Here is a 113,214-nt window from a genome sequence, read left to right as displayed (position 1 = left end):
GGGTCTCGATGGTGTGCTTTACCTGCTGGGTTTTCGCGATCGCGACGGTCGCGCCTGACGGACCTGGCTTCCACAAGTACAAAAAAGCCCGCATCGCTGCGGGCTTTTTCAGTTTCAGGCCTGTGCTGGCAGTGCCAGGCGCTCGCCCATGCTCACGGCAGAGCCGGCGCCGAGCTCTTCGGCCCATTTCACCTGCTCTGGCCCGAACAGTACGACAGCTGTCGAGCCGAGTTTGAAACGGCCCAGTTCCGCGCCTTTTTCCAGGTGGATCGGCGCGCGGCTGGCTTCGTCGTAGCGCACCGTCTTCAGCTCACGCTTGGGTGGTGTTACCAGGCCGGCCCAGACGGTTTCGATCGAGGCGACGATCATCGCGCCCACCAGTACCACGGCCATCGGCCCGCGCTCGGTGTCGAACAGGCAGACAACGCGCTCGTTGCGGGCGAACAGCTCCGGAACGTTTTCGGCAGTGGTCTGGTTGACCGAGAACAACCGGCCCGGTACGTAGATCATCTCGCGCAAGGTGCCGGCCAGCGGCATGTGCACGCGGTGGTAGTCCTTGGGCGACAGGTAGATGGTCGCGAACTGGCCGCCCATGAACGGCGCGGCATTGGCCGGATCGCCGCCCAGCAGCTCGAGGGCGCTGAAGCTGTGGCCCTTGGCCTGGAAGATGCGGCCGTGCTCGATCGGGCCGAGCTGGCTGACGGCGCCGTCGGCCGGGCAGAGGATTGCCCCCGGGGTTTCATCCAGCGGACGTGCACCGGGCTTGAGGGCGCGGGTGAAGAAGGCGTTGAAGTGCTCGTAGGCAGTAACGTCTTCGACCAGGGCCTGGGACATGTCCACCTGGTAGCGCTTGGCGAACCAGCTGGTGAAGGCGTTCTTGAACCAGCGCACGCGGCATTCGGCAACGCAGCCGGCCAGGCGCGAGAGCAGGTGGTGGGGCAGCAGGTACTGGCTGATGATAAACAAGCGGGATTTCATTGGGTTTCCTTAAACTTCGACAGGGGTGTCGGGGTGGTTGCCCCATTCGCCCCAGGATCCGGCGTAGGCTTTGACCCGAGGGTAGCCCAGATGCTTGGCCACCAGGTAGGTAAAGCCGGATCGGTGGTGGGTCTGGCAGTGGGTGACCACTTCCTTGTCTTTGCTGATGCCCAGCTGCTCGAGGATCTCGGGCATGTCCTTGCGGATGCGCTGGTGATCGTTCAGGTCCATGCCGGCGGTCCATTCGAAATTGACTGCGCCGGGAATGTGCCCGCCCTTGGCTGCGAGAACTTTCTCGCCGCGGTATTCGGCCGGGCTGCGCGCGTCCCAGATCACCAGGTCGGCAGCGTTGAGGCGGCTTTGCAGGTATTCGCGGGTGGCCGTAGGCTCTTCGTGCAGGGTCAGGTTGACCGTGCCGCTGGCAGCGTCGGGTACTTCAGTGTTGAGGTTGCTCGCTGGCCACGCGTGGACACCGCCGTTGAGGTAGTGGTAACGGGAGTGACCGATTACATCCAGCAACCAGATGAAACGCCCGGCCCAGCCGCCGCCCTCGTCGTCATAGACCACATAGACCGCATTGGCGTTATGGCCGAGCTCGGCGAAGAGTTTTTCCAGGTCGGCCTTGGCCGGCAACAGGCCCGGCGCAGGAGGCTGGCCTAGCTGGGTGCGCTTGAAGTCGACGAAGCGCGCCCCCGGAATATGCCCGCTGGCATAGCGGTTGGGGCTGGTCAGGTCGACCAGGATCAACTCTGGCGCATCCAGGCGGGTTAGCAGGTCTGCCGGCTCGATAACCAGGGGCAGGCCAGAAAAGTCAGTCATCCAGAGTCTCCAGGGCGGAACAGAGGGGGCGATTGTAGCGCATGGCTCAGGCGCTGCGGTTGCTGAAGGCGGTCAGGGCCCGCTCGATGCATTGCGCGGTTTTGCCGAAGGCTTGCACGCTGACGTCCGCCAACGGCTTGCCGCCCTGGTCGGCGACCAGCAGCATCACCACCCGGCTATTGCTCGACAGCGAGCGCAGCAGCACGTGTTCGCTGCGAAACAGGGCGCGCAGGCTGGGCGGCAGCAGGGCTGAGAACTGCGCGTGGTTTTCCGGGGTCAGGCGCAGTTGCGCCGCTTTGCTCAGCAACCGTTGCAGCAGTTTGCTTTGTTCAATCGGCAGCACCAGGCTGGCGGCTTCCGCCGGCAGGCCGGCAATCTGGTGGACGCGCAGCTGGCTCAGGGTCTTGTCGGTCATCAGCAGCATCACCCGCTGCATGCCGCAGGCGACCAGCGCGTCGCGAGCCAACGTCGTCAGGTGGATAGCATTGCTGAACGGGCTGGGCTCGGTCAGCAGCTCCCCGCAGAGTTTGCGCCAGGTGCCCAGGGCCTGGGCCGAAGGCGTTGGCGGGGCGATCTGGCCCTGATGCAGGCGTTGCTGGTGCCATGGCCAGAGCAGCGCCTCGGCCGGGTGGAACAGGCCAGGGCAGGCGTGATGACGGGCGCTGATTGCCGCTTGTTGGTGCACCAGTTGCTGGACATCATCCAGCGGCGTTTGCAGGTAAAGGCTGGTGAGCAGTTGCCAGCGCTGCACATGGGCATTGGTCCAGCCAACCTGCGAGGCCAGGGCCAGGCCGTTGGCCAGCAGCACGGTATTGGCCGGCTGGTTGAACCAGCGGCGCAGGCTTGGTTGATCGTCCAGGCGCTGCTGCTGGTGCAGGCTGTCCTGGTCACGGGCGATGAGGATTGCCTGGGCCAGTAGCCGGCGCTCCTCCTGAAGTAAATGGTAACCGCGCGTTACCCAGTCCGGCAGGCGCCAGTGTTCGGCCAGGGCCTTGCACAGGCTCATGACCCGCACGCCGAACAGCTCTTGTTCCACCCGCAGTGCCGATTCGCCTTTGTGCACCACACGCAGCTCCCACTCATCGAGGAGCTTGGGGTGAGTCAGCGCCAGGGGCCACAGCGGTGACAGAAACAGCAGGCTGCCCCAATGGATTTCCTGCCACAGCCGCGCCAGGCGGCTGGCGAACAGGCCGTTGGCCTGCTGGCTGGCGTGCTGGCTGACCAGCTGCAACTGACGCAGGGTCGGGGCAATTTCGGCTTCGGGCAGCGCCGGCAGGCGCTCCAGCAGTTCTGCGGTACGCGCCAGCCCCAGGCGGTTGAGGGCGATCTCCAGGCTCTCGGCCGGTTCGCCCAGGCCGGTATTGCTGTGGTGGTTGGCCTCGCGCATGACGCTGAGCACCAGCGCCGGGCTGTCCTGCATCAGTTCGGCGATGTCGCGCAACGAGCGGCGGCTGTCGCCAATGGCGGCTTTGACCCGTTCGTAGCTGGCCAGCGGAACCGGCAGGCGCACGCTATCGAGGAGCTTGACCCAGGCATCGAGTGTTTTTGGTGTTTGACTTGGCACGATGGTTTCAATAGGCATGCTGGAGGTAGGCCGAACTGGCTTTTCGCCTTGACTGACTATAGTCTGGCGCAGTTCTGCCGATAAGTAGAAGAAGAGTTTTTTTAACTTCCGCTCACGACCCTGACCACGACAGTAAGTGCTTTCTATCTATGGCTAAAATTATCGGCATCATCGTCGTATTCGCGAGTGTGCTCGGCGGATATGTACTTTCCCACGGCAAGATTGCGGCCCTGATCCAGCCTTTCGAAGTGCTGATCATCGGTGGTGCTGCTTTCGGTGCGTTCCTCCAGGCCAACCCTGGTTACATGACCATGCATGTAATCAAGAAGTCGCTGAAGATGTTCGGCACGCGCTTTACCCACACCTTCTATATCGAGGTGCTGGGCCTGGTCTACGAGATTCTCAACAAATCCCGTCGCGAAGGCATGATGGCGATCGAAGCCGATATCGAAGACGCCGCTGCCAGCCCGATTTTCGCCAAGTACCCGGCGGTACTGGGTGATGAACGCATGACTGCGTTCATCTGTGACTACCTGCGCATCATGTCCACTGGCAACATGGCCCCGCACGAGCTTGAGGGCCTGTTCGACATGGAACTGCTGAGCATGAAGGAAGAGCTCGAGCACCCGTCCCATGCCGTGACCGGCATCGCCGACGGCATGCCCGGCTTCGGTATCGTTGCCGCGGTACTGGGTATCGTAGTGACCATGGCCTCGCTGGGCGATGGCGACCAGAAGTCGATCGGCCTGCACGTCGGTGCGGCGTTGGTCGGTACCTTCTTCGGTATTCTCGCCGCCTACGGCTTCTTCGGCCCGCTGGCCACTTCCCTGCGCCATGACGCCAAGGAAGAGCTGAACGTCTACGAGGCGATCAAGGCCTCGCTGGTGGCTTCGGCCTCGGGCATGCCGCCATCGCTGGCCGTGGAATTCGGGCGCAAGGTGCTGTTCCCGGCCCACCGCCCGAGCTTCGCCGAGCTGGAACAAGCAGTTCGCGGTCGCTAAGCCATGGAGAACAATCAGCCCATTATCGTCAAGCGCATCAAGCGCTTTGGCGACGGCCACCACGGTGGCGCCTGGAAGATTGCCTTCGCCGACTTCGCTACGGCGATGATGGCGTTCTTCCTGGTGCTGTGGCTGCTGTCGACGGCCACACCGGAGCAGAAGATCGCCATTGCCGGCTACTTCAAGGACCCGATCGGCTTTTCCGAAAGCGGCACGCCGTACATCATCGACCTGGGCGGTTCGCCCCAGCTCGCCCCGGAAAAAACCATCAACCCGGAAGAAAAGTCCGAGCCAACGCCTGAGTCCAGCATCCCGATCGACCAGAATACGGTCGAGAACATGGCCGAGCAGGTTGAGCGCGAGCGCCTCGAGTTGCTCCTGCAGGAGCTGCAGAACAAGGTTGAAGAGAACCCGCAACTGCAGAAGTTCAAGGACCAGATCCTCTTTGAGATCACCCAGGACGGGCTGCGCATCCAGATCATGGATGCCGAGAACCGGCCAATGTTCGACCTTGGCAGCGCGCGCCTGCAGCCGTACTTCGAGGACATCCTGCTGGCCATGGCCGACACCATCAAGGCGGTGCCGAACAAGATCAGCATCAGTGGCCATACCGATGCCAAGCCATACGCCGGCACCGGCGACTTCGGCAACTGGGAACTGTCGGCCAACCGCGCCAATGCCGCACGCCGCGCGCTGGTCGCCGGTGGCTACCCGGATACCCAGGTGGCGCGGGTGGTCGGCTATGCCTCGTCGTCGCTGTTCGACCGGCAAAACCCGCTCAACCCGGTCAACCGTCGGATCGACATCATCGTCCTGACCAAGAAGGCCCAGCGCACCATCGAAGGCGAGCAGACCCAGCCTGCCGCCCCCGAAGCCGGCCAGCCAGGCGCCGCGACGCAGGCTCCAGGGGCGACCCCGGAGCCAGCCCCGGCGGCCGAGCCCGAGCCGATGCAGCCACGGGAGTTGCGCCAGAAGCTGAACATCTTCGAAGACGGTGTGTTGAAGATGGACGAAAACAAGCAGTAAGCCTGCTGGCTGAAAAAAAACGCCCGTGCGCAGCGATGCCCACGGGCGTTTTGCTTGGCGCTACAGGCTAAAAGCCGCGGCGGATCTTGGCCTTGAGGTCGGCATGGAAGAAGTCGGCGTTGGAGCGGTTGGTGGCATTGGCCTCGCAGGCTTCGCTGTCGATCGAGCGCTTGAAGGTTTGCTCGTCATGGTAGGCGCGCACGTAGAGGTCGATGTGTTCGCGGTTGGTCATGGTTGGCCACTTCTCCAGATACCCCGGCAGCGTGGCCTCGCCGCACTGGTAAAAGGCTACCCGGCGATTGACCAGGGTGGCGGCGCCAAGCTGGAAGGGCACCCACCAGGCCTCGGCGGTTTCCGGTGCGAGCACGGCAATCAGGTGGGTGCACTGGCTGATGTTGCGGCGGATGATTCCGCTGATGTCGTCGGTGGTCTGCTGGGCCTCGCTGTCGAACAGGTCCAGCTGGGTATTGATGCCTTCAAGCTTGAGCCGCTCATTGATGATGAAGGCGTCCAGGCGTTCGCTGTGGCGATAACTGATAAAGACTGGCATCAGAAGTGCCCTCCCACGCTGGAGGGAGTGGCGTTGATGCGCAATAGCTGAATTGTCATGGTTGATTCCTTTCATACGCAGGGCATGGGGTCGATTCGCTTCATGGCGGCGAATCTTGAAAGGTGACAATCAGCGAAAGTCTTTCGCACAGCAAGGTACGACCAGCAAAGCAGATGCTTCCTGCTTTGCTGGGTAATAAATCCTACGGATGAGTCCTACTTTGAACCGTTTGAGGCCCGTTTCCGGGCCTCAGATGTTTCAGTAAGTGTCTTGCGGCAGGCTGGCGATGATCGAGCGGTAGCTGTTCATCCGTTGCTGTTGCACGCGGCCGTCTTCGAGGGCCTTGAGCAGTGCACAACCCGGCTCGCGGTCGTGTTTGCAGTCGCGAAAGCGGCAGGTGCCGAGCAGGTCGGTGAACTCGATAAAGCCGGCTTCGACATCGGCACGGCTGACGTGGCCCAGGCCAAATTCGCGGATGCCCGGGGAGTCGATAAGCTCGCCACCACCGGGGAAGTGGTAAAGACGGGCGGTGGTGGTGGTGTGAGTACCCTGGCCGGACCATTCCGACAGATCGCCGACGCGGGTCTGAACCTCGGGCAGCAGGCTGTTGACCAGCGACGACTTGCCAACCCCGGACTGACCGACGAACACGCTGATATGGCCGTCAAGCTGGGCCTGCAGTTGCTCCATGCCGTTGCCGTGGTGCGCCGACACTTCCAGCAACGGGTAGCCAAGCTGGCGGTAAACTGCCAGCAATGCATTGAGCGCCGGAGCGTTCTGCTCGTCGATCAGGTCGGCCTTGTTCAGCAGCAGCAAGGGGCGGATGCCGGCATGCTCGGCCGCGACCAGGTAGCGGTCAATCAGGTTGGCATGGGGTTCCGGCGCCGGGGCGAAGACGATCACGATCAGGTCGACGTTGGCCGCTACCGGTTTGAGCTGGCCACGGCTGTCCGGGCGGCACAGCTCGGTATGGCGCGGCATCTGCGCGACAATCACGCCAATGCCCTGGTTGCCGGCGCGCCAGACTACCTTGTCGCCGGTGACCAGCGCCGGCAGGTTGGCCCGCAGGTGGCAACGGAACACCTGGCCGGCAACGTCGCCGTCCTGGGCTTCGACTTCGACCTGCACGCCAAAGTGAGCGATGACCAGGCCCATTTGCTCCGGGCCGAGGTCACCGCCTTCGAGCTCCTTCAGGGTCTGTTGTTCGCGTTTGGCGGCGCGGGCAGCGCGTTCACCCTGGATTTTTTCGATGCGCCAGTTCTGGCGTCGATTGAGCTGGCGTTTGGCCATGAAGGTTCCGTGTTCGGGAGGCAATATTTAACCGCGGGGAGTTTAGCACGCTCCACTAGGCTAAACTGCGCACCTACCGAGGAGCAGAATCATGCAGAACCCACAGAACCTGATCTGGATCGACCTGGAAATGACCGGTCTGGATCCGGATCAAGACGTCATTATCGAAATGGCCACCATCGTCACCGACAGCGACCTCAATACCCTGGCCGAAGGCCCGGTGATCGCCATTCACCACAGTGACGAGGTGCTGGCGCGCATGGACGAGTGGAACACCCGCACCCACGGCGCCTCCGGCCTGACCCAGCGGGTCAAGGACAGCCGCGTCAGCATGGCCGAAGCCGAGGCGCAGACCATCGCCTTCCTGGAACAGTGGGTGCCAAAGGGCAAGTCGCCGATCTGCGGCAACAGCATCTGCCAGGACCGCCGCTTCCTCTATCGCCACATGCGCAGCCTGGAAAACTACTTCCACTACCGCAACCTCGACGTCTCGACCCTCAAGGAGCTGGCAGCACGCTGGGCCCCTGAAGTGCGTGACAGCTTCAAGAAGGGCGGCACCCACCTGGCGCTGGACGATATTCGCGAGTCGATCAACGAACTGCGCCACTATCGCCAGCACTTCATCAAGTTCTGATCGCAACGCCGCCGGCTTGTACAGACAATCCGCGCGGCGCCCCCTTTTGGTGCCTGTGGCAACTGGTTAGACTGCGCGCCCCTTTGCACGGATCTGCGCCATGTTGTTGATGCTCTACCTCATTGCTATCACTGCCGAAGCCATGACTGGCGCGCTGTCTGCCGGGCGCCGCGGCATGGACTGGTTCGGCGTGGTGCTGATCGCCTGCATCACCGCCCTGGGCGGTGGTTCGGTGCGCGACGTGCTGCTGGGGCATTACCCGCTGACCTGGGTCAAGCACCCGGAATACTTGGTGCTGACCAGTTTCGCAGCGCTGATGACGATCTTTATCGCGCCGTTGATGCGTCACTTGCGCTCGCTATTCCTGGTGCTCGATGCCCTGGGGCTGGTGGCCTTTACCCTGATTGGCTGCATGACCGCGCTGGAAATGGGCCAGGGCATGCTGGTGGCGTCGATCAGCGGGGTAATCACCGGGGTGTTCGGCGGGATCCTCCGGGATATCTTCTGTAACGATATTCCGCTGATCTTCCGTCGGGAGCTGTATGCCAGTGTGTCGTTCGCCGCGGCCTGGTTTTACCTGGGCTGCGTGTACTTCAATGTGCCAGGCGAGCAGGCGATTCTGCTGACCCTGTTCGGCGGCTTCCTGCTACGCCTGCTGGCGATTCGCTTCCACTGGGAAATGCCCAAGTTTCATTACAACGACGAGCATTGAAGGCTTAAGCGGCAAGTGCCAAGCCACAAGCTGCAAGTTGAGGCGATCAGCTTGACGCTTGTGGCTTGGTGCTCGCCGCTGTTTTCATGGCATGTTGCCCCAGTGCCCACTGCACATGCTCACGCACCAGCTCCGACGGAAAATCCTGCCGCGCCTTGAGCGCCTCCAGTACCTGGATGGTCGACGGCGCATTGCCAAGCCCCACCGCCAGGTTGCGCAACCAGCGCTCATAGCCGGCACGGCGCAGCGGCGAGCCTTCAGTGCTGTCGAGGAAGGTCTGTTCATCCCACATGAACAGCTCGGCAAGCCCGGCGCTGTCGAGGTTGTGCCGGGGCTTGAAGTCGTTTTCACCGCTCGGTCGGGCGAAGCGGTTCCATGGGCAGACGATCTGGCAGTCATCGCAGCCAAATACCCGATTGCCGATCAACGGTCGCAGATCTTCCGGGATCGCGCTTTTCAGTTCGATGGTCAGGTACGAGATACAGCGCCGGGCATCCAGCACATAGGGGCCGACAAAGGCCTGGGTCGGGCAGATGTCCAGGCAGGCGCTGCAGCGGCCGCAGTGTTCGCTGGCCTGCGGCGGGTCGACCGGCAGCGGCATGTCGACAAACAGCTCGGCAAGAAAGAAGTAACTGCCGGCCTTGCGGTTGAGCAGCAGGGTGTTCTTGCCGATCCAGCCCAGGCCAGCCTGCTCGGCAATGGCCTTTTCCAGCACCGGGGCGCTGTCGACAAAGGCCCGGAAGCCGAACGGGCCGATATCCTTCTGGATGCGCTCGGCCAGGTGCTGCACGCGTTTGCGCACCAGCTTGTGGTAGTCGCGACCCAGGGCGTAGCGGGAGATGTAGGCTTTTTCTGGATGCGCCAGCTGCTGGGCCATGCGCGTGTCGCCCGGCAGGTAGTCCATGCGCAGCGACACCACGCGCAAGGTGCCGGGCACCAGCTCATCGGGGTGCGAGCGCTTGCTGCCGTGGGCGCCCATGTAATCCATTTCGCCGTGGTAGCCCGCCTCGAGCCAGCGTTCCAGATGTTTTTCATGCTCGCCCAGGTCCACCCCGGTGATGCCGACATGGGCAAAACCGAGCTCTCGGCCCCAATCCTTGATCGATTGGGCCAGCGCAGGTAGATCGGGGGCAGAAGCAGACATGGGAATAAGGCAATACGGACTCAGGTGCGTATAATTCTGCCAGACATCAGAGCCTTTGACCCATGCCTCAGACCAAACACCCCGCAAACGAGCCCCATCGGCTCACCAGCGTCACCCTTGCGCCCCTGGCGCCACGTCCTGCTGACGCCCATAAGGGCGACTTCGGCCATGTGCTGGTGGTCGGTGGTGATCGCGGCACTGGCGGCGCGGTGCTGCTCAGCGCCGAAGCGGCGTTGCGCTGCGGCGCCGGCCTGGTATCGCTGGTCAGCCGGCCTGAGCATGTGCCTGCGGCCATGGCCCGCCTGCCCGAGGTGATGAGCCTGGGCGTGCATTCGGCCAACCAGCTGATGGCGCCGATCGAGCGGGCCTCGGTGCTGGTGGCAGGTCCAGGCCTGGGCCAGGCGGCCTGGGGGCGCAGCCTGTTGTCGGCGGTGGCCAGCAGCCCACTGCCTCAAGTGTGGGACGCCGATGCCCTCAACCTGCTGGCGCGCCAACCCTTGCCGCTGCCCAAGGGCAGCATCATTACCCCGCACCCGGGCGAGGCTGCGCGCCTGCTCGGTGTATCGACCGAAGCGGTACAGGCCGACCGGCCCGGGGCGGCGCGCAAACTCGCACGCAAATACGCGGTCGTATGCGTGCTCAAAGGCGCCGGCACCCTGGTCGCCGATCCGGCCGGGCAGTTGGCGCTGTGCTCGCGTGGTCATCCGGCCATGGCCGGCGCCGGTCTGGGCGATGTGCTCAGCGGCGTGCTCGGCGCTTTGCTGGCCCAGGGCATGTCGGCCTGGGACGCGGCCTGTCTGGGCGTCTGGCTGCATGCCTGCGCCGGCGAGCGCCTGGGCGCGCAGGGCCGTGGCCTGGCCGCCAGCGACATGGTCCCGGCAATTCGTCAGTTATTGGAGGAGCATTCAGCGTGTCTGGCATAACCCTGTTTTTGGCCGATGAAGAGGCCATGGTGAATTTGGGCAAGCGTATTGCCGAAGTGACCAAAGGCCACGGCGTGATTTTTCTTGAAGGGGACCTGGGGGCCGGCAAGACCACCCTGTCGCGGGGCATTATTCGCGGCCTTGGGCACCAAGGTGCGGTAAAAAGTCCTACCTTTACTGTGGTTGAACCGTACGAGATTGGTGATGTTCGTGCCTTCCACTTCGACCTTTATCGCCTGGTCGATCCGGAGGAGCTGGAATTCATGGGCATCCGCGATTATTTCGAAGGTGACGCCTTGTGCCTGTTCGAGTGGCCGCAAAAAGGGGCAGGCATTTTGCCAAAGCCCGACCTGACCATTACCATAAGCCCCCAGGCGGGCGGTCGTTCGCTCAACCTGTCGCCGCAGGGGGCACGTGGCGAAGCCTGGTGTGCCGCTCTGGCCTTGGAATTCAAATAGAAAATGGGGATAGGTATGCGCATTCGCGCACTGGTTTCTGTCGTAGGACTGCTGCTTACGGTAGTGACCGTTAACGCTCTGGCCGTCACGCAAGTCAAAAGTGTGCGTTTATGGCGAGCGCCCGATAACACACGGCTGGTCTTCGACCTCTCGGGCCCTGTGCAGCACAGCGTGTTTACCTTGACCGCCCCGGACCGCCTGGTGATCGACATCAATGGCGCGACCCTGGCTGCGCCGTTGTCGGTGTCCACCTCCAATACCCCGATTACCAGCGTGCGCTCGGCCCAGCGTACGCCGACCGACCTGCGCGTGGTGGTCGACCTGAAAAAGTCGGTGACGCCCAAGAGCTTCACCCTGGCGCCCAATGCCCAGTACGGTAACCGCCTGGTAGTCGACTTGTTCGACCAGGAAGCCGATGCCGCGCCGCCACCGCCCACACCGCCGGTGGCAACCACCCCTGCGGTACCGGTCACGCCGGCGCAACCGGCGATCAAGCTGACCCCGGTGCCCAATGGCAAACGTGACATCGTCATCGCCATCGATGCCGGTCACGGCGGTGAAGACCCGGGTGCCTCCGGTTCGCGCGGCCAGCATGAAAAAGACATCGTCCTGGCCATCGCCAAGGAGCTGCAGCGCCAGATCAACACCGAGAAGGGCTTTCGCGCCGAGCTGACCCGTACCGGCGATTACTTCATCCCGCTGCGCAAACGCACCGAGATTGCCCGCAAGAAGGGCGCTGACCTGTTCATCTCGATCCACGCCGACGCCGCGCCGTCCAAGGCCGCGTTCGGTGCCTCGGTGTTCGCCCTGTCCGATCGCGGCGCTACCTCGGAAACCGCACGCTGGCTGGCCGATAGCGAAAACCGCTCCGACTTGATCGGGGGGGCCGGCAACGTCAGCCTCGATGACAAGGACCGCATGCTCGCCGGCGTGCTGCTTGATCTGTCGATGACCGCTTCGTTGAGCTCCAGCCTCAACGTCGGCCAGAAGGTTTTGGGCAACATGGGCCGCATCACCCCGCTGCACAAGCAGCGCGTCGAGCAGGCCGGGTTCATGGTGCTGAAATCGCCGGACATCCCGTCGATCCTGGTGGAAACCGGCTTTATCTCCAACGCCAACGAGGCGGCCAAGCTGGCCACCCCAAGCCACCAGCAGTCGCTGGCGCGTTCGATTCACAGTGGCGTACGCCAGTTCTTCCAGCAGAACCCGCCGCCGGGCACCTATGTGGCCTGGTTGCGTGACAGCGGCAAGATCGCCCAGGGCCCGCGCGAGCATTCGGTGCGCCCGGGCGAGACCCTGGCGATGATCGCCGTGCGTTATCAGGTCAGCGTCGCCAGCCTGCGCAGTGCCAACAGCCTGAAGACCGATGAACTGAAAGTCGGCCAGCACCTGAACATCCCGACCACGGCACTGGCGGCCCAGCAATGAGCAGCAGTGCCCGGATCGAGCTGCTCAGCCCGCGGCTGGCTAACCAGATTGCCGCCGGTGAGGTGGTCGAACGCCCGGCCTCGGTGATCAAGGAACTGCTGGAAAACAGCCTGGACTCCGGCGCCAAGCGCATCGACGTCGAAGTCGAGCAGGGCGGCGTCAAGCTGCTGCGCGTTCGCGACGACGGTGGTGGTATCGCCGCTGACGACCTGCCGCTGGCCCTTGCCCGCCACGCCACCAGCAAGATCCGCGACCTGGAAGACCTTGAGCGGGTCATGAGCCTGGGTTTTCGCGGTGAAGCGCTGGCGTCGATCAGCTCGGTCGCTCGCCTGACCCTGACTTCGCGTACCCGCGACGCCGAACAGGCCTGGCAGGTGGAAACCGAAGGCCGCGACATGGCCCCGCGGGTGCAGCCGGCGGCGCATCCGGTCGGTACCTCGGTGGAAGTGCGTGACCTGTTCTTCAATACCCCGGCACGGCGCAAGTTCCTCAAGACCGAGAAAACCGAGTTCGATCACCTGCAGGAAGTGATCCGCCGCCTGGCGCTGGCGCGCTTCGACGTCGGCTTTCACCTGCGCCACAACGGCAAGAGCATCCTCAGCCTGCATGAAGCCCATGACGATACCGCGCGCGCTCGCCGTGTCGCGGCGATCTGCGGCCCGGGTTTCCTCGAGCAGGCACTGCCGATCGAGGTCGAGCGCAACGGCCTGCACCTGTGGGGCTGGGTCGGGTTGCCGACCTTCTCGCGCAGCCAGGCTGATCTGCAGTACTTCTTCGTCAACGGCCGCGCGGTGCGCGACAAGCTGGTCGCCCACGCCGTGCGCCAGGCCTACCGTGATGTGCTGTTCAACGGCCGGCACCCGACTTTCGTGCTGTTTTTCGAGGTCGACCCTACCGGTGTCGACGTCAACGTGCACCCGACCAAGCACGAAGTACGCTTTCGTGACGGGCGCATGGTCCATGACTTTCTGTACGGCACCCTGCACCGCGCCCTCGCCGATGTACGCCCGGAAGACCAACTGGCCGCGCCCGCTGCCAGCAGCGAGATCGTCCGCCCGAGCGGTATTCAGGCCGGTGAATTCGGCCCCCAGGGCGAGATGCGCCTGGCCGCCAATCTGCTGGAGCAGCCGCCCGCTGAACCGGGCCTGCGCCCGTCCGTGGGCAGCAATGGCAGTGGCGCCGGTTATCAATACCAGTACACGCCAAGGCCGACCCAGGCCTTGCCTGCGGCCGAGGCCCAGGGTGTGTACCGGGAATTTTTCGCGCCGCTGGCCGAGGCAGCACCGCCAGCCTTGCCCGAAGGCCAGGGCGACATCCCGCCGCTGGGCTATGCCCTGGCCCAGCTCAAGGGCATCTATATCCTGGCTGAAAACGCCGTCGGCCTGGTGCTGGTGGACATGCATGCCGCCCATGAGCGGATCATGTACGAGCGCCTCAAGGTGGCCATGGCCAGCGAAGGCCTCAGCGGCCAGCCGCTGCTGGTGCCCGAATCCCTGGCCTTGAGCCAGCGCGAAGCCGATTGCGCCGAAGAGCACGCCGAGTGGTTCCAGCGCCTGGGCTTCGAGTTGCAGCGCCTGGGCCCGGAAAGCCTGGCGATCCGGCAGATTCCGGCGCTGCTCAAGCAGGCCGAGGCCAACCGCCTGGTCCAGGACGTACTGGCCGACCTGATGGAGTACGGCACCAGCGACCGCATTCAGGCACACCTGAACGAACTGCTCGGAACCATGGCCTGCCACGGCGCCATCCGCGCCAACCGGCGCCTGGCCATCGCTGAAATGAACGGCCTGCTGCGCGATATGGAAAACACCGAGCGTAGCGGTCAATGTAACCATGGCAGGCCGACCTGGACCCAGATGGGCCTGGACGATCTGGACAAACTGTTCTTGCGCGGTCGATGACATGAGCGCCAAACCCCCCGCGATATTCCTGATGGGCCCGACTGCGGCGGGCAAGACCGACCTTGCCATCGAACTGACCAAGGTGTTGCCGTGCGAGCTGATCAGTGTCGATTCGGCGCTGGTCTACCGTGGCATGGACATCGGCAGCGCCAAGCCGTCGAAAGAGATCCTCGCCGCCCATCCGCACCGGCTGATCGACATCCTCGACCCGGCCGAAAGCTATTCGGCCGCCGATTTTCGTCGTGATGCCCTGGAGGCCATGGCCGAGATCACCGCGCGCGGCAAGATTCCGCTGCTGGTCGGCGGTACCATGCTTTATTACAAGGCATTGCTCGAAGGCCTGGCGGACATGCCGGCGGCCGACCCGCACGTGCGTGCCGAGCTCGAAGAGCAGGTTCAGCGCCTGGGTTTGCACGCCCTGCACCAGCAACTGGCGGCGGTCGACCCTGAGTCGGCGGCGCGTATTCATCCCAATGACCCGCAGCGGCTGATCCGCGCGCTGGAGGTTTACCGGGTCAGCGGCCTGACAATGACCGAACATCGTCAGCGTCAATCCGCGCAAAGTAGCGCCGCAGGCGCGTCCGCAGCGGGACAATTGCCCTATACTGTCGCCAGCCTGGCCATTGCGCCAACCGATCGGCACATACTGCACGAGCGGATTGCGCTACGATTCGGGCAAATGCTGGAACAGGGCTTCGTTGACGAGGTCCGATTGCTGCGAGCCAGAAGTGACTTGCACGCGGGGCTGCCGTCTATACGGGCGGTTGGTTATCGCCAGGTCTGGGATCACCTTGATGGCAAGTTGACTTCAGTTGAAATGCAGGAGCGCGGCATTATTGCCACTCGCCAACTGGCGAAGCGGCAGTTCACCTGGTTGCGTAGTTGGGCTGACCTGCACTGGCTGGACAGCCTGGACTGCGACAATCTGTCTCGCACCTTGAAATACCTTGGATCGGTCTCCATATTGAGCTGAGTCCTTGCAATTGCCGTCTATCCTTGGGGTGGGGCGGCTTGAGCCATCAGTTTTTCTTTGATTTTTTTACTATTGATCCTTACAGGAGTGCGGCATATGTCAAAAGGGCATTCGCTACAAGACCCTTACTTGAATACTTTGAGAAAAGAAAAAGTTGGGGTTTCGATCTATCTGGTTAACGGCATCAAGCTGCAAGGCACGATCGAATCCTTCGACCAGTTCGTGATTCTGCTGAAGAACACCGTCAGCCAGATGGTTTACAAACACGCCATCTCGACAGTTGTCCCTGTGCGTCCGATCCGTCTGCCTAGCGCAACCGAATCCGAGCAAGGCGACGCTGAGCCAGGTAACGCCTGATAGGAGTCTGCTTTGTTCTTTGAGCGCCACGGTGGTGGTGAACGGGCAGTCCTCGTTCACTTGGAAGGTCAGAACCCTGAGGCGCGCGAAGATCCGCAGGAGTTTCAGGAGCTGGCACTGTCGGCTGGGGCCGATATTGTCGCGTTCGCCAATGTGGCGCGACATCAGCCCACCGCCAAATACCTGATTGGCAGCGGCAAGGTCGAAGAATTGCGCGACCTGGTCAACGCCGAACAGGTAGATTTGGTGATTTTCAATCACACCCTCACCCCCAGTCAGGAACGTAACCTCGAACGAGTCTTCGAGTGTCGCGTGCTTGACCGCACCGGTCTGATTCTCGATATCTTCGCCCAGCGGGCGCGTACCCATGAAGGCAAGCTGCAGGTCGAACTGGCCCAGCTCGAGCACATGAGCACGCGGCTGGTACGTGGCTGGACTCACCTTGAGCGGCAAAAAGGCGGTATCGGCCTGCGCGGCCCGGGTGAAACCCAACTGGAAACCGACCGCCGCCTGCTGCGGGTACGCCTGCGCCAGATCAAGGCGCGCCTGGAGAAGGTCCGCAGCCAGCGTGAGCAGGCTCGTCGTGGCCGTAAACGGGCGGATATCCCTTCGGTTTCCCTGGTCGGCTACACCAACGCCGGCAAATCCACGCTGTTCAACGCCCTGACCCAGTCCGAGGTCTACGCTGCCGACCAGTTGTTCGCGACCCTCGACCCGACCTTGCGCCGGCTCGAGCTCGACGACCTCGGGCCGATCGTGCTGGCCGACACCGTGGGCTTCATTCGTCACCTGCCGCACAAGCTGGTCGAGGCATTTCGGGCTACGCTCGAAGAGTCGAGCAACTCCGACCTGCTGCTGCACGTGATCGACGCCCATGAGCCTGAGCGCATGGCGCAGATCGAGCAGGTCATGGCGGTACTGGGAGAGATCGGTGCAGAAGGCTTGCCGATCCTCGAGGTCTATAACAAACTCGACCTGCTTGAAGGCGTCGAGCCGCAGATTCAGCGCGATGCCGATGGCAAGCCGCAACGGGTCTGGGTCTCGGCCCGCGATGGTCGGGGGCTGGAGCTGGTGGGGCAGGCGGTCGCCGAATTGCTGGGGGATGACCTGTTTGTCGGTACCTTGCGCCTTGAGCAGCGTTTTGCCCGGCTGCGCGCGCAGTTCTTTGAACTGGGTGCGGTGCAGAGCGAAGAGCACGACGATGAAGGCAGCAGCCTGCTGGCTGTGCGACTGCCGCGGGTGGAGTTGAACCGCCTGGTCAGCCGCGAAGGTTTGCAGCCGCTGGAGTTCATCGAGCAACATACTTTGCAATAAATGCCCGGCGACGCGGTCGGGCAGCCGTGACAGGCATTCTGTAGCATTGGACGGCGCGCCGTGGGCGCGTCTTTGCTTTATCAGATGGAGAGCGCTATGGCTTGGAATGAGCCGGGTGGCAACTCGAACAATCAGGATCCGTGGGGCGGGCGCCGTGGTGGCGACAAGAAAGGGCCACCGGATCTCGACGAGGCCTTCCGCAAGCTGCAGGACAGCCTGAACGGCATGTTCGGCAGTGGCAAGAAACGCGGTGGTGATGGCGGCATCGGCAAGGGCGGTGGCTTCGGCCTGCTCGGTATCGGTCTCGCCGTGCTTGCAGCTATCTGGCTGTACAGCGCCGTGTACGTGGTCGACGAACAGGAGCAGGCAGTCGTGCTGCGCTTCGGCAAATACTACGAAACCGTAGGGCCGGGCCTGAACATCTACTTCCCGCCGATCGATCGCAAGTACATGGAGAACGTTACCCGCGAACGTGCCTATACCAAGCAGGGGCAGATGCTGACCGAAGACGAGAACATCGTCGAGGTGCCGCTGACCGTGCAGTACAAGATCACCAACCTGCAGGATTTCGTGCTGAACGTCGATCAGCCTGAAGTCAGCCTGCAGCACGCGACCGACAGCGCCCTGCGTCATGTGGTGGGTTCCACCGCAATGGACAAGGTACTGACCGAAGGTCGTGAGCAGATGGCCGTGGAAATCAAGGAGCGCCTGCAGCGTTTCCTCGATACCTACCGTACCGGTATCACCGTCACCCAGGTCAACGTACAGAGCGCGGCAGCCCCGCGTGAAGTGCAGGAAGCCTTCGACGACGTGATCCGTGCCCGTGAAGACGAGCAGCGTGCCCGCAACCAGGCCGAGTCCTACGCCAATGGCGTGGTGCCAGAAGCCCGTGGTCAGGCCCAGCGGATCATCGAGGACGCCAACGGTTACCGCGACGAAGTCGTCTCGCGCGCCAAGGGTGAGGCCGACCGCTTCACCAAGCTGGTCGCCGAGTACCGCAAGGCCCCTGAAGTGACCCGTCAGCGCTTGTACCTGGACACCATGCAGGAAGTCTACAGCAACACCAGCAAGGTCCTGGTCTCCGGCAAGGACGGTCAGAGCAACCTGCTGTACCTGCCGCTCGACAAGATGATCCAGAACAGTGGTTCGCGTATTGCGCCGACCACCAGCGCTGCGCCTTCGGCCAACGCTGATGCGGCCCGTGCGGCGGAACTGCAACAGCAGCAAACACAGTTGCGTACTAGGGAGAGCCGCTGATGAGCAATAAATCGCTGATCGCCCTGATCGTGGCCGTGGTGCTGGGGATCGTGGCCTGGAACAGCTTCTACATCGTGGCCCAGACCGAGCGTGCGGTACTCCTGCAATTTGGTCGTGTGGTCCAGGCTGATGTCCAGCCCGGCCTGCATGTGAAGGTTCCTTACGTCAACCAGGTGCGCAAGTTCGACGCCCGCCTGATGACCCTGGACGCCCCGACCCAGCGCTTCCTGACCCTGGAAAAGAAAGCGGTGATGGTCGATGCCTACGCCAAGTGGCGGGTCAAGGATGCCGAGCGTTTCTACACTGCAACCTCGGGCCTCAAGCAGATTGCCGACGAACGTCTGTCGCGCCGTCTGGAAAGCGGCCTGCGTGACCAGTTCGGTAAACGCACCCTGCACGAAGTGGTCTCCGGTGAACGTGACGCGCTGATGGCTGACATCACTGCCTCGTTGAACCGCATGGCCAGCAAGGAGCTGGGTATTGAAGTGGTCGACGTTCGCGTCAAGGCCATCGACCTGCCCAAGGAAGTCAACCGCAGCGTGTTCGAGCGCATGAGCACCGAGCGTGAGCGTGAAGCCCGCGAGCACCGTGCCAAGGGTAACGAGCTGGCTGAAGGCATTCGTGCCGACGCCGATCGTCAGCGCCGGGTTCTGCTGGCCGAAGCCTACCGGGAATCGGAAGAAACCCGCGGTGACGGTGATGCCCAGGCGGCGTCGATCTACGCCAAGGCTTACGGTCAGGACCAGGACTTCTACGCGTTCTATCGCAGCCTCAAGGCTTACCGCGAGAGCTTTGCCGACAAGAGCGATGTGCTGGTGCTCGATCCGAGCAGCGACTTCTTCCGCTTCATGGGCAAGTCCAAGCCATAAGCATCTACCCCGCCGGGCGGCTAAAACGCCTGGCGGGGTGATCCCGCGAGAAAACGGGTGTATGATGCGGCAGCCGGGAAATTCCCGGCTTTTTTGCGTCTGCAAGATCGAACGGTTCAAACCCGGTTCGGGTCTACAGAGCAGCCCAAGGTATTCGAGGGTATAGGCACGGCGGTAGCGCTGGAATCGGTGCTGCGCGCCATTGTTTGCCGATACCTGCTTCACTCAAGGCTCGCCCGCGGGCAAGCCGCCCGGACCATAGGGGAAATGGCGTAATGGCAACGGTAGACCGCTGGCTGCTGCCAGATGGCATCGAAGAAGTACTGCCACCTGAGGCGGCGCGCATCGAGATCGCGCGTCGGCAGGTGTTGGATCTGTTCCAGAGCTGGGGTTATGACTTTGTCGTGACCCCGCATATCGAGTACCTGGAATCGCTGCTCACCGGTGCCGGCCAGGACCTGGACCTGCGGACCTTCAAGGTCATCGACCCGCAATCGGGCCGGCAGATGGGTTTCCGTGCCGACATCACTCCACAGGTTGCGCGCATCGATGCGCATACCCTGCGTCGTGAAGGCCCGAGCCGCCTGTGCTATGCCGGCAGCGTGCTGCACGCCTTGCCGCGGGCGCTGTCGACGTCGCGCAGCCCGATCCAGCTCGGTGCCGAGCTGTACGGCGACGCCAGCCCGGTCAGCGACGTCGAGGTGATCAGCCTGATGCTGGCCATGCTGCAACTGGCCGATGTGCCGGACGTGCACATGGACCTCGGTCATGTCGGTATCTACCGTGGCCTGGCCCGCGCCGCCGGTCTGTCCGGAGCAATCGAGCAGCAGTTGTTCGATGCCCTGCAGCGCAAGGCCGTCGACGAAGTGATCGAGCTGACTGCCAAGCTGCCAGCGGACCTCGCCGCTATGTTGCGCTCGCTCACCGAGCTGTGCGGTGGCCGTGAAGTGCTGGCCGAGGCGCGCGTGCGCCTGGGCCGTGCACCGGCTGCGGTACTGGCGGCACTGGATGACCTGATGGCGATCGCCGAGCGGCTGGCCACGCGTTATCCCGGGCTGCCGCTGTATTTTGACCTGGGCGAGTTGCGCGGCTACCACTACCACACCGGTGTGGTGTTTGCCGCGTTCGTCCCGGGTGTCGGTCAGTCGATCGCCCAGGGCGGTCGTTACGACGACATCGGAGCGGACTTTGGCCGGGCACGCCCGGCCACCGGTTTCTCCACGGATTTGAAGACCCTGGTCACACTGGGGCGAGCCGAGGTGGTATTGCCGTCTGGCGGGATCTGGATGCCCGACAGCAGCGATGCGGCACTCTGGCAGTTGGTCTGCCAATTGCGCAGTGAAGGTCAGCGGGTGGTTCAGGCCTTGCCTGGGCAGCCATTGACTGCCGCCGTAGAGGCGGATTGCGATCGGCAATTGATTCAGCAAAACGGGCTTTGGCAGGTTCTGCCGCTGGCCATTTGAGATTCCCCGCCGGCACGAGCCGGCGCCAAGTTTGCGCGAATGAGGACAAGTGTTATGGGTAAGAATGTCGTAGTCCTGGGCACCCAGTGGGGTGATGAGGGCAAAGGCAAGATCGTTGATCTGCTGACCGAACATGCTGCCGCCGTAGTGCGCTACCAGGGTGGCCACAACGCAGGCCACACCCTGGTGATCGACGGTGAGAAGACCGTGCTGCACCTGATCCCGTCGGGCGTGCTGCGCGAAGGCGTGCAGTGCCTGATCGGCAACGGCGTGGTGGTAGCACCGGACGCCCTGCTGCGTGAAATCAACAAGCTCGAAGAGAAAGGCGTACCGGTGCGCGAGCGCCTGCGCATCAGCCCTTCCTGCCCGCTGATCCTGTCCTACCACGTGGCCCTCGACCAGGCTCGTGAAAAAGCCCGTGGCGAGCAGAAGATCGGCACCACCGGTCGCGGCATCGGCCCGGCCTACGAAGACAAGGTTGCCCGTCGCGGCCTGCGCATCGGTGACCTGTTCCACCGCGAGCGTTTCGCTGCCAAGCTCGGCGAGCTGCTGGACTACCACAACTTCGTGCTGGTCAATTACTACAAAGAACCTGCAATCGATTTCCAGAAGACCCTGGACGAGTGCATGGAATACGCCGAGCTGCTCAAGCCGATGATGCTCGACGTCACCGCCGAGCTGCACAACCTGCGTCGCGCCGGCAAGGACATCATGTTCGAAGGCGCCCAGGGCTCGCTGCTGGACATCGACCACGGTACCTACCCGTTCGTGACCAGTTCCAACACCACCGCTGGCGGCATCGCTACCGGTTCGGGCGTTGGCCCTATGTACCTGGACTACATCCTCGGTATCACCAAGGCCTACACCACCCGCGTTGGCTCGGGCCCGTTCCCGACCGAACTGTTCGATGACGTCGGTGCCTTCCTGGCCAAGCGTGGTCACGAGTTCGGCGCCACCACCGGTCGCGCCCGCCGTTGCGGCTGGTTCGATGCCGTGATCCTGCGTCGCGCCATCGACGTCAACAGCATCTCCGGCCTGTGCCTGACCAAGCTGGACGTGCTCGACGGCCTGGAAACCATCCGTATCTGCGTTGGCTACAAGAACGAGAACGGTGCGGTCATCGATGCCCCGACCGACGCCGACAGCTACATCGGCCTGGAGCCGGTGTACGAAGAAATGCCGGGCTGGAGCGAGTCGACCCTGGGTGCCAAGACCCTGGAAGAACTGCCGGCCAACGCCCGTGCCTACATCAAGCGTGTGGAAGAGCTGGTCGGCGCGCCGATCGACATCATCTCCACCGGCCCGGACCGCAACGAGACCATCGTGCTGCGTCATCCGTTCGCCTGATTCGCGACTGATGTAAAGACAAAGGCCCCTTGATAGGGGTCTTTGTCGTTTCTGTCGGCTGATCGGCACAACCTTTGCTGTAAGAATCACTCCAGTGGTGCCATCACTTTAATGGCCCCAGAAGTAGAGGGTTCTTTCGTGTCCGCCGTTCTCTCACTGTTACGAAGCCGCCTGTTGCGGCCTGTCTTTGTTGCCCTCGGTATCGCTCTTTTGGTGCAAGTGCTGGTCGCGGTCGCGCTGACCCGGAGCACGGTCACAGCCCTTGAGGCCGATCTGGGCAAGCGTCTGGCCGCCGACAGCCAGCAACTTTCCGCCGAGCTTGAGCAGGCCGGGCGCGAAGTCAGCTCCGGGCTCGACAGCCTCTCCGCCAGTACCCGCCAGCGCCTGACCGCAGGTTTGTCCACGCGTTTGCAGGATGAGCAGGCGCAGTTGCGCGCGACCCTGGAAAAGAACCTCAAGGATTCGGCCAACGACATGGCCGAACTGCTCGCCTCGGTGGCGCCACGGGCCATGTGGGACAACGACGTGCCGACCCTGTCGGAGTTCTCCCGCCGGGCCCAGCGCAACCCTAGCGTGCTGTTCGTGGTGTACGACGACGCCCAGGGTCAGCACTTGACCCGCTACCTCAACCGGCAGAACCCGATCAACCAGGCGCTGCTGGAAAAGGGCCAGGGCGAGCGGGCGCTGGACAAGGTACTGGACGCCGCGCGCAACGACCCTTCGGTGTACTTCGTCGAGGCCTCGATCAACCCTAACGGGGTCGAGATCGGCAAGGTATTGATGGGCATTTCCACGGCCGTGGTCGACCACGAGCTGGTGGCGCTGGACAAGCGTTTCTCGGCGTTGATCGCCAGCGGTGATCAGTTGGTCGGCGACAGCCTGGTGGGTGCCGCCGCCGACAGCAACAAGGCTTTGCGCGCGCGCCTGGAGGCAGCGCAGGGCAGTGCTGCCGGTATGCAGGCCAACACCTCGCAAAGCGTTCAGGACGCGGCCGCGACCCTGCGCTGGAACATCGGCGTGGGGCTGGCCCTGGTCGGCCTGGGCGTGCTGCTGGTGGTCGCCGTGGTGCTGGGGCGGCGCGTGGTCAACAAGCTGCGCCTGCTGATTGCGGCACTGAACGACCTGGCGGCGGGTGAGGGTGATCTGACCAAGCGTGTTTCCATCGACAGTCGCGACGAGATCGGCGACATGGCGGCGGCGGTCAACCAGTTCGTCGCCAAGCTGCAGCCTATTGTGCGTGAGGCTGGCGAAGTGGCCCAGCGTACCGGCATCGAGATCGGCGCCATGACCCAGCGCAATGCCGGCGCCGATGCTGCTGCCGAGCTGCAGCGTGATGAAGTTGCCGCCAGCCTGCGCGACCTGTCGAGTATGGCCGATGAGGCCCAGGCCGAAAGCCAGGCGATGCAATCGGCCCTGCAGCAGGTGGTGGATATTCGCCAGGCCACCGACGAGAACAGCCGCACTTCCACCCAAGTGGCCAAGCTTATCGAAGACCTGGCCGGGCAGGTCGAGACCGGCTCCAAGGTCATCGAGCGCCTGGCCCAGCAAAGTGAGCAGATCGAGGTGGTGCTGACGGTAATTCACGGCATTGCCGAACAGACCAACCTGCTGGCGCTCAACGCTGCCATCGAAGCGGCGCGCGCCGGGGAAACCGGGCGCGGTTTTGCCGTGGTGGCCGATGAGGTGCGAGCACTGGCGAGCAAGACCCAAAGCTCGACCGGCGATATCCAGGCGCACATCGGCGCATTGCAGCAGGGCGCCAAAGAGGCAGTGGCGGCGATCAGCCAGGCCGGGCGCCAGGCTAGCGAAGGCCTGCTGGTGCTGCGCGACAACGCGCGCTTGCAGCAATCGGTGCAGGCATCGGTTGAGCAGGTGCATGCGGCGATTGGCCTGGCTACCCGTGCGGCCGAGCAGCAGGCTCATGGCGCGCAGGCCGTGCGTGGTCGGGTGCAGACCATTCACGCCCAGGCCGAGCGGGCTGCCGAGGTAGTGCTGCAAACCACCGCCAGCAGCAAGGTGCTCGATGACCTGGCGGCGCAGCTCAAGGCCAGCCTGGGGCAGTTCCGCGCGTGAGAGTAATCGCGGGGCAAGTCGAGTCGTCGCACCGCCGCTCCCACGGTGGGAGCGGCGGTGCGGCGACCCGACTTGACCCGCGATGCTTTTCAGGTATCACGCGCGGTTCAGATACATCCGCGTGGTCAGCAGGTACACCGGCAGCCCCGACACCAGGATCAGCAACGCCGCATAGGGCGCTGCCGCCGCGAACTCGACGTTGGCGGTATGCGCCCACACTTCGGTGGCCAGGGTGGTCATGCCGGTCGGGCTGAGCAGCAGGGTTGCGGTCAGCTCCTTCATGGCATCCAGGAACACCAGTGCGAACGCCGCCGCCAGGGCCGGGAAGATGATCGGCAGGGTCACCCGGCAAAACGCCGTGAACTGGGTTGCGCCCAAGGTGCGGGCGGCTTCTTCGAGCTGCGGCGCCGCCTTGTTCAAGGCCGTGCGCACCGGCGCCTGGGCCAGGGGCAGGAACAGCAACGCGTAGGCCAGCAGCAACAAGCCAGTGGTCTGGTATAGCGCCGGCACATAGTGCAGGGCGAAGTACACCAGGGTCAGGGCGATCACCAGGCCGGGCAGGGCGTGCAGCAGGTACGGCAGGCGTTCGGCCCAGATCGCCAGGCGGCCCTTGTAGCGCACCACCAGGAAACTCACCGGCAGTGCCAGCAGCAAGCTCAATCCGGCACCACCCAGCGATAGCGACAACGATGAGAACAGCGCGCGACTGATATCGGCCACCGGAAAGGCCGCCGACGAACCAACGCTCAGCCAGTAACCGAGCATGCCCAGTGGAATACCGCTGCCCAGCAGCGCCAGGACCAGGCAGTACAGCTGCCCGACCGGCATCCACCCGCGCAGGCGAATCGGCGCACCGCGACGCGCCACGCCCTGGCCGATGCGCACATGGCGGGCCTTGCCGCGCACACGCAGCTCCAGCCAGAGCATCAGCAGGCACATGAACAACAGCACTGCCGAGAGCATCGCGGCGTTGGCGTTGCTGAACTCCAGCTCAAATTGCTGGTAGATCGCCGTGGTAAAGGTCTGCAGGCCGAGGATCGACAGGGCGCCGAACTCCACCAGCATGTGCAGGGCAATCAGCAGGCTGCCACCAATGATCGACGGCCACAGCAGTGGCAGGGTGATGCACCAGAACACCCCCCAGCGCGTCTGCCCCAGGGTCCGTGCCGACTCTTCCAGTGAGGTATCGAGGTTGCGCAGGGTCGCTGCAACCGGCAGGAACACCAGTGGGTACTTGGACAGGCTCATCACCAGGATGGCACCGCCCAGGCCTTCGAAGCGCGGGCTCAGCGACACCCAGGTAAAGCCGCTGACAAAGGCTGGCACGGCAAACGGCAGGCACAGGATCACGCCCCACAGGCGCCGTCCGGGCAGGTCACTGCGCTCCAGCAACCAGGCCAGGGATACACCCAAGGCCATGCAGGCCAGGGTGACGCCGGCCATCAGCATCAGGGTGTTGCGCATCAGGCCCCAGACGAACGGGCGCCAGAGCAAGTGCAAGGCTTCGCGCCAGCCGGCTTCCCAGGTTTTCAGCGCTACGTACAGCAGCGGCAGCAGGCTCAGCCCGACCAGCAGCAGCACCGGCAGCACCACCCAGATCGACGGGCGCTTGCGCTTGGGAATATAACGGCTGGCCAGTGCGGCCGCGGGCAGGGCTGCGCTCATTACAGCAGGCCAACTTCGCGTTCGAGTTCCAGGGCTTCTTCAGCGTTACCCAGGTCGGCCGGGGTGATTTTTGGCGGACGCAGGTCTTCGAAGGGCTTCAGGCCCTGGTCCGAGACCATGCCTTTATGCAGCGGATACTCGGCGGTGGTCTGGGTGATTACCCGCTGGCCTTCTTCGCTGGCCATCCAGGCCAGCAGGGCCTGGGCTTCTTTCGGGTGCTTGCTGGCTTTTACCGCCGCGGCGCTGGAGATGGTCACCAGGCCACCGACGTCGCCGTCGGCCAGGTAATAGAGTTTCGAATCCAGCTGGCCGCGCTCTTTCTTCAGGGCGTACCAGTAGTAATTGTTGACCAGCACGGCCGCCACTTCGCCATTCTCCACGGCTTTGAGCGCAACCATGTTGTTGGTGTAGGTCTTGCCGAAGGCTTTGAGGCCGGTCAGCCATTCTTCGGCGGCCTCGCGACCGTGCAGCTTGAGGATGGCCACGGCCTGTTCCTGGAAGGCGCCGCTGGTCGGCACGAAACCGATCTTGCCGTCCCACTCGGGGTCGGCAAAGTCCATCACTGAAGGTGGCAGGTCTTTCTCGTCGATTACCTTGGGGTTGAAGGCGACCACGCGGGTGCGTGCGGTAACGCCCATCCAGGTACCGTTGGCGGCGACGTATTCCTTGGGCAGGACCTGCAGGGTCGAATCATCGATCTTGGCCAGCAGGCCCAGTTCGCCGAGGTTGTTCAGCGGTGGCGATTCTTCGGTGTAGATGACGTCGGCGGGGGAGCGATCACCTTCTTCGATGATCTGGCTGGCCAGCTGGTTGCTGCTGCCCTTGCGGATATTGATGTGGATGCCGGTCTTGGCCTCGTAGGCCTTGGCGATGGCTTCACCGATTTCCTTGTGCTGGCCGTTGTACAGGGTCAGCGACACCGGGTCGGCGGCCATGGCGGCTGGGGTGCCGAGCAGCATGGCGAAAACAGAGACGGCCAGGCCGCGCAACAGGGGGTTATTGCGGAACGTCATGCGGGTACTTCCTCGCTTGCGGCTACATATCTGGAAACAATGATAATCGATATCGCTTCTCAAATGCCCTTGTGAGGGAAAATTCATGAGCAGGCTATCGGTCGTTTCGGGATTGCAGGCGAGGAAAAGGGTAGGGCAGAAACGAAAAAACCCGCTTTCGCGGGTTTGATCTGAATTGGTGCCCAGAAGAAGACTCGAACTTCCACGACCGTAAGGTCACCAGCACCTGAAGCTGGCGTGTCTACCAATTTCACCATCTGGGCAAAATGAAGCGGTGTAGCTTGTAACGAAAACAGTGTAGCGTGTTGCAGTAAATCTCAGAAGCCAGCGGCAGTTCTAAGATTTGAAATTGGTGCCCAGAAGAAGACTCGAACTTCCACGACCGTAAGGTCACCAGCACCTGAAGCTGGCGTGTCTACCAATTTCACCATCTGGGCATTTCGCTGAGGAACATGATGCTTCACATCGTGCTGCTTCTCAACTATAACGACGGTGTCCGTCGTTGTGGTGCGCACTATACGGATGCTCCTGAGAGCTGTAAACCCCCGTTCAGAAAAAATCTTAAAAAATTCAAGTCGTTGTTCCTTATGATGGTTTTGGCAGCATCCAGGGGGCTCTGACAGGGCTGTCCAAGCCTGAAATTTCCGGTTTCAATACGCCTATGCCAAACTAACCCTTATATAGACAAGGTGAACCCCTCCTAATGGCCGATTGGCAGACCCTCGATCCCGAGGCCGCTCGTGAAGCGGAAAAATACGAAAACCCTATTCCTAGCCGTGAGCTGATCCTCCAGCGTCTGGACGAGCGCGGCTCGCCGGCAGCCCGTGAGCAGCTGGTCGAAGAGTTCGGCCTGACCACCGAAGACCAGATCGAAGCCCTGCGCCGCCGTCTGCGCGCGATGGAGCGTGACGGCCAGCTGATCTATACCCGGCGCGGCACTTATGCCCCGGTAGACAAGCTCGACCTGATCCTCGGCCGCATCGCCGGCCACCGTGACGGCTTTGGCTTCCTGATCCCGGATGACGGCAGCGACGACCTGTTCCTGAGCCCTGCGCAAATGCGCCTGGTGTTCGATGGCGACCGCGCCCTGGCCCGGGTTTCCGGCCTGGATCGCCGTGGCCGCCGCGAAGGCGTGGTGGTCGAAGTGATCTCCCGCGCCCACGAAAGCATCGTTGGCCGCTACTTCGAAGAAGGCGGTATCGGCTTTGTCACCCCCGACAACCCCAAGGTCCAGCAAGAAGTGCTGATCACCCCGGGGCGTAACGGCGGTGCCAAGATCGGCCAGTTCGTCGAAGTCAAGATCACCCACTGGCCGACCCCGCGCTTCCAGCCCCAGGGCGACGTTACCGAAGTGATCGGCAACTACATGGCCCCGGGCATGGAAATCGACGTTGCCCTGCGCAGCTACGACATTCCGCACGTCTGGCCCGAAGCGGTGATCAAGGAAGCGCGCAAGCTCAAGCCGGAAGTCGAAGAGAAAGACAAAGAGCACCGCGTCGACCTGCGTCACCTGCCGTTCGTCACCATTGACGGCGAAGACGCCCGCGACTTCGACGATGCGGTGTACTGCGAGAGCCTGGGCAAGTTGCGCCTGTTCTCCGGTGGCTGGCGCCTGTACGTGGCGATTGCCGACGTTTCCAGCTACGTGCGCCTGGGCTCTGCCCTGGATGCCGAAGCCCAGGTGCGCGGCAACTCGGTGTACTTCCCCGAGCGCGTGGTACCGATGCTGCCTGAAGAGCTGTCCAACGGCCTGTGCTCGCTGAATCCGCACGTCGACCGGCTGGCGATGGTCTGTGAAATGACCATCAACAAGTCCGGGCAGATGGTCGATTACCAGTTCTATGAAGCGGTGATCCACTCCCATGCACGCCTGACCTACAACAAGGTCAGCAGCATGCTCGAACACGCTCGTACCCGCGAAGGCAAGGCCCTGCGCGAGCAGTACAGCGAAGTGGTGCCGGACCTCAAGCAGCTCTATGCGCTGTACAAGGTGCTGCTGGCGGCCCGTCATACCCGTGGCGCGATCGACTTCGAAACCCAGGAAACCCGGATCATCTTCGGTTCCGAGCGCAAGATCGCCGAAATTCGCCCGACCGTGCGCAACGACGCTCACAAGCTGATCGAAGAGTGCATGCTGGCGGCCAACGTGGCCACCGCCGAGTTCCTCAAGAAGCACGAAATTCCGGCCCTGTACCGTGTTCACGACGGCCCGCCACCGGAGCGCCTGGAAAAACTGCGCGCCTTCCTCGGCGAGCTGGGCTTGTCCCTGCACAAGGGCAAGGACGGTCCGTCGCCCAAGGATTACCAGGCATTGTTGGCGAGCATCGCCGACCGCCCGGATTTCCACCTGATCCAGACCGTGATGCTGCGCTCGCTGAGCCAGGCGGTGTACAGCGCCGACAACAACGGCCACTTCGGCCTGAACTACGAGGCGTACACCCACTTCACCTCGCCGATCCGCCGCTACCCGGACCTGCTGACCCACCGGGCGATCCGCAGCGTGATCCGTTCGCGTCAGGAAACCCCGCACGTCAAGCGTGCCGGTGCCATGAGCATCCCCAAGGCGCGTATCTACCCGTACGACGAGGCGACCCTGGAGCAGCTCGGCGAGCAGTGCTCGATGAGCGAGCGGCGTGCCGACGAGGCCACCCGTGACGTGGTCAACTGGCTCAAGTGCGAGTACATGAAAGACCGCGTCGGCGAGAGCTTCCCGGGTGTGATCACCGCGGTGACCGGCTTTGGCCTGTTCGTCGAGCTGACCGACATCTACGTCGAAGGCATGGTCCATGTCAGTGCCCTGCCGGGCGACTACTACCACTTCGACCCTGTGCACCACCGCCTGGCCGGTGAGCGTACCGGGCGCAGCTTCCGCCTGGGCGATACCGTCGAAGTGCGGGTGATGCGCGTCGATCTCGAGCAGCGCAAGATCGACTTCGAGATGGCCGAGAACACCCTCAAGGCGCCGATTGGCCGCAAGCAGCGTGGTGAAGGTGTGCGCCCGCAAGACGGCAAGCCGGTGCCGGTGCTCGACAAGAAGGCCGAGGCGCCGGCCAAGGCTGCAGAGCCTGCCCGTCGCAGCCGCAAGAACGAAACTGCCGAAGCCTATTTTCCAGCCAATGCCGTGGCCAACAACGCCGAAGTGCGCAAGAGCCGGGAAATGAAAAAGGCCTTGATGTCCGATGCCAAGCACGCAGGCGGCAAGCCTGCGTCGAAGTCGGGTAAATCGGAAAAACCGAGCAAGCATCGTAAAGGGCCGCCGAAAGCCGGCTCCGCGTCACGTAAACCCAAGGCCAAGTCATGAGTCAGTTGGAAAAAATCTACGGCGTGCATGCCGTGGAAGCCCTGTTGCGTCACCACCCCAAGCGGGTCAAGCAGATCTGGTTGTCCGAAGGCCGTAGCGAGCCGCGCCTGCAGGCGCTGCTGGAGCTGGCCGGGCAAAACCGCGTGGCGGTCGGCCAGGCTGAACGCCGCGAGATGGATGTCTGGGTTGAAGGCGTGCACCAGGGCGTGGTGGCTGAAGTCAGCCCGAGCCAGGTCTGGGGCGAGGCGATGCTTGAAGAACTGCTCGACCGCACTGAAGGCGCGCCGTTGATCCTGGTACTCGACGGTGTCACCGACCCGCACAACCTCGGCGCCTGCCTGCGCACCGCCGATGCCGCCGGCGCGCTGGCGGTGGTGGTGCCCAAAGACAAGTCGGCGACCTTGACCCCAGCGGTTCGGAAAGTGGCCTGCGGTGCGGCAGAAGTCATTCCGCTGGTGGCGGTCACCAACCTTGCGCGGACTCTGGAGAAGCTCCAGCAACGTGGCCTGTGGGTGGTCGGTACTGCGGGCGAGGCCGAGCAAGAGCTGTATCAGCAGGACCTGACCGGCCCGACCATCCTGATCATGGGCGCCGAGGGCAAGGGCATGCGCCGCTTGACCCGCGAGCACTGTGATTTTCTGGTCAAGCTGCCGATGGCAGGCAGCGTCAGCAGCCTGAACGTGTCGGTGGCGACGGGCGTGTGCCTGTTCGAGGCCGTTCGTCAGCGCCAGGCAAAGCGCCAGGCTTGATTTCGGCGTTGCATCTATCGCGGGTCCAGCCCGCTCCCACAGGTCCTTGTGGGAGCGGGCTGGACCCGCGATGCTTTTAAGGCTGTTCAAATAATCACCAATGACCTTGCTTGTCCCCCGGCGCTTCTCTACAATTGCGCCCCTTGCCATGTTGGCAGGCGTTCACGCGCCTCTTCCCAGGGCAAGACATACAAGTGTCCTTCACTCCTTGTCTGACCACTCTGGTGGCAGACTACAACCCGTAAGGAGCATTCATGCGTCATTACGAAATCATCTTTCTGGTCCACCCTGACCAGAGCGAGCAAGTCGGCGGCATGGTTGAGCGTTACACCAAGCTGATCGAAGAAGACGGCGGTAAAATCCACCGTCTGGAAGACTGGGGCCGTCGTCAACTGGCCTATGCAATCAACAATGTTCACAAGGCTCACTACGTGATGCTGAACGTTGAGTGCACCGGCAAGGCCCTGGCCGAGCTGGAAGACAACTTCCGCTACAACGATGCCGTGATCCGTAACCTGGTCATCCGTCGCGACGAAGCCGTTACCGGCCAGTCCGAGATGCTCAAGGCTGAAGAGAACCGCAGTGAGCGCCGTGAGCGTCGCGACCGTCCTGAGCACGAAAGCGCCGAAAGCGCTGATAGTGATGACAGCGACAACAGCGATAACGCTGACGAGTAATCCACGGACCTTTTGAGGAGCCTATTACATGGCACGTTTCTTCCGTCGTCGTAAATTCTGCCGCTTCACTGCTGAAGACGTGAAAGAGATCGATTACAAAGATCTCAACACCCTGAAAGCTTATGTATCCGAAACCGGCAAAATCGTTCCAAGCCGTATCACCGGTACCAAAGCTCGTTATCAGCGTCAGCTGGCTACCGCTATCAAGCGCGCCCGCTTCCTGGCCCTGCTGCCCTACACCGACAGCCACGGCCGCTGAGACCGGGTCGTCGACAAGTAGCAAAGGATAAAATGCATGCGCGCCTTGGCTGATTTCATCATGCGCGGTCGCGTGCAAGCCACCCTCGTGGTGGTGGGTTGTGCGGCTTTGCCGCTGTTGTTCTGGTTGAGTGCCGCCGCCGGGAGCCTGGTGTTCCTGCGGCGCGGTTTCAAGGACGCTTCCGGTGTCCTCGCCTGGGCTTTGTTGCCGGCGATGGCCTGGTGGTTCTTCGGCGAGCCGCGCACCTTGATGGTGTTGCTGGGTACGCTGGGTCTGGCGGCGCTGTTGCGCGCCGGGCAGTCCTGGAACCGGGTGCTGTTGTTCAGCATCGGCATGGGCCTGGTGTACGGGGTTGTACTGGGTTCGGAGTTCCGCGAACCGATTGAAGCTCTGGCTGGAGCGCTTGAAAAAGCCCTGCCGCAGATGCTCGACGGTCTCTACCAACAGTTATCGGTAGAGGAGCGGGGCCGCCTTGGAAGCCTTATTGCACCGGTGCTCGTCGGCCTGATTGCGGCGTTGTTGCAAGCCGTCAGTGTGCTGGCCCTGATGTTGGGCCGTTACTGGCAGGCGTTGTTGTATAACCCGGGTGGTTTTGGTCGCGAGTTTCAAGCGGTCAGGCTCCCCCTGGTGCCGGCGCTGGTGCTGGTGGTGCTCATGCTGGTGGGGCCGAATTTCGGTCCTGAGCTGGCGATGTTGACACCCCTGTGCAGCATTCCACTGATGTTTGCAGGGCTCGCCCTGCTGCATGGGCTGGTGGCGCAAGGACGACTGGCCAAGTTCTGGCTGGTCGGGTTGTACGTGACGCTGGTGCTGTTTATGCAGCTGACTTATCCGTTGCTCGTGGTCCTGGCCATTGTCGACAGCCTGATTGATTTTCGCGGTCGCAAGGCGCCCCCAAAAGGTGCCGATAACGATTCCGCGAACGGTGAAGGTTAAAAGTTAAGAGGTTATTACCAAATGGAACTGATCCTGCTGGAAAAAGTCGCCAACCTGGGCAACCTGGGCGACAAGGTAAAAGTTAAGTCCGGTTACGGTCGTAACTACCTGCTGCCATTCGGCAAAGCCACCGCTGCGACCGCTGCCAACCTGGCTGCGTTCGAAGAGCGTCGTGCTGAGCTGGAAAAAATCGCTGCAGAGAAAAAAGCTTCGGCCGAAACTCGCGCTGCCCAACTGGCTGAGCTGGAAGTGACCATCACTGCCACCGCCGGTGACGAAGGCAAGCTGTTCGGTTCGATCGGCACCCACGACATCGCTGATGCCCTGACCGCCTCCGGCGTTGAAGTGGCTAAAGCTGAAGTTCGTCTGCCGAACGGCACCATCCGTAACGTCGGCGAATACGACGTTGCCGTGCACCTGCACAGCGACGTTGAAGCCACCGTTCGCGTGGTTGTTGTCGCAGCCTAAGCTGTACCGATCGGCTGGCACCTTGGGTGTCAGCCGGTTAACATCGGGCACGATCCTGCTTTGCAGGTCGTGCCCTTTGTCTTTTTCATCACCCTGATTCCTGCGTGGCCATGAACGAGATAACCGCCCCCGAGCAATATGATCTGCAAACCGCTGCCCTGAAGGTGCCGCCGCATTCCATCGAGGCCGAACAGGCCGTGCTCGGTGGCTTGATGCTGGACAACAACGCCTGGGAGCGCGTGCTCGATCAAGTCTCCGACGGCGACTTCTATCGGCATGACCACCGCCTGATCTTCCGCGCCATCCACAAGCTCGCCGACCAGAACGCCCCGTTCGACGTGGTGACCCTGCACGAGCAGCTGGACAAGGAAGGCCTGAGTTCGCAGGTTGGCGGCCTGGGTTACCTGGGCGAACTGGCCAAGAACACCCCGTCGGTGGCCAACATCAAGGCCTATGCCGCGATCATCCGCGAGCGGGCAACCCTGCGTCAGCTGATCAGCATCAGCAACGAGATCGCCGACAGCGCCTTCAACCCGCAAGGGCGCAATGCTGCCGAGATCCTCGACGAAGCCGAACGGCAGATCTTCCAGATCGCCGAAGCGCGGCCGAAGACCGGTGGCCCGGTGGGCGTCAACGACCTGCTGACCAAGGCCATAGACCGCATCGACACGCTGTTCAATACCGACAGCGCGATCACCGGCCTGTCCACCGGCTACACCGACCTCGACGAGAAGACCAGCGGCCTGCAGCCGGCCGACCTGATCATCGTCGCCGGCCGGCCGTCGATGGGTAAGACCACCTTCGCCATGAACCTGGTCGAGAACGCGGTACTGCGTAGCGACAAGGCGGTGCTGGTGTACTCGCTGGAGATGCCAGGCGAATCGCTGATCATGCGTATGCTGTCGTCGCTCGGGCGCATCGACCAGACCAAGGTGCGCTCCGGCCAGCTTGAAGACGACGACTGGCCGCGGCTGACATCGGCGGTCAACCTGCTCAACGACCGCAAGCTGTTCATCGATGACACCGCCGGCATCAGCCCGTCGGAAATGCGCGCCCGAACCCGCCGCCTGGTGCGCGAGCACGGCGACATCGCCCTGATCATGATCGACTACCTGCAGCTGATGCAGATCCCGGGCTCCAGCGGCGACAACCGTACCAACGAGATTTCCGAGATCTCTCGCTCGCTCAAGGCCTTGGCCAAAGAGTTCAACTGCCCGGTAGTTGCCCTGTCGCAGCTCAACCGCTCCCTCGAACAGCGGCCGAACAAGCGCCCGGTGAACTCCGACTTGCGCGAATCGGGTGCGATCGAGCAGGACGCCGACGTGATCATGTTCGTTTACCGCGACGAGGTGTACCACCCGGAGACCGAGCACAAGGGCATTGCCGAAATCATCATCGGCAAGCAGCGCAACGGCCCGATCGGCTTTATCCGCCTGGCCTTCATCGGCAAGTACACACGCTTCGAAAACCTCGCGCCGGGCAGTTACAACTTCGACGACGACGAGTAAGGGCAATTTGGACAATTCCGACCTTGAGCGTCGGAATTGGTCAATTTTTGTGCTATATTCCGCGCCCGCGATTTTTCATCGATTAGCCACCGGTCACTGACATGCAAGCAGCCAAACCACTTTTCGACTATCCCAAGTACTGGGCCGAATGCTTCGGGCCAGCACCGTTCCTGCCGATGAGCAGGGAGGAGATGGATCAGCTCGGCTGGGATTCCTGCGACATCATCATCGTGACCGGTGATGCCTACGTCGACCATCCGTCGTTCGGCATGGCCATCATTGGCCGCCTGCTGGAAGCCCAGGGCTTTCGCGTGGGCATCATTGCCCAGCCGGACTGGCAGTCCAAAGACGACTTCATGAAGCTCGGCGAGCCGAACCTGTTCTTCGGCGTCGCGGCCGGCAACATGGATTCGATGATCAACCGCTACACCGCTGACAAGAAGATCCGCTCCGACGACGCCTATACCCCGGGCGGCATGGCCGGCAAGCGTCCGGACCGCGCCAGCCTGGTGTACAGCCAGCGCTGCAAGGAAGCCTACAAGCATGTGCCGATCGTCCTCGGCGGCATCGAAGCCTCCCTGCGCCGCATCGCTCACTACGACTACTGGCAGGACAAGGTCCGTCATTCGATCCTGATCGACGCCTGCGCCGACATCCTGCTGTACGGCAACGCCGAGCGGGCCATCGTCGAAGTGGCCCAGCGCCTGTCGTTCGGCGAGTCGATCGAGAGCATCACCGACATTCGCGGCACCGCCTTCGTACGCCGTGATACCCCGCAAGGCTGGTACGAGGTCGACTCGACCCGTATCGACCGTCCGGGCAAGGTCGACAAGATCATCAACCCGTACGTCAACACCCAGGACACCCAGGCCTGCGCCATCGAGCAGGAAAAGGGCGAGGTCGAAGACCCCAACGAAGCCAAGGTTGTGCAGATCCTCGCCAGCCCGCGCATGACCCGTGACAAGACGGTCATCCGCCTGCCGTCGTTCGAGAAGGTCCGCAACGACCCGGTGCTCTATGCCCACGCCAACCGCGTGCTGCACCTGGAGACCAACCCGGGTAACGCCCGTGCCCTGGTGCAGAAGCATGGCGAAGTGGACGTGTGGTTCAACCCGCCACCCATTCCGATGACCACCGAAGAAATGGACTACGTGTTCGGCATGCCCTATGCGCGCATCCCGCACCCGGCGTACGGCAAGGAAAAAATCCCTGCCTACGACATGATCCGCTTCTCGGTGAACATCATGCGCGGCTGCTTCGGCGGCTGCACCTTCTGCTCGATCACCGAGCACGAAGGGCGCATCATCCAGAACCGCTCGCACGAGTCGATCATTCGCGAGATCGAAGAGATTCGCGACAAGGTGCCCGGCTTTACCGGGGTCATCTCCGACCTCGGCGGCCCGACTGCGAACATGTACCGCATCGCCTGCAAGAGCCCCGAGATCGAATCGGCGTGCCGCAAGCCGTCGTGCGTGTTCCCGGGCATCTGCCCGAACCTCAACACCGACCACTCGGCGCTGATCAAGCTGTACCGCAGCGCCCGTGACCTGCCAGGGGTGAAGAAGATCCTCATCGCCTCGGGCCTGCGTTACGACCTGGCGGTAGAGTCGCCGGAGTACGTCAAGGAGCTGGTGACCCACCACGTCGGCGGCTACCTGAAGATTGCCCCGGAGCACACCGAGGAAGGCCCGCTGAACCAGATGATGAAGCCGGGCATCGGTAGCTATGACCGCTTCAAGCGCATGTTCGAGAAGTACTCGAAAGAGGCGGGCAAAGAGCAGTACCTGATCCCGTACTTCATCGCCGCGCACCCGGGCACCACCGACGAAGACATGATGAACCTGGCCCTGTGGCTCAAGGGCAACGGCTTCCGTGCCGACCAGGTGCAGGCGTTCTACCCGTCGCCAATGGCCTCGGCCACGGCCATGTACCACTCGGGCAAGAACCCGCTGCGCAAGGTCACTTACAAGAGCGACCCGGTGACCATCGTCAAGAGCGAGCAGCAGCGCCGCTTGCACAAGGCCTTTTTGCGCTACCACGATCCGAAGGGCTGGCCGATGCTGCGTGAAGCCCTGGAGCGCATGGGCCGCGCCGACCTGATCGGCCCGGGCAAGCACCAGTTGATCCCGCTGCACCAGCCGGCGACCGACAGCTACCAGAGCGCTCGGCGCAAGAACTCGACCCCGGCCGGCAGCCACAAGGTGGCCAAAGAGCAGAAGATCCTCACCCAGCACAACGGCTTGCCGCCGCGTGCCAGCGATGGCTCCAAGCCGTGGGACAAGCGTGAACAGGCCAAGGCGGCGGCGTTTGCCCGCAACCAGGAAGCGGCCAAGGCGCGCAAGGATGCCGCCAAGGGCGGCAAGGGCAAGAAAAAGCCCGCCCGCCAGCCGGTTCTGCCGCGCTAACTGAAACGCCAGCCTTCGGGCTGGCGTTTTTGTTTGCGTCGCTGGCAAAGCCTCAAATCTGTGCAAGGCTTGCACGGCGGCCTCGCTACGGTGCGCTTTTGGTGCGACTGTACCGGCTGCATGCAGGGAATCGCAGGCCTGGGCCCATGGCACAAGTCTTGCGCGGTTCCACTACCGCCCAGGCTCGCAGGAGGCCCGCCGTGTCGATTCATGTCGCCTTGCACCATGTCACCGAGTACCGCTACGACCGTGCAGTTGAACTGGGCCCGCAAATTGTTCGCCTGCGCCCGGCTGCTCACAGCCGCACGAGGATCCTCTCCTACGGGCTGAAGGTGCAGCCGGACGGACATTTCATCAATTGGCAGCAGGACCCACAGGGCAACTACCTGGCGCGCCTGGTATTCCCGGAAAAGACTGACAGCCTGCGCGTGGAAGTCGACCTGGTCGCCGAGATGGCGGTGTTCAATCCGTTCGACTTCTTTCTCGAACCCTACGCCGAGCAGATTCCCTTCAGTTATGGCCGAGATGAACGCCACGAACTGCTGCCCTACCTGGAGCAACTGCCGCTGACGCCGAAGTTCGCCACCTACCTGGACAGCATCGAGCGCACGCCCCAGGCCAGTGTCGATTTCCTGGTGGCGCTCAATCAGCGCCTGAGCGAGGACATCAGCTACCTCATCCGCCTCGAGCCCGGTGTGCAAACCCCGGAGCAGACCCTGGAACTGGGTTCCGGCTCCTGCCGCGACTCGGCCTGGCTACTGGTGCAGTTGTTGCGCCACCTGGGCCTGGCGGCGCGGTTCGTCTCCGGTTATCTGATTCAGCTGACAGCCGACATCAAGGCACTGGACGGCCCGTCGGGCACCGAAGAGGACTTCACCGACCTGCACGCCTGGTGCGAGGTGTACCTGCCCGGCGCCGGCTGGATCGGCCTGGACGCCACCTCCGGGCTGTTTGCCGGGGAAGGGCATATCCCATTGGCTTGTAGCCCCGATCCGACTTCAGCGGCACCTATCAGCGGCCTGGTCGAGCCCTGCGAATGCACTTTCGAGCATGAAATGAGTGTCGAGCGCCTGTGGGAATCGCCGCGGGTGACGCTGCCCTACAGCGACGAACAATGGCAGGCCATCGTCGCCCTCGGGCGCCAGGTGGACAGCGACCTGAAAGCAGCGGACGTGCGCCTGACCATGGGCGGTGAACCAACCTTCGTGGCCATTGACGACCCTGACGGCGCCGAGTGGAACACCGCAGCGCTGGGCGCGAACAAACGGCGCCTGGCCGGTGAGCTGTTCCAGCGCCTGTACAAGCATTACGCGCCCCATGGCCTGGTGCACTTCGGCCAGGGCAAATGGTACCCGGGCGAGCAACTGCCGCGTTGGTCGCTCAACTGCTTTTGGCGGCGTGATGGTGTGCCGCTGTGGAACAATCCGGCGTTGATCGCCGACCAACACCAGGATCTCGGCGCCGACAGCGCGCTGGCCGCGCGCTTCCTGGCCAGCGTTGCCGAACGGCTGAGGCTGCCTGCGCGTTATGTCTTCGGCGCCTACGAAGACTCACTCTATTACCTGTGGCGCGAGGGCGGCCTGCCGTCCAACGTGCGCCCCGACGCTGCGCGCCTGGACGACGAGATGGAGCGTGCAAGGCTGCGCAAGGTGTTCAGCCAGGGCCTGGACAAGGTCATCGGCCAGGTGCTGCCGCTGGCCCGCAGCGCCGACGAGCAACGCTGGCAGAGCGGACGCTGGTACTTGCGCGATGAGCATTGCCGCCTGGTGCCGGGCGACTCGCCGCTGGGTTACCGCTTGCCGCTGGCGGCGCAGCCCTGGGTCAAGGCCGCGGAATATCCCTACGTGCATCCGACCGATCCCAACCAGGTGCTCGGCGATCTGCCTGATCGTGACCAACTGCTCAAGGCCAGCGCCGGGCAGGCGCTCGATGAGCAGGAGCACGCAGCCCCCGAGGTCGATGCCTCGGCCGACTGGCTGACCCGTACCGCGCTGTGTGCAGAGCCGCGAGAAGGGCGCCTGTACCTGTTCATGCCACCGCTGTCTCGCTTGCAGGATTACCTCGAACTGGTTGCGGTGATCGAAGCCACCGCGGCCGAGCTGCATTGCCCGGTCATCCTCGAAGGCTACGAGCCGCCGGCCGATCCGCGCCTAGCCAACTTCAAGGTGACTCCCGACCCCGGCGTCATCGAGGTCAACGTGCAGCCTTCGGCCAGTTGGGACGAACTGGTGGAGCGCACCGAGTTCCTATACGAGCAGGCGCGCCTGACGCGCTTGAGCAGCGAAAAATTCATGATCGACGGCCGACACACCGGCACCGGTGGCGGTAACCATTTCGTCCTCGGTGGCGCCACCCCGGCCGACTCGCCGTTCCTGCGCCGCCCTGACTTGCTACGTAGCCTGATCAGCTACTGGCACAATCACCCGTCGCTTTCCTACCTGTTTTCCGGCCTGTTCATTGGTCCAACTTCCCAGGCGCCGCGGGTGGATGAAGCGCGTAACGATGCGCTGTATGAGCTGGAGATCGCTTTCGCGCAGATGCCGGCAGCGGGCGAGGAAGGCCCGCCGTGGCTGGTCGACCGGCTGCTGCGCAACTTGCTGATCGACGTTACCGGCAATACCCACCGCGCCGAGTTCTGCATCGACAAGCTGTACTCCCCGGACGGCCCGGCCGGGCGTTTGGGGTTGTTGGAACTGCGCGCCTTCGAGATGCCGCCGCATGCGCGCATGAGCCTGGTCCAGCAACTGCTGCTGCGCGCCCTGGTCGCGCGTTTCTGGCGTGAGCCCTATGCGCCCAAGCGCCTGGCCCGCTGGGGCACCGAGCTGCATGACCGGTTCATGCTGGGGCACTTTATCGAGCAGGACTTTGCCGATGTGCTGGTCGAGCTCAACGCCGCAGGCTACCCGCTGCGTGCCGAGTGGTTTGCCGCACACCTGGAGTTTCGCTTCCCCAAGGTCGGCGACTATGCCGTCAACGGCATCGAGCTGGAACTGCGCCAGGCCCTGGAACCCTGGCATGTACTGGGCGAGGAGGGTGCTGGCGGTGCCACGGTGCGTTATGTCGACTCGTCGCTGGAGCGCCTGCAGGTCAAGGTCAGCGGCCTGCCGCCGGAGCGTTATCAACTGACCTGTAATGGTCGGGCGCTACCCTTGCAAGCCACCGGGCGCGTCGGTGAGTTCGTCGCGGCGGTGCGCTATCGCGCCTGGCAGCCGGCCAATTGCCTGCAGCCAACCATTGCGGTGCAGGCGCCGCTGGTGTTCGACTTGCTCGATACCTGGATGGGCCGCTCGCTGGGCGGTTGCCAGTACCACGTGGCGCATCCGGGCGGGCGCAACTACCAGACCCTGCCGGTCAATGCCAACGAAGCCCAGAGCCGGCGCCAGGCGCGCTTCTTCCGCCTCGGACACAGCCCGGGTGTAGTGGACATACCATCGGCGCAGGTGAACCCGGAACTACCCTTTACCCTGGATTTGCGCCGCGGCTGAGCGCTACTCTGAACTGACCTGTGGCCTTCGAGCATTGCCATGCCTGACCTGTTGGATGCTTACCCGCTGAGTGCGGGGACTTATCACGAGATGCTCGAAAGCCAGGGTGCGGTGCGTGCGCACTGGCAGCCGTTGTGCGCCTACCTGCAGCGCAGCGGGCCGGCGCAACTGGCCCAGCGCCAGGCCTCGTTGACCCGCCAGTTGCGCGAGAACGGCGTCACCTACAACGTTTACGCCGACCCCAAGGGCGCCGACCGGCCCTGGGAGCTGGACCTGTTGCCGCACCTGCTGCCCGCCGCCGAATGGCAGCAACTGGCCGCCGGTGTCGAACAGCGCGCGCGCTTGCTCAATGCGGTACTGGCCGATATCTACGGGCCGCAGCAGTTGATCAGCGAAGGCCTGCTGCCCGCCGAGCTGGTCTATGGCCATAACAATTTCCTCTGGCCCTGCCAGGGTATAGCGCCACCTGAAGGCACCTACCTGCATGTCTACGCGGTGGACCTGGCCCGTGCCCCGGACGGGCGCTGGTGGGTGACGGCAGACCGCACCCAGGCGCCGTCGGGCGCAGGCTTCGCGCTGGAGAATCGCACCATCGTTTCGCGGGCGTTGCCCGAGCTATACCGCGACTTGCAGGTGCAACACCTGGCCGGTTTCTTCCGCACCCTGCAACAGACCCTGGCGCGCCTGGCACCCAGTGACCAGGAGGCGCCACTGGTGGTGCTGCTGACCCCAGGGCGCTTCAACGAGAGCTATTTCGAGCACCTGTACCTGGCGCGGCAGCTGGGTTATCCACTGGTCGAGGGCAGCGACCTGACCGTGCGCGATGCCACCGTATACCTCAAGACCCTGAGCGGCCTGCGTCGGGTGCACGCAATCATGCGGCGCCTGGACGATGATTTCTGCGACCCGCTGGAGCTGCGCACCGACTCGGCCCTGGGCGTGCCCGGCTTGCTCGATGCCGTGCGCCAGGGCCGGGTGCTGGTGGCCAATGCGCTGGGCAGCGGCGTGCTTGAGTCGCCGGGCCTGCTCGGTTTCTTGCCGGCGATCAACCAGCGCTTGTTTGCTGAAGAACTGAGCCTGCCGTCGATCGCCACCTGGTGGTGCGGTGAGCCACCGGTGATGGCGCGGGCACTGGAGCAGTTGCCGAAGCTATTGGTCAAGCCGGCGTTCCCGTCACAGAGTTTCAGCCCGGTGTTCGGCCGTGACCTCGACCCGGCCCAGCGCCAGGCCCTGGCCGAACGCATCCAGGCACGGCCCTACGCCTATGTCGCCCAGGAGTTGGCGCAGTTGTCCCAGGCGCCGGTGTGGCAGGCCGACAAGGGCCAGGTGCAGCCGCGGGCCATTGGCATGCGTGTGTACGCGGTGGCCTCGGCGGACGGTTATCGGGTGCTGCCCGGTGGCCTGACCCGGGTTGCTGCGCAAGCTGACGCCGAGGTGGTGTCGATGCAGCGCGGTGGCGCCAGCAAGGACACCTGGGTGCTCGGCGAAGCGGCGCCAGCGGGCGAGCAATGGCGGGCCCAGCGCACCATCGGCGTGGCCGAACTGATCCGCCAGGACCCTTACCTGCCGTCGCGGGTGGTGGAGAACCTGTTCTGGTTCGGGCGCTACTGCGAGCGCTGCGATGCCAGTGCGCGCCTGCTGCGGATCATCCTCACCCGCTACCTGGACGGCGACGATCCGCTGGCCCTGCAGGCGGCGGTGGAACTGGCCGATGAATTGTCGCTGCTGCCGGAGGAGGGCGAGTTGCCCGAGCGCCTGCGCGCGGCGCTGGACGATGGCGACTGGGCCTTCAGCCTGCGGGCCAATTTGCAGCGTCTGCACTGGGCGGCGTCGCAGGTGCGCGGCAAGCTCTCGCGGGAGAACTGGCAGGCGCTGGTCGAGCTGCAGCGGGAGGCGCAATGCCTGGAAGATGCCGAGGCGGACTTTGGCGAGCGGGTGGATTTTCTCAACCGCCTGGTGATGTCGCTGGCGGCGCTGTCGGGTTTTGCCCTCGACGACATGACCCGCGACGAAGGCTGGCGCTTCCTGATGATTGGCCGGCGTATCGAGCGATTGCAGTCACTGTGCAGCAGCCTGGCGGCGTTTCTGCGCGGGCCGGCGGTGTACGACCAGGCCGGGCTTGAATGGTTGCTGGAGCTGGGCAATAGCAGCATCACCTACCGCTCGCGCTACCTGGCGGTGGCGCAGTTGATCCCGGTGCTCGATCTGCTCCTGCTCGATGAACAGAACCCCCACGCCGTGCTGTTCCAGCTCAAACTGCTGGTGCGTGCCAACCAACGCTTGAGCGAGGAATTCGACAGCCCGCGCGACCCGGCTCTGGCGCTACTGGCCGAGCAATTGCGTCACTTCGACCTGCGCAGCCTGGAAGACCCGTTGTTCGGCAGCGCCAGTGTACAAGCGGTGCTGTCGGGGCTTGCCGACCTGCTGCAAGGGGTGGCCCTGGCCAGTGGCGAGATTTCCGAGCGCCTGGCCCTGCGCCATTTCGCTCACGTCGAGGATGTCAGCCAGCAGACGGTGTCGCTGTGATGAGTGCGCGCTACCAGATTATCCACGACACCCATTACCGCTACGACAGCCCGGTGTCCCTGGCCCAGCAGCTGGCGCACCTGTGGCCACGGCCTTGCGCCTGGCAACGCTGCACGGCCCAGGCCCTGCAGGTCAGCCCGCAGCCGACCCAGCGGCGCGATGAGTGGGACGTGTTCGGCAACCCGCTGACGCGCCTGGCGTTCGAGCGCCAGCATGAGCAGTTGCGGGTGGTGGCGCGCTTGCAGGTTGAAGTGCTCGAGCGGGCGGCGCCGGACTTTGCCGCCTCGCCGGCCTGGGAGCAGGTGCGCGAGGCCCTGACCTATGCCAGTCAGCCGATGGCAGCGGCGCTTCTGGAAGCCTGCCGTTATCGATTCGAGTCGCCTTATGTACGCCTCAAGCAGCGCTTCGTGGCCTTCAGCGAATCCTCTTTCGAGCCTGGCCGGGCATTGCTGGAAGGCGTGCAGGCGTTGATGGAGAAGATCTTCAGCGAGTTCACCTTCGATGCCGAGGCGACCCAGGTCGCCACGCCGTTGGTGGAGGTGCTGGAGCGCCGCCGCGGCGTGTGCCAGGACTTTGCCCACCTGATGCTCGCCTGCCTGCGCTCGCGCGGCCTGGCGGCGCGTTATGTCAGCGGCTACCTGCTGACCCGGCCGCCACCCGGCCAGCCACGGCTGATCGGCGCCGATGCCTCGCATGCGTGGATTTCAGTGTTTTGCCCGGGGCAGGGCTGGATCGATTTCGATCCCACCAACAACCTGCGCCCGGCGCTGGAACACATCACCCTGGCCTGGGGCCGGGATTTTTCCGATGTCTCGCCGCTGCGTGGGGTGATCCTCGGTGGCGGCAGCCATGACCCGCAGGTGCAGGTCACGGTGATGCCGCTGGATGAGGCCACAGCCTTGTAGGAGCGGGCTTGCCCCGCGATGAGGCGGGTCAATCAGGCTTCTTGTCGACCCACTTGGGCAGCACCGGGGCTTCAAAGTTGTCCATGGCCTCGAGCAGCTCGGCTGGCGAGTCGGCCAGTTGCAGCATGGCGCGGTGTTGCGGGCGCACGAAGCCTTCTTCCACCACATGGTCAAGGAAGCTGCCCAGCTTGCTGTAGAAGCCGTTGACGTCGAGCAGGCCCAGGGGCTTGGCGTGGTAACCCAACTGGCCCCAGGTCCAGACTTCGAACAGCTCTTCCAGGGTGCCCAGGCCACCGGGCAGGGCCACGAATGCGTCGCTCAGTTCGGCCATGCGTGCCTTGCGCGCGTGCATGCCGTCGACCACTTCCAGGCGGGTCAGGCCGGTGTGGCCGATCTCGGCGTTTTTCAGCGCTTCAGGGATGATGCCGATGACTTCGCCACCGGCGGCCATGGCCGCATCGGCAACGATACCCATCAGGCCCACGGCGCCACCGCCGTACACCAGGGTCAGGCCGCGCGCGGCGATGGCCTGGCCGAGGGCGATGGCCGCCTCGCGGTAGGCCGGGTTGACGCCGGTGCTGGCGCCACAGAACACACAAACGGAACGTACGGGCATTGCTTCTCTCCGGTTACAAGCGCACACAGAGTAAGGCGCTGGCCGCTTGCTTCCAAGCCCGCAGTCGTTACTCTGGCCGGGCGAATTCGCATGAGGCGCCCGCAGCGCCGCAGGCGTAGGCGGCCAGCAGGCCATTGAAGAAAGTACCAAAGGACATGATCGTTTACTCCTAAATGAGAGGTTGTCTCATCCTCCCTCAAAGGTGCATGATGGGCACTTAGATTTCCTGTATACAATCCATAGAACAAATTCACTGCCTGGCTCTTCGGCCAGTGCTTGACCCACATCATGGGCCGGCCTTGCGGTTTCAGGCAGTCTGCAAACTGATAAAAAACCCCTGCCATGGAGATTCACGATGTTTGCCAAAGTTGTCGCAGTATCCTTGCTGACCCTCGCCAGCACTCAGGTATTTGCCGCTGAGTGCAAGGTCACGGTCGATTCCACCGACCAGATGTCCTTCAACACCAAGGCCATCGAAATCGACAAGAGCTGCAAGACCTTCACTGTCGAACTGACCCACTCCGGTTCGTTGCCGAAGAACGTCATGGGCCACAACCTGGTCATCAGCAAAGAAGCTGACATGCAGCCGATCGCCACCGACGGCCTGGCTGCCGGCATCGACAAGAGCTACCTGAAAGAAGGCGACGAGCGCGTGATCGCCCACACCAAGATCATCGGCGCTGGCGAGAAGGATTCGCTGACCATCGACGTGTCCAAGCTGAAAGCTGACGAGAAGTACGGCTTCTTCTGCTCGTTCCCTGGCCACATCTCGATGATGAAAGGCACTGTTACCCTGAAGTAATTCGGGTACCTGATCGCGGGGCAAGCCCGCTCCCACAGGAGCGGGCTTGCCCCGCGATGCGTTCAAGGCGCGAACGGCATCTCGCGTTTGTGCTGGGTCTTGCGGTAGGTGGCGCTGATGATGTCGAACGCTTCCTGGCTCACCGCCTCGCCATGCAGGAACGCATCGATCTGCGCATAGGTGACGCCGTGGGACGCTTCGTCCGGCTTGCCTGGCGCCAGGTCCTCAAGGTCTGCAGTCGGCACCTTCTCCACCAGTGACTCCGGCGCGCCAAAGCTGCGCGCGATGGCCCGCACCTGGTTTTTCACCAGGCCACTGAGCGGTGCCAGGTCGCAGGAACCATCACCAAACTTGGTAAAGAAGCCCATCACCGCTTCGGCGGCATGGTCGGTGCCGATTACCAGGCCCTGGCGGGCGCCGGCGATGGTGTACTGGGCAACCATGCGCATGCGCGCCTTGGTGTTGCCGACGACGAAATCGACCATCGCCGGCGCGCCGTTTTCCAGGGCCTTGACCTCGGTCGCCAGGGCACGCACGGCCGGGGCGATGTCGACAGTGTGCACCTCGTCGGCCTTGATCACTTCCAGGCAGGCCTGGGCGTCGTGTTCGTCGTGCTGCACCTGGTACGGCAGGCGCACGGCAATGAAGCGGTACTGCTCATCAGCCGTCTCGCTGCGCAGTTCATTGATCGCCCGTTGCGCCATCAGCGCGGCGGTCAGCGAGTCAACACCACCACTGATACCCAGCACCAGGGTCTTGAGCCGTGCGTTGTGCAGGCAGGTCTTGATGAAGGCCACGCGCCGGGCCACTTCGGCTTCGAGCGCGGCGCTGTCGGCGAACGGCGGCTGGACCTTGAGCGCTTGCGCAATCTCTCGCTGGACGGCTTGCATGAATTACTCCTTGGACACTTTGAAGACGTGGCGCAGGTAGGCGACGAAGTTTTCGTCGCGGCATTGGGTCTTGGCCGCCTCATCGGAAATCTTGGCGACGGGCTGGCCGTTACAGTCGGTCATTTTAAGCACGATGCTCATCGGCGCCACCCCGGGCAGATCGCAGGTGAGGTTGGTGCCGATGCCGAAGCTGACATTGATGCGCCCGCGCAGGGCCCGGAAGATCTCCAGCGATTTGGTCAGGTTCAGGCCGTCGGAGAACACCAGGGTCTTGGTCATCGGGTCGATCCCCAGCTTGCGATAGTGGCTGATGGCCTTTTCCGCCCACTGCACCGGATCGCCCGAGTCATGGCGCAGGCCGTCGAACAGCTTGGCGAAGTACAGGTCGAAATCGGTCAGGAAAGCATCCATGGTGATGCAATCGGTCAGGGCGATGCCCAGCAGCCCGCGGTACTCGCGCACCCAACAATCGAGCGCGGCAATCTGGCTGTCGATCAGCCGCGGCCCCAGTTGCTGGTGGGCCATGATCCACTCGTGGGCCATGGTCCCCAGTGGCTTGATATCCAGTTTCCGTGCCAGGTGCACGTTGCTGGTGCCGACGAAACGCGCGGGGAAATCTTCCTTGAGCACCCGTACCACTTCTTCCTGAACCTTGTAGGAGAAGCGTCGGCGGGTGCCGAAGTCGGCGACCTGCAATTCGGCCAGCTCCTCACTGCTGGCATTGGCCTTGAGCCAGTCGAACTTACGGTACAGCTGGTCGCGGGCGTCGCTGAGTTTGGCCTGGGGGTGGCGATGGCGGTTGCGCACCTCACTGATGATCGCAAGCAAAGGTACTTCAAACAGGATCACGTGCAGCCAGGGGCCGCGCAGGCGCAAGTACAGCTGGTCGTTCTCGACCCCCAGTTGCAGGTAGCGCAGGTTGAAGCGGAACAGGCCGAGAAAGCGCAGGAAGTCCGGCTTCATGAAGCTGATCTGCTCGAGGAAGCCCAACTGGCCATTACCCAGGCTCAGTTCGCACAACTGCTCGATCTGCTCGCGGATCTGCGCCAGATAAGGGCGCAGGTCTTCACCATTGCGGCAGCGGAACTCCCATTCCACGTCGACGTTGGGGTAGTTGTGCAGCACGGCCTGCATCATGGTCAGCTTGTAGAAATCGGTGTCGAGCAGGTTCTGCACGATGCGATCGGCAAATGCACTCTCGCTCATAGGGGGCTCCAAAGGGGGCGCGCGCCATCACCGCCAGCGACGGCGCACAGACCTGCGCATTGTGCCAGCCTTTGCCGCCACGCGGGCAGGCCGAGGCCGGGGTAATTCGGTAGCAGGCTACAGGTAGCGGCGCTTTTGTCGGGCAGCGGCTAGCCTGTAATGGTGCCCGCTGTAGCAGTCGCGCACCAAGGATGTGCAGTTCGGTTACGCATCCTGTTACAGGCTGGTTGCACGTAACCACAACCCAGGGTTGCAATGATGGCACTTCGCGGTTGCTCTTTTTTCTCGTGTCCGGTGGTGCTTGTCGTGAGGCAGACGGTTGCACGACCAGTAAAAAAAGGCCGTGAATCCTGGCTGCGCAACTTGTTCACGAGTTTTTCCAGAATAAAAAACCAATGGCACGGCCCTTGCTCAGAGCAATTGCTGAAAGTTGTAGTGCCAACCAAAAAAAACTCCAGGAGCACCACCTCATGTCGCAGACGTTTTACAAGAAAGGCTTTCTGGCCCTCGCCGTAGCTACGGCGCTGGGCGTTTCTTCGTATGTTCAGGCCGACATCAAGATCGGCGTAGCAGGCCCGATGACCGGTGCCAACGCAGCGTTTGGCGAGCAGTACATGAAAGGTGCACAGGCAGCGGCTGACAAGGTCAATGCCGCGGGCGGCGTCAACGGCGAGAAGATCGTGCTGGTCAAGGGCGACGATGCCTGCGAGCCGAAGCAGGCCGTGGCGGTGGCCAACCGCCTGGTCGACCAGGACAAGGTGATCGGTGTGGTCGGGCACTTCTGCTCGTCCAACACCATTCCGGCGTCTGAGGTGTATGACGAAGCCGGTGTCATCGCCATCACCCCGGGCTCGACCAACCCGGCGGTTACCGAACGCGGCCTGACTGGCATGTTTCGCATGTGCGGACGTGACGACCAGCAGGGCATCGTCGCCGGCGACTACATCGTCGACGTGCTCAAGGGCAAGAAGGTTGTCGTCCTGCATGACAAGGACACCTACGGCCAGGGCCTGGCCGATGCGACCAAGGCTCAACTGGTCAAACGCGGCGTGACACCGGTGCTGTACGAAGGCCTGACCCGTGGCGAGAAAGACTTCAGCGCCGTGGTCACCAAGATTCGTGGTGCCGGTGCCGACGTCGTCTACTTCGGTGGCCTGCACCCGGAAGCCGGTCCACTGGTGCGACAACTGCGTGAAGCGGGCCTGAAAGACGTCAAGTTCATGTCCGACGACGGCATCGTAACCGACGAACTGGTGGCCACTGCCGGTGGCGCGCAATACGTCGATGGCGTGTACATGACCTTCGGCGCCGACCCGCGCCTGCTGCCAGACAGCAAGGCGGTGGTCGAGGAGTTCCGCAAAGGCGGCACCGAGCCAGAAGGCTACACCCTGTATGCCTACGCTTCGGTCCAGGCCCTGGCTGCAGCCTTCAACGGCGCCAAGTCGAACAAGGGCGAAGACGCTGCCAAGTGGCTCAAGGCCAACCCGGTGCAAACCGTGATGGGCGAGAAAAAGTGGGACAGCAAGGGCGACCTGACGGTCTCTGACTATGTGGTCTACCAGTGGGACAAGGACGGCAAGTACCACCAACTGGAAAAACAAAAATAACAACGGTAGGCGACCCGGGCCTGAGCCCGGGTCGCTACCCGGTTTTGCGCCGTACCTGTCTTTTCTCGTAGATCTGCACAACCCTGCGCTGCGAGGGCCGCTTCATCCGGGGCTCACCGTAGTCGGCGCTTGTGCAATCTCAAATACGTGAGATTGCGTTATGGATGGTATTTTCCTGCAGCAACTGGTCAACGGGCTGACCCTCGGGTCCGTCTATGGCCTGATCGCCATCGGCTACACAATGGTCTATGGCATTATCGGCATGATCAACTTCGCGCACGGCGAGGTGTATATGATTTCCGCGTACCTGGCGGCAATCAGCCTGGCATTGCTGGCGTATTTCGGTATCGAATCCTTCCCCTTGCTGATGCTCGGGACGCTGATCTTCACGGTGGTGGTCACCGGAGTCTACGGCTGGACCATCGAACGCATCGCCTACAAACCCCTGCGCAACTCCACCCGCCTGGCGCCGCTGATCAGTGCCATCGGCATCTCGCTGATCCTGCAGAACTACGCGCAGATCAGCCAGGGCGCACGCCAGCAAGGCGTACCGACCCTGCTTGAAGGCGCCTGGCGCGTCGAAGTGGGCACCGGTTTCGTGCAACTGACCTACACCAAGATCTTCATCCTGGTGGCGGCCTTCGTCGGCATGGCGGCGCTTACCTACATCATCAAGTTCACCAAGCTCGGGCGCATGTGCCGGGCCACCCAGCAGGATCGCAAGATGGCTTCGATCCTCGGTATCAACACCGACCGGGTGATCTCCTATGTGTTTGTCATCGGTGCTGTCATGGCGGCCCTGGCCGGCGTGCTGATCACCATGAACTACGGCACCTTCGACTTCTATGCGGGCTTTATCATCGGCATCAAGGCCTTCACCGCCGCGGTGCTCGGTGGCATTGGCTCGCTGCCGGGCGCCATGCTCGGCGGGATCATCCTCGGGATTTCCGAGTCGCTGTTCTCCGGGCTGATCAACTCCGACTACAAAGACGTGTTCAGTTTCTCGCTACTGGTGCTGATCCTGATCTTCCGTCCCCAAGGCCTGCTGGGTCGCCCACTCGTGGCGAAGGTGTAAGTATGTCTGCTGCCAAAACAACTACATTCGATATCAAGCGCAGCCTGATCGATACGGTCCTCGCCGGGCTGATTTCCCTGATCGTTTTCGGGCCCATCGTCGGCGTGGTGCTCGACGGCTACAGCTTCAACCTTGAACCGACCCGTGTCGCCTGGCTGGTGGCCGGGGTGATGGTCGGGCGGTTTTTCCTCAGCCTGTTCCTGCAGACGCCCAAGGGCCAGTCGATTCTCCAGGGCTTCGAGGGCAGTGGTTCCGGCGTGCACGTGCTGGCGCCGGACTACAAGTCGCGGCTGCGCTGGATCATTCCGGCACTGATCGTGATTGCCATCGTCTTCCCGTTCTTCGCCAACAAGTACCTGCTGACCGTGGTCATCCTCGGCCTGATCTACGTACTGCTGGGTCTGGGCCTGAACATCGTGGTAGGTCTTGCCGGCCTGCTCGACCTGGGTTACGTGGCCTTCTACGCCATCGGCGCCTACGGCCTGGCCCTGGGTTACCAGTACCTGGGCCTGGGCTTCTGGACGGTGTTGCCCCTGGCGGCAATCGCTGCGGCGCTGGCCGGGTGCATATTGGGCTTTCCGGTGCTGAGGATGCATGGCGACTACCTGGCCATCGTTACCCTCGGCTTTGGTGAGATCATCCGTCTGGTGCTCAACAACTGGCTGTCGTTCACCGGCGGTCCCAACGGCATGCCGGTGCCGTCGCCAACCTTCATGGGCCTGGAGTTCGGCCGTCGGGCCAAGGACGGCGGGGTGCCGTTCCACGAGTTCTTCGGCATTGCCTACAACCCCAACGTGAAATTCCTGTTCATCTACATCGTGCTGTTCCTGGTGGTGCTGGCGGTGCTGTACATCAAGCACCGGTTGACCCGCATGCCGGTCGGCCGCGCCTGGGAAGCGCTGCGCGAAGACGAGATCGCCTGCCGGTCCATGGGCCTGAACCATGTGCTGGTGAAGCTCTCGGCCTTCACCCTCGGCGCCTCTACCGCCGGCCTTGCCGGGGTGTTCTTTGCCAGCTACCAGGGCTTCGTCAACCCGTCGTCGTTCACCTTCTTCGAGTCGGCGCTGATCCTTGCCATCGTCGTGCTCGGCGGCATGGGCTCGACCGTCGGCGTGGTGATTGCTGCGTTCGTGCTGACCGTGGCGCCGGAGCTATTGCGCAGCTTCTCCGAGTACCGGGTGCTGCTGTTCGGCGTGCTGATGGTGTTGATGATGATCTGGAGACCGCGCGGCCTGATTCGTATCAGCCGTACCGGTGTAGTCCCGCGTAAAGGAGTGGCGCCATGAGCGATGACGTGATTCTCTCGGTTGAAAACCTGATGATGCAGTTTGGCGGCATCAAGGCGCTCAGCGATGTCAGCCTCAAGGTCAGACGCAACCAGATCTTCGCCCTGATCGGCCCCAACGGTGCCGGCAAGACCACGGTGTTCAACTGCCTGACCGGCTTCTACAAGGCCAGTGGCGGCAAGATCGAACTGAACCTGCGCGGCACCCGCACCAATGTCATCCAGCTGTTGGGCGAACGCTTTCAGCTGGGCGATTTCGTCTCGCCCAAGCGCTTCATCAACCGCCTGCACTACAAGATGTTTGGCGGTACTCACCTGGTCAACCGCGCAGGGCTGGCGCGGACCTTCCAGAACATTCGCCTGTTCCGGGAAATGTCGGTGGTCGAGAACCTGCTGGTGGCCCAGCACATGTGGGTCAACCGCAACCTGCTGGCCGGCGTGCTCAACACCAAGGGCTACCGCAAGGCCGAAAGCGATGCCCTCGACCATGCCTTCTACTGGCTGGAAGTGGTCGACCTGGTCGACTGCGCCAACCGCCTGGCCGGTGAGCTGTCGTACGGCCAGCAACGGCGCCTGGAGATTGCCCGGGCCATGTGCACGCGGCCGCAGATCATCTGCCTCGACGAACCGGCTGCCGGCCTCAACCCGCAGGAAACCGAAGCGCTGAGCAAAATGATCCGCGTGCTGCGCGACGAACATGACCTGACCGTGGTGCTGATCGAGCACGACATGGGCATGGTCATGAGCATCTCCGACCATATCGTGGTGCTTGACCACGGCAACGTGATCGCCGAAGGCGCGCCACAGGACATCCGTCACAACCCGACGGTGATTGCTGCCTACCTGGGCGCCGATGAAGAGGAACTGGTATGAGTACACCGATCCTCGAACTGAAAGAGATCGACGTGTTCTACGGGCCGATCCAGGCCCTGAAGAAAGTCTCGCTGCACATCGATGAAGGCGAAACGGTGAGCCTGATCGGCTCCAACGGCGCCGGCAAGTCGACCCTGCTTATGTCGATCTTCGGCCAGCCGCGGGCGGCAGCCGGGCAGATCATCTACCGTGGCACCGACATTACTCACAAATCGTCGCACTACATCGCTTCCAACGGCATTGCCCAGTCGCCGGAAGGTCGCCGGGTGTTCCCCGACATGTCGGTGGAAGAGAACCTGATGATGGGCACCATCCCGATCGGCGACAAGTTCGCCAGCGAGGACATGCAGCGCATGTTCGAACTGTTCCCGCGGCTCAAGGAGCGGCGCAACCAGCGCGCCATGACCATGTCCGGCGGCGAGCAGCAGATGCTCGCCATCGCCCGGGCTTTGATGAGCCGGCCCAAATTGCTGCTGCTCGATGAGCCGTCGCTGGGCCTGGCGCCGATCGTGGTCAAGCAGATCTTCGCCACCTTGCGCGAGCTGGCGCAGACCGGCATGACCATCTTCCTGGTGGAGCAGAACGCCAACCATGCGCTGAAGCTCTCGGACCGCGCCTATGTAATGGTCAACGGTCATATCCGCATGACCGGTACTGGCCAGGAGCTGTTGGTCAACGAGGAGGTGCGCAACGCTTACTTGGGCGGGCACTGATCGTTGGTGAAAAAAAGCGCCCCGGCTGACGGGGCGTTTTTTTGTCCACAGTTTTGTGGAAAACATTGTCCAGACATTCTTTTGGGCGCGACAGAACGTCGCTTCAGCGGGCGTTTTCATAGAGGTTTGAGTTGTCCACCATTGGTGTGGAACCGACTGTGGGTAACTTGGGTGCAGCTTGCTGAAGCCCTTTGTTTACAAGGCTTACAGGGTTGTGGTTGTTTTTTGATCAGGTTTTTTCGCGGCTTTCGCATCGGGGTTTGTCAAGTGTTTTGTCCTTAGCGCAAATGGCGATTAAAGCGCGCTTCCGGCCTGTGGATAACTCTGTGGGCAAGCCTTGGAAAGATCGGCGAAGACAGCGTCGTTACAGGCCTGGAGCCATCATGGAAATCCACGCCTTCGACGCCTGTTGCCGGCCTTAGGTCAAGGCCTGCGCCAGAGGTCAAGGGAAATACTTGCGCAAGCCCCGGATTACGCGGCTTGCAGGGTTTTCGAGTTGCCCCCGGATTTTGTGGAAGGGCTTGTGGATAACATGCGTAAAGCTTGCCGCAGGCCTTCTATACCGGGGCTTTCACAGCTTTGATCGTTTTTTGTACAGTGATGCGAATTGCTTGCTGCCGAACGCGGCCGCGGGCATGCTGCAACCCCTGTGATCAGCCTCATCAAGGAGACCCGCATGACCTCTACCGTATTCATCACTGGCGCAACTTCCGGCTTCGGCGAAGCCTGCGCCCGTCGTTTTGCGCAAGCCGGTTGGTCGCTGGTGCTGACCGGTCGCCGTCAGGAGCGCCTGGAAGCGCTGTGTGCCGAGCTGTCGCAACAAACCGAAGTGCACGGCCTGGTACTCGACGTGCGTGACCGCAAGGCCATGGAAGAAGCCATCAACAACCTGCCACCGTCGTTCGCCAAGCTGCGCGGGCTGATCAACAATGCAGGCCTGGCCCTGGGCGCCGACCCGGCGCCCAAGTGCGATCTGGACGACTGGGAAACCATGGTCGACACCAACATCAAGGGCCTGATGTACAGCACCCGCCTGCTGCTGCCGCGGCTGATCGCCCACGGCCGTGGCGCGACCATCCTCAACGTCGGCTCGGTAGCCGGCAACTACCCCTATCCGGGTAGCCATGTGTATGGCGGCACCAAGGCGTTCGTCGGGCAGTTCTCGCTGAGCCTGCGCTGCGACCTGCAGGGCACTGGCGTGCGGGTCAGCAACATCGAGCCGGGCCTGTGCGAGAGCGAGTTCTCGCTGGTGCGTTTCGCTGGCGACCAGGCGCGTTACGATGCCACCTATGCCGGCGCTGAGGCGATCCAGCCGCAGGATATCGCCGAGACCATCTTCTGGATCATGAACCAGCCGGCGCACATCAACATCAACAGCCTTGAGCTGATGCCGGTGAGCCAGGCGTGGGCAGGGTTCTCGATCGATCGTTCAGGCAAGGCTTGACCCGCGACAGCGTCAAACCTGACGCTGCAGCCCTTCCAGGCAAGTCGCCAGGTGGTAAGGCGTAGTCGACGGCATATCGGCGCGGCTGACCTTGCCACTGGCATCGCGGCACTCATGCCAGCCACCGTCATGCAGGAAGTTCTGCTGCAGCGCCTTGAGCTGGGCCAGCACCGTGGCGGCGCTGGCCGGGCGCAAGGTCAGGGCGCGCAGGTATTCGGCCTGGGCCCAGATGCGCTGGGTGGCGTCGCGCACCTGGCCCTCGGCGCTGAGCATGGCCAGCACGGCGCTGTCCTTCACACCGCACTGTTCGGCATAGGCAAATGCGCGGCTGAGCGAGGCATGCAGCTCGCTACCGCGTAGCAGCGGTGAAGACTCCAGCAAGTAGAACCATTCGAACTGGTGACCGGGTTCGAACCAGTTATCCACAGCCCCGCGTGGTTTCTCCAGCATCACCCCGTGTACGGGGTCGATGAAGTGTGTCTGCATCGCCGCAGCCAGGCTTTGCAGGGCTTGTTCGACAGCCTTGTCGTCACGCACCGAGAGGGTGGCGAGGAAGGCTTCGGCCAGATGCATCAGCGGGTTCTGCAGCGGACCGCTGGCCAGGTCCGACCAGTCTTCGCCAAGGCTCGCCTCGTACAGGCCGTCATCACGGGCGAACTGCTCGGTTACCACTTCCAGCGCGGCATTGAGGGCCGATTCGACCAGTGGCTCATGCACCTTGCCCCAGTAATGCGCGCAGGCAAAGACGATGAAGGCATGGGTGTAGAGGTCTTTGCGCCGGTCCAGCGGCTTGCCCTGGGCGTCGATGCTGTAGAACCAGCCGCCGTGCTCGGCATCATGGAAATGCCGCTGCAACGAGCGAAACAGCGCGGCGGCGCGCTCGCTGGCGCCGGGTTGCTCGATGCGGCTGCTGAACAGGTACAGCTGGCGCGCGCAGGCCATGGCCCGGTAGCGTTGCACCGGCATGGGTTGCTGCTGCGGGTCGAGGGCTTCGAAGGGCAGGGCCATCTCTGCATTCCAGCCCGGGCCTTGCCACAGCGGCACGATGCGCTGGTCAAAGTGCGCCTGGACCTCGGCGAGCAGGGCGGGCAGTTCAGGCTGGGCAGTACGAAGGTCGGGCATGGAAAATTTCGTCGCGGTCGGTGCGTTTGCGCGCAATGGTAGCAGGAAAAGGCGCTGACTTTGCCGGCCTCATCGCGGGCTAGGAGCGGGCTTGCCCCGCGATGAGGCCAGTACAGCCAGCACAGCAGACTGCCTACAGCGCACTGAGCCCCTGCCAGTGCTTGGCACCGACAAAGATGAAGCGCAGCTGCTGGGTGATCTTCTCCTGGGCGCTGATCGGTTCACCGGCGTTGTCGCTTGGCTCGTCGATCAGCTCCGGCAGGGTGGCGAACACGGTTTTCACCACCAGGTCAGCCATCACCGCCAGGGCCGCGGCGTCCAGATGCTGCCAGCGCGGCATGCGCGCAAGGTCGGTGGCCAGGTCCGAGCTGATGCCCTGGCGCAGGGTACCGATGGCTTGGCGCACCGGTTGCGAACCGCCATATTGCTCGCGGGCGAGAAACAGGAACTGGGCACGGTTGGCCGCCACCACATCGAGAAAGATCCGCACCGAGGCGTCGGTGATGCCGCCCAGCTCGAATTCGTTCTGGCGCACCAGGCGGATGGTCTGGCGGAAGGTTTCGCCCACTTCATTGACCAGGGCCAGGCCCAGTTGGTCCATGTCGGTAAAGTGCCGGTAAAAACCGGTAGGGACGATGCCTGCGGTTTTTGCCACTTCGCGCAGGCTGATGCTGCCGAAGCCTCGACCGCTCTCCATCAGGTTGCGGGCGGCATCCAGCAGGGCGTGGCGGGTCTGTTGCTTTTGTTCGGCGCGCGGCAGCATGGCAAGTATCGGCAGGCAGTGAAACAGCCCTGCACTCTAATAGCCTGGCGCCAGAAAAACAAAGCCCGGTCAATGGACCGGGCTGGGAGGGGAGCTGCTACAGCGCTGGTGTGTCTTGTTGTCTGGCATAGGCTTCAGCTCGCGCGTTGGTTTTCGATCAGGCGATCAGAGCCACCTTCTGCGACCTCGAAGCGTGCTTTCAGACGGTCAGAACCACCTTCGGCTACTTTGTAATACTGTTTCAGGCGATCAGCACCACCCTCGGCGACTTTGACCCGGTCGTTCAGGCGATCAGCACCGCCTTCGGCAACGCGGTTGTTACGGTCGATCAGGCGATCGGAACCACCTTCGGCCAGCGGGTTCAGCGGTTGCGAAATGACCGTCGAGCTCGAACGCGCTTCGGCGGTCAGCGCCTGGTCAGCGGCAGGTACGGCAAAGGCGTTGGCGGCCAGGATGGACAGGGACAGGCTCAGCAGTAATTGGCGTTTCATGATTCGGTGCTCCTCGGCGGGGCTGGAAAGTGGGTACGGAGCCAATGCTACGCCGGGAAACGCCAGATAAAAGTTCATAAAGATAATGGTAACAATCAACGCAATTGATGCTTCGCGCCAGCCGCTCTAGAACGTGGTTTGTGGCGCCATGAGCAACTGCGGCGGAGCCGTTACCGAGGTCGGCGAACACGCTAACAATCGACAAAAGTTGAGAAAAAGGTCAGAAAAAACCTGGTTATCATGGCCAATCGATTAAACCCCTCGGCGTTTCATCAGTCCGAACAGATAAGTGCCCTCAACGCGCCCGCTTTTTGCCATGCAGTCATCAGGAGAATCGTGCAATGACGCGCCCCGCCAAAATCATCACCTGGACCCTCGCCAGCCTGCTGCTGGTGCTGGCGGTGCTGGTGGTCGTCATCGCCACCTTCGACTGGAACCGGGTCAAGCCCACCCTTAATGCCAAGGTGTCCGAAGCGCTGCACCGGCCCTTCGCCATCAACGGTAACCTGGCGGTGCGCTGGCAGCGCGAGCCGGAGCAGGGTGGTTGGCGCGCCTGGCTGCCATGGCCGCACTTCATCGCCGAAGACCTGACCCTGGGCAACCCCGACTGGCTCAAAGAGCCGCAGATGGTCGGCCTCAAGCGCGTCGAGTTCCGCCTGGCGCCGCTGCCGCTGCTGCTGCAGCAGATCGTCATTGCGCGCATCGACCTCAACCAGCCGACCGCCAGCCTCAAGCGCCTGGCCGATGGTCGCGCCAACTGGACCTTCGACTTTGGCCCCAAGGATGAGCAGGCAGAGCCGTCGAAGTGGGTGCTGGACATCGGCGCCATCGGCTTTGACAAGGGCCAGGTCAGCCTCGATGACCAGACCCTGAAGACCCGGCTGGACGTGCTCATCGACCCGCTGGGCAAGCCGATCCCTTTCAGCGATATCGTCGGCAAGGCTTCGGCACAAAAGGCCGGTGCCGCCCAGGACTACGCCTTCGGCCTCAAACTCAAGGGTCGTTACAAAGGCCAGGCATTGGCCGGTACCGGCAAGATCGGCGGTTTGCTGGCCTTGCAGGACGCCTCGCAACCGTTCCCGCTGCAGGCCGACATGGCCATTGGCGGTACCCGCATCGCCGTGGCCGGCACCCTCACCGAACCACGCAACCTCGGTGCCCTCGACCTGCGCCTGCGCCTGTCGGGCGCAAGCCTCGCTAACCTGTATCCGCTGACTGGCGTGACCCTGCCCGATTCGCCGCCCTACGCCACCGACGGTCATCTGACCGCCAAGCTGCATGAACCCGGTGGCGCGGTGTTTCGCTATGAAGGCTTCAACGGCAAGATCGGCGACAGCGATATCCATGGCGACCTGGCATTCGTTGCCAGCCAGCCACGACCGAAGCTGAGCGGCAAGCTGGTTTCCAACCAGTTGCTGTTCAAAGACCTGGCACCGCTGATCGGCGCCGACTCCAATGCCCAGCAGAAAGCCCGCGGCGGTGCCAGCAAGCAACCGGCAGGCAAGGTCTTGCCGGTCGAGGAGTTTCGTACCGAACGCTGGCGGACCATGGACGCCGACGTGACCTTCAGCGGCAAGCGCATCGTGCACAGTGCCGAGCTGCCGTTCACTGACCTGTCCAGCCACTCGGTCCTCGATGACGGTGTGCTGCGCCTGGAGCCACTGCGCTTTGGCATCGCCGGCGGCAAACTCGACGCCCAGGTACGCCTCGATGGCCGTAGCGTGCCGTTGCAGGGCAGGGCGCAATTGAGTGCGCGCAACTTCAAGCTCAAGCAACTGTTCCCGACCTTCGAGCCGATGAAGACCAGCTTCGGCGAGCTCAATGGCGACGCCGACATCAGTGGGCGCGGCAACTCGGTCGCAGCCTTGCTGGCCACCGCCAATGGCGACCTGAAGATGCTCATCAATGACGGTGCGATCAGTCGTGGCTTGATGGAAATCGCCGGGCTCAACGTCGGCAACTACGTGGTCGGCAAGCTGTTTGGCGACAAGGAAGTGAAGATCAACTGCGCGGCAGCCGATTTCGGTATAAAGGACGGTTTGGCCACGACCCGGGTGTTCGTCTTCGATACCGAGAACGCGATCATCTACATCGATGGCACGGCCAACTTTGCCAGCGAGCAACTGGACCTGAAGATCAACCCCGAATCCAAGGGCGTGCGCCTGTTCTCGTTGCGCTCGCCGCTGTATGTGCGCGGGCCGTTTGCCAAGCCGAGTGCCGGCGTGCAGGCGCTGCCGCTGGCGCTGCGGGGTGCGGGGATGGTGGCGTTGGGCGTGGTTGCCGGGCCGGCAGCGGGGTTGCTGGCGTTGATTGCGCCGAGTGGTGATGTGCCCAACCAGTGCACGCCATTGCTGGAGCAGATGAAGGCTGGCAAGGCGCCGCGGGCGGTGAAGGCGGGTTGAGGGGAAGCAATCGCGGGTCAAGTCGAGTCGTCGCACCGCCGCTCCCACAGGTCTGGTGCACTCAGTTCCATTGTGGGAGCAACTGTCTTGATCAGGCTGTTTGCACTCGCCAAGGGGTATTGTCCCGCAGCATTGCATTAAGCCTGACTATCAGCACCCGCATACAGGCTACGAGGGCTACCTTGGCACACTTGCCACGCTCCCGAAGTGCTTCGTAGCGTGCTTTAAATTCCGTATTGTGGCGGATGATGATCCAGCTCGACATGTACAGGACTCGCCTTACATGCGCCCGGCCACCCCATATCTGGCGGTGCCCTTGATGGCTACCGCTATCGTTGTTGTAAGGCGCTACGCCCACTAGCGCGGCGATCTGACGGCGGTCCAATTGCCCCAGCTCTGGCAGTGAGGCGAGCAGATTTGCGGCGGTTACCCGACCAATTCCGCTCACCGCCAACAACTGACGCGCCCTGGTGTCGTCCAGTTGCACCATCGCCTGGTCAATTTCTTCGTCGAGGCGTTTGATCAGCACTTTCAGCTGCTCGATGTGCTCATCAAAGTGGGCCATCACCATTGCCGAACGGCATTGCAGGCGACGCCGTTTGTAGTCATCACGGCTCTGCACAAATTGGGCGCGCTGCTTCACCAACTCGCGCAGTTCTTCGCGTTCCGGGCTGATCGGTTGGCCTTGAGGAGCGCTGAGGTGTGCTGCGAAGTCCGCAAGGACCTCGGCGTCGATCTTGTCGGTTTTGGCTTTTTTACCCATCGCCTCGGCGAATTTCCGCGCACGGGCTGGGTTGATGCAGATGGTTTCGAAACCCGCCGAGCGCAATGCAATCAGCACTTCTTTCTCGTAGCCGCCGGTCGCTTCAATCAACACTCTGCTGATCTTGAAGTCCTTCAGTCGCCCGATCAGCACATCAAAGCCCGGGCGCTCATTGATTACTTCGAAGCGGATTTTCTGAGGTTTGATGCAGATTTCCAACGTGGCTTTGGCAGTGTCGATTCCAACAGAAGACAACATGGCTGAACCCTCTTACACTCAGTTGTGAGAGCGCTCTGGCTTGGCCCACGCTTGTGATTCGAGAGGCGCTCAATCAACTGTTCGGGCTCGGGCCAGAGTGGAGAGGTGAATGGCAGCTTTGCTCCCACACGTGCTTTAAGCACTACCGGCGTACAGCTTGCCATTCACCGCTCTCACTTCTGATTCTATTCCAACCTCAAGACACAAGCGGCGGTGCGGCGGCCCGACTTGACCCGCGATAAGGTCTACAGACCTTGCAGTAAATCCGCCATGTCGTCGGCGTGCTCTTCTTCCTGGGCCAGGATATCTTCGAAGATGCGCCGGGTGGTCGGGTCGCTTTCGCCGATGTACTGGATGATCTCGCGGTAGCTATCGATGGCGATCCGCTCGGCGATCAGGTCTTCCAGGACCATTTCCTTGAGGTTGTTGCCAGCGACGTACTGGGCATGGGAGTTCTTGCTCAGGTTGTCGGGGTTCAGGTCCGGCTCGCCGCCCAGCTGGACAATGCGCTCGGCCAGCTTGTCGGCATGCTGCAGCTCCTGGGTGGCATGTTCGAGGAATTCGTCGGCGGCGACACTGGCCTTGATCCCGCTGGCCATGTAGTAGTGGCGCTTGTAGCGCAGGGCGCAGACCCACTCGGTGGCCAGCGACTCGTTGAGCAGGCGCAGGATTTTCTCCCGGTCGGCGCTGTAACCCTCGGTCACCGCGCCCTGCTCGACATGCTGGCGGGCGCGTTCGCGCAAGGTTTTAACATCGGTCAGTTCAACGTTGCTCATCATCATCTCCAGGCTGAAAACGGATCGATCTTCACGCTCTGTCGGCGCGCTGGTTACTTAAGCTGTGAGTCCCCGGCACGCGGAAAAGTTTTATAGCTTGGCCTTGGCCTTGTCGACGGCATCGTCGTCGACCTGGCGTTGTTCGCAGGTCTTGAAGCCCTTGGCGTCGACATGGCCGGTGGCGTCGAAGCGCACGTAGTAGGCCTGCTGCTTGCCGTCACGGTTGAGGATGTAGTTGTTGCAGGTACCGCCATGGGGCAGGTCGATCACCGTCGAGGGGCTGCCGCCAATGGCAATCACCCGCTGCATGGTCATGCCGTTCTCGACCTGCTTGACCAGCGGTTCCTCGTGGTAGGTGACGTAGTCCACCGGGTTCTCCGGCCGGCTGCCACAGGCGGCCAGGGTGGCGGTGGTCAGCAGAATGGCCAGGGTATGCTTGTACATGGTTGAGCTCCTTGCTGAGGGTCTATTGGCTTGGAACCCCAGCGAGCGGCGGGAGTTCGATTGCGATTGCCATCGAATTGCCTGTAGGGTTGGCCGACTGTCCACGGAACGGGGAATGCAGCCATGGCCCAAGGGCTCGCCACGCGTTATCCACTGCTGCTGGTGCCGGGCATGCTCGGGTTTGTCCGCTTGCTGCTGTATCCCTACTGGTTCGGGATCGTTTCGGCGTTGCGCCGGGGCGGTGCCCAGGTGTTTGCCGTGCAGGTTTCGCCGCTGAACTCCTGCGAAGTGCGCGGCGAGCAGTTGCTGCTGATCATCGCCGATATCCGCCAGCGTACCGGCGCCGACAAGGTCAACCTGCTCGGCCACAGCCAGGGCGCCCTGACCGCGCGTTATGCGGCGGCCAAACGGCCGGAATGGGTGGCCTCGGTCACCTCGATTGCCGGGCCCAATCACGGCTCGGAGCTGGCCGATCACCTGCATGACTATTACCCCGCCCACTCTGCCCGCGGCCGTGTGCTCAAGGCTTTGCTGCACGGGTTGGCGGTATTGATGGGTTGGCTGGAAACCGGCTGGCGCGGACCGAAACTGCCGATCGACGTGCACGCCTCGCACCAGTCGCTCACCAGTGCCGGCGTGGCGCGCTTCAACCAGGCTTATCCACAGGGTCTGCCGACGACCTGGGGCGGCGAGGGCCCGGCCCAGGTCAATGGTGTGCGTTACTACTCCTGGTCCGGCACCTTGCAGCCGGGCCTGACCGATCGCGGTCTCAACCGCCTGGATGGCAGCAACCGCTTCTGCCGCCTGTTCGCCCGCACCTTCGTACGGGAAAAGGGCCAGTGCGACGGCATGGTCGGGCGCTTCAGTTCGCACCTGGGCCAGGTGATCGGCGATGACTATCCGCTCGATCACCTGGACATCGTCAACCAGTCGCTAGGGGCGGTAGGCAAGGGCGCGGAGCCGGTGCGGCTGTTCACCGAGCATGCCGCCAGGCTCAAGGCTGCGGGGCTGTAGCGCGGCGGCGCAGGGGTGTTTTCCAGCGTTCGGCGAGGATCACCCCGACCAGGGTCATCACCCCGCCGACCAGGTGATAGAGCGCCAGTTGCTCGCCCAGCACCATGGCGGCGATCACTGCCGTGACTGCCGGTAGCAGGTTGAAGAACAGCGTCGTGCGGCTCGGGCCGAGGCGGCTGACCGCCTGCATCCAGGCCAGCGGCGCGATCATCGAGGCCAGTACGCAGGCATAGATCACCAGGCCGATATTGCCAGCGCCCAGGCCGGTCTTCGGTGAAAACACGAACAGCGGAAACAGCACGATGATCGCCACCAGCACCTGCAGGTACAGCAGTTGCAGCGGCGCGATGCGCAACTGCCACTTTTTCAGCAGGGTGCTGTACACCGCATAGGCCAGGGTGGCAATCAGCATCAGCGCATCGCCACTGTTTACGCCGTGTTGCACCAACGCCGCCAGATCACCGGCCGAGACCACCACCAGCACACCGACGAACGACACCACGGCGCCAATCAGCGCGCCGATGGTCAGCCGCTGGCCGAGGCTGATGATCGCCAGGGCCAGGGACATCAACGGCATCAGCGAGAGGATGATGCCCATGTTGGTGGCGCTGGTGATGGCGGCGGCGAAGTAGGCCAGGCTCTGGTACACCGCCATGCCGAGCACGCCGAGGATGAAGATCTTGCCCAGGTTCGGGCCGATGGCTGCCCAGTTGCGCAACACCGGGCGCAGCAGGAAGGGGGTGAACAGCAGGCCGGCCAGCAGCCAGCGATAGAAACCGATCTCGGCCGGGAAGATCGCCCCGGCGGACATCTTGGTGACCACGGTATTGCCGGCCCAGATGAAGATTGCCAGCAACGGAAACGCATAATTCATGAAACGGGAACTCTTGAGGATACAGGCGGCAATTATCCACTTGTCTGTCCCGTTGCTTATACTTGTATCCAGACAACCTGCGCATAGATCCAGACAGCATGCCGATAAAGTACCTGAACATCCCGCAATTCGAGACCTTGCCGGCCCCGGTGTACTTTCGCTATGACGAATTCGGCGCCGACACCCACAGCGTCGCCCACCGGCACGCCTGGGGCCAGCTCAACTATGCGGCCCACGGCATCATGCACCTGGAGATCGCCGGCCAGCGCTTCATCTCGCCGCCGCACTATGCGGTGTGGGTGCCGCCCGATACCGAGCACAGCTGCTACAACCCCCAGGCCATTGTCTATCGCTCGGTGTACCTGGGTCGCGAGGTGTGCAAAGGGCTGCCAGGCGAGCCTTGCACCTTGGTGATCAGCGACATACTCAAAGCCATACTCGGCGATTTTGCCGCCCGTGACGTCAAGGTGCCTGAAGATGAAGCCGACCGGCGCCTGGCCCAGGTGCTGGTTGACCAACTGCGCCGCGCCCCGGCCCAGACCTGTTACCTGCCCTACGCCCGCAGCGCCGGTTTGGCTGAAGTATTGCAGGCGCTGCACGCCGAGCCTGGCGACAATCGCCCGCTCGGCCATTGGGCGGCCAGCGTGCATGTCAGTGAACGCACCCTGGCCCGGCAGTTCATTCGCGAGCTGGGCATGAGCTTTGGCGAATGGCGCCTGCGCCTGCGCTTTTTGCGTGCCATCGAGGCCCTGGAGCAGAACCTGCCGACCCAGCAGATTGCTTTCGACCTGGGCTACAGCAGCGCCTCGGCATTTATCGCCATGTTCCAGCGCCAGGCCCATTGCACCCCGGAGCAGTACCGGCGGCAGGCTCGCGCTGGAGGTTTGTAAGAATATTTGTCTACACTTCGGCCAAGGCTGCGCGTGGTGCGCAGCGACCAGGAGAAAACGCCATGAAGATGGTGCGTGTGCCGTTGCTGTTGCTCGGTTTGCTGATGTGTTCCCAAGGATTTGCCGCCACGGCGCAACAGGAGAAAATGAAAACCTGTAACGCCGATGCCACCACCAAGGCGCTCAAGGGCGACGAGCGCAAGGCGTTCATGAGCACCTGCCTGAAAGCCAAGCCTGCGACCCAGCAGGACAAAATGAAAACCTGCAACGCCGACGCCACCACCAAAGCGCTCAAGGGTGATGAGCGCAAGGCGTACATGAGCGACTGCCTGAAGAAAAAGTAACCTGCGTCAGTTGGCGTAAGTCACCGACTCCAGCCGGTCCAGGCCCTGGCCGATAAACAGCGAGAACGGCCGGCCGGCGTGGTCGGCCAGCTCCCGGCAGTCACTCTGGAGCATGCTGATGCGCTGGTCGGTGCCTGAGTAGAGGTTAACGCTCTGCTTGCCCAGCGAGCCGATTTCGAAGGCCATCTCGAACGGGCCGTACGGATTGCGCTGCAGCGTCCGTTCGGCTTGCCAGGCCTTGATCTGCCCGTTGCGGATTCGTTCCTTCAGGACCGGGTCCTTGAAGTCGAACTGTGCAGGCACCGTGGCATAACGCATCTGACCGTACTCGATGACCACCTGCGCACGTTCCGACGGACCTTCCTCGAGCTGCACGATCGACCTGAGCTTGAATGGCCCGCGCGAGACTTCGGCCAGCACGTGGCAGGTGATGATGCTCGACACTTCGCTTTTTTTCTCGGCGGCCTGGATGCTGTCCATGAGGGTGGCGGTGGAAAGCGCTTCGATACGGCTGCCAAGCTTGATCTCGAGGGTGACCGGGCCCTTGATCTTTTCCAGCGCCTCGCGCCAGACCTGGTACTGGGGCTCCAGTGACTGCGGTTCAAGGGTGACGTCGACTTCCCAGGACGTGGCCGCTCGGGCCCGGGGGATTTCGTCGAACAACTCGCGCAGGGCCTGACGCTTACCGTCATCGAGCGAGCGCGAGACGCTGATGAGCAAGTCCTGGCGGTGGTCATTGTCGAGTTCGACCTCGATGTCCTTCGGGTCGATACCCAGTTTCAGGATGGCCTGGTACAGGTCATCGCCGTACTGCTGTTTGAGGTCGCCATAGTAGGCGCTTACCGGCTGGGCGAAATGCAGGGTGGCGAAATCTTCCGAACAGCCGCCAAGCAGCAACAGGGGAAGCAGGACAAGCAGTTTGCGCATGGTTTTGAACTCTGTGCCTTGAAGGTGGGAAGGCACAGAGGGATTCCTGTTTCGCCTGCCTGCGAATGCGCCAGCGCGGCGCCGCCATTCCATTGGGGGCGGCAATCATAGAAACATCAGGGCGGCATTACCAGCCGCAACGCCGCTGCGTGCCACTATGCCTGCCGGGCGAAGGCTGGCAGACTGCCGGTTTTCCATGCCGTCGCCTTTCGAGGTTGTATGACCTTTACTCAGCGCCAGATCACCCTGGCCAGTTGGATCATCGTCTTCACCGGCCTGTTGCTGGTGTTGCCGCTCAAGTTGCTGCCAAGCCTGTTGGCCGGGCTGCTGGTGTTCGAACTGGTCAACATGCTCACACCCAAGCTGCAGCACCTGATTGCCGGGCAACGGGCGCGCTGGCTGGCGGTCGCGCTGCTCGGCACTCTGGTGGTCAGCACCCTGACCTTGCTGTTTGCCGGCGCCATCAGTTTTTTGCTGCACGAGGCTGAAAACCCCGGGGCATCGCTGGACAAGTTCATGCTCCTGGTCGACCAGGCGCGCGGGCAACTGCCGCCGTTCATCGACGCCTACCTGCCGGCCAGTGCCTCGGAGTTCAAGGTGGCCATCGGCGAATGGCTCAAGACCCACCTGGGCGAGCTGCAACTGGTGGGCAAGGGCGCGGCGCACATGTTCGTCACCTTGCTGATCGGCATGATCCTCGGCGCCATCGTCGCCTTGCAGCGCATTCCCGACATCTCCAAGCGCAAGCCCCTGGCGGCGGCGCTGTTCAACCGCCTGGCGCTTTTGGTGCAGGCGTTTCGCAACATCGTCTTTGCGCAGATCAAGATTTCCCTGCTCAACACCTTCTTCACCGGCATCTTCCTCGCCGTGGTGCTGCCGCTGTTCGGTGTGCACCTGCCGCTGACCAAGACCCTGATCGTGCTGACCTTCCTGCTCGGCCTGCTGCCGGTGATCGGCAACCTGATGTCCAACACCCTGATCACCATCGTCGGCCTGTCGTTGTCGATCTGGGTGGCGATGGCGGCGCTGGGTTATCTGATCGTTATCCACAAGGTCGAGTACTTCCTCAATGCGCGGATCGTTGGCGGGCAGATCAGTGCCAAGTCGTGGGAGTTGCTGCTGGCGATGCTGGTGTGTGAGGCGGCGTTCGGGCTGCCGGGGGTGGTGGCCGGGCCGATTTACTACGCCTACCTGAAGAGTGAGTTGCGCCAGCAAGAGCTGGTGTGAAGCCTGATCGCGGGGCAAGTCGAGGCGTCGCACCGCCCCGCGATAGTTTTTCAGCCGTACCGCTTGCGCGCCTCGATTGCCAAGCCGCTGCCAATGCTGCCAAAGATGTTGCCTTCGACATGCCGGGCATTGGGCAGCATCGCCGCCACGCTCTGGCGCAGCGCCGGAATGCCGCTGGAGCCGCCGGTGAAGAACACCGTATCGACCTGCGCCACACCCACGCTGGCCTTGGCCAGCAGCTCGCTGACACTGCCGCGCACGCGCTCGAGCAGATTGTCGATCGACTCTTCGAACAGCGCCCGGGTCAGATCGACGCTGAGCCCCGGCTGCACCCGCTTGAGGTCGACCAGGCGGCGGTCGTTGTGGGTCAGTTCGATCTTGGTCTCTTCCACTTCCATCGCCAGCCAGTGCCCGGCGCGCTGTTCGATCAGCTTGAACAGGCGGTCGATGCCGTCGGTGTCTTCGATGTCGTAGCGCATGCTGCCCAAGGCCAGCTGGGATTTTTGCGAGTACACCGAGTTGATGGTGTGCCAGGTGGCCAGGTTCATGTGGTGGCTGGTGGGCATGAAGGCGCCGCTTTTCATCCGGCTGCCGTAGCCGAACAGCGGCATCACGCCCTGCAGGCTCAGCTGCTTGTCGAAGTCGGTACCGCCGATGTGCACGCCGCCGGTGGCGAGGATGTCCTGCTGGCGGTCGTCGAGCATGTGCCGCTCCGGGGCCAGGCGTACCAGGGAGAAGTCCGAGGTACCACCGCCGATGTCGACGATCAGCACCAGCTCTTCGCCCTGGATGCTCGACTCGTAGTCGAATGCGGCGGCAATCGGTTCGTACTGGAACGAGACGTCCTTGAAGCCGATTTTCTTCGCCACTTCTGCCAGGGTGTCCTCGGCTTCCTGGTCGGCGGCCTGGTCGTCATCGACGAAATGCACCGGGCGGCCCAGCACTACCTCGTCGAAGGCGCGGCCGGCATTGGCCTCGGCGCGCTTTTTCAGCTCGCCGATGAACATGCCCAGCAGGTCCTTGAACGGCAGCGCGGTGCCCAGCACGCTGGTGTCGTGCTTGATCAGCTTGGAGCCCAGCAGGCTCTTGAGCGAGCGCATCAGGCGGCCTTCATAGCCTTCGAGGTATTCGTGCAGGGCCAGGCGGCCGTACACCGGGCGGCGCTCCTCGATGTTGAAGAACACCACCGACGGCAGGGTGATCTTGCCGTCTTCCAGGGCGATCAACGACTCCACGCCCGGGCGGTGCCAGCCGACGGTGGAGTTGGAGGTGCCGAAGTCGATGCCGCAGGCACGGGCCGGGGATGCTTGACTCATGGATTGTACTTCCGGGGAAAAACGGCCGCGCAGTTTATGCCAGCTGGCAGCAGAATCAAGACCGATTATCTGCTTTGCGGCAAACCCATGGGCACCTTGAAAGGCTATGCTTGACCCCAATCTACACAAGCATTCGATTAACCCATGGTGATTCCTTAGATGGACTTCAAAGACTATTACAAGATTCTTGGCGTTGAGCCCACTGCGGATGACAAGGCGATCAAGACCGCCTACCGCAAGCTTGCGCGCAAGTATCACCCCGACGTCAGCAAAGAGCGTGACGCCGAGGAGAAATTCAAGGAGGCCAACGAGGCCTATGAAGCCCTGAGCAGCCCGGAAAAACGCGCCGAGTACGACGAGCTGCGCAAGTACGGCCAGCATGGCCGGCCGTTCCAGGGCCCGCCGGGCTGGCAAAGCCGTGGTTCGGCAGGTGCCGAGGGCTTCGGCGACGGTGGCGATTTTTCCGATTTCTTCAGCTCGATCTTCGGTTCGCGCGGTGGCAACGGCAATCCTTTTGGCCGCGGCCAGCAACGCAGTGCCGGACGGCGGGGGCAGGACGTGGAAATGGAACTGGCGATTTTCCTTGAGGAAACCCTGTCCAGCGAATCCAAGCAGATCAGCTTCCAGGTGCCGCAGCACAACGCCAGCGGCCAGCGCACCGGCTTCACCACCAAGACCTTGAACGTGAAGATCCCGGCCGGCGTCAGCGACGGCGAGAAGATCCGCCTCAAGGGCCAGGGTGCCCCGGGCGTTGGTGGCGGCGCCAATGGCGACCTGTTCCTGACCATTCGCATGGCACCGCACCCGCTGTTCGATGTCGAAGGTCATGACCTGATCATCACCGTGCCGCTGGCACCGTGGGAAGCCGCATTGGGCACCAAGGTCGAGATGCCGACCCTGACCGGCAAGGTCAACCTGACCATCCGTCCGGACAGCCAGAACGGCCAGCGCCTGCGGATCAAGGGCATGGGCCTGAGCAACAAGCAGGGCCAGCGTGGCGACCTGTATGCGCAATTGAAGGTGGTGATGCCGAGCCAGTCCGATGCCGCTGCCCGTGAGCTGTGGAGCAAGTTGTCGGAAAAGGCTGCGTTCAACCCGAGGACACAATGGAGTAGCTGATCATGAGCAGTACCCTGATCGTTCAACTGGACATGCAGACCCTCTGTCAGGAAGCCGATCTGCCGGCGGCCTACGTGATCGAAATCGTCGAACACGGCATTGTCGAGCCTTCCGGGCGAACGCCGGAAGACTGGCTGTTTGACGATCAGGCGCCGGTGCTGGCCAAGCGCGCGGCCAAACTGCATCACGATTTGCAACTGGAGTGGGAAGGGGTGGCGCTGGCGCTGGAGCTGCTGGAGGAAGTGCAGCAGCTGCGCAGCGAGAACAGCATGCTCAGGCAGCGCCTGGGGCGGTTTGTGCAGGGCTGATCGCGGGGCGCTTCTACAGGATCACACAATCTCTGTGGGAGCGGGCTTGCCCCGCGATGAGTCCCTAAAGCAATTTGTAGTACAACGCCGTCGCCCGATAAACCCCATCCGGCCCACAGGCGTAGTCGGGAAGCTCGCCGGCCTTGCTGTACCCCAGCGAGCGGTAAAAGTCCTCGGCCCCGGAGCCGGCCTCGGTATCCAGGTAAAGCATGCCGCGCTGCTTTTGCCGCGCCGTCAGTTCCAGCGCCTGGATCAGTTGCTGGCCGAGGCCGCGACGCCGCGCGGCACTGTGCACCAGCAGCTTTTGCACTTCGGCGCGGTTCAAGCCGTTGGGTTTCAGACATAACCCGAGCTGCACACTGCCGAGCACTTCCTTGTCCTTGCCCACCACCCACAGCAACAGCTCGCCGCTGACCAGGCGCTGGCGCACCTCTTCGAAGTAGTGCTCGGCCTGCTGCGCATCGATATCCGCCAGAAACCCCACCGAAGCCCCGTGTTGCACGGCATCGAGCAGCAACGCCACCAGGCCGTCGCGGTAATAGACAAGGCTTTCATGGGTTACACGGTTGAGCTGCGCAGCATTCACAGGCGTCACTCCATTGTCGGCGGCGGGGCATCGGGGTTGAGGATCAACTGCATGAAGGTCAGGTCCAGCCAGCGGCCAAACTTCACCCCGACCTGGGGCATCTGCCCGTTGAGGGTGAAGCCCAGGCGCTGGTGCAGGCGAATCGAGGCGCTGTTGCCGCTTTCGATGGCGGCGACCATCACGTGCTTGTTGCAGGCGCGGGCCCGTTCGATCAGCGCTTGCATCAGCCTGGGGCCCAGGCCGTTGCCGCGCTGGTCGCTGCGGATGTACACCGAGTGCTCGACGGTATGGCGAAAGCCTTCGAACGGCCGCCAGTCGCCAAACGAAGCATAGCCCAGTACCTGCCCGCCAGCGTCGACCGCCACCAGGATCGGGTAGCCCTGGGCCTGGCGGGCGTCGAACCAGGCCTGGCGGTTGGCGAGGTCGACCGCTTGCTCGTTCCAGATCGCCGTGGTGTTGAGCACGGCATCATTGTAGATCTCGCGAATGCCCGGCAGGTCGGCAGGCACAGCATCGCGCAGCAGGTAGGTCATGGCAGGGTCTCGAACAGGGGCACAGTGATCGGCTCAGGTTAAATGGTTACCAGGCCGCGCACACCCTCGGCTTGCATATTTTCGCCACGCCCGGCCTGGATGATTTCGCCGCGTGACATCACCAGATACTGGTCGGCAAGCTCGGCGGCAAAGTCGTAGAACTGCTCGACCAGCAGGATCGCCATGTCGCCACGGGCAGCCAGCTTGGCGATCACCGCGCCGATCTCCTTGATCACTGAAGGCTGGATGCCCTCGGTGGGTTCGTCGAGGATCAGCAGCCGCGGCTGGCTGGCCAGGGCACGGCCGATGGCCAGTTGTTGTTGCTGGCCGCCGGAGAGGTCGCCGCCACGGCGCTGCTTCATCTGCTCCAGTACCGGGAACAGCTCGTAGATGAACGCCGGCACGCTCTTGGCCTGGCCGGCGCCGAAGCGCGACAGGCCCATCAGCAGGTTCTCCTCGACCGTCAGACGCGGGAAGATCTCCCGGCCCTGGGGCACGTAGGCGATCCCGGCGTGCACCCGCTGGTGCGGCTTGAGCGTGGTGATCGCCTGGCCTTCCCAGTGCACGCTGCCTTCGCGGATGGGCAGCAGGCCCATCAGGCAGCGCAGCAGGGTGGTCTTGCCGACGCCGTTGCGCCCGAGCAGGCAGGTGACCTCGCCAACTTTGGCCTCGAACGACAAGCCACGCAGGATGTGGCTGCCGCCGTAGTATTGGTGCAGGGAATCGATTTTCAGCATGTTGTCGTCCTGTGTTGGCCTCATCGCCCCAGATAAACCTCGATTACCCGGTCATCCGCCTGTACCTGCTCCAGCGAGCCTTCGGCCAGCACACTGCCCTGGTGCAGCACGGTGACGTGGTCGGCGATGCTGCCGACAAAGCCCATGTCGTGCTCGACCACCATCAGCGAATGCTTGCCGGCCAGGCGCTTGAACAGTTCGGCGGTGAACTCGGTTTCAGCATCGGTCATGCCCGCCACCGGCTCATCGAGCAGCAGCAATTGCGGGTCTTGCATGAGCAGCATGCCGATCTCGAGGAACTGCTTCTGGCCATGGGAGAGCAACCCGGCCTGGCGCTGGGCCGAGCCGCTCAGGCGAATGGTCTGCAGGATCTCGTCGATACGGTCGCGCTGCTCGCCGCTCAAGCGCGCAACCAGGCTGGCCAGCACCGACTTGTCGGCCTTCTGCGCCAGCTCCAGGTTCTCGAACACGCTCAGCGCCTCGAACACTGTCGGCTTCTGGAACTTGCGGCCGATCCCGGCCTGGGCGATCTGCACTTCGCTCATGCGCGTCAGGTCCAGGGTGTCGCCGAACCAGGCCTTGCCGCTGGTGGGGCGGGTCTTGCCGGTGATCACGTCCATCAGCGTGGTCTTGCCAGCGCCGTTGGGGCCGATGATGCAGCGCAGTTCACCGACGCCGATGTACAGGTTGAGGCTGTTGAGCGCCTTGAAGCCGTCGAAGCTGACGTTGATGTCTTCCAGGGTCAGCACCGTGCCGTGACGCACGTCCAGGCCTTCGCCGCGGCGCTGGCCAAGGCCGATGGCATCGCGGCCGCTGCCGGCGTCGAGGATCGGTTCAAGCATGAATTCCGGGTGCACCGGCGCTAGCGGGATGGCTCTCATTGTTCGCCCCTTTTCTTCAGCAGACCGACCACGCCCCGTGGCAGGTACAGGGTCACCAGGATGAACAGCGCACCCAGGCAGAACAGCCAGTACTCGGGAAAGGCCACGGTGAACCAGCTTTTCATGCCGTTGACCAGCCCGGCGCCCAGCAGCGGCCCGATCAGCGTGCCGCGCCCGCCGAGGGCCACCCACACCGCAGCTTCGATGGAGTTGGTCGGCGACATTTCGCTGGGGTTGATGATGCCTACTTGCGGCACGTACAGGGCCCCGGCCAGGCCGCACAGCACCGCACTCAAGACCCAGACGAACAGCTTGAAACCACGCGGGTCGTAGCCGCAGAACATCAGCCGGTTCTCGGCATCGCGCAGCGCGGTCAATACCCGGCCGAACTTGCTCCGGGCCAGGCGCCAGCCCAGGTACAGGCTGGCCACCAGCAAGGCGACGGTAAGCAGGAACAATACTGCGCGGGTGCTTTGCGCAGTGATTTCAAAGCCGAGGATGCTGCGAAAGTTGGTGAAGCCGTTGTTGCCGCCAAAGCCGGTTTCGTTGCGAAAGAACAGCAGCATGCCGGCGAAGGTCAGGGCCTGGGTCATGATCGAGAAGTACACGCCCTTGATCCGCGAGCGGAAGGCGAAAAAGCCGAACACCAGCGCCAGCAAGCCGGGCGCCAGCACCACCAGGCACAGGGCCCAGGCAAAGTGCTGGGTGCCGGCCCAGTACCAGGGCAGCTCGCTCCACGACAGGAAGGTCATGAACGCCGGCAAGCCATCAGCGGCCGCTTCGCGCATCAGGTACATGCCCATGGCATAGCCGCCGAGGGCGAAGAACAGGCCATGGCCCAGCGACAGCAGCCCGGCGTAGCCCCAGACCAGGTCCAGGGCCAGGGCGACGATGGCGTAGCAGAGGATCTTGCCGACCAGGGTCAGTGTGTAGGCCGAGACCTGCAGGCTGTGCCCGGCGGGCAGCAGCGACAACACGGGCAGGGCCAGCAGCACCAGCAGCACAGCGGCGCCGATGGCCAGGGTCCAGCGCGGGCCGGCCTTCTGGCTGGCGGATACAAGCAGAGGCTGGTTCATCAGTCGATTACCCGTCCCTTGAGCGCGAAGAGGCCTTGCGGGCGTTTCTGGATGAACAGAATGATCAGCGCAAGGATGAGGATCTTGCCGAGCACCGCACCAATCTGCGGCTCCAGCAGCTTGTTGGCGATGCCCAGGCCGAAGGCCGCCCAGAGGCTGCCGGCCAACTGGCCGACGCCGCCGAGCACCACCACCAGGAACGAGTCGATGATGTAGCTCTGGCCCAGGTCCGGACCGACGTTGCCGATCTGGCTCAGGGCCACGCCGCCGAGCCCGGCGATCCCCGAGCCGAGACCAAAGGCGAGCATGTCCACCCGCCCGGTGGGCACCCCGCAGCAGGCGGCCATGTTGCGGTTCTGGGTGACCGCGCGCACGTTCAGGCCCAGGCGCGTGCGGTTGAGCAGCAACCAGGTCAGCAGCACCACGAACAGGGCGAAGGCGATGATCACCAGGCGGCTGTAGGGCAGCACCAGGTTAGGCAGCACCTGAAGGCCACCGGAAAGCCAGGCCGGGTTGGCCACTTCGACGTTCTGCGCGCCGAACAGCAGGCGGATGGCCTGGATCAGGATCAGGCTGATGCCCCAGGTCGCCAGCAGGGTTTCCAGCGGCCGCCCGTACAGGTGGCGGATCACCGTGCGCTCCAGCAGCATGCCGACCCCGGCGCTGACAGCGAAGGCCACCGGCAGGGCGATCAGCGGGTAGAACTCGATGGCCCCGGGGGCGTAGCGCTGCACCAGTATCTGCACCACGTAAGTGGCGTAGGCGCCGAGCATGAGCATCTCGCCGTGGGCCATGTTGATCACCCCGAGCAGGCCGAAGGTGATCGCCAGGCCCAAGGCCGCGAGCAGCAGAATCGAGCCTAGCGACAGGCCGCTGAAGGCCTGGCCGAGCAACTCGCCGAACAACAGCTTGCGCTTGACCTGGGCCAGGCTGGTTTCGGCGGCGGTGCGCACCCCGGCGTTGTTTTCGACACCGGGTGTGAGCAAGGCCTCCAGGCGCGTGCGGGCCATGGGATCGCCGGTTTCGCCGAGCAGGCGCACCGCGGCCAGGCGTACCGCCGGGTCGCTGTCGACCAGTTGCAGGTTGGCCAGGGCCAGGCCGAGGGCGGCATGCACGGCGGCGTCTGCTTCGCTGGCGAAGCGCCGGTCGAGGAAGGCGACCTGGGCCGGCTGCGCACTTTTTTGCAGTTGCTGGGCAGCCGCCAGGCGCACTGTGCTATCTGCGCTGAGCAACTGATGGCTGGCCAGGGCGTTATCCACAAGCCCGCGCAGGCGGTTGTTCAGGCGCAGCTTGCGGGTGTCGCCGGCGGCGATGCGGCCTTGTTGCAGGGCGCTTAGCAGCTCAAGACGGGCCGGGTCCGGTTGCGCCGCCCAGTCCTGGAGCAGGCGCGCCTGCTCATTGGCCTTGGCGGCGATGAAGTAGTTTGCGTCGCTGGCCTGGGCAGTCAGGGGCAACAGCAGGAGGCTGAGGAAAAGGCACAGGAGGGCCTTGGACATGACGGTTTCCTTGTGGTGTGCTGTACGGCCGCATCGCGGGTCAAGTCGGGGCGTCGCACCGCCGCTCCTACAGTGGGAGCGGCGGTGCGACGCCCCGACTTGACCCGCGATGAGCTCAGTTGCCCTTCACCGCATAATCCGGCCGCTTGTCGTTACCTGGAATGAACGGGCTCCACGGCTGCGCTCGCAGCGGTTGCTCGGTTTCCCAGACCACACTGAACTGGCCGTCATCCTGGATCTCGCCGATCATTACCGGCTTGTGCAGGTGGTGGTTGCTCTTGTCCATGGTCAGGGTGTAGCCCGATGGCGCCTTGAAGGTCTGCCCGGCCAGGGCTTCGCGGACTTTGTCGACATCGGTGGACTTGGCTTTCTCGACCGCCTGGGCCCACATGTGGATGCCGACGTAGGTGGCCTCCATCGGGTCGTTGGTCACCGCCTTGTCGGCGCCCGGCAGGTTTTTGGCCTTGGCGTAGGCTTTCCAGTCGGCGACGAACTGGCTGTTGACCGGGTTATCCACCGATTCGAAGTAGTTCCACGCCGCCAGGTGTCCCACCAGCGGCTTGGTGTCGATGCCACGCAGTTCTTCCTCGCCTACCGAGAAGGCCACCACCGGCACGTCGGTGGCTTTGAGGCCCTGGTTGGCCAGCTCCTTGTAGAACGGCACGTTGGAGTCGCCGTTGACCGTGGAGATCACTGCGGTCTTGCCGCCAGCAGAGAACTTCTTGATGTTGGCGACGATGGTCTGGTAGTCGCTGTGGCCGAACGGCGTGTACAGCTCTTCGATGTCCTTGTCGGCCACGCCCTTGCTGTGCAGGAAGGCGCGCAAAATCTTGTTGGTGGTGCGCGGGTAGACGTAGTCGGTACCGAGCAGGAAGTAGCGCTTGGCGGCGCCGCCGTCTTCGCTCATCAGGTACTCCACTGCCGGGATCGCCTGCTGGTTGGGCGCGGCACCGGTGTAGAAGACGTTCGGCGACATCTCTTCGCCTTCGTACTGCACCGGGTAGAACAGCAGACCGTTGAGCTCTTCGAACACCGGCAGCACCGACTTGCGCGACACCGAGGTCCAGCAGCCGAACACCACCGCGACCTTGTCCTGGGTCAGCAACTGGCGGCCCTTTTCGGCGAACAGCGGCCAGTTCGACGCCGGGTCGACCACCACCGGTTCCAGCAGCTTGCCGTTGACCCCGCCCTTGGCGTTGATCTGCTCGATGGTCATCAGGGCCATGTCCTTGAGCGAAGTCTCGGAAATCGCCATGGTCCCCGACAGCGAATGCAGGATGCCGACCTTGATGGTCTCGGCGGCCTGGATGCTCCAGCTCAGGCCCATCGCCGCGATGGACGCGCTGAGGGTAAAGGCCTTGATCAGACTGCGACGCTTCATAGTGCTCTCTCCATGGAATCGGATGTTCTGTTGGGCAGATGGCGACTTCGCCCAAGAGCGTTAGCAAGGGTTGTGCCGAGTGGCGCGCAGCTGTCTGGGGCGGGGTTTGCACGGCGATTGGCGATGGCGGGCGAGCATGCTTGCACCGTGATGGCGCTGTGCCCGGTGCGCGGCAAACAAGTCTGCACAGCTTTGGTTCGCGCAGGTATCATCGCCGCCTTTGAACGCAGTTCAGGGATGACGACAGTGAACAGATTCGCCCGTGCAGGGATGGTGATGGCCGGCGTGTGGGCCGCGATGGGGCAGGTACAGGCCAGTGAGCCGTCCTCGCTGTATTTTCGCTGCAGCATGACCAAGGCGCAGTACGCCACGGTCATGGCCGCCCGGCCGGGCGAGGCCGCGGCATTCACTGACTGGCAGCAATGGTTCGATAGCAAGGAAATGTACGGTGGCGGCAAGGTCGATACAGACGACCTGCGGCCGATGCCGGCCGAGACCCTTAGCCAGATCGCCGGCGGCAGCCGTTACGGCTCGCTATCGGAGTACGACGAAAAAACCGGCGTGTGGCGCTTCGCCCTGCTGCAGTTCAGCGAAAACTACGGGGCGATGATCTCCATGCTGGCGCCACTGCGCAGTGTCGCGCCGTACTGCGCCGCCGACTCCGACAGCTTCATGCTGGTCTATTCGTACATCTGGGGTGACGGCGACAATGCCTACCTGACCCTCAACGGCCGCAGCCAGTTTGCCCAGGCACCGACGCCGGCCCAACGCAAGGAGGCCGACGCGGTACTGGCCAAGTTACTTGAGGCCAGCGAGGGCTGATCAGCCCTGGCGCGAGCCGAGGCCTTCGGGCTGGGCCTGACGATTGCGCCGCACAAACTGGTAAGTGACGGTCAGCAGCACGAACCACAACGGCGTGACGATCAGCGCCTGGCGGGTGTCGTGCTCGAGGCTCAGCAGCACCAGGATGAAGGCGAAGAACGCCAGGCACACCCAGCACATCAGGCGCCCGCCAGGCATCTTGTACTTCGAGGCTTGGTGCAGCGCGGCGCGCTGTTTGCGGTAGTTCAGGTACGACAGCAGGATCAGCGACCAGACGAACATGAACAGGATCGCCGACACCGTGGTCACCAGGGTGAAGGCTTCGACCAGGTCCGGAATCACGTACATCAGCAGCGCCCCGGCCAACAGGCAGGTGCACGAGAACAGCAGGCCGCTGGCCGGCACGCTGCGCTTGGACAACTGCTCGAAACGCTTGGGTGCATCCCCCTGCTGGGCCAGGCCGAAGAGCATGCGGCTGGTGGAGAATACGCCGCTGTTGGCCGACGAGGCCGCCGAGGTCAGCACCACGAAGTTGATGATGCTGGCCGCCGCCGGCAGGCCGGCGAGCACGAACAGCTCCACGAACGGGCTCTTGCCCGGCACCACGTCACGCCACGGCGTCACCGCCATGATGGTGATCAGCGCCAGCACGTAGAAGACGATGATGCGGATCGGGATCGAGTTGATTGCCCGTGGCAGGTTGCGCTCCGGGTTCTTCGCTTCGGCGGCGGTGGTGCCCACCAGTTCGATGCCGACAAAGGCGAACACGGCAATCTGGAAACCGGCAAAGAAGCCCATCAGGCCATGGGGGAACATGCCCTGGTCGTTCCACAGGTTGGCAAGGTCCGCGGTGCGTCCGGCCGGCGACTGGAAGCCGGCCATGACCATGTACAGGCCGGTGCCGACCAGGGCGACGATGGCGATGATCTTGATCATGGCGAACCAGAATTCGATCTCGCCGAACATCTTCACCGTGATCAGGTTCAGCGACAGCAGCAGGCCGACACAGGCAATCGCCGGCGCCCACTGCGGCAGGTCGGGGAACCAGAACTGCGAATAGGCCGATATCGCGATGACGTCGGCGATGCCGGTGATGATCCAGCAGAACCAGTAGGTCCAGCCGGTGAAGTAGCCGGCCCAGGGCCCGAGCAGGTCGGCCGAAAAATCGATGAACGACTTGTAGTTGAGGTTCGATAGCAGCAACTCGCCCATGGCGCGCATGACGAAGAACAGCATGAAGCCGATGATCATGTAGACGAAGATGATCGACGGGCCGGCAAGGCTGATGGTCTTGCCCGAGCCCATGAACAGCCCGGTACCGATGGCGCCACCGATGGCGATCAGCTGGATATGGCGGTTGGACAGGCTGCGTTGCAGGTGGTCATGGTTTTCCGGCGTGGGTTGTTGCGGGGGCAGGTTCGCGGTCATAGGCAGGCATTCCGTTGAGTTCAGTCTTGTTGTGCGCCGCTAGGCTAACACGCGCCTTCCTGGCGCTAGCGCGACAATACGTCTCAACGCGGGGGCGGTGTTGACCGTGGTCAACGTCGGCGCATCAGGCCGATAAAGAACAGACCGCCAATGGCGGCAGTGGCGATGCCGATCGGCAGGTCCTCGGGCGAAATCAGCGTACGTGCGGCGACGTCGACCCAGATCAGGAACAGGCTGCCCAGCAGCAGGCACACCGGCAGCAGGCGGCTATGCTCGGCGCCGACCAGGCGCCGGGCGATGTGCGGCACCATCAGGCCGACAAAGCCGATCGAGCCGCTGATCGCCACCAGCACGCCGGTCAGCAGCGAGCAGATCAGAAACGCCAGCAGGCGCACCTTGCGCGCGTTCAGGCCGAGGGTCACGGCGGTCTGCTCGCCGGCCATCAACGCATTCAGCGAGCGGGCCATGCCCAGCAACAAGGCCAGGCCGAGCAATACGCTGATCGCCGGAATCGGCAGCAGCTCCCAGCGCGCCAGGCCCAGGCCGCCGAGCATCCAGAACATCACCGCCGAGCTTGCCCGGTGGTCACCGAGAAACAGCAGCAGGTTGGCCGCCGCCATCATCACAAAGGCCACGGCCACGCCGCACAGCAGCAGGCGGTCGCTGTCCAGGCGGCCGTGGCGGCTGGCAATGGCCAGCACCAGCAGCATGCTGCACAGCGCGCCGATAAAGGCGGCCAGGGGCAAGGTCAGCACGCCGAGCAGCTCGCCGATATGCAGCACCACCAGTACCGCACCCAGGGTTGCCCCGGAAGTGACGCCGAGCAAGTGCGGGTCGGCCAGCGGGTTGCGCGTCACCGCCTGCAGCACCGCGCCGATCATCGCCAGCCCTCCGCCCACCAGCGCCGCCAGAAGCATGCGCGGCACGCGGATCAGCCAGACGATATGTTCCTGGCCCGTGGTCCACGCCGGTGTCTCGGGGGTAACGCCGAACAGCTTGAACAGCAGCACGCGCCACACCACCTCGACCGGCACCGGTGCCGAGCCGAAGCCCAGGGACACCACGCAGGACACCAGCAGCAGGGCCAACAGCGCGAGCAGCAACAACCGCTGCCGGGAGTTTGCCGACCTCATGCGCCGTGCAGGCTCTTGGCGATGGTCTCGATGGCTTCGACGTTCTCAAGGCTCGGCGTGGCCGCCACGTAGGGAATGACCACGAAGCGCTTGTTGCGGATCGCCTCCACCGATTGCAGGGCCGGATGCTGTTCGAGGAATGCCTGTTTCTGCGCGGCGCTGACTTCGCCGTAGTCGACGATGACGATGACCTCGGGGTTGCGCTCGACCACGCTCTCCCAGTTGACCCGGGTCCAGCTGGCTTCGATGTCATTGAGCACATTGCGCCCGCCGGCGGCGGTGATCAGCGCCTCGGGCATGCCCAGGCGCCCGGAGGTCATGGCCCGGTCTTCACCGCTGTCGTAGAGGAACACCCGTGGACGCTCGGCCGGCAACTGCTGCTGGACCACGGCAACGCGCGCTTGCATGTCGCCGATCAACTGCTCGGCACGCGCCTGCACGTCGAAGATCCTGCCCAGGTTGCGCAGGTCGGTGTAGGTGTCGTCGAGGCTGGCTGCCGGGCGCTTCATGACAAAGGCGCAGGATTCAGTCAGCTCGTACACCGGGATGCCCAGCGGCGCCAGGCTTTGCGGGGTGAGGTCGCCGCCGACGCGCATGCCGTAGTCCCAGCCGGCGAACAGGAAGTCGACATTGGCGTTGAGCAGGGTTTCCACCGACGGGTACTTGGCCGCCAGTTCCGGTAGGCCGTCGAGTTGCTTGCGCAGCTGCGGGGTGACCGCCTTCCAGCCGCTGACACCGCTATAGCCGACCATGCGCGAACGCAGGCCGAGGGCGAGCATCATCTGGGTCATGTTGATGTCGTGGCTCAGGGCATGCTCCGGGGCCTTGGTGAAAGTCACCTGGCGGTTGCAGCTTTGCACCGTCAACGGGTATTGGGTGGCCTCGGCGAAAGCGCCGGGGCTGGCCAGCAGCAAGGCCAGGCCGAGCAACAGGATGGATCGAATCATCGCTGGGTTATCCAGGTAAGGCGAGGGTGGTCAGCCAGAGGGTGGCGGTCGATCAGCGCTTGTACGCCGAACACCGCCTGCAGCAATTCGGCGGTCAGCACCTGGTCTGGCGTGCCGCTGGCGACGATGCGGCCGTGGTCGAGCACGTACAGGCGATCGCAAAAGGCCGCCGCCAGGTTCAGGTCATGGATGCTCGCCAGGGTGCCGATGCCCAGGCGCCGCACCTGCTGCAGCAGCTCCAGCTGGTAACGCGGGTCAAGGTGATTGGTCGGCTCGTCGAGGATCAGCACCTGCGGTTGCTGGACCAGAGCCCGGGCGAGGATCACCCGCTGTTTCTCGCCACCGGACAGGCTGGCGAAGGTGTGGTCGTCAAAGCCCTGCAGGCCGACTGCCTGCAAGGCGTCCTGGACCCGTTGGCGATCGGCTGGGCTGTCGCCGTCGAACAGGCCTTTGTGCGGCGTGCGGCCCATGGCCACGACTTCCTCGACATTCAGGCCGAAGGCATCGGGAAACTCCTGCAGCACCACGGCGATACGCTGGGCGCACCAGCGCGGCGACTGCTGCCACAGGTCATGCTCGCCCAGGCGCACCTGGCCGCGTTCCGGCTTGTTGAAACGGTAGGCGCAGCGCAGCAGGCTGGTCTTGCCGCTGCCATTGGGGCCGATCAGGCCGACGAACTCGCCGGCGCCGACCTGCAACTCGACGTCGCGCAGCTGGAACTGGTGGTGGCAATGGCCGTGGCCCAGGGGCGACCAGTGCAGGTCGCTGATACTCAGGGTGCTCATCAAGGTCCTGCGGGCCTGTGGGCGATGACGCCAAAAACAGGCCCGTATCGAAAACGGGCGCTCATGTTAGCGGATTTGTCCGCGCCAGCGGTTGTGCATAACGATCCACCAGCCACACCAGCAGCATCGAGCCGCCCACCAGCGGGAAGGCCGCCCCCAGAATCAGCATGATCACGGTCGCGGTCTTCCAGCGCGGCAGGTCATGGCGCAGCGGCGGTACACCGAGGCCACCTTCGGGGCGGCGTTTCCACCACATCACCAGGCCGCTGACCGAGCCGAGCAGGATCATCAGGCAGATCAGCAGGACCATAAGCTGGTTCAGCGTGCCGAACATCTTGCCTTCGTGGAGCATCACCCCAAGCTCGGTGGCCCGGGCGACGTTGCTGTAATCCTGCCAGCGTACGTCCACCAGCACCTGGCCGGTGTACTGGTCGACATGCAAGGTGGCGTCGTTGCGCGGGTCGTCGGCGAACACGGCAATGGTGTACACGCCTTCGGCACTGGTTGGCAGGGTAATGCTGTAGCCAGGTTCGACGCGGCGGGTAGTGGCCAGCTCTTCGATCTGTTGCAGGCTGACCTGCGGCGCCGCCGGGGCGCTGGAGCCCATGCTGTGGCCGGCATGCTCGGCGTGGGCGGCGGATTGCGGCATCGGTGTGTTTTCCATGGCCCAGGGCACGGTCTGGCGGCTGGCGCTGTTGAGCGCCCGGGCTTGCTGGTCGGACTGCGGCACGTCGTTCCACATTGCTGCCGGAAAACGGTTCCACAGGTCGGCGTACTGCTTGCCCCAGAAGCCGGTCCAGGTCATGCCGCTGAGCAGCATCAACAACAACAGCGCCGCGCCCCAGAAGCCTGTGACCGCATGCAGGTCGCGCCACAGCAAGCGTCCTCGGGCGTTCAGGCGAGGCCACAGCACACCGGCGCTGCGCTTGCCGCGCGGCCACCACAGGTACAGTCCCGAGACCACCAGCACCACGCCCCAGCCGGCGGCCAGTTCCACCAGGCGATCGCCAGTGGTGCCGATCATCAGTTCACCGTGCAGCGCACGGGCCACGGCCTGCAGGTTGTTTTTCGCGTCCTGTTCGCCGAGCAGCTGGCCGCTGTAGGGGTCGACGAACACATTCAATTCACGGCCAGCGTTGTGCACCACGAACTGGGCACTGCGATCACTGGCGGTTGCCGGCAGGTACTGGCTGACCTGGCCCTTGGGGTAAGCCTGCTGCACCGTTTGCAGCAGGCTGTCGGCGTTGTGCCGGTGATGCCCGGCCTCGACCACCATCAAGTCGCGATACAGCAATGGGTCGAGCTGCGGCTTGAACAGGTAGATGATCCCGGTGATCGCCAGCAGGATCATGAACGGCGCGACGAACAACCCGGCGTAAAAATGCCAGCGCCACGCCAGGTTGTAGAAGGATATGTGCGGTTTGCTCATGCAGCGCTCCCGTGTTGCCTGGGTAAGGCGCGATCAACGATCGCGCCCGGGTTGGATCAGAAACTCAGGTCGACCTTGGTCCAGAACGTACGCCCCGGCTCGTTGATCGGCTGCGGGTCGGTGGCCGGGTAGCCGAAGCCGGCGTTGCCCGCAAGGTTCAGGTGCTCGGCGTAGGCTTTGTCGAACAGGTTGTCGACCCCGGCGCTGAGCTTGAGGTTGTTGCTGACCTTGTAGGCGCCGTTCAGCGAGAACACGCCGAAACCGCCGCTCTTCTCGTAGTCCTTGCCTACCACGTTGCCGGAGTTTTCGGCGATGCGGTTCTGCGCCGCCACCAGGCGCCACAAGGCCCCGGCGCTCCACACATCACGGCTGTAGGTCAGGCCCAGGCGGCTTTCAAGCGGTGGCATCTGCGGCAGTGCCTTGCCGTCGCTGCTGTTCTTGCCCCAAGCGTAGGCCAGGGTAGCGTCGGCTTTCCAGTTGCTGGTCAATTTGTACGCCGCGCCCAGTTCGCCGCCCATGATCCGCGCGTCGATGTTCTGCGCCTGGGAGCTTGGCATGCCCATCATCCCCGGCCGGTAGTCGAAGAGGATGTAGTCGCGGATCTGCCCGACATAGCCCGAGGCCCAGGCGTCGACGGTGTCGGTCTGGTACTGGATGCCGAAGTCGAGCTGGGTGGTTTTCTCCGGCTTGATACTGTCGAAGGCATTGACCGAACCTGCCGGGCCGGACTTGGGCGAGAACAGCTCCCAGTAGTCGGGGAAGCGCTGGGCGTGGCCGAGGCCGAGGTAAGTGGTGGCGGGGATATCCACCAGGTCATGCTCGTAGCGGATAAAGCCGCTGGGCAGGGTATCGGCGCGGGTGTCGCCACCGGTGGCGCTAGTGGCGCGGTAATCCTTGGCCGAGGCGCGGTCCAGGCGCGCACCGGTGATCAGCCGTTCCTGTTCGGCGGCGTACCAGGTCAGCTCGCCGAACACCCCGTAGTTGTGGAAGTCGGCGTCCTTGGTCCAGGCCATGTGCTTGTGCACATCGACGCCCATGCCGCTGCGCTGGCGGTGTTCGTTGGTTTGCGCGTCGATGCCGCTGATCAGTTGCAGGTCATCCCAGCGCCAGGTGCCCTTGACGCGCCCGCCAAGGGTGCGGCGGTCGACGTTGCTGACCATCGGCATGCCCATCATGCCCATGCCCGAGGGCGTGCGCAGGCTGTAGTTGTCCATCACGTGGTCGGCGTAGTTGTAGTAGACCTGGGCTTCGAGCTTGTCGAAGACTTCGCCGATGTTGGACTTCTCCAAGCGCAGGCCAAGGCTTTCGCGCTTGAACTGCGAGCCGTCCATGCCGCGCCCGGCATAACGCGCTTCACCGTCGCCCTTGCCGGCGGTCAGTTCCACCAGGGTGTCGGCGTCCGGGGTCCAGCCCAGGGCGACGTCACCGTTCCACTTGTCCCAGCGCGACGGCACGGTGTCGCCATTGCCGTCCTCATAGTCGTCCGAGCGCGACTGGTTGCCGACGAAGCGCGCATAGCCGTAGCGATTGCCGGCGGCGGCATCCAGAACCTTGTCGAAGCGGCCGTTGGAACCGCCCAGCAGGCTGGCGTTGACGCGGCTGCCCAGCTCGCCGAATTTTTCCGGCTCGCGGTCGAAAAGGATGGTCCCGGCCGATGCGCCCGGGCCCCAGATCACGCTTTGCGGGCCCTTGATCACGGTCAGGCGGTCGTAGGTCTCCGGCGAGATGTACGAGGTCGGGGCGTCCATGCGGTTGGGGCAGGCGCCAAGCATTACGCCGCCGTTGGTGAGGATGTTCAGGCGCGAGCCGAACATGCCGCGCAGCACCGGGTCACCATTGGTGCCGCCGGCGCGGATGGCCGAGAAGCCGGGGATGGTTTTCAGGTAGTCGGCGCCATCGCTGGCCGGCACCGGCTGGCGTGGGTCCTTGGGGTTGGTGACGATAGTCAGCGGCGAGCTCGGGGCCACGGCGGTGATCACCGTCGGGCTCAGCTCGGCCTGGTCATGGACATGTGCGTCTTCGGCCTGGCTTGCGGCCAGGGCCAGAGGGCTGAGCAGGGTGCCGTAGATCACGGCGATGGTCCCTTGCAGGGACAGACGAAAAACAGCGGTGCAGCCGGACATAATGATTCCAACATCGATCAGTCATAAGGGTGCGCGCAGTCGACGGCTGATGCCGGACTTCGGGCGCAGGGAGTGAACTCAGACGACGATGAAGGGTGGCGGCGCGCGGCTGCGGGCGCCGGGGAATACCGTCTGCCGGGCATGGCCCTGGCGCGGGTAGACGATCAGCCGGTTGCTGGCGGGTACGGCTTCGGTGTTGAGCAGGCTCAGGGCCTGGGGCAGCGCCGGGCAATGGAAGAACAGGCTGCAGTAACCGCACTTCTCCCAGATCACCTTCAGCGCCGGGCTGCCGCCGTGATGGTTGTCGGCATGGCAATCGGCGGCGCTGTCCATGGCCATGCTCATGTTCATGCCTGGCGGCATGGCACGGTGATCCATCGGCATCGACTGGGAAACCAGTGGGCCGATAAAGATCATCAACATGGCAAACAGGCTCAGCCAGCTGCCGCGAAGCGTCCTGGAACCAGGACGTGCGGGGCGGGTGAACCTGCTGCGGGCGCTAGTCACGCCGGGCAGCCTTCAGCGATCAGTGATTGTGAGCGGCTGCCTCGTCGGGTGCCTGTTTTTGCACCGCGACCTCGACGGTGATGTCACCGGCGTGCTTGAAATGCAGGGTCAGCGGGAAGCGCTTGCCGTCAGCCAGCAGGCTGCGGTCCTTGGGCTGCATCAGCATCACATGGTAGGCGCCGGGGGCGAATTTCAGCTCGCCGCCTGCAGGCACTTCGACGCTCATTACCTGCTGCATTTTCATCAGGCCATCTTTGTGCACATGCTCGTGCAGCTGGGCATCGTCGCTGATCGGGCTGTCGACGCCGGTCAGGGTGTCGGCGCTCTTGCCGTTGTTATGCACGACAAAATAGGCGGCAACGTTGGGCGCGTTCGGCGGCAACTCCTGCGACCACGGGTGAGCGATATGCAGCTCGCCGACGGTGTATTCATGGGCAGTGGCAAAGGTCGCCGGCAGCATCAGCGCGGCCAGCAGCAGGGCGTTCTTGAACATGGTGATTCTCCAGTCGATTCAGGTTCGCAACAGGTAGCGTAGTGAACTCAGACCAGAGGGGAGGCGCGGGGGTTGAGGGCCGGCCACTGTTGGCGTGGCGTGGGTTGATAGGCGGTGAGCAGCGGTTCGAGCCCGATCGACAGGGCCAGCGGTTTGCTCAGTTGCGGCGCATGCCCGGGAAGCGCCAGCAACGGCGCGGCGCCCGAGCAGCACCAGCAGTGCTGCATGTTCGAATGGTCATCGCCTTGCTGGCCGAGGTCGATCTTGCCCAGGGCCATGATTGCCGGATTGGCCTTGGCCCCGACGCTCGAACAGAAGGCCCCCCACAGCAGTTGTTCGGCCGGGCCCTTGGGGGCTGCGGACGCCAACGGCATGGCCAGCAGATTGAACAGCACTGCGAAGCAGGCAATCCAGGCGATGGCGGGCCGATATGGGGACATGGAAAGATCCGGTCAGGAATCAGAGGTGGCTATTGTAGCGCCCAGTATAGGAAAAATTACCGGGGGTGCGGTGAAGTGCCGCACTCCCGGTTCGCATCAGGCCTGTTTGTTGCGGCCCATCAGGCCGCGCACGGTTTCCTGCAGGTCGGCCGGCAGCACCACCACCTTGGCGTTGTCGCTGCTGGCAAGGCTTTCCATGGCGCCGATGTATCGCTCGCCGAGCAGGTACATGGCCGGGGTGATTTCGGTGCCGACCGCGTCCCGAACCAGGGTGATGGAACGCGCCGAGGCTTCGGCGAGGTTGATCTGCGCCTCGGCGTCGAGCTTGGCCGCCTGCTGGCGCGCTTCGGCTTCGAGAATGGCGGCCTGCTTGGCGCCCTCGGCGCGGGTGACGTCGGCTTTGCGCTCACGCTCGGCGGCGGCCTGGCGCTCCATGGCCGCCTGCATGTTCTGCGACGGCTTGATGTCCTGGATCTCTACCGAGCGCACGGTCACGCCCCAGTCTTCGGTCTGCTCGGACATCGCTTCGCGCAGGCGCGCCTTGATCTGCTCGCGGCTCGACAGCGCTTCGTCGAGGTCCATGGCGCCAACGATGGCGCGCAGCGAGGTCATGGTCAGGCTGGTGACCGCGAAGCTGAAGTCCTGCACGCCGTAGGCGGCTTTTTGCGGGTCGACGACCTTGGCGAAACACAGCGCGTTGGCGACGATCACCGCGTTGTCGCGGGTGATGATTTCCTGCTGCTGCACGTCGAGGATGATGTCCTTGGTCGGCAGGCGATAGGCGACCACGTCCATGTACGGGATCAGCAGGTTCAGGCCCGGCTTGAGGGTGCTGTGGTAGCGGCCCAGGCGCTCGACGATCCACTCCTCGCCCTGGGGCACGATGCGCACGCCCTTGAACAGGGTGATGAGGGCGAATGCGGCGATGGTGCCGACGACGATAAGGCTGGTCATGAGTCAATGCTTCCTTTTACTGATCAGGCCCGGGCAACCCGGGCGGTATTGCCTTCGATGGCAGTGAGGCGCACGCGCTCGCCGGCCGGGATCTCGGCATCGGCGACGCACACCCATTCTTCATTGCCGAGAATCGGCTTTTGAAAGCGCACGCGGCCCTTGTGAAATTCGGAAACCGTGGCAGTGAGCAGGCCGACTTCGCCGATCACGCTATCGGCAGTCCAGCGGGTGTCCGGCTGCTTCCTGCGAAACACCTTGAACCACAGCAGCGTGGTGATCGACGAGAACACCACCCACAGCAGCACCTGCATATCGAGCTGCAGGCTCGGCGCCAGGAAGGCAATGAACGAAACCAGCACGGCACCAATGCCGAACCAGAGGATGAAGAAGGTTGGCAGGACCAGTTCGAGCACTACGAGGCCGAAACCGAATACCAGCCAGATCCACCATTGCATTTCCATATGGGTGAGGTCTTCCGGGGGGAGGAGGGGGTAGTTTAAGGCACTCAGAGGGCGATGGGCTATTGAGCGGGGTTGAGCCAGTCTTCCACGCGCAGCCCAGGAACACGCTGGAATTCGCGGATGTTGTTGGTTACCAGTAGCAACCCCAATGAACGCGCATGTCCGGCAATCATCTGGTCATAGGGGCCAATCGGTGTTCCGGCTCGGGCCAACTCTGCACGCAACTGACCGCTGTGAGCCGCAGCACGGTCATCGTAACTGAGGACCTCCAGGCGTGCGGCGAATCCTTCGACTACGGCAAGATTGCGTTCAGGTGCAGCGGATTTTTCAGCGCCATACATCAATTCCATCAGCGTCACTGTGCTGATGCACAGTTGGCCGTAATGGCGATTGAATGCTTCACGTACGACCAGAGGCTTGTTCTTGAGGGTGAAGATGCAGATGTTGGTATCGAGCATGTACTTGAGCATCAGAACCCCTCACGCTCCTGATCGGTGTCTTGCTCACGTTCGGCCATGAAGTCCGGGCTGACATCCTGACCTTCGAACCAGCTGTCCCAGGCTTCACCGGAGGGAGAAATAATTCGGGTTCGCCCCACTGCGACTATATCCACGCGTTTGACATCCTCTGGCAGGGCTACGGACTTGGGCAGGCGCACAGCTTGGCTGCGGTTGCTCTTGAAGACGGCACCTTGCTCCATGATCCACCTCGTTGTATATGCCAAATGTATATCCAAGTTTAAAAGAGCGCCGACATCTGTCAACGGGATATGCCTTTGCCCTTGGAAAATACTCACTGAAGTGCTTGCAGCAGTGCTTGAACCGTCGAGAAACTGCGAGTGGCGGGAGGGAGGTCAGGCCTGCGAAGCACCAGTACCGGTAGGCTGCGCTCACGTGCCACTTGCAATTTAGGCTCGGTCGCCCCGCTGCCGCTGTTCTTGCTGATCAGCACATCGATCTGCCGACGCTCGAACAGCGCTCGTTCGTCTTCCAGGTGGAACGGCCCGCGGGCGCCGATCACTTCGCAGCGTGCATTGCCGGGGCAGGCTTCGAGGGCGCGCAAGGTCCAGAATTGATGGGCGGGAATTTCGTGCAGATGCTGCAACGGCTCACGGCCGAGGGTGAACAGCGGGCGCTGGAACGGGCGCAGGGCGTCGATCAGTTCGGCCCAGTCGCTCACCTCGCGCCAGTCATCGCCGGCCTGGGCTTGCCAGGCCGGGCGGCGCAACGCCCAGCACGGCACACCGGTGAGTTGCGCGGCGTGGGCGGCGTTGGCGCTGATGCGGGCGGCATAGGGGTGGGTGGCGTCGATCAGCAGGTCGATGCGTTCTGCGCGCAGGTAAGCGGCCAGGCCCTCGGCGCCGCCAAACCCGCCGACCCGTACCTGACAGTCCAGGTCAGTAGGCACCCGGCCGATCCCGGCCAGGCTGTAGACGTGCTGTGGGCCCAGGGTGCGGGCAATGGCCAGCGCCTCGGTGACGCCGCCGAGCAACAGGATGCGCGTCATGCAAAGCCCCCCGCATGGCCTACGATGCCGCCCTGACGATCAATGGCGAACACTTCCACCTGCACCTGCGCCGGCACCACGCTACGGGCAAAGGCCAGGGCGTGGGCGCAGACCGCATCGCCCAGGGCAACGCCGGCGGCACTGGCCAGGGCCAGGGCCTGCTGGCTGGTGTTGGCCTGGCGAATAGCGTCTTGCAACGCCGGGTCGGCACCAATGGCTGCAGCCCAGTCGGCCAGTTGCGGCAGGTCGATGCTCGAATGGCGGCTGTGCAGGTCCATGTGCCCGGCGGCCAGCTTGCTGATCTTGCCGAAGCCGCCGCACAGGCTGAGTTTATCCACAGGCACCTTGCGCAGGTGCTTGAGCACCGCGCCGACAAAGTCGCCCATTTCGATCAGGGCGATTTCTGGCAGGTTGTAGACCCGGCGCATGGTGTCTTCGCTGGCATTGCCGGTGCAGGCGGCGATGTGCTGGTAGCCGTTGGTCTTGGCCACGTCGATGCCCTGGTGGATCGAGGCGATATAGGCCGAGCAGGAGAACGGCCGGACAATGCCGCTGGTGCCGAGGATCGACAGGCCGCCAAGAATGCCCAGACGCGGGTTCATGGTCTTCAGCGCCAGGCTTTCGCCGTCCTGCACGTTTACCGTGACCTCGAAGCCGCCGCTGTAGGCGAATTCGGCGGCCAGGCGCAGCAGGTGCTCGGTCATCATCCTGCGTGGTACCGGGTTGATCGCCGGTTCACCCACGCCGAGCACCAGGCCTGGGCGGGTCACCGTGCCGACGCCGTGGCCGGCAACAAAGCGCACACCGGGTTCGGCCTGCAGGCGCACGCGGCTGTAGAGCAGGGCGCCGTGGGTCACGTCCGGGTCATCGCCGGCATCCTTGAGGGTGCCGGCTTCGGCGCCGTCCTCGTGCAGGCGACAAAACTCCAGGCGCATCTGCACCACCTTGCCCTTGGGCAAGGTGATCTGCACCGCATCGTTGCTCTGGCCGCCCAGCAGCAGCCGCGCCGCCGCCAGGCTAGTGGCGGTGGCGCAACTGCCAGTGGTCAGGCCGCTGCGCAGTGGCGCGGGTTGTTCGCGGGTTTCGTCACGCATCGGCAGGCTTGACCGCGTCTAGCAGGGTGATCGGCAGGGCCTGGCGCCAGGTGTCGAACTCGCCCAGGGGTTGCGCCTGGGCGATATGGATGCGGGTCAGCTCGCCGCCATGCTGCTCGCGCCAGTTGACCAGCGCCAGTTCACTTTGCAGGGTCACGGCATTGGCCACCAGGCGGCCACCCGGGCGCAGTTGCTGCCAGCAGTGTTGCAGCACGCCTTCGCGGGTCACGCCGCCACCGATGAAGATCGCATCCGGGCGTTCCAGGCCCTGCAGGGCCATCGGCGCACGACCTCGAATCAACTGCAGGCCAGGCACGCCAAGGGCATCGCGGTTGTGTTCGATCAGTTGCTGGCGGCCCTCGTCGGACTCGATCGCCAACGCCCGGCAACTGGGGTGGGCGCGCATCCACTCGATACCGATCGAGCCGCTGCCGGCGCCGACATCCCAGAGCAGTTCGCCCGGCTGCGGGGCCAGGCGCGCCAGAGTGATGGCGCGCACATCGCGCTTGGTCAGCTGGCCGTCGTGTCTGAAGGCGCTGTCTGGCAGACCGGCAAGCGGCGACAGGCGCGGTGCATCGGGCGTGGCCAGGCATTCGATGGCGACCAGGTTCAAGTCGGCAACTTGCGGGTGCGGCCAGTGCGCGGCAGTGCCCTCGAGGCGCCGCTCGGCGCTGCCGCCCAGGTGCTCGAAGACCTGCAGGCGGCTCAGCGCGAAACCGCGTTCGCGCAGCAGGGCGGCGATCGCGGCCGGGCTGCTGCCATCGTTGCTCAGCACCAGCAGGCGCACGCCGCTGTACAGGTGGGCGTTGAGCGCAGCGATCGGCCGCGCCACCAGCGAGAGCGTCAGCACCTCCTGCAGTGGCCAACCCAGGCGGGCGGCGGCCAGGGCGCAGGAAGAGGGCATCGGCAACACGTTCATTTCGCTGACGTCGAGCTGGCGCGCAAGGCTTGCGCCTACGCCATAGAACATCGGGTCGCCGCTGGCCAGCACGCACACCGGCTCGCCGCGCAGGGCCAGTACCGGCGCCAGGGAAAACGGGCTGGGCCACAGCAGGCGTTCGCCGCTGATGCAGTGCGGCAGCAGGTCCAGCTGGCGCTGGCCGCCAAACACCCGTGAAGCGCCCAGCAGCGCGCGCCGGGCCTGCTTGCCCAGGCCACTGAAGCCGTCTTCACCGATACCTACTATTGTCAGCCAGGGCGACATGGATTTCCTCAATTCAACGCAATCCGACCGGCAGGCTTTTCATGCCTTCGGACAAAGCAGGCATAATACCGCGCCTTCTACACTGAAGTGCCTTTTCACGATTGCCGGGTGACCTTTTGAACCAGCCTGTATCGGCCCACCAGCCCCAAGCTTCGCTGCGTCCCTCGGCCTGTCCGGGGTTGTGGCGCATCGTCCAGGCGCTGGACGGCGGCATCTGCCGGATCAAGCTGGCCGGCGGGGCGCTGACGGCGGCTCAGGCCGAGGCCGTGGCCGCTGCGGCCGAGCGTTATGCCGGTGGTGAAATCGAAGTCACCAACCGTGGCAACCTGCAGATTCGCGGCATCGGCGGCGACCACGCCGGGCTGATCGAAGGGCTGCTGGCCGCAGGCCTGGGCCCGCGCGAGGCCGCCGGCGACGATGTGCGCAACCTGATGCTCAGCCCCGTCGCCGGCCTTGATCGGCAGATGCTGTTCGATACCCGGCCTTTGGCGCAGCAGGTGCTGCAGTCGCTGGAAACCACCCCGCGTTTTCATCAGCTCTCGGCCAAGTTCGCCGTGCAGCTGGATGGCGGCGAGGCCCTGGCGATGCTTGAACACCCCCATGACCTGTGGCTCAGCCCGCTGAAGCTTGACGACGAACTGTGGCTGGCATTCGGCCTTGCCGGTTGCCCGGCCGCGGATGCGCCGTTGGGTGCTGTACCCCTGACACGCGGGCACGAACTGGTACTGGCGGTACTCAAGCGCTTTCTCGATCTGGCCCGGCCAGAGCAGACGCGGATGCGCCAGTTGCTCAGCGAACATACGCCCGAGGCGTTTATCGCCGGGCTGGTTTTGCCGGTGCGGGCGGATGCGGCGGTTTGCCAGTGGCGTCGCTCGCCGGTAACGGCGGGCTATCTGGGGATTTATCCACAGCTGCAACACGGCCTGAGCGCCGTCGGTTCGGCAGCGCCCCTGGGGCGTCTGAACCCTTCGATGCTGCGCGCTGCGGCCCGGCTGGCACGGGAGCAGGGCGACGGCACCTTGCGCATGACCCCTTGGCAGGGCGTGCTGCTGCCCAACATTGGCCACCATCATGCCGGGCAAGTGGTCGACGGCCTGGCCCGATTGGGGCTGCTGGTCTCGACCCATGATCGACTGGCGCGCCTGGTCGCCTGCACCGGTTGCGCCGGCTGCGCCAAAGGCCAGGCCGAAACCAAGGGCGATGCGCGCCTGCTGGCCACCATGCTGGCACCCGGAGCACCGGCCAGCGTGCACTTGAGCGGCTGCCTGCGCTCGTGCGCCATGGCCCACGTGGCGCCCGCCACCTTGCTGGCGCAAAGCCCCGGCCACTACGACTTGTACCTGCGTGACGCAACCGAGCCGGGCTTCGGCCGCCTGCGCGCACGCAACCTCACACTAAAAGAAGCCGGCGCACTGCTAGACGCCTGCTCACGGAGCACCCTTGATGATTGATTACATCCGCGATGGTCAGGAGATCTATCGCAATTCCTTCGCGATCATTCGAGAGGAAGCCCGGCTCGATCGCATCCCGGCCGATCTGGAAAAGCTTGCGGTCCGCGTGATACACGCCTGCGGCATGGTCGATGCAATCGATGGCCTGCAGTTCTCCCCGGGTGCCGGCAAGGCCGGGCGTGATGCCCTGGCCGCCGGCGCGCCGATCCTCTGCGATGCGCGGATGGTGTCCGAGGGTATTACCCGTGCACGCCTGCCAGCCAACAACCCGGTGATCTGCACCCTGCGCGACGAGCAGGTGCCGGAACTTGCCCGAGAATTGGGCAACACCCGCTCGGCGGTGGCCCTGGAGCTGTGGCGGCCGCACCTGGAAGGCAGCGTGGTAGTTATCGGCAACGCGCCGACTGCGCTGTTCTACCTGCTGGAAATGCTCGACGCTGGCGCGCCTAAACCGGCGTTGATTCTCGGCTTCCCGGTGGGCTTTGTTGGCGCCGCCGAGTCCAAGGCGATGCTCGCTGCCGACAGCCGTGGCGTGCCGTTCGTGATCATGCAAGGGCGCCTGGGCGGCAGCGCCATGGCCGCCGCCGCGGTCAATGCCCTGGCCACGGAGGTCGAATGATGCAGGCTCGTGGACGTTTGCTGGGCCTGGGCGTTGGCCCCGGCGATCCAGAACTGATTACCGTCAAGGCGCTGCGTTTGCTGCGCGAGTCGCCGGTGGTGGCCTACTTTGTCGCCAAGGGCAAGCGCGGCAACGCCTTCGGCATCATCGAAAGCCATCTGCAGGAAGCCCAGACCTTGCTGCCGCTGGTGTACCCGGTGACCACCGAGGTGCTGCCGGCGCCGTTGTCTTATGAACAGGTCATCAGCGACTTTTACGATGCCGCCAGCCTTGAGGTTGCCGCGCACCTGGATGCCGGCCGCGATGTGGCGGTGATCTGCGAAGGCGATCCGTTCTTCTACGGCTCCTACATGTACCTGCACGACCGCCTCGCCGAGCGCTACGATGCGCAAGTGATCCCGGGGGTCTGCTCGATGCTCGGCGGCGCCTCGGTGCTCGGTGCGCCGCTGGTGTATCGCAACCAGAGCCTGTCGGTACTCTCCGGCGTGCTGGCGTATGACGAACTCAAGCGCCGCCTGGCCGATGCCGATGCCGCGGTGATCATGAAACTTGGGCGTAACTTCCCCAAGGTTCGCGATGTGCTGGCCGAGCTCGGCCTGGCCGAGCGTGCCCTGTATGTGGAGCGGGCAACCATGGCCAACCAGAAGATCGTCGCCCTGGACCAGGTCGATCCGCAGTCCTCGCCGTACTTCTCGCTGATCATCGTGCCCGGTGAAAGGTGGCAAGGTTGATGACCCGTAAAGCCCCGGCCATTGTCATCCTTGGCAACGGCAGCCTGGCCACTGCCCGCAAGATCCAGCAGTTGTACCCGGACGCATTGATCCATGGCCTTGAGGGCCGGGTCGAAGGCGCCGACCGCAGTTACCAGGAATTCGGCGCCACCGTGCGCCAGCTCTATCAGCAAGACACGCCGATCATCGCCCTGTGCGCTGCCGGTATCGTCATCCGCACCCTGGCCGGCCTGTTGCTGGAGAAGGGCGCCGAGCCGCCGGTGCTGGCGGTGGCCGAGGATGGCAGCGCTGTGGTGCCGCTGCTCGGCGGGCTCGGCGGGGTCAATCGCATGGCCCGGGAAATCGGCGCCGGCCTGGGTGTGGCGGCGGCGATCACCACCAGTGGCGAGCTACGTTTCGGTACCTGCCTGCTCAACCCGCCCAGCGGTTATGCCCTGGCCGACCTTGAGCTGGGCAAGCGTTTCGTCTCCGACCTGCTGGCCGGCGAAAGCGTGCGTATCGACGGCGCTGCGCCCTGGCTTGAACAGGCGCAGCTGCCGCAAAGCGAGCAGGCGCACCTGGCGATTCATGTTGGTTGTGATGCCCGTGCAGCCTCGGCCAATGAGCTGGTGATCTACCCGCGTTGTGTCATGGTCGCGGTCAGCGAAGTGCTGCCGGAACTGGCCCAGGCCATTCGCGATGCCCTGCAGGCGGCGCGGATTGCCGAGCCGGCGCTGGCTTGCCTGCTGGCCGCAGAGCCGCACATGGCCAACCCGGCCCTGCACGCGGCTGCTGCCGAGCTGGGCGTGGACTTGCGCTTTGCCCCGGGTGCCGGCGATGCCAGTGCCCTGGCGGCTCAGGTAATGCCGCAATTGCTGCCACCGCAGCCAGTGACTGACGGCCTGGCCATCGTGGTCTCGAACCAGCCGATCGACCCGCAGCAGATCGGTCGCGCCCGCGGTCGCCTGGCGGTGATCGGTCTCGGCCCTGGCGCTGCCGACTTGATGGTGCCTGCGGTCAAGGCCGAGCTTGCTCGAGCCAACGATGTGCTCGGCTATGAAACCTATGTGCGCATGGCCGGGCCGTTCCGTGCCGATCAGGTGCTGCATTGCACCGACAACCGCGAAGAGATGCAGCGTGCCCGGCATGCCTTCGAGCTGGCGGCGCAAGGGCGTTCGGTAGTGGTGGTGTCTTCGGGCGACCCTGGTGTGTTCGCCATGGCCGCGGCGGTGCTCGAAGCGCTGCACGAGTCGAACGATCCGGATTGGCACGCAGTGGAGCTGGAAATGCTGCCCGGCGTTTCCGCTTCCCTGGCAACTGCAGCGCAGGCCGGCGCTCCCTTGGGCCACGACTTCTGCGTGCTGTCGCTGTCGGACAACCTCAAGCCCTGGTCGATCATCGAGAAGCGCCTGGACCTGGCCTGCCAGGCCGACCTGGCGCTGGCCTTCTACAACCCGATCTCGCGCTCGCGGCCGTGGCAGCTCGGGCGGGCCCTGGAAATTGTCCGCCAGCATCGAGCCGAGCTGACTCCTGTAGTCCTTGGCCGCGACATCGGTAGGCCGGGTCAGACACTGAGGGTGGTCAGTCTCGGTGAGCTGCAAACGGACATGGTCGATATGCGCACCATGGTGCTGGTCGGATCCTCGACGACCTGCGAGTTTGCCCGCGCAGACGGTGGTCAGTGGGTCTATACCCCGCGTTGGTATCCACCGCAGCATTGATGCTGCCGTGGAAGGCTTTCGATCCTGATTGAAGCGGCCGTCTCGAATAGCGTGAAGCCCCCCGTCGATAGCGACCGGGGCTTCATGAAAAGGACTATTCGAGATGAACGACACCGCCGAAATTCTGAGCACCAATACCGCTGCAGTTCTGGAACAATCGCTGATGGCGTTTGGTGCCGGCATGTCCGTGCAAAGCCGCACCGACGTGAAAAACTCTTACCAGTTCGCATCGCTGGTGGCCAGCAAGCTGTATGACCAGGAAGGCCAGGGTGAAGCCTGGTTCAAGCAGTTTCTTAAAGTTCTGCAGGACTGTGGCTGGGTCACCGCACGTCGTAGCTATGAGCGCGAATTTACTTCCTCCAAGACGTTGACTGTCGGTGCCGTCGCCTCCAAGGCGCTGGGCGCGATAGGCACTGCGGTGATGGGCGGCCCCGTCGGTGTGGCGCTGAACAAGCTGACTGGCGATGCGCTGGCAAAGCTGGGGCAGGTCGAGCAGGCGCAGAAGCTGTTTGATCGCAACGTCAAAAACAAAAAAACCGCCACCATCGGTCTGGCCTCCTGTATCGAAACCTCTGAGGGTGAAGTGGTCCTGGCCATGAGCTGCCTACATTCGGACACCTCTGCCAAGGACCTGGATGTCTTCGTTCTGGAATGGAACAGCAGCTCTGCCGAGTTCTACACCGGCTCTGCAGCACTGTCGTTCAACAAGTCAGTGTATGAGGGCGTACGCGCCACCATTGAAGGGAGACTCGGCGAGCGCAGCATCAATAACGTACTGGACTACGAGATCTGATTGTTCGGGATGGCTCGTCAGGCGGGCCATCCTGCCTTTGCAGGAGCAAAGACCATGGAAACGGATGACTATTCGGTATGCACGGCGGGCGGCACCTTGCTGTTGATTGCCCCGCAAGTGGCGCCTGCCCAGCGCCAGGCGGTGTTCGACTCGCTGCTGTATTCGCAGTTACGGGCCAACAAGCTGGCCGGGTCGCGCTTCGAGCACTATCAAGCCTGGTTTGGAAGTTACCGAAAGGAACTCTCGGCGCGGGGGTGGATCATCACCCAGTTCTACCACGATACGCAGTCTGCAAGCGCCGGCTCGTTGCTGGCGCCCATTCAGCCGTTGCGCCTGTGGCTGGACAGCCAGTACGAGACGGCGGACGGCATCATTGAAGCGGCCTTGGGCAGGCTCAACGGCACGCAGAGCAGCCTGGATGAATTTCGCGACTTCACTTTCGAGGGGCGCGAGTGTGGCACGCGTATTGCCCTTGAGATTGGCCTGGTTCATCCAGGGCCTGTCATCAGCCTGTGCAGCATCGCCTTGCATGCGTCGGAGCCGGTAGAGCAGGTCAGTATCGAGGGGCCGTTGCTTGCCAAGGGGTTTCAGGGGGAGGTGTTGGTCAAAGGGCTGGTGGCGCATCTGGATGGTCAGCAGTACGAGCCGCAGCGTGTTCAGTTGCGAGCTTTGATCGAGCGTAAGCAACAAGAGCATCCTTCGTTGACCAGGAATCTGCCAGGAGGCATCCATGAGTGAACAACAGGTAGCCGTAGTGGGCGCAAGCCTGATGTCGTTCATGCCCGGCCTGTCGCCGGGGCAGCGCAGCTCGGTACAGCTGGCAATACTGCAGGCCGAGCAGGAAACGCGCTTTGTCCACGAGCAGGGCCAGGTTCAGGACTGGTTCAGCTATTACAAGAACAAACTGAAGTTCTACGGCTGGGACGCGGTGCCGCCTAGCGAGGTCCATTGGCCGGGCAACGAGCGCTCGGATGTTGTCGATAGCGCGCTAAAGGCCATCTCGGCCGTCGCCGGCAGCCAGTATGCAAGTTCGACGGAATTGGCCATGCGGGGGCTCAAGCAGGACGCCAGGGCCTTGGTACAGTTTGAGCGGCGTACGCGTGAGCAGGGCGTGTTTCAGTTGTTGCCGTGTGCGCCGGGCCGAAATGGCTCGGTGGATATGGTGCTGTATTACGAAGAGCTTGAGCAATCGCAAATCACCGCCGGCTTTCTGTTTCGTAAACGCCGGCACCAGCAGGTCAGGGCCGAGCTGGTGCGCTTTAACACCCGTCTGTTCGATCAACAGTTCAGAAGCAAGGTGGAGCGGAGCCTGGCGACTATCGCCCTGCGGGAAATTCTTGAACTGGAGCTTTAGGGCACCAGGTAACCCTTGATTCCGGTAAAGATGATCTGCGCCGCCAGGGCGCAGACAAACAACCCCATCAAACGGCTGACAATCTGCAGGCCCTGGTCGCCGAGAATCCGCTCGATACGGTTCGACAGGTACAACACCAGGCCGACGGTGAAGCTGGCCATGGCAATACTGACGATGGCCAGCAGCTTGTCGTCCCAGTGCGGCTGGCCAATCCCCATTACCAGCAGTGCACCGATGGTGCCAGGGCCGACGGTCAGGGGGATGGTCAGCGGCACGATGGTTACATCCTGCTGCACGTTGTCGGTCTGCACCGCCGACTTGCCCTGGGCCATGCCCAGCGCGGAAATGAACAGCACGCTGCCGGCACCGATGCGAAATGCATCCACGGTGATGCCGAATATGCCGAAGATCACCCTGCCGAACAGGTATAGCAATACGCTGGCGATCAGCACGGCGATTGCCACGCGCCAGGCCAGTTGCTTGCGCTCCTTGCTGGAGTAGCCGCGGGTCAGGCTGATAAAGCACGAGAGCACGAAGAACGGGCTGTAGAGCACGAGCATTTTCAGGTAGACGCTGAACAACTCATGGAGCATGGTCGAGGCTCGCGGCAAGGGTGATGTGGAGCAAGTGTATGCGAATTACGGGGTTGGAATCTGACTTGATTCGGCTTCGCGATGCGCCACCCAATGCTCGATCAGCTCGCGCAACTGCGACAGTTCCACCGGTTTGGACATGTGCCCGTCCATGCCGGCCAGGCGTGCGCGTTCCTTGTGCTCGGCGAGGATGTGCGCGGTCAGGGCTACCACCGGTGTGCGCCGGCGCTGGTTGCTGACTTCCCAGATGCGCAGTTGCTGGGTGGCCGAGAAGCCATCGAGCACTGGCATTTCGCAGTCCATCAACACCAGGTCGTAATGGTTGGCCTTCATCGCCTGCAGGGCTTCCTCGCCATTGCTGGCGGTGTCCGGCTCCAGGCTCAACTTGCCGAGCATGCCACGGATCACCTTGGTCGAGATGTTGTTGTCCTCGGCCACCAGGATGCGGAAATCGCTGGGCAGGTTCAGTGGCGCCGACAGCCCGGTCTGCACCGGGATACTCGGCTGGCCCTTGCTGCGCTGGGACAGCTCTTCGGCCAGGGTGGTCTTGAGGGTGTAGCCGGCCACCGGCTTGGCAAGGATGCGCTTGACCCCGGCATTGCGGGCGATGACCTTGCTTGGCGCGTTGCTGATACCGGTGAGCATCACCAGCAGGATGTCGTGGTTCAGGCTCGGGTCTTCCTTGATCTTCGCCGCCAGTTGCATGCCGGTCATGCCCGGCATGTTCTGATCGAGCAGCACCGCATCGAAGTAATCGCGCAGGTGCGCCTTGGTGCGCAACAGGGCCAGGGCTTCCTTGCCCGACGGCACGGCGCTGACGTTCATGCCCCAGGCGCTGCACTGCTGGACCAGGACCTTGCGGCAGGTGTCGTTGTCGTCCACCACCAGCACCCGGGCGCCGCGCAGCGGGCCGTCGAGGTCGGTGGGTGGCTGTTCGAGGCGGTGCGGGTCGAGCGGCAGGGTCATCCACAGGGTGTTGCCCATGTTGTGGCTGGTCTTGATGCCGAACTCGCCCTGCATCAGAGTGATCAGTTGCTTGGCGATGACCAGCCCCAGGTGGCCGCCGAGCTTGTTGCTGGAGAGGAAGTGCTTGCTGTGCAGCTCTGCCTGCAGCAGCGCTTCGCGCTCGCCCGGCGGGATCGGTTCGCCGCTGTCCTGCACGGCAATGCGCAGGCGCGGGCTGTCGCCGCGCTGGTCGAGGGCGACCACCAGCAGGATCTCGCCCTGGTCGGTTTTCTTCAGGGCGTTTTCCAAAAGGCTCAGCAAGGCCTGGCGCAGACGCGTCGGGTCGCCACTGATGACCCGCGGTACCTGCGGCTGGGTGAAGCTGATCAGTTCGATGTTCTGCTGCTCGGCCTTGGCCCGGAAGATACTCAGGCAATCCTCGATCAGGGCATTGAGGTCGAACTGCACGTCATCCAGCTCGATCTGCCCGGATTCGAGCTTGGAGATGTCGAGAATCTCGTTGATCAGGGTCAGCAGCTCGTTGCCGGCGCTGTGGATGGTCTGCACGTAGTCGCGTTGCTTGACCGACAGCGGGGTGCCGAGCAGCAGCTCGGTCATGCCCAGCACGCCGTTCATGGGCGTGCGGATCTCATGGCTGATCTTGGCCAGGAACTCGGCCTTGGCGTTGATCTCGGCGTTGCTGGCGGCCAGTTCGCGGCTGGCGCTGAAGCGCTCTTCGCTGATGCGCCGCAAGCGCTCGCTGACGGCCAGGTTGAGCAGCAGGCCGCTGAAACTGGTGAGCCCGAGGAGAATGAACAGCAGCCATTGGGTCGGCGTGCGGGTCAGGCCGAGCAGGGCCGGCAACACCACCAGGCAACCGATGTTGAACGCCAGCATGGCCAGGGCGAACAGCCGCGCCGGGGCATACCCCTTGTACCAGTGGTAGCTGGCCACCAGCAGCATGCTCAGGCTACCGACGGCCATCAGCGCATAGGTCATCAGGTTCAGCGGCAAGGTATCGACGAACAACAGCAACAGGCCGCACAGCGCGATCAGCAGCATCTCGCCCTGCAGCAGGCGGCTCAGGCGCGGTTGCTCGCAAGGCGTGAAGAAGCGCAGGGTAAAGGTCAGGCCGGCCAGCGATGCCAGCAGGGCAGTAAGGTAGGCCGCCGGTGTTTGTGCCGAATGCCAGAGGCTCCACCAGGGGCCGCTGAGGTTGAGCAGAATCAGTGCGCTGAGCAGCATCAGCGCGTGGTAGACCGCCAGGGCCAGGCTGGTACTGGAGCGTGAGTAAGCGAAGCGGATCAGGTTGTGCAGCATCAGCATCAGCAGGCAGCCGAACAACAGGCCGAAGAACAGCGGCTGGCGCTGGTCGGCGGCGGCCTGGGCGGCAGGCTCGAGGCTGATGGCCGGACGCAGCTGGTGTTCCGACACCAGGCGCAGGTACACATCCAGCGGTTGCGTGCTGTTGGGCAGGGCCAGGACATGGTCGCTGCTGCGCAGGTAAGGGTCGCCGCTGTCGCTCTGGCGACCGTTGTGGATCTGCTTGATCAGCCGGTCGCCTTGCAGGGCGTAGAGGTCCAGCCGTGACAGGTCGGGGGCGAACACCCGCAGCAGTTTTTCCTGCTGTCCGGGTTCCAGCCGATAGTGCAGCCACAACGCCTGGTCGGGCGTGGCAGCGTTGAGTTCGTTGAGTTCGAGGGGACTGAACTGGTTGCGGTAGCGTTCGGAACGTACATCGCTCAATTGCAGGCTGGCCTGGTCGTCAAGCAATACCGCCCAACCACTGCCCTGTTCGGCCACGGCCGGGAACAGGCAGAGCAGGGTCAGCAAGCTGACGGTGAGACCAATGGCAATCCTGAGCCAACGCAAGACGAAATCCCTTCTTAGCCAAATGCCGGATGGTAACTATGCGCGGCGCGCCAAGCCGAAGGCAAGGCCCATGGCGGGCCCTGTCGACGAGCCGGGGGCAGGGCGCTCGTCGCGCCGCTGCCACCAGGCACCGGTTTACTCCTGGTGTTCACCGCGTTCGCGGGCAATGGCACGGTAGCCGATGTCCTTGCGGTAGAAGCTGCCATCCCAGTTGATCTCGGCTGCCAGGCGGTAGGCTTGTTGCTGGGCCGACTCGACGCTGCTGCCCATGGCGGTGGCGCACAGTACGCGGCCGCCAGTGGCAACTACCTGGCCGTCCTTGAGCGCGGTACCGGCGTGGAACACCTTGCCTTCAATCTGCGCTGCAGCATCCAGGCCGTGGATGACCGCGCCTTTGCTGTAGTCGCCAGGGTAGCCGCCAGCAGCCAGCACCACGCCCAGGCTCGGACGCGGATCCCACTGCGCTTCGACCTTGTCCAGGGCCTTGGCGAAAGCGGCTTCGATCAGCAGCACCAGGCTCGACTCCAGGCGCAGCATGACCGGCTGGGTTTCCGGGTCGCCGAAGCGGCAGTTGAACTCGATGACTTTCGGGTTACCGGCTTTATCGATCATCAGGCCGGCATAGAGGAAGCCGGTGTAGACGTTGCCTTCCTCGGCCATGCCGCGCACGGTCGGCCAGATCACCTGGTCCATGACGCGCTGGTGCACGTCGGCGGTGACCACTGGCGCTGGCGAGTAGGCGCCCATGCCGCCGGTGTTGGGGCCGGTGTCGCCGTCGCCGACGCGCTTGTGGTCCTGGCTGGTAGCCATTGGCAGCACGTTGTGGCCGTCGACCATGACGATGAAGCTGGCTTCCTCGCCGTCGAGGAACTCTTCGATCACCACGCGCGAACCTGCGTCACCAAAGGCGTTGCCGGCGAGCATGTCGCGTACGGCGTCTTCGGCCTCGCCCAGGGTCATGGCGACGATCACGCCTTTACCGGCGGCCAGGCCGTCGGCCTTGATCACGATCGGTGCGCCTTTTTCCCGCAGGTAGGCCAGGGCCGGCTCGATCTCGGTGAAGTTCTGGTAGTCGGCAGTCGGGATCTTGTGGCGCGCCAGGAAGTCCTTGGTGAAGGCCTTGGAACCTTCCAGCTGGGCCGCGCCCTTGGTTGGACCAAAGCAGTCCAGGCCGCGGCTGCGGAACAGGTCGACGACACCGGCAACCAGCGGGCCCTCAGGGCCGACGATGGTCAGGGCGACATTTTTTTCGGCGAAATCGGCCAGTTGCTCCAAAGCGCTGACGTCGATGTCGACGTTCTCGCACTTGGCTTCAGTGGCGGTGCCAGCGTTGCCCGGGGCAACGAAGACTTTTTCGACCCGTGGGTCCTGAGCGACTTTCCAGGCCAGGGCGTGTTCACGACCGCCGCTACCGATAATCAAAACGTTCATGTCAAAACCTCTATGAAGCTAATTCGGATAATGCTGGTTGGCGGGACTCTTGTGGGAGCGGGCTTGACCCGCGATGCGCTGTAACTGACAGATCGCAATCGCGGGTCAAGCCCGCTCCCACAGAGCCTGGCACCAGGTCCTGGTATCAGTGACGGAAGTGACGCATGCCGGTGAAGACCATGGCAATGCCGGCTTCGTCAGCGGCGGCGATGACTTCGGCATCGCGCATCGAGCCACCTGGCTGGATCACCGCGGTGATGCCGACCTTGGCAGCGTTGTCGATGCCATCACGGAACGGGAAGAACGCGTCCGATGCCATGACCGCGCCCTGCACCTGCAGGCCGGCGTGCTCGGCCTTGATCGCAGCGATACGGGCGGAGTTGACGCGGCTCATCTGGCCGGCGCCGACACCAATGGTCTGGCGGTTCTTGGCGTAGACGATGGCGTTGGACTTGACGTACTTGGCCACTTTCCAGGCGAAGATCAGGTCGTGGATTTCTTGCTCGCTCGGCGCACGCTTGGTGACCACTTTCAGGTCGCCCTCGGTGATCATGCCGATGTCGCGGCTTTGTACCAGCAGGCCGCCGGTGACGCGCTTGAAGTCCCAGGCAGCGGCACGTTCTGCCGACCACTCGCCGCAGGCCAGCAGGCGCACGTTGGCCTTGGCCGCCACCACGGCGCGGGCTTCGTCGCTGACGCTCGGGGCGATGATCACTTCGACGAACTGGCGCTCGACGATGGCTTTGGCGGTTTCGGCGTCCAGTTCGCGGTTGAAGGCGATGATGCCGCCGAACGCCGATTCGGTATCGGTGGCGTACGCCAGCTCGTAAGCTTGGCGGATACCGCCTTCAGCGTCGGGGCTGACCGCCACGCCGCACGGGTTGGCGTGCTTGACGATGACGCAGGCCGGCTTGACGAAGCTCTTCACGCATTCCAGCGCGGCGTCGGTATCGGCCACGTTGTTGTACGACAGCTCCTTGCCCTGCAACTGCACCGCGGTGGCGATGCCGGCTTCGGCCGGCTTGGCCTCGACATAGAACGCCGCGCTCTGGTGCGGGTTCTCGCCGTAGCGCATTTCCTGGGCCTTGGTGAACTGGCTGTTGAAGGTCCGCGGGAATTCGCTGCGACCTTCGGTGCTGAGGGTTTCAGCGGCCTGGTTCACGGTGCCCATGTAGTTGGCGATCATGCCGTCGTAGGCTGCAGTGTGCTCGAATGCCTTGAGCATCAGGTCGAAGCGCTGGGCGTAGGTCAGGCCACCGGCCTTGAGGCTTTCCAGGACCTGGCCGTAGTCGCTGGCGTTGACCACGATGGCGACGTCCTTGTGGTTCTTGGCCGCCGAGCGGACCATGGTCGGGCCGCCGATGTCGATGTTCTCGATGGCGGTCGGCAGGTCACAGCCCGGCTTGGAGATAGTGGCTTCGAACGGGTAGAGGTTGACCGCGACCAGATCGATCGGCTTGATCCCGTGCTCGGCCATGATGGCGTCGTCGGTACCGCGACGGCCGAGGATGCCGCCGTGGATTTTCGGGTGCAGGGTTTTGACCCGGCCGTCCATCATTTCGGCGAAGCCGGTGTAATCGGCAACTTCCACCGCGGCAACGCCATTGTCCTGGAGCAACTTGAAGGTGCCGCCGGTGGACAGGATCTCGACGCCGAGCTGTTGCAGCTCACGGGCGAATTCAAGGATCCCGGTCTTGTCGGAGACGCTGATCAAGGCGCGGCGGATCGGCAGGCGGGTAGTCTGGTCGGTCATTTCAGATTCCATAACGCGGTGGAGTCAGCAAAAAAGGCGACCTCATCGAATGGGAGCCGCCTTTTCTGGTTTGGATGCTTGCTTACAACAAATCGTACTGCTTGAGTTTCTTGCGCAAGGTGCCGCGGTTGAGCCCGAGCAGCTCGCTGGCCTTGGTCTGGTTGCCCTTGACGTAGTTCATTACGCTTTCGAGCAACGGCGCTTCGACTTCCGAGAGCACCAGGTTGTACACGTCCGTGACGGCCGCGCCCTCCAGATGGGCGAAATAGTTGTGCAGCGCCTTTTCCACACTGCCGCGAAGGGTCTGACCCTCTTCGCTCGGCGTATTCAGGTGCTGTTTCAGGTTGACGTTGTCGCTCACGGGCGTTGTTCCACTCACTAAAGTCTCGGTCATCATCGTCATGCGGCCACCCCTTGTCCGTCCTCTGTCTCAAGGCTCTGTTCACGCTCGCTGAAGAAGCCGCGAACGTTGGCGCACTGCGCTTGCGTGTCTTCCAAACGGTTGAACTGGGCGCGAAACTCCTTGGCGCCCGGTAGCGTTGCCAGGTACCAACCAACGTGCTTGCGGGCGATACGTACGCCCATCACATCGCCATAGAAGGCGTGCAACGCGGTCAGGTGCTCCAGCAGAATTCGTTCCACTTCGTCCAGCTGCGGTGCCGGCAGTTTTTCGCCGGTACGCAGGTAATGCTCGATCTCGCGAAAGATCCATGGCCGCCCTTGGGCAGCCCGGCCAATCAGCAGACCGTCGGCACCGGTGGCATCCAGCACCGCCCGGGCTTTTTCTGGCGAAGTGATATCGCCATTGGCAAAAACCGGGATCGACACCGCCTGCTTGATCGCCGCGATGGTGTCGTATTCGGCTTCACCGGTGTAGAGGTCGGCGCGTGTGCGTCCATGTACCGCCAGTGCCTGGATCCCGGCCTGCTCGGCGATCCTCGCCACAGTCAGGCCGTTCTTGTTGGCCCTGTCCCAGCCAGTGCGGATCTTCAGCGTGACCGGCACGTCCACGGCGGCAACCACCGCGTGGAGGATTTCGCTGACCAGGGCTTCATCTTTCAATAAAGCAGAGCCTGCGGCCTTGTTGCAGACTTTTTTTGCCGGGCAGCCCATGTTGATGTCGATAATCTGCGCGCCGGCCTCGACGTTGGCCCGGGCCGCCGCTGCGAGCATCTGCGCGTCACCGCCGGCGATCTGTACCGAGCGCGGCTCGGGATCACCTTCGTGAATCATGCGCAGGCGCGACTTGCGGCTGTTCCACAGGCTCATGTCGCTGCTGACCATCTCCGACACCACCAGGCCTGCACCCATTCGTCGGCACAACTGACGAAAGGGCTGGTCCGTGACCCCGGCCATGGGCGCGAGGATCAGGGCGTTCTGCAGTGTGTATGGGCCGATGCGTACCGCCGACATAGGAGTTCCCTGTTGTGGGGGCCGATCTTAGAGTTCGAAAAAGGGTTGGCATGATACCCGCTCTCGGTGACCGGATAAAGATCGATTTGGATAAAATCTGAACAGTTGGCTTTGAGCTTCAAGCTGCAAGCTTCAAGCCGCAAGCAAAAACGGATCAGCGCATGGGGCTGCTGTTCCTTGTGGCTTGACGCTTGCAGCTTGCCGCTCGCCGACTATTCCGGCGACCGGAACGACAGGCTGTAGTTGACCGCCTTGGGGCCCGGATCGAGGATGTCCAGGGCGATGTGGATCGGCGTCTGGCTGGGCATTTCGCCCTTGCCGGCCAGTTCACCGCTGAGGTACTCGGTGGGCTTGAAGCGGCGGCTGGCGATCAACTGGCCATTGAGGTCGGCAAAGCGCAGCTCCAACAGCGGGAACGGCTGGGCGAAGGGCGCCCGGTTGTAGATGATCGCATCGACGATCAAGGCGCCGTTGAAGTCCGGGTGGCTGCGCACCACCAGGTTACTGCTCTTGATCCGGGCGATATCGACCCGCGACGGCACCTGGCAACCGACGGTCGGACAGACCGCCTGGAACCACGGGCGGTAGCGGTCCTGGCGGGCCAGTTCGTCGAACTGGTACCAGATGTATTGGCCGGCCAGAGCCGCAGCGGCCAGCAAAATCAACAGGATCCACAGCAGGCGCCGGGCCCAGTTGACCTTGGGCTTCTGCCAGTCGAGCTGGATCGGATCGTCGACCAGGTCGAGCAGCGGCTCCTTGCGCGCCGGGCGGTTGCTGACCGGGCCCAGGCCCGGTTCGCGGCGCTCGTCGAACTCGGGTTCGGGGCTGTCCAGAGGGTCCTCAGGCTCGCGCGCCGACAGACGCTCGCCGGGCAGTTCGTCATCATCGGCGCGTAGCGCAGCGGCAGGTGCCAGCGGGGCGTCGAGGTCGTCATCGATGGCATCCAGCGACAGCGACGGCTCGGTACGCTCGCCGGGTGCCGGCGCGAGGTCCAGGGCTTCCTGCTCGATCAGCGGCGGTTGCGGCGCGTCGAGCTCGGCACTGAGTTGCTCGCGCTCGGCGGCCGGGCTGCTGAACAGGCTGTCGGGCCAGTGCTGGTCGTCTTGCTCGGGGCTGTCGCGGTGCGCGCTGAGGCTCTCTTCGCGTGGTGCAGCGGCCTTGAACTCGGTGGTCGGCTGGATTTCGCGCTGTTCCAGGCGCGCCAGCTCCTGATCGAGGTCGAGCTGGTCGAGGTCCAGCTCGGCGGCGCTCCACTCGTGCTGGTTCGGTGCTTTTGCGGGCTCCGCCACTGGCTCGACCGGCACCGGCGCTGCAGGCGGGTTCTGCGCCGCGCTTTGCTCCAGCAGTTGCCGGGCGGCGTTGAACACTTGCAGGCAGGCGCCGCAACGCACCATGCCGCGGGCCACGCTCAACTGATTGTGGCTGACGCGAAAGCTGGTCTGGCAATGCGGGCACTGGGTGACGAAACTGTCGGTCATGCGGCGGTCCGGGTTATGCAGAAGGTTATTCTAGGCGCACTTAGCGGCGGCGACCACTGATGCGTACCCAGCCATCGCGTACGGCGATCGGGTCGAGGTCGAAGTCCTTGGCGTAGGCCGCGGCAACTTCATCACCCTGCTCGGCGAGAATCCCCGACAGCGCCAGCAGGCCACCCGGACGTACCAGCCCGGACAGTTGCGGGGCCAGCGAGACCAGCGGGCCGGCGAGGATGTTGGCGACCAGTACGTCGGCCTGCATGGCCGGCATGTGCTCGGGCAGGTACAGGGCGAATTTCTCGTCGGCGATGCCATTGCGTCCGGCGTTGTCGCGCGAGGCTTCCAGGGCCTGCACGTCGATGTCGGTACCGACCGCTTCACGGGCACCGAGCAGCAGCGCGGCGATGGCGAGGATGCCCGAGCCGCAACCGAAGTCGAGCACCTGGGTGTCTTTCAGGTCCTGGCCGTCGAGCCATTCCAGGCACAGTGCGGTGGTCGGGTGGGTGCCGGTGCCGAAGGCCAGGCCCGGGTCGAGCAGCAGGTTGACCGCCTCAGGCTCCGGTGCCGCGTGCCAGCTTGGCACGATCCACAGGCGCTGGCCGAAACGCATCGGCTGGAAGTTGTCCATCCAGCTGCGTTCCCAATCCTGGTCTTCGATGACTTCGGCCTGGTGCTCCGGCAGTTCGGCGCTGGTCAGCAACTGCAGGTGGGCGAACACCGCGCTGGCGTCGGTATCGGCTTCGAACAGTGCCAGCAGGTGGGTATGCGACCACAGCGGGGTGGTGTTGAGGTCCGGTTCGAAGATCGGCTGATCTTCGGCATCCATGAAGGTGACCGAAACGGCGCCTACTTCGAGCAGGGCATCTTCATAGGTTTCGGCTTGTTCCGGGCTGATGGCCAGACGTACTTGCAGCCAAGGCATGGCGGGCACCTTTGGAAAAATCTACAGGGGCAGCCCGAGGCTGCGAGAAGCCCGCCAGTTTACTTGAGTGCGAGGGGTTTGTGGGAACCCTGTGGGAGCCCCAAAAAAAGACCCCGGTCACGGGACCGGGGTCTTTTTTACATCACTGGCGAATCACTCCTGGCTAGCCAGTTTGTGTTCCAGGTAGTGAATGTTGACGCCGCCTTTGCAGAAACCTTCATCACGCACCAGGTCGCGGTGCAGCGGGATGTTGGTCTTGATGCCGTCGACGACGATCTCGTCCAGGGCATTGCGCATGCGTGCCATGGCTTCGTCGCGGTCCTTGCCGTAGGTGATCAGCTTGCCGATCAGCGAGTCGTAGTTCGGTGGAACTGCGTAACCGCTGTACAGGTGCGAATCGACGCGAACGCCGTTGCCACCCGGGGCGTGGAAATGCTTGACCGTGCCTGGGCTCGGGATGAACTTCTTCGGGTCTTCGGCGTTGATCCGGCACTCCAGCGAGTGACCGCGAATCACCACGTCATCCTGGGTGAACGACAGCTTGTTGCCAGCGGCGATGCTGAGCATCTCCTTGACGATGTCGATACCGGTGACCATCTCCGAAACCGGGTGCTCCACCTGAACACGGGTGTTCATTTCGATGAAGTAGAAACGACCGTTCTCGTAGAGGAACTCGAAGGTGCCGGCGCCACGGTAGCCGATCTCGATGCAGGCATCGACACAGCGCTTGTAGACTTCCTGGCGGGCTTTTTCATCGATGCCCGGTGCCGGCGCTTCTTCCAGTACCTTCTGGTGGCGGCGCTGCAGCGAGCAGTCGCGGTCACCCAGGTGCACGGCGTTACCCTGGCCGTCGGACAGGACCTGGACTTCCACGTGACGTGGGTTGGTCAGGAACTTCTCGAGGTAGACCATCGGGTTGCCGAAGGCTGCGCCAGCTTCGGTGCGGGTCAGCTTGGCCGAGGCGATCAGGTCCTCTTCCTTGTGCACCACGCGCATGCCGCGACCACCACCGCCACCGGCGGCCTTGATGATCACCGGGTAGCCGACTTCACGGCCGATGCGCAGGGCTTCTTCTTCGTCTTCCGGCAGCGGGCCGTCGGAACCTGGCACGGTCGGAACGCCAGTCTTGATCATCGCGTCCTTGGCCGAAACCTTGTCGCCCATCAGGCGAATGGTGTCGGCTTTGGGGCCAATGAAGGCAAAACCGGAGTTCTCGACCTGCTCGGCGAAATCGGCGTTTTCCGCGAGGAAACCGTAGCCTGGGTGAATGGCGGTAGCGCCGGTCACTTCAGCCGCGGCGATGATGGCCGGAATGTGCAGGTAGGACTGGCTGGCCGAAGCAGGACCGATGCAGACCGACTCGTCTGCCAGGCCCAGGTGCATCAGTTCGCGGTCAGCCGTGGAGTGTACGGCGACGGTCTTGATGCCCAGCTCTTTGCAGGCACGCAGGATCCGCAGGGCAATTTCCCCGCGGTTGGCAATCAGGACTTTTTCCAGCTTCGCAGACATCGTTGGCTCTCCGCGGTTCAAACGATGGTGAACAGCGGCTGGTCGAACTCAACCGGCTGACCGTCTTCTACCAGGATGGATTCGATCACACCGCTGGTTTCAGCTTCGATGTGGTTCATCATCTTCATGGCTTCGACGATGCACAGGGTGTCGCCTTTCTTCACGGTCTGGCCGACTTCAACGAAGGCTGGCGAGGCAGGCGAGGCTTTGCGGTAGAAGGTACCGACCATTGGCGAACGGGCAACGGTGCCGTTCAGTTTTGGTGCGGCAGCTTCGGCTGGAGCGGCGGCAGCGGCCGGGGCGGCGGCTGGTGCGGCAACAGGAGCGGCGACTGGAGCCGGAGCGTAGTACTGCTGGGCTGGAGTCTTGCTGTGGCGGCTGATCCGTACGGATTCCTCGCCTTCCTTGATCTCCAGCTCGTCGATGCCAGATTCTTCCAGCAGTTCGATCAGTTTCTTGACTTTACGGATATCCATTAATCATCAACTCCCAAGGTTCGGTCAGGGGCGTAAATATAAAAACGTGTTAGCAAACGTTTCTTGTGAGCCCCGGCCCATAGGCCAGGTTCTCGTCATCAGGGCTTTGCGTTAGCAGCCAGGTGTTCCAGGGCAGACTCCAGGGCCAGGCGATAACCGCTGGCACCCAGGCCGCAAATCACTCCTACGGCGACATCAGAGAAGTAGGAGTGATGGCGAAAAGGTTCGCGTTTGTGCACGTTGGACAGATGCACTTCGATGAATGGGATGCTCACCGCCAGCAACGCGTCACGTAATGCGACACTTGTATGTGTGAAAGCCGCCGGATTGATCAGGATGAAGTCCACACCTTCGCTGCGCGCGGCATGAATGCGGTCGATCAATTCGTACTCGGCGTTGCTTTGCAGGTATTGCAGATGATGGCCGGCGGCGCGGGCGCGCTGCTCCAGGTCCTGGTTGATCTGGGCCAGGGTCACGGCGCCATAGACGCCCGGTTCGCGGGTGCCGAGCAGGTTCAGGTTGGGGCCGTGCAGCACCAGTAGCGTTGCCATCTGTGGTTCCTTTTTATCGTTAGGAAACTTTGCGCGGCGACTATGCCGTAAACCGGCGGGCACTGTCCAGTTACCAGCAATAGCCAGCACGATGACCGATATTCACGCTAAATATGTGACTAATTTATTAATTTCGGTCATCGAAAGCGGCTTTTTAGCGGCCCGAAGAAGTTATAGACCCAGATCGGCGCGAATGCGCGTCAGATGCTCGGCAAATTCGCCGGCGTTTATCTCGCCAACCACACGATCGGCGGTGATTTCGCTGCCGTTCGCGGCAAAGAACAACAGCGCTGGCGGGCCGAACAGCTGGTAGCGGTCGAGCAGGGCGCGCTGTTCAGCGTTGCTTTCTGTGATATCGAAGCGCAGCAACTGATAGTCCTTCAGTTGTGCTAGCACTGCGGGTGCATTGAGCACCTCGTGCTCGATCACCTTGCAACTGATGCACCAGTCGGCGTACCAGTCCAGCAGCACCGGCTGGCCGGCGGCCTTGGCGGCGGCCAGGGCGCTGTCCAGCGCCGCCGGGGTGGTGAGGGTCTGCCAGGCGCTGGCGCTGCTGGCCTGGGCGCTTGCACCAGTACTGGCGTTACTGGCTTGAGGCAGCGGGCGCAGCGGGTCGGTCTGCCCGCTCAAGGCGCCGTACCAGCAGGTCAACCCATAGAACAGCAGGGCCAGGCCGAGCAGCTGCGCCAGGCGCTGCCGGGTGGTTTTCACCGTGAACTCCAGGGCGCCAAGGAACACCGCGGTACCGGCGGCCAGCAGGCCGACCAGCAGCAGCGTGACCTGCCCCGGCAGCACGCGGCTGAGCAGGCCAATGGCCAGGCCCAGCAACAGCACGCCGATGGCGTTTTTCACCGTTACCAGCCATGGCCCGCTTTTCGGCAGCCAGGCCGCACCGCCGGTAGCGATCAGCAGCAGTGGCGCGCCCATGCCCAGGCCCAGGGCGAACAGCTTCAATGCACCCCCCAGGGCATCGCCGCTGGCGCTGATATACAGCAGCGCGCCGGCCAGTGGCGCCGACACGCACGGCGATACCAGCAGGCTGGAGAACACCCCGAGGATCGCCGCACCCATCAGCGATCCGCCCTTGGTCTGGCCGACCAGACGTTCCAGGCGACTACTGATGGCATGCGGCAATTTGAGCTCGAACAGGCCGAACATGGCCAGGGCAAACAGCACGAAGAACAGCGCAAACGGCACCAGCACCCAGGCCGACTGCAAGCGTGCCTGCAGGTTGAGGCCGGCACCGAACAGGCCCATCAGCGCGCCGAGCAGGGCAAAGCAGGCAGCCATCGGCAGCACATAGGCCAGCGACAGGGCAAAACCGCGTACGCCGCCGATCTGGCCGCGCAACACCACGCCAGAGAGGATCGGCAGCATCGGCAGCACACACGGGGTGAAGGTCAGGCCGACGCCGGCGAGGAAGAACAGCAGCAGGCCTTGCCAGTCCCAGCCGGCCTTGGCGACCGTGGTGGTAGCTGGCGGCGCACTGCTGGTGATGCCATCGATGCTCAGGCGTGCGGTTTCCGGCGGGTAGCACAGGCCCTTGTCGGCGCAGCCCTGGTAGCCCACCAGCAAGGTGAAGGGGTGTTGTTCGTTGGCCGGGCGGGGGATTTCGATGTCGAGGATGCCGTGATAGACCTCGACGTCACCGAAGAACTCATCGTGCTTGGCTTCACCCGGGGGGATCTGCGCCGTGCCCAGGGCTATGTCGGCAGGCTCGCTGCGAAACTGGAAGCGGTGGCGGTACAGGTAGTAACCGTCGGCGGCGACGAAGCGCAGTTTCAGGCTTTGCCCTTGATCCTCGACCAGGCTCAGCTTGAAGGCTTCGTGCACTGGCAGAAAGTCGCTGCTGTTGTTCAGCGACGCGGCGCCGAGGGTGGCGCTGGGGCGATTGTCGAGCAGGCCGGCGCCGACGGCGGGCAAGGCCAGGAGCAGAAACAGGAGGCAAAGCAGGCGGCGCATGGCGGTCTCGCAGTACAAAAGTGCCTGCATGATAACGGACTTTGCAGCCCTGTTGCCTTCATCGCGGGTCAAGTCGGATCGCCGCGACACATCCTCACAGGCGAAAGGCCCGCACCGCCGTATT

The 113,214-nt window shown here is 63.4% G+C and carries 106 protein-coding genes and 2 tRNA genes (2 of these 108 cut by a window edge); 50 read left to right on the top strand and 58 right to left on the bottom strand.

Annotation, left to right across the window (positions count from 1 at the left end; genetic code table 11):
• On the top strand, positions 1-58 hold the 3' portion of the coding sequence (gene serB / locus JYG36_RS24880; RefSeq protein WP_213602632.1) for a phosphoserine phosphatase SerB. The gene continues 1,157 nt to the left of window position 1, outside the view; only the last 58 of its 1,215 coding nucleotides appear in the window; its start codon lies beyond the left edge, outside the window; it ends in the stop codon at positions 56-58.
• A 56-nt stretch (positions 59-114) separates the two neighbouring features.
• Here the strand turns inward: serB and asd are convergent, their stop codons facing one another.
• The 3 genes from asd to JYG36_RS24865 are packed head-to-tail and all read right to left on the bottom strand — an operon-like array spanning position 115 to position 3,379.
• On the bottom strand, positions 115-978 hold the full coding sequence (gene asd / locus JYG36_RS24875) for an archaetidylserine decarboxylase (RefSeq protein ID WP_045193749.1): 864 nt from the start codon (positions 976-978) through the stop codon (positions 115-117).
• 9 nt (positions 979-987) lie between these two features.
• Positions 988-1,797, bottom strand: coding sequence for a rhodanese-like domain-containing protein (locus tag JYG36_RS24870; RefSeq protein ID WP_093376749.1), 810 nt, complete (start codon positions 1,795-1,797; stop codon positions 988-990).
• 46 nt (positions 1,798-1,843) lie between these two features.
• Positions 1,844-3,379 carry an HDOD domain-containing protein gene (locus JYG36_RS24865; protein ID WP_213602630.1) on the bottom strand — a complete coding sequence of 512 codons (1,536 nt, stop codon included), beginning with the start codon at positions 3,377-3,379 and terminating at the stop codon, positions 1,844-1,846.
• Positions 3,380-3,510: 131 nt separating this feature from the next.
• Between JYG36_RS24865 and motA the strand changes: the two genes are divergently transcribed.
• Both motA and motB read left to right on the top strand, forming a co-directional pair.
• Positions 3,511-4,362: a flagellar motor stator protein MotA gene (gene motA, locus JYG36_RS24860; RefSeq protein ID WP_038997459.1), complete on the top strand. Its 852-nt coding sequence runs from the start codon at positions 3,511-3,513 to the stop codon at positions 4,360-4,362.
• 3 nt (positions 4,363-4,365) lie between these two features.
• A complete protein-coding gene (motB, locus tag JYG36_RS24855; RefSeq protein WP_213602628.1) occupies positions 4,366-5,388 on the top strand; it encodes a flagellar motor protein MotB in 1,023 nt (340 codons plus the stop codon).
• A gap of 67 nt (positions 5,389-5,455) precedes the next feature.
• On the opposite strand, the gene JYG36_RS24850 is transcribed toward motB, so the two are convergent.
• Both JYG36_RS24850 and rsgA read right to left on the bottom strand, forming a co-directional pair.
• Positions 5,456-5,938 carry a TIR domain-containing protein gene (locus JYG36_RS24850; protein ID WP_045193744.1) on the bottom strand — a complete coding sequence of 161 codons (483 nt, stop codon included), beginning with the start codon at positions 5,936-5,938 and terminating at the stop codon, positions 5,456-5,458.
• Between the two features lie 258 nt (positions 5,939-6,196).
• Complete coding sequence (gene rsgA / locus JYG36_RS24845; protein ID WP_093376733.1) at positions 6,197-7,228, bottom strand: small ribosomal subunit biogenesis GTPase RsgA; 1,032 nt, start codon at positions 7,226-7,228, stop codon at positions 6,197-6,199.
• Between the two features lie 91 nt (positions 7,229-7,319).
• Between rsgA and orn the strand changes: the two genes are divergently transcribed.
• Both orn and JYG36_RS24835 read left to right on the top strand, forming a co-directional pair.
• On the top strand, positions 7,320-7,862 hold the full coding sequence (gene orn / locus JYG36_RS24840) for an oligoribonuclease (RefSeq protein ID WP_045193742.1): 543 nt from the start codon (positions 7,320-7,322) through the stop codon (positions 7,860-7,862).
• A 100-nt stretch (positions 7,863-7,962) separates the two neighbouring features.
• Positions 7,963-8,574, top strand: a complete 612-nt coding sequence (locus JYG36_RS24835) for a trimeric intracellular cation channel family protein (RefSeq protein WP_038997454.1) — start codon at positions 7,963-7,965, stop codon at positions 8,572-8,574.
• Between the two features lie 46 nt (positions 8,575-8,620).
• Here the strand turns inward: JYG36_RS24835 and queG are convergent, their stop codons facing one another.
• Positions 8,621-9,718 carry a tRNA epoxyqueuosine(34) reductase QueG gene (gene queG / locus JYG36_RS24830; protein ID WP_093376728.1) on the bottom strand — a complete coding sequence of 366 codons (1,098 nt, stop codon included), beginning with the start codon at positions 9,716-9,718 and terminating at the stop codon, positions 8,621-8,623.
• A gap of 62 nt (positions 9,719-9,780) precedes the next feature.
• Here queG and JYG36_RS24825 point away from each other — a divergent pair, with 62 nt between their 5' ends.
• The 12 genes from JYG36_RS24825 to JYG36_RS24770 all read left to right on the top strand — a co-directional run bounded on the left by JYG36_RS24825 (position 9,781) and on the right by JYG36_RS24770 (position 24,078).
• Positions 9,781-10,641, top strand: coding sequence for an NAD(P)H-hydrate dehydratase (locus tag JYG36_RS24825; RefSeq protein ID WP_093376724.1), 861 nt, complete (start codon positions 9,781-9,783; stop codon positions 10,639-10,641).
• The gene (gene tsaE / locus JYG36_RS24820) at positions 10,629-11,099 is read left to right on the top strand and encodes a tRNA (adenosine(37)-N6)-threonylcarbamoyltransferase complex ATPase subunit type 1 TsaE (protein WP_045193739.1); all 471 of its coding nucleotides are present in this window, start codon (positions 10,629-10,631) and stop codon (positions 11,097-11,099) included. Before JYG36_RS24825 ends, tsaE begins: the two co-directional genes overlap by 13 nt.
• A 3-nt stretch (positions 11,100-11,102) precedes the next feature.
• Positions 11,103-12,527: an N-acetylmuramoyl-L-alanine amidase gene (locus JYG36_RS24815; protein WP_213602626.1), complete on the top strand. Its 1,425-nt coding sequence runs from the start codon at positions 11,103-11,105 to the stop codon at positions 12,525-12,527.
• Positions 12,524-14,425 carry a DNA mismatch repair endonuclease MutL gene (gene mutL, locus JYG36_RS24810; protein ID WP_045193737.1) on the top strand — a complete coding sequence of 634 codons (1,902 nt, stop codon included), beginning with the start codon at positions 12,524-12,526 and terminating at the stop codon, positions 14,423-14,425. Before JYG36_RS24815 ends, mutL begins: the two co-directional genes overlap by 4 nt.
• A gap of 1 nt (position 14,426) precedes the next feature.
• Positions 14,427-15,398 (top strand): tRNA (adenosine(37)-N6)-dimethylallyltransferase MiaA, encoded by a 972-nt coding sequence (miaA, locus tag JYG36_RS24805; RefSeq protein ID WP_213602624.1) that lies wholly within the window; start codon positions 14,427-14,429, stop codon positions 15,396-15,398.
• A 96-nt stretch (positions 15,399-15,494) separates the two neighbouring features.
• A complete protein-coding gene (gene hfq, locus JYG36_RS24800) occupies positions 15,495-15,755 on the top strand; it encodes an RNA chaperone Hfq (protein WP_010221594.1) in 261 nt (86 codons plus the stop codon).
• A 12-nt stretch (positions 15,756-15,767) separates the two neighbouring features.
• Positions 15,768-17,069 (top strand): ribosome rescue GTPase HflX, encoded by a 1,302-nt coding sequence (hflX, locus tag JYG36_RS24795; protein ID WP_010221595.1) that lies wholly within the window; start codon positions 15,768-15,770, stop codon positions 17,067-17,069.
• Positions 17,070-17,165: 96 nt separating this feature from the next.
• The gene (gene hflK, locus JYG36_RS24790) at positions 17,166-18,326 is read left to right on the top strand and encodes an FtsH protease activity modulator HflK (protein WP_045193733.1); all 1,161 of its coding nucleotides are present in this window, start codon (positions 17,166-17,168) and stop codon (positions 18,324-18,326) included.
• Complete coding sequence (hflC, locus tag JYG36_RS24785) at positions 18,326-19,195, top strand: protease modulator HflC (protein WP_045193732.1); 870 nt, start codon at positions 18,326-18,328, stop codon at positions 19,193-19,195. The genes hflK and hflC overlap by 1 nt, the downstream gene beginning before the upstream one ends.
• A gap of 275 nt (positions 19,196-19,470) precedes the next feature.
• Complete coding sequence (locus JYG36_RS24780) at positions 19,471-20,658, top strand: ATP phosphoribosyltransferase regulatory subunit (RefSeq protein ID WP_045193730.1); 1,188 nt, start codon at positions 19,471-19,473, stop codon at positions 20,656-20,658.
• 54 nt (positions 20,659-20,712) lie between these two features.
• Positions 20,713-22,005, top strand: a complete 1,293-nt coding sequence (locus tag JYG36_RS24775) for an adenylosuccinate synthase (RefSeq protein WP_010221599.1) — start codon at positions 20,713-20,715, stop codon at positions 22,003-22,005.
• Between the two features lie 138 nt (positions 22,006-22,143).
• Positions 22,144-24,078 carry a methyl-accepting chemotaxis protein gene (locus JYG36_RS24770; RefSeq protein ID WP_093387181.1) on the top strand — a complete coding sequence of 645 codons (1,935 nt, stop codon included), beginning with the start codon at positions 22,144-22,146 and terminating at the stop codon, positions 24,076-24,078.
• 96 nt (positions 24,079-24,174) lie between these two features.
• Here the strand turns inward: JYG36_RS24770 and JYG36_RS24765 are convergent, their stop codons facing one another.
• The 4 genes from JYG36_RS24765 to JYG36_RS24750 form a co-directional block, all read right to left on the bottom strand.
• Positions 24,175-25,743, bottom strand: a complete 1,569-nt coding sequence (locus JYG36_RS24765; RefSeq protein WP_213602621.1) for an ABC transporter permease — start codon at positions 25,741-25,743, stop codon at positions 24,175-24,177.
• Positions 25,743-26,756 carry an extracellular solute-binding protein gene (locus tag JYG36_RS24760; RefSeq protein ID WP_045196863.1) on the bottom strand — a complete coding sequence of 338 codons (1,014 nt, stop codon included), beginning with the start codon at positions 26,754-26,756 and terminating at the stop codon, positions 25,743-25,745. The genes JYG36_RS24765 and JYG36_RS24760 overlap by 1 nt, the downstream gene beginning before the upstream one ends.
• Before the next feature lie 176 nt (positions 26,757-26,932).
• Positions 26,933-27,019, bottom strand: a tRNA-Leu gene (locus tag JYG36_RS24755).
• Positions 27,020-27,106: 87 nt separating this feature from the next.
• Positions 27,107-27,193: transfer RNA gene (locus JYG36_RS24750), tRNA-Leu, on the bottom strand.
• A 266-nt stretch (positions 27,194-27,459) separates the two neighbouring features.
• Here JYG36_RS24750 and rnr point away from each other — a divergent pair.
• The 11 genes from rnr (at position 27,460) to JYG36_RS24695 (ending at position 43,975) form a co-directional block, all read left to right on the top strand.
• Positions 27,460-30,057, top strand: a complete 2,598-nt coding sequence (gene rnr / locus JYG36_RS24745) for a ribonuclease R (RefSeq protein WP_045196866.1) — start codon at positions 27,460-27,462, stop codon at positions 30,055-30,057.
• A complete protein-coding gene (gene rlmB / locus JYG36_RS24740; protein WP_213602619.1) occupies positions 30,054-30,806 on the top strand; it encodes a 23S rRNA (guanosine(2251)-2'-O)-methyltransferase RlmB in 753 nt (250 codons plus the stop codon). Before rnr ends, rlmB begins: the two co-directional genes overlap by 4 nt.
• Positions 30,807-31,060: 254 nt before the next feature.
• Complete coding sequence (gene rpsF / locus JYG36_RS24735) at positions 31,061-31,483, top strand: 30S ribosomal protein S6 (protein ID WP_045196870.1); 423 nt, start codon at positions 31,061-31,063, stop codon at positions 31,481-31,483.
• Between the two features lie 28 nt (positions 31,484-31,511).
• Positions 31,512-31,742, top strand: coding sequence for a 30S ribosomal protein S18 (rpsR, locus tag JYG36_RS24730; protein WP_009403887.1), 231 nt, complete (start codon positions 31,512-31,514; stop codon positions 31,740-31,742).
• 36 nt (positions 31,743-31,778) lie between these two features.
• Entirely contained in the window at positions 31,779-32,678 is a 900-nt protein-coding gene (locus JYG36_RS24725; protein ID WP_213602617.1) for a hypothetical protein, read from the top strand.
• A gap of 21 nt (positions 32,679-32,699) precedes the next feature.
• A complete protein-coding gene (rplI, locus tag JYG36_RS24720) occupies positions 32,700-33,146 on the top strand; it encodes a 50S ribosomal protein L9 (RefSeq protein ID WP_093376705.1) in 447 nt (148 codons plus the stop codon).
• Between the two features lie 110 nt (positions 33,147-33,256).
• On the top strand, positions 33,257-34,654 hold the full coding sequence (dnaB, locus tag JYG36_RS24715) for a replicative DNA helicase (protein WP_045196878.1): 1,398 nt from the start codon (positions 33,257-33,259) through the stop codon (positions 34,652-34,654).
• Positions 34,655-34,755: 101 nt separating this feature from the next.
• Positions 34,756-37,059, top strand: coding sequence for a YgiQ family radical SAM protein (locus tag JYG36_RS24710; RefSeq protein WP_045196880.1), 2,304 nt, complete (start codon positions 34,756-34,758; stop codon positions 37,057-37,059).
• 200 nt (positions 37,060-37,259) lie between these two features.
• Complete coding sequence (locus JYG36_RS24705) at positions 37,260-40,544, top strand: transglutaminase family protein (RefSeq protein WP_213602615.1); 3,285 nt, start codon at positions 37,260-37,262, stop codon at positions 40,542-40,544.
• A 39-nt stretch (positions 40,545-40,583) separates the two neighbouring features.
• The gene (locus JYG36_RS24700; RefSeq protein WP_213602613.1) at positions 40,584-43,070 is read left to right on the top strand and encodes a circularly permuted type 2 ATP-grasp protein; all 2,487 of its coding nucleotides are present in this window, start codon (positions 40,584-40,586) and stop codon (positions 43,068-43,070) included.
• Positions 43,070-43,975, top strand: coding sequence for a transglutaminase family protein (locus tag JYG36_RS24695; protein ID WP_213602611.1), 906 nt, complete (start codon positions 43,070-43,072; stop codon positions 43,973-43,975). The genes JYG36_RS24700 and JYG36_RS24695 overlap by 1 nt, the downstream gene beginning before the upstream one ends.
• Before the next feature lie 28 nt (positions 43,976-44,003).
• On the opposite strand, the gene JYG36_RS24690 is transcribed toward JYG36_RS24695, so the two are convergent.
• Positions 44,004-44,591 (bottom strand): cytokinin riboside 5'-monophosphate phosphoribohydrolase, encoded by a 588-nt coding sequence (locus JYG36_RS24690; RefSeq protein WP_045196888.1) that lies wholly within the window; start codon positions 44,589-44,591, stop codon positions 44,004-44,006.
• A gap of 355 nt (positions 44,592-44,946) precedes the next feature.
• On the opposite strand from JYG36_RS24690, the gene azu reads away from it, so the two are divergent.
• Positions 44,947-45,393, top strand: a complete 447-nt coding sequence (gene azu, locus JYG36_RS24685; RefSeq protein WP_213602609.1) for an azurin — start codon at positions 44,947-44,949, stop codon at positions 45,391-45,393.
• 62 nt (positions 45,394-45,455) lie between these two features.
• Here azu and nadE read toward each other — a convergent pair whose 3' ends face one another.
• On the bottom strand, positions 45,456-46,283 hold the full coding sequence (nadE, locus tag JYG36_RS24680) for an NAD(+) synthase (protein WP_045196892.1): 828 nt from the start codon (positions 46,281-46,283) through the stop codon (positions 45,456-45,458).
• A 3-nt stretch (positions 46,284-46,286) separates the two neighbouring features.
• The gene (gene pncB / locus JYG36_RS24675; protein ID WP_045196893.1) at positions 46,287-47,489 is read right to left on the bottom strand and encodes a nicotinate phosphoribosyltransferase; all 1,203 of its coding nucleotides are present in this window, start codon (positions 47,487-47,489) and stop codon (positions 46,287-46,289) included.
• Between the two features lie 470 nt (positions 47,490-47,959).
• Here pncB and JYG36_RS24670 point away from each other — a divergent pair, with 470 nt between their 5' ends.
• The 6 genes from JYG36_RS24670 (at position 47,960) to JYG36_RS24645 (ending at position 54,486) form a co-directional block, all read left to right on the top strand.
• A complete protein-coding gene (locus tag JYG36_RS24670) occupies positions 47,960-49,096 on the top strand; it encodes a branched-chain amino acid ABC transporter substrate-binding protein (RefSeq protein WP_045196895.1) in 1,137 nt (378 codons plus the stop codon).
• Between the two features lie 160 nt (positions 49,097-49,256).
• Positions 49,257-50,171, top strand: a complete 915-nt coding sequence (locus JYG36_RS24665) for an ABC transporter permease subunit (RefSeq protein ID WP_010221625.1) — start codon at positions 49,257-49,259, stop codon at positions 50,169-50,171.
• 2 nt (positions 50,172-50,173) lie between these two features.
• The gene (livM, locus tag JYG36_RS24660) at positions 50,174-51,457 is read left to right on the top strand and encodes a high-affinity branched-chain amino acid ABC transporter permease LivM (RefSeq protein ID WP_045196897.1); all 1,284 of its coding nucleotides are present in this window, start codon (positions 50,174-50,176) and stop codon (positions 51,455-51,457) included.
• Positions 51,454-52,329, top strand: a complete 876-nt coding sequence (locus JYG36_RS24655; RefSeq protein ID WP_038997426.1) for an ABC transporter ATP-binding protein — start codon at positions 51,454-51,456, stop codon at positions 52,327-52,329. The genes livM and JYG36_RS24655 overlap by 4 nt, the downstream gene beginning before the upstream one ends.
• On the top strand, positions 52,326-53,042 hold the full coding sequence (locus JYG36_RS24650) for an ABC transporter ATP-binding protein (RefSeq protein WP_038997425.1): 717 nt from the start codon (positions 52,326-52,328) through the stop codon (positions 53,040-53,042). Before JYG36_RS24655 ends, JYG36_RS24650 begins: the two co-directional genes overlap by 4 nt.
• 676 nt (positions 53,043-53,718) lie before the next feature.
• Positions 53,719-54,486 (top strand): SDR family oxidoreductase, encoded by a 768-nt coding sequence (locus JYG36_RS24645; protein WP_093376681.1) that lies wholly within the window; start codon positions 53,719-53,721, stop codon positions 54,484-54,486.
• Between the two features lie 12 nt (positions 54,487-54,498).
• Here JYG36_RS24645 and JYG36_RS24640 read toward each other — a convergent pair whose 3' ends face one another.
• The 3 genes from JYG36_RS24640 to JYG36_RS24630 form a co-directional block, all read right to left on the bottom strand.
• A complete protein-coding gene (locus JYG36_RS24640; protein WP_213602607.1) occupies positions 54,499-55,608 on the bottom strand; it encodes an AGE family epimerase/isomerase in 1,110 nt (369 codons plus the stop codon).
• A gap of 133 nt (positions 55,609-55,741) precedes the next feature.
• Positions 55,742-56,371: a TetR family transcriptional regulator gene (locus JYG36_RS24635; protein WP_195885564.1), complete on the bottom strand. Its 630-nt coding sequence runs from the start codon at positions 56,369-56,371 to the stop codon at positions 55,742-55,744.
• A 134-nt stretch (positions 56,372-56,505) separates the two neighbouring features.
• A complete protein-coding gene (locus JYG36_RS24630) occupies positions 56,506-56,862 on the bottom strand; it encodes a hypothetical protein (RefSeq protein WP_213602605.1) in 357 nt (118 codons plus the stop codon).
• 341 nt (positions 56,863-57,203) lie between these two features.
• Between JYG36_RS24630 and JYG36_RS24625 the strand changes: the two genes are divergently transcribed.
• On the top strand, positions 57,204-59,264 hold the full coding sequence (locus JYG36_RS24625; RefSeq protein WP_213602603.1) for an AsmA family protein: 2,061 nt from the start codon (positions 57,204-57,206) through the stop codon (positions 59,262-59,264).
• A 91-nt stretch (positions 59,265-59,355) separates the two neighbouring features.
• Here JYG36_RS24625 and JYG36_RS24620 read toward each other — a convergent pair whose 3' ends face one another.
• From JYG36_RS24620 to osmE, 3 genes are all read right to left on the bottom strand, one after another.
• Entirely contained in the window at positions 59,356-60,285 is a 930-nt protein-coding gene (locus tag JYG36_RS24620; protein WP_213601769.1) for an IS110 family transposase, read from the bottom strand.
• A 245-nt stretch (positions 60,286-60,530) separates the two neighbouring features.
• Entirely contained in the window at positions 60,531-61,061 is a 531-nt protein-coding gene (locus JYG36_RS24615) for a ferritin-like domain-containing protein (RefSeq protein WP_045196913.1), read from the bottom strand.
• 90 nt (positions 61,062-61,151) lie between these two features.
• On the bottom strand, positions 61,152-61,505 hold the full coding sequence (osmE, locus tag JYG36_RS24610) for an osmotically-inducible lipoprotein OsmE (protein ID WP_045196915.1): 354 nt from the start codon (positions 61,503-61,505) through the stop codon (positions 61,152-61,154).
• A 123-nt stretch (positions 61,506-61,628) separates the two neighbouring features.
• On the opposite strand from osmE, the gene JYG36_RS24605 reads away from it, so the two are divergent.
• Positions 61,629-62,519, top strand: coding sequence for a lipase family alpha/beta hydrolase (locus JYG36_RS24605; RefSeq protein WP_045196917.1), 891 nt, complete (start codon positions 61,629-61,631; stop codon positions 62,517-62,519).
• Here the strand turns inward: JYG36_RS24605 and JYG36_RS24600 are convergent.
• On the bottom strand, positions 62,500-63,393 hold the full coding sequence (locus tag JYG36_RS24600; RefSeq protein ID WP_213602600.1) for a DMT family transporter: 894 nt from the start codon (positions 63,391-63,393) through the stop codon (positions 62,500-62,502). The two genes, JYG36_RS24605 and JYG36_RS24600, sit on opposite strands and share 20 nt — an antisense overlap.
• Positions 63,394-63,491: 98 nt before the next feature.
• On the opposite strand from JYG36_RS24600, the gene JYG36_RS24595 reads away from it, so the two are divergent.
• Together JYG36_RS24595 and JYG36_RS24590 are read left to right on the top strand one after the other, a co-directional pair.
• A complete protein-coding gene (locus tag JYG36_RS24595; protein ID WP_213602598.1) occupies positions 63,492-64,283 on the top strand; it encodes an AraC family transcriptional regulator in 792 nt (263 codons plus the stop codon).
• Between the two features lie 62 nt (positions 64,284-64,345).
• A complete protein-coding gene (locus tag JYG36_RS24590) occupies positions 64,346-64,627 on the top strand; it encodes a PsiF family protein (protein WP_045196923.1) in 282 nt (93 codons plus the stop codon).
• Positions 64,628-64,633: 6 nt separating this feature from the next.
• Here the strand turns inward: JYG36_RS24590 and JYG36_RS24585 are convergent, their stop codons facing one another.
• Entirely contained in the window at positions 64,634-65,554 is a 921-nt protein-coding gene (locus tag JYG36_RS24585) for a hypothetical protein (RefSeq protein WP_213602596.1), read from the bottom strand.
• A 219-nt stretch (positions 65,555-65,773) separates the two neighbouring features.
• Between JYG36_RS24585 and JYG36_RS24580 the strand changes: the two genes are divergently transcribed.
• Complete coding sequence (locus JYG36_RS24580) at positions 65,774-66,781, top strand: AI-2E family transporter (protein WP_045196927.1); 1,008 nt, start codon at positions 65,774-65,776, stop codon at positions 66,779-66,781.
• Between the two features lie 50 nt (positions 66,782-66,831).
• On the opposite strand, the gene JYG36_RS24575 is transcribed toward JYG36_RS24580, so the two are convergent.
• Positions 66,832-68,097 carry an Hsp70 family protein gene (locus JYG36_RS24575; protein ID WP_093376649.1) on the bottom strand — a complete coding sequence of 422 codons (1,266 nt, stop codon included), beginning with the start codon at positions 68,095-68,097 and terminating at the stop codon, positions 66,832-66,834.
• Positions 68,098-68,256: 159 nt separating this feature from the next.
• On the opposite strand from JYG36_RS24575, the gene cbpA reads away from it, so the two are divergent.
• A complete protein-coding gene (cbpA, locus tag JYG36_RS24570; RefSeq protein WP_045196930.1) occupies positions 68,257-69,216 on the top strand; it encodes a curved DNA-binding protein in 960 nt (319 codons plus the stop codon).
• Between the two features lie 2 nt (positions 69,217-69,218).
• A complete protein-coding gene (locus tag JYG36_RS24565; RefSeq protein WP_045196932.1) occupies positions 69,219-69,524 on the top strand; it encodes a chaperone modulator CbpM in 306 nt (101 codons plus the stop codon).
• Between the two features lie 64 nt (positions 69,525-69,588).
• On the opposite strand, the gene JYG36_RS24560 is transcribed toward JYG36_RS24565, so the two are convergent.
• The 7 genes from JYG36_RS24560 to urtA form a co-directional block, all read right to left on the bottom strand.
• A complete protein-coding gene (locus JYG36_RS24560) occupies positions 69,589-70,110 on the bottom strand; it encodes a GNAT family N-acetyltransferase (RefSeq protein ID WP_213602594.1) in 522 nt (173 codons plus the stop codon).
• Positions 70,111-70,115: 5 nt separating this feature from the next.
• Positions 70,116-70,643, bottom strand: a complete 528-nt coding sequence (locus tag JYG36_RS24555) for a GNAT family N-acetyltransferase (protein ID WP_093376640.1) — start codon at positions 70,641-70,643, stop codon at positions 70,116-70,118.
• A 38-nt stretch (positions 70,644-70,681) separates the two neighbouring features.
• Positions 70,682-71,380, bottom strand: a complete 699-nt coding sequence (gene urtE, locus JYG36_RS24550; RefSeq protein ID WP_213602592.1) for an urea ABC transporter ATP-binding subunit UrtE — start codon at positions 71,378-71,380, stop codon at positions 70,682-70,684.
• A 20-nt stretch (positions 71,381-71,400) separates the two neighbouring features.
• Positions 71,401-72,261, bottom strand: a complete 861-nt coding sequence (urtD, locus tag JYG36_RS24545; protein ID WP_371128632.1) for an urea ABC transporter ATP-binding protein UrtD — start codon at positions 72,259-72,261, stop codon at positions 71,401-71,403.
• Positions 72,258-73,337, bottom strand: coding sequence for an urea ABC transporter permease subunit UrtC (urtC, locus tag JYG36_RS24540; protein ID WP_195885574.1), 1,080 nt, complete (start codon positions 73,335-73,337; stop codon positions 72,258-72,260). The genes urtD and urtC overlap by 4 nt, the downstream gene beginning before the upstream one ends.
• Positions 73,337-74,833: an urea ABC transporter permease subunit UrtB gene (gene urtB / locus JYG36_RS24535; RefSeq protein ID WP_213602590.1), complete on the bottom strand. Its 1,497-nt coding sequence runs from the start codon at positions 74,831-74,833 to the stop codon at positions 73,337-73,339. Before urtB ends, urtC begins: the two co-directional genes overlap by 1 nt.
• Positions 74,834-74,948: 115 nt before the next feature.
• Positions 74,949-76,214, bottom strand: coding sequence for an urea ABC transporter substrate-binding protein (urtA, locus tag JYG36_RS24530; RefSeq protein WP_213602588.1), 1,266 nt, complete (start codon positions 76,212-76,214; stop codon positions 74,949-74,951).
• A 246-nt stretch (positions 76,215-76,460) separates the two neighbouring features.
• On the opposite strand from urtA, the gene JYG36_RS24525 reads away from it, so the two are divergent.
• Positions 76,461-77,036: a hypothetical protein gene (locus tag JYG36_RS24525; protein ID WP_230090917.1), complete on the top strand. Its 576-nt coding sequence runs from the start codon at positions 76,461-76,463 to the stop codon at positions 77,034-77,036.
• Here the strand turns inward: JYG36_RS24525 and cycA are convergent, their stop codons facing one another.
• From cycA to cbiE, 16 genes are all read right to left on the bottom strand, one after another.
• Positions 77,037-78,464, bottom strand: coding sequence for a D-serine/D-alanine/glycine transporter (gene cycA / locus JYG36_RS24520; protein WP_213602587.1), 1,428 nt, complete (start codon positions 78,462-78,464; stop codon positions 77,037-77,039).
• Positions 78,465-78,574: 110 nt separating this feature from the next.
• The gene (locus JYG36_RS24515; protein ID WP_045196952.1) at positions 78,575-79,597 is read right to left on the bottom strand and encodes a FecCD family ABC transporter permease; all 1,023 of its coding nucleotides are present in this window, start codon (positions 79,595-79,597) and stop codon (positions 78,575-78,577) included.
• A complete protein-coding gene (locus JYG36_RS24510) occupies positions 79,594-80,544 on the bottom strand; it encodes an ABC transporter substrate-binding protein (protein WP_213602585.1) in 951 nt (316 codons plus the stop codon). Before JYG36_RS24510 ends, JYG36_RS24515 begins: the two co-directional genes overlap by 4 nt.
• Complete coding sequence (locus JYG36_RS24505) at positions 80,541-81,329, bottom strand: ABC transporter ATP-binding protein (RefSeq protein WP_195885579.1); 789 nt, start codon at positions 81,327-81,329, stop codon at positions 80,541-80,543. Before JYG36_RS24505 ends, JYG36_RS24510 begins: the two co-directional genes overlap by 4 nt.
• A 61-nt stretch (positions 81,330-81,390) precedes the next feature.
• Positions 81,391-82,758, bottom strand: a complete 1,368-nt coding sequence (locus JYG36_RS24500) for a PepSY-associated TM helix domain-containing protein (RefSeq protein WP_213602583.1) — start codon at positions 82,756-82,758, stop codon at positions 81,391-81,393.
• A gap of 56 nt (positions 82,759-82,814) precedes the next feature.
• Complete coding sequence (locus JYG36_RS24495; protein ID WP_213602581.1) at positions 82,815-84,881, bottom strand: TonB-dependent copper receptor; 2,067 nt, start codon at positions 84,879-84,881, stop codon at positions 82,815-82,817.
• Positions 84,882-84,959: 78 nt separating this feature from the next.
• Positions 84,960-85,388: a DUF2946 domain-containing protein gene (locus JYG36_RS24490; RefSeq protein ID WP_093376587.1), complete on the bottom strand. Its 429-nt coding sequence runs from the start codon at positions 85,386-85,388 to the stop codon at positions 84,960-84,962.
• 19 nt (positions 85,389-85,407) lie between these two features.
• Positions 85,408-85,881 (bottom strand): copper chaperone PCu(A)C, encoded by a 474-nt coding sequence (locus JYG36_RS24485; protein ID WP_045196966.1) that lies wholly within the window; start codon positions 85,879-85,881, stop codon positions 85,408-85,410.
• A 47-nt stretch (positions 85,882-85,928) separates the two neighbouring features.
• Positions 85,929-86,321 carry a DUF2946 domain-containing protein gene (locus tag JYG36_RS24480; RefSeq protein WP_045196971.1) on the bottom strand — a complete coding sequence of 131 codons (393 nt, stop codon included), beginning with the start codon at positions 86,319-86,321 and terminating at the stop codon, positions 85,929-85,931.
• 96 nt (positions 86,322-86,417) lie between these two features.
• Entirely contained in the window at positions 86,418-87,275 is an 858-nt protein-coding gene (locus tag JYG36_RS24475; RefSeq protein WP_045196972.1) for an SPFH domain-containing protein, read from the bottom strand.
• Between the two features lie 23 nt (positions 87,276-87,298).
• The gene (locus JYG36_RS24470; protein ID WP_045196974.1) at positions 87,299-87,736 is read right to left on the bottom strand and encodes an NfeD family protein; all 438 of its coding nucleotides are present in this window, start codon (positions 87,734-87,736) and stop codon (positions 87,299-87,301) included.
• 59 nt (positions 87,737-87,795) lie between these two features.
• Positions 87,796-88,206 carry a type II toxin-antitoxin system tRNA(fMet)-specific endonuclease VapC gene (gene vapC, locus JYG36_RS24465; protein WP_213602580.1) on the bottom strand — a complete coding sequence of 137 codons (411 nt, stop codon included), beginning with the start codon at positions 88,204-88,206 and terminating at the stop codon, positions 87,796-87,798.
• A complete protein-coding gene (gene vapB, locus JYG36_RS24460) occupies positions 88,206-88,436 on the bottom strand; it encodes a type II toxin-antitoxin system VapB family antitoxin (RefSeq protein ID WP_093387177.1) in 231 nt (76 codons plus the stop codon). Before vapB ends, vapC begins: the two co-directional genes overlap by 1 nt.
• Positions 88,437-88,528: 92 nt before the next feature.
• A complete protein-coding gene (locus tag JYG36_RS24455; protein WP_213602578.1) occupies positions 88,529-89,242 on the bottom strand; it encodes a cobalt-precorrin-6A reductase in 714 nt (237 codons plus the stop codon).
• The gene (locus JYG36_RS24450; RefSeq protein WP_213602575.1) at positions 89,239-90,336 is read right to left on the bottom strand and encodes a cobalt-precorrin-5B (C(1))-methyltransferase; all 1,098 of its coding nucleotides are present in this window, start codon (positions 90,334-90,336) and stop codon (positions 89,239-89,241) included. Before JYG36_RS24450 ends, JYG36_RS24455 begins: the two co-directional genes overlap by 4 nt.
• Positions 90,329-91,540 carry a precorrin-6y C5,15-methyltransferase (decarboxylating) subunit CbiE gene (gene cbiE, locus JYG36_RS24445; RefSeq protein WP_195885584.1) on the bottom strand — a complete coding sequence of 404 codons (1,212 nt, stop codon included), beginning with the start codon at positions 91,538-91,540 and terminating at the stop codon, positions 90,329-90,331. Before cbiE ends, JYG36_RS24450 begins: the two co-directional genes overlap by 8 nt.
• A gap of 116 nt (positions 91,541-91,656) precedes the next feature.
• On the opposite strand from cbiE, the gene cobG reads away from it, so the two are divergent.
• The 7 genes from cobG (at position 91,657) to JYG36_RS24410 (ending at position 98,188) form a co-directional block, all read left to right on the top strand.
• Positions 91,657-92,991 (top strand): precorrin-3B synthase, encoded by a 1,335-nt coding sequence (gene cobG, locus JYG36_RS24440; RefSeq protein ID WP_283817167.1) that lies wholly within the window; start codon positions 91,657-91,659, stop codon positions 92,989-92,991.
• The gene (locus JYG36_RS24435; protein ID WP_123565000.1) at positions 92,984-93,610 is read left to right on the top strand and encodes a precorrin-8X methylmutase; all 627 of its coding nucleotides are present in this window, start codon (positions 92,984-92,986) and stop codon (positions 93,608-93,610) included. The genes cobG and JYG36_RS24435 overlap by 8 nt, the downstream gene beginning before the upstream one ends.
• Positions 93,610-94,341 carry a precorrin-2 C(20)-methyltransferase gene (locus JYG36_RS24430; protein ID WP_213604495.1) on the top strand — a complete coding sequence of 244 codons (732 nt, stop codon included), beginning with the start codon at positions 93,610-93,612 and terminating at the stop codon, positions 94,339-94,341. Before JYG36_RS24435 ends, JYG36_RS24430 begins: the two co-directional genes overlap by 1 nt.
• Positions 94,341-96,041, top strand: coding sequence for a precorrin-3B C(17)-methyltransferase (cobJ, locus tag JYG36_RS24425; protein WP_213602573.1), 1,701 nt, complete (start codon positions 94,341-94,343; stop codon positions 96,039-96,041). Before JYG36_RS24430 ends, cobJ begins: the two co-directional genes overlap by 1 nt.
• A gap of 103 nt (positions 96,042-96,144) precedes the next feature.
• Positions 96,145-96,834, top strand: coding sequence for a hypothetical protein (locus JYG36_RS24420; RefSeq protein WP_213602571.1), 690 nt, complete (start codon positions 96,145-96,147; stop codon positions 96,832-96,834).
• A 54-nt stretch (positions 96,835-96,888) separates the two neighbouring features.
• Entirely contained in the window at positions 96,889-97,572 is a 684-nt protein-coding gene (locus tag JYG36_RS24415) for a hypothetical protein (protein WP_213602569.1), read from the top strand.
• Positions 97,565-98,188, top strand: a complete 624-nt coding sequence (locus JYG36_RS24410) for a hypothetical protein (RefSeq protein WP_093376545.1) — start codon at positions 97,565-97,567, stop codon at positions 98,186-98,188. The genes JYG36_RS24415 and JYG36_RS24410 overlap by 8 nt, the downstream gene beginning before the upstream one ends.
• Here the strand turns inward: JYG36_RS24410 and tspR are convergent.
• From tspR to JYG36_RS26925, 13 genes are all read right to left on the bottom strand, one after another.
• Positions 98,185-98,781, bottom strand: coding sequence for a type III secretion system genes modulator TspR (tspR, locus tag JYG36_RS24405; protein WP_093376541.1), 597 nt, complete (start codon positions 98,779-98,781; stop codon positions 98,185-98,187). The two genes, JYG36_RS24410 and tspR, sit on opposite strands and share 4 nt — an antisense overlap.
• A gap of 45 nt (positions 98,782-98,826) precedes the next feature.
• Positions 98,827-101,598, bottom strand: a complete 2,772-nt coding sequence (locus tag JYG36_RS24400) for a hybrid sensor histidine kinase/response regulator (protein ID WP_045196995.1) — start codon at positions 101,596-101,598, stop codon at positions 98,827-98,829.
• Between the two features lie 135 nt (positions 101,599-101,733).
• Positions 101,734-103,029, bottom strand: coding sequence for a phosphoribosylamine--glycine ligase (purD, locus tag JYG36_RS24395; RefSeq protein WP_213602567.1), 1,296 nt, complete (start codon positions 103,027-103,029; stop codon positions 101,734-101,736).
• A gap of 145 nt (positions 103,030-103,174) precedes the next feature.
• Entirely contained in the window at positions 103,175-104,782 is a 1,608-nt protein-coding gene (gene purH / locus JYG36_RS24390) for a bifunctional phosphoribosylaminoimidazolecarboxamide formyltransferase/IMP cyclohydrolase (RefSeq protein WP_045196998.1), read from the bottom strand.
• An 82-nt stretch (positions 104,783-104,864) separates the two neighbouring features.
• On the bottom strand, positions 104,865-105,185 hold the full coding sequence (fis, locus tag JYG36_RS24385) for a DNA-binding transcriptional regulator Fis (RefSeq protein ID WP_003186237.1): 321 nt from the start codon (positions 105,183-105,185) through the stop codon (positions 104,865-104,867).
• On the bottom strand, positions 105,182-106,195 hold the full coding sequence (dusB, locus tag JYG36_RS24380) for a tRNA dihydrouridine synthase DusB (protein WP_045197001.1): 1,014 nt from the start codon (positions 106,193-106,195) through the stop codon (positions 105,182-105,184). Before dusB ends, fis begins: the two co-directional genes overlap by 4 nt.
• A 212-nt stretch (positions 106,196-106,407) precedes the next feature.
• Positions 106,408-107,673, bottom strand: a complete 1,266-nt coding sequence (locus JYG36_RS24375; RefSeq protein ID WP_093376537.1) for a DUF3426 domain-containing protein — start codon at positions 107,671-107,673, stop codon at positions 106,408-106,410.
• Positions 107,674-107,713: 40 nt separating this feature from the next.
• Positions 107,714-108,592: a 50S ribosomal protein L11 methyltransferase gene (prmA, locus tag JYG36_RS24370; RefSeq protein ID WP_093376532.1), complete on the bottom strand. Its 879-nt coding sequence runs from the start codon at positions 108,590-108,592 to the stop codon at positions 107,714-107,716.
• A gap of 153 nt (positions 108,593-108,745) precedes the next feature.
• Positions 108,746-110,101 (bottom strand): acetyl-CoA carboxylase biotin carboxylase subunit, encoded by a 1,356-nt coding sequence (accC, locus tag JYG36_RS24365; RefSeq protein ID WP_045197008.1) that lies wholly within the window; start codon positions 110,099-110,101, stop codon positions 108,746-108,748.
• A gap of 17 nt (positions 110,102-110,118) precedes the next feature.
• Entirely contained in the window at positions 110,119-110,577 is a 459-nt protein-coding gene (gene accB, locus JYG36_RS24360; protein ID WP_093376528.1) for an acetyl-CoA carboxylase biotin carboxyl carrier protein, read from the bottom strand.
• 98 nt (positions 110,578-110,675) lie between these two features.
• Positions 110,676-111,128 (bottom strand): type II 3-dehydroquinate dehydratase, encoded by a 453-nt coding sequence (gene aroQ / locus JYG36_RS24355; protein ID WP_028945755.1) that lies wholly within the window; start codon positions 111,126-111,128, stop codon positions 110,676-110,678.
• Between the two features lie 171 nt (positions 111,129-111,299).
• A complete protein-coding gene (locus tag JYG36_RS24350; RefSeq protein WP_213604493.1) occupies positions 111,300-113,090 on the bottom strand; it encodes a protein-disulfide reductase DsbD in 1,791 nt (596 codons plus the stop codon).
• A gap of 94 nt (positions 113,091-113,184) precedes the next feature.
• Positions 113,185-113,214: the final stretch of a methyl-accepting chemotaxis protein gene (locus JYG36_RS26925; RefSeq protein ID WP_371128661.1), read on the bottom strand. The gene runs 750 nt beyond the window's last position; the window shows 30 of its 780 coding nt (coding positions 751-780); the start codon falls outside the window, past its right edge; the stop codon is at positions 113,185-113,187.

It is taken from the genome of Pseudomonas sp. SORT22, assembly GCF_018417635.1.
In the GTDB taxonomy this organism is placed as follows: Bacteria; Pseudomonadota; Gammaproteobacteria; order Pseudomonadales; family Pseudomonadaceae; genus Aquipseudomonas.
Note: the sequence above shows the minus strand (reverse complement) of the source record. Positions and strands in the feature narration are given on the sequence as shown.

Coding starts and splice junctions, on each gene's coding strand:
- JYG36_RS24470 (WP_045196974.1), bottom strand. CDS start 87,736: ATGGAAATGCAATGGTGGATCTGGCTGGTATTCGGTTTCGGCCTCGTA.
- JYG36_RS24375 (WP_093376537.1), bottom strand. CDS start 107,673: ATGACCGACAGTTTCGTCACCCAGTGCCCGCATTGCCAGACCAGCTTT.
- osmE (WP_045196915.1), bottom strand. CDS start 61,505: ATGTACAAGCATACCCTGGCCATTCTGCTGACCACCGCCACCCTGGCC.
- JYG36_RS24865 (WP_213602630.1), bottom strand. CDS start 3,379: ATGCCTATTGAAACCATCGTGCCAAGTCAAACACCAAAAACACTCGAT.
- pncB (WP_045196893.1), bottom strand. CDS start 47,489: ATGAGCGAGAGTGCATTTGCCGATCGCATCGTGCAGAACCTGCTCGAC.
- JYG36_RS24585 (WP_213602596.1), bottom strand. CDS start 65,554: ATGCGCAAACTGCTTGTCCTGCTTCCCCTGTTGCTGCTTGGCGGCTGT.
- JYG36_RS24700 (WP_213602613.1), top strand. CDS start 40,584: ATGCCTGACCTGTTGGATGCTTACCCGCTGAGTGCGGGGACTTATCAC.
- JYG36_RS24450 (WP_213602575.1), bottom strand. CDS start 90,336: ATGCGTGACGAAACCCGCGAACAACCCGCGCCACTGCGCAGCGGCCTG.
- JYG36_RS24515 (WP_045196952.1), bottom strand. CDS start 79,597: ATGAGGTCGGCAAACTCCCGGCAGCGGTTGTTGCTGCTCGCGCTGTTG.
- JYG36_RS24350 (WP_213604493.1), bottom strand. CDS start 113,090: ATGCGCCGCCTGCTTTGCCTCCTGTTTCTGCTCCTGGCCTTGCCCGCC.
- rpsF (WP_045196870.1), top strand. CDS start 31,061: ATGCGTCATTACGAAATCATCTTTCTGGTCCACCCTGACCAGAGCGAG.
- JYG36_RS24605 (WP_045196917.1), top strand. CDS start 61,629: ATGGCCCAAGGGCTCGCCACGCGTTATCCACTGCTGCTGGTGCCGGGC.
- urtB (WP_213602590.1), bottom strand. CDS start 74,833: ATGTCCAAGGCCCTCCTGTGCCTTTTCCTCAGCCTCCTGCTGTTGCCC.
- JYG36_RS24620 (WP_213601769.1), bottom strand. CDS start 60,285: ATGTTGTCTTCTGTTGGAATCGACACTGCCAAAGCCACGTTGGAAATC.
- urtC (WP_195885574.1), bottom strand. CDS start 73,337: ATGAACCAGCCTCTGCTTGTATCCGCCAGCCAGAAGGCCGGCCCGCGC.
- dnaB (WP_045196878.1), top strand. CDS start 33,257: ATGAACGAGATAACCGCCCCCGAGCAATATGATCTGCAAACCGCTGCC.
- JYG36_RS24510 (WP_213602585.1), bottom strand. CDS start 80,544: ATGATTCGATCCATCCTGTTGCTCGGCCTGGCCTTGCTGCTGGCCAGC.
- hflK (WP_045193733.1), top strand. CDS start 17,166: ATGGCTTGGAATGAGCCGGGTGGCAACTCGAACAATCAGGATCCGTGG.
- azu (WP_213602609.1), top strand. CDS start 44,947: ATGTTTGCCAAAGTTGTCGCAGTATCCTTGCTGACCCTCGCCAGCACT.
- asd (WP_045193749.1), bottom strand. CDS start 978: ATGAAATCCCGCTTGTTTATCATCAGCCAGTACCTGCTGCCCCACCAC.
- JYG36_RS24815 (WP_213602626.1), top strand. CDS start 11,103: ATGGGGATAGGTATGCGCATTCGCGCACTGGTTTCTGTCGTAGGACTG.
- hfq (WP_010221594.1), top strand. CDS start 15,495: ATGTCAAAAGGGCATTCGCTACAAGACCCTTACTTGAATACTTTGAGA.
- JYG36_RS24650 (WP_038997425.1), top strand. CDS start 52,326: ATGAGTACACCGATCCTCGAACTGAAAGAGATCGACGTGTTCTACGGG.
- cycA (WP_213602587.1), bottom strand. CDS start 78,464: ATGACCGCGAACCTGCCCCCGCAACAACCCACGCCGGAAAACCATGAC.
- JYG36_RS24495 (WP_213602581.1), bottom strand. CDS start 84,881: ATGTCCGGCTGCACCGCTGTTTTTCGTCTGTCCCTGCAAGGGACCATC.
- JYG36_RS24765 (WP_213602621.1), bottom strand. CDS start 25,743: ATGAGCGCAGCCCTGCCCGCGGCCGCACTGGCCAGCCGTTATATTCCC.
- JYG36_RS24600 (WP_213602600.1), bottom strand. CDS start 63,393: ATGAATTATGCGTTTCCGTTGCTGGCAATCTTCATCTGGGCCGGCAAT.
- JYG36_RS24455 (WP_213602578.1), bottom strand. CDS start 89,242: ATGACGCGCATCCTGTTGCTCGGCGGCGTCACCGAGGCGCTGGCCATT.
- JYG36_RS24595 (WP_213602598.1), top strand. CDS start 63,492: ATGCCGATAAAGTACCTGAACATCCCGCAATTCGAGACCTTGCCGGCC.
- JYG36_RS24435 (WP_123565000.1), top strand. CDS start 92,984: ATGATTGATTACATCCGCGATGGTCAGGAGATCTATCGCAATTCCTTC.
- vapB (WP_093387177.1), bottom strand. CDS start 88,436: ATGGAGCAAGGTGCCGTCTTCAAGAGCAACCGCAGCCAAGCTGTGCGC.
- JYG36_RS24695 (WP_213602611.1), top strand. CDS start 43,070: ATGAGTGCGCGCTACCAGATTATCCACGACACCCATTACCGCTACGAC.
- rlmB (WP_213602619.1), top strand. CDS start 30,054: ATGAGTCAGTTGGAAAAAATCTACGGCGTGCATGCCGTGGAAGCCCTG.
- cobJ (WP_213602573.1), top strand. CDS start 94,341: ATGACCCGTAAAGCCCCGGCCATTGTCATCCTTGGCAACGGCAGCCTG.
- JYG36_RS24415 (WP_213602569.1), top strand. CDS start 96,889: ATGGAAACGGATGACTATTCGGTATGCACGGCGGGCGGCACCTTGCTG.
- livM (WP_045196897.1), top strand. CDS start 50,174: ATGTCTGCTGCCAAAACAACTACATTCGATATCAAGCGCAGCCTGATC.
- cbpA (WP_045196930.1), top strand. CDS start 68,257: ATGGACTTCAAAGACTATTACAAGATTCTTGGCGTTGAGCCCACTGCG.
- motA (WP_038997459.1), top strand. CDS start 3,511: ATGGCTAAAATTATCGGCATCATCGTCGTATTCGCGAGTGTGCTCGGC.
- JYG36_RS24655 (WP_038997426.1), top strand. CDS start 51,454: ATGAGCGATGACGTGATTCTCTCGGTTGAAAACCTGATGATGCAGTTT.
- urtD (WP_371128632.1), bottom strand. CDS start 72,261: ATGAGAGCCATCCCGCTAGCGCCGGTGCACCCGGAATTCATGCTTGAA.
- JYG36_RS24485 (WP_045196966.1), bottom strand. CDS start 85,881: ATGTTCAAGAACGCCCTGCTGCTGGCCGCGCTGATGCTGCCGGCGACC.
- prmA (WP_093376532.1), bottom strand. CDS start 108,592: ATGCCTTGGCTGCAAGTACGTCTGGCCATCAGCCCGGAACAAGCCGAA.
- JYG36_RS24500 (WP_213602583.1), bottom strand. CDS start 82,758: ATGAGCAAACCGCACATATCCTTCTACAACCTGGCGTGGCGCTGGCAT.
- JYG36_RS24665 (WP_010221625.1), top strand. CDS start 49,257: ATGGATGGTATTTTCCTGCAGCAACTGGTCAACGGGCTGACCCTCGGG.
- JYG36_RS24670 (WP_045196895.1), top strand. CDS start 47,960: ATGTCGCAGACGTTTTACAAGAAAGGCTTTCTGGCCCTCGCCGTAGCT.
- JYG36_RS24590 (WP_045196923.1), top strand. CDS start 64,346: ATGAAGATGGTGCGTGTGCCGTTGCTGTTGCTCGGTTTGCTGATGTGT.
- rnr (WP_045196866.1), top strand. CDS start 27,460: ATGGCCGATTGGCAGACCCTCGATCCCGAGGCCGCTCGTGAAGCGGAA.
- JYG36_RS24505 (WP_195885579.1), bottom strand. CDS start 81,329: ATGAGCACCCTGAGTATCAGCGACCTGCACTGGTCGCCCCTGGGCCAC.
- JYG36_RS24630 (WP_213602605.1), bottom strand. CDS start 56,862: ATGAAACGCCAATTACTGCTGAGCCTGTCCCTGTCCATCCTGGCCGCC.
- JYG36_RS24410 (WP_093376545.1), top strand. CDS start 97,565: ATGAGTGAACAACAGGTAGCCGTAGTGGGCGCAAGCCTGATGTCGTTC.
- rplI (WP_093376705.1), top strand. CDS start 32,700: ATGGAACTGATCCTGCTGGAAAAAGTCGCCAACCTGGGCAACCTGGGC.
- JYG36_RS24760 (WP_045196863.1), bottom strand. CDS start 26,756: ATGACGTTCCGCAATAACCCCCTGTTGCGCGGCCTGGCCGTCTCTGTT.
- JYG36_RS24480 (WP_045196971.1), bottom strand. CDS start 86,321: ATGTCCCCATATCGGCCCGCCATCGCCTGGATTGCCTGCTTCGCAGTG.
- JYG36_RS24420 (WP_213602571.1), top strand. CDS start 96,145: ATGAACGACACCGCCGAAATTCTGAGCACCAATACCGCTGCAGTTCTG.
- urtA (WP_213602588.1), bottom strand. CDS start 76,214: ATGAAGCGTCGCAGTCTGATCAAGGCCTTTACCCTCAGCGCGTCCATC.
- queG (WP_093376728.1), bottom strand. CDS start 9,718: ATGTCTGCTTCTGCCCCCGATCTACCTGCGCTGGCCCAATCGATCAAG.
- JYG36_RS24725 (WP_213602617.1), top strand. CDS start 31,779: ATGCGCGCCTTGGCTGATTTCATCATGCGCGGTCGCGTGCAAGCCACC.
- dusB (WP_045197001.1), bottom strand. CDS start 106,195: ATGTCGGCGGTACGCATCGGCCCATACACACTGCAGAACGCCCTGATC.
- JYG36_RS24475 (WP_045196972.1), bottom strand. CDS start 87,275: ATGACCAGCCTTATCGTCGTCGGCACCATCGCCGCATTCGCCCTCATC.
- miaA (WP_213602624.1), top strand. CDS start 14,427: ATGAGCGCCAAACCCCCCGCGATATTCCTGATGGGCCCGACTGCGGCG.
- JYG36_RS24850 (WP_045193744.1), bottom strand. CDS start 5,938: ATGCCAGTCTTTATCAGTTATCGCCACAGCGAACGCCTGGACGCCTTC.
- JYG36_RS24645 (WP_093376681.1), top strand. CDS start 53,719: ATGACCTCTACCGTATTCATCACTGGCGCAACTTCCGGCTTCGGCGAA.
- JYG36_RS24580 (WP_045196927.1), top strand. CDS start 65,774: ATGACCTTTACTCAGCGCCAGATCACCCTGGCCAGTTGGATCATCGTC.
- purD (WP_213602567.1), bottom strand. CDS start 103,029: ATGAACGTTTTGATTATCGGTAGCGGCGGTCGTGAACACGCCCTGGCC.
- orn (WP_045193742.1), top strand. CDS start 7,320: ATGCAGAACCCACAGAACCTGATCTGGATCGACCTGGAAATGACCGGT.
- JYG36_RS24870 (WP_093376749.1), bottom strand. CDS start 1,797: ATGACTGACTTTTCTGGCCTGCCCCTGGTTATCGAGCCGGCAGACCTG.
- JYG36_RS24565 (WP_045196932.1), top strand. CDS start 69,219: ATGAGCAGTACCCTGATCGTTCAACTGGACATGCAGACCCTCTGTCAG.
- JYG36_RS24635 (WP_195885564.1), bottom strand. CDS start 56,371: ATGCTGCCGCGCGCCGAACAAAAGCAACAGACCCGCCACGCCCTGCTG.
- rsgA (WP_093376733.1), bottom strand. CDS start 7,228: ATGGCCAAACGCCAGCTCAATCGACGCCAGAACTGGCGCATCGAAAAA.
- nadE (WP_045196892.1), bottom strand. CDS start 46,283: ATGCAAGCCGTCCAGCGAGAGATTGCGCAAGCGCTCAAGGTCCAGCCG.
- tspR (WP_093376541.1), bottom strand. CDS start 98,781: ATGCTCCATGAGTTGTTCAGCGTCTACCTGAAAATGCTCGTGCTCTAC.
- purH (WP_045196998.1), bottom strand. CDS start 104,782: ATGACCGACCAGACTACCCGCCTGCCGATCCGCCGCGCCTTGATCAGC.
- motB (WP_213602628.1), top strand. CDS start 4,366: ATGGAGAACAATCAGCCCATTATCGTCAAGCGCATCAAGCGCTTTGGC.
- rpsR (WP_009403887.1), top strand. CDS start 31,512: ATGGCACGTTTCTTCCGTCGTCGTAAATTCTGCCGCTTCACTGCTGAA.
- JYG36_RS24710 (WP_045196880.1), top strand. CDS start 34,756: ATGCAAGCAGCCAAACCACTTTTCGACTATCCCAAGTACTGGGCCGAA.
- JYG36_RS24775 (WP_010221599.1), top strand. CDS start 20,713: ATGGGTAAGAATGTCGTAGTCCTGGGCACCCAGTGGGGTGATGAGGGC.
- fis (WP_003186237.1), bottom strand. CDS start 105,185: ATGACGATGATGACCGAGACTTTAGTGAGTGGAACAACGCCCGTGAGC.
- JYG36_RS24555 (WP_093376640.1), bottom strand. CDS start 70,643: ATGACCTACCTGCTGCGCGATGCTGTGCCTGCCGACCTGCCGGGCATT.
- JYG36_RS24575 (WP_093376649.1), bottom strand. CDS start 68,097: ATGAGTCAAGCATCCCCGGCCCGTGCCTGCGGCATCGACTTCGGCACC.
- JYG36_RS24430 (WP_213604495.1), top strand. CDS start 93,610: ATGCAGGCTCGTGGACGTTTGCTGGGCCTGGGCGTTGGCCCCGGCGAT.
- vapC (WP_213602580.1), bottom strand. CDS start 88,206: ATGCTCAAGTACATGCTCGATACCAACATCTGCATCTTCACCCTCAAG.
- JYG36_RS24835 (WP_038997454.1), top strand. CDS start 7,963: ATGTTGTTGATGCTCTACCTCATTGCTATCACTGCCGAAGCCATGACT.
- accB (WP_093376528.1), bottom strand. CDS start 110,577: ATGGATATCCGTAAAGTCAAGAAACTGATCGAACTGCTGGAAGAATCT.
- mutL (WP_045193737.1), top strand. CDS start 12,524: ATGAGCAGCAGTGCCCGGATCGAGCTGCTCAGCCCGCGGCTGGCTAAC.
- accC (WP_045197008.1), bottom strand. CDS start 110,101: ATGTCTGCGAAGCTGGAAAAAGTCCTGATTGCCAACCGCGGGGAAATT.
- JYG36_RS24825 (WP_093376724.1), top strand. CDS start 9,781: ATGCCTCAGACCAAACACCCCGCAAACGAGCCCCATCGGCTCACCAGC.
- JYG36_RS24690 (WP_045196888.1), bottom strand. CDS start 44,591: ATGCCCGTACGTTCCGTTTGTGTGTTCTGTGGCGCCAGCACCGGCGTC.
- cbiE (WP_195885584.1), bottom strand. CDS start 91,540: ATGTCGCCCTGGCTGACAATAGTAGGTATCGGTGAAGACGGCTTCAGT.
- JYG36_RS24625 (WP_213602603.1), top strand. CDS start 57,204: ATGACGCGCCCCGCCAAAATCATCACCTGGACCCTCGCCAGCCTGCTG.
- JYG36_RS24615 (WP_045196913.1), bottom strand. CDS start 61,061: ATGAGCAACGTTGAACTGACCGATGTTAAAACCTTGCGCGAACGCGCC.
- aroQ (WP_028945755.1), bottom strand. CDS start 111,128: ATGGCAACGCTACTGGTGCTGCACGGCCCCAACCTGAACCTGCTCGGC.
- JYG36_RS24780 (WP_045193730.1), top strand. CDS start 19,471: ATGGCAACGGTAGACCGCTGGCTGCTGCCAGATGGCATCGAAGAAGTA.
- hflC (WP_045193732.1), top strand. CDS start 18,326: ATGAGCAATAAATCGCTGATCGCCCTGATCGTGGCCGTGGTGCTGGGG.
- urtE (WP_213602592.1), bottom strand. CDS start 71,380: ATGCTGAAAATCGATTCCCTGCACCAATACTACGGCGGCAGCCACATC.
- JYG36_RS24640 (WP_213602607.1), bottom strand. CDS start 55,608: ATGCCCGACCTTCGTACTGCCCAGCCTGAACTGCCCGCCCTGCTCGCC.